The organism is Paenibacillus sp. LS-5, assembly GCF_056121505.1.
Map to the genome: position 1 here is coordinate 403,700 of NZ_JBWAVA010000003.1, position 83,435 is coordinate 487,134.

At 46.7% G+C, this 83,435-nt stretch carries 80 protein-coding genes, 1 tRNA gene, 1 rRNA gene and 1 pseudogene (1 of these 83 cut by a window edge); 21 read left to right on the plus strand and 62 right to left on the minus strand.

What is annotated here, in order from left to right; genetic code table 11:
• A protein-coding gene (locus AC0MA3_RS07330; protein ID WP_474655688.1) for a pyridoxamine 5'-phosphate oxidase family protein crosses the window boundary here: on the plus strand, positions 1–27 show its 3' portion. The gene continues 456 nt to the left of window position 1, outside the view; 27 of the gene's 483 nt are visible here — the last part of the coding sequence; its start codon lies beyond the left edge, outside the window; it ends in the stop codon at positions 25–27.
• A 157-nt stretch (positions 28–184) separates the two neighbouring features.
• On the opposite strand, the gene AC0MA3_RS07335 is transcribed toward AC0MA3_RS07330, so the two are convergent.
• On the minus strand, positions 185–538 hold the full coding sequence (locus AC0MA3_RS07335; protein ID WP_474655689.1) for a winged helix-turn-helix transcriptional regulator: 354 nt from the start codon (positions 536–538) through the stop codon (positions 185–187).
• 106 nt (positions 539–644) lie between these two features.
• On the opposite strand from AC0MA3_RS07335, the gene AC0MA3_RS07340 reads away from it, so the two are divergent.
• Positions 645–1,034, plus strand: a complete 390-nt coding sequence (locus AC0MA3_RS07340; RefSeq protein ID WP_474655690.1) for a RidA family protein — start codon at positions 645–647, stop codon at positions 1,032–1,034.
• Positions 1,035–1,058: 24 nt separating this feature from the next.
• On the opposite strand, the gene AC0MA3_RS07345 is transcribed toward AC0MA3_RS07340, so the two are convergent.
• Positions 1,059–1,613, minus strand: a complete 555-nt coding sequence (locus AC0MA3_RS07345) for a TetR/AcrR family transcriptional regulator (RefSeq protein ID WP_379156222.1) — start codon at positions 1,611–1,613, stop codon at positions 1,059–1,061.
• A 158-nt stretch (positions 1,614–1,771) separates the two neighbouring features.
• Here AC0MA3_RS07345 and AC0MA3_RS07350 point away from each other — a divergent pair, with 158 nt between their 5' ends.
• The gene (locus AC0MA3_RS07350; protein ID WP_474655691.1) at positions 1,772–2,701 is read left to right on the plus strand and encodes a ketopantoate reductase family protein; all 930 of its coding nucleotides are present in this window, start codon (positions 1,772–1,774) and stop codon (positions 2,699–2,701) included.
• A 184-nt stretch (positions 2,702–2,885) separates the two neighbouring features.
• On the opposite strand, the gene csaA is transcribed toward AC0MA3_RS07350, so the two are convergent.
• The 7 genes from csaA to AC0MA3_RS07385 form a co-directional block, all read right to left on the minus strand.
• Positions 2,886–3,218, minus strand: a complete 333-nt coding sequence (csaA, locus tag AC0MA3_RS07355; RefSeq protein WP_379156216.1) for a chaperone CsaA — start codon at positions 3,216–3,218, stop codon at positions 2,886–2,888.
• A gap of 95 nt (positions 3,219–3,313) precedes the next feature.
• Positions 3,314–3,637 (minus strand): putative quinol monooxygenase, encoded by a 324-nt coding sequence (locus tag AC0MA3_RS07360; RefSeq protein ID WP_474655692.1) that lies wholly within the window; start codon positions 3,635–3,637, stop codon positions 3,314–3,316.
• Position 3,638: 1 nt separating this feature from the next.
• On the minus strand, positions 3,639–4,718 hold the full coding sequence (locus AC0MA3_RS07365) for an FAD-dependent monooxygenase (RefSeq protein WP_474655693.1): 1,080 nt from the start codon (positions 4,716–4,718) through the stop codon (positions 3,639–3,641).
• 17 nt (positions 4,719–4,735) lie between these two features.
• Entirely contained in the window at positions 4,736–5,584 is an 849-nt protein-coding gene (locus tag AC0MA3_RS07370; protein WP_474655694.1) for an SDR family NAD(P)-dependent oxidoreductase, read from the minus strand.
• Between the two features lie 293 nt (positions 5,585–5,877).
• The gene (locus AC0MA3_RS07375; RefSeq protein WP_474655695.1) at positions 5,878–6,453 is read right to left on the minus strand and encodes a TetR/AcrR family transcriptional regulator; all 576 of its coding nucleotides are present in this window, start codon (positions 6,451–6,453) and stop codon (positions 5,878–5,880) included.
• Between the two features lie 250 nt (positions 6,454–6,703).
• Positions 6,704–7,150: an SRPBCC family protein gene (locus AC0MA3_RS07380; protein WP_474655696.1), complete on the minus strand. Its 447-nt coding sequence runs from the start codon at positions 7,148–7,150 to the stop codon at positions 6,704–6,706.
• A 411-nt stretch (positions 7,151–7,561) separates the two neighbouring features.
• Positions 7,562–8,506, minus strand: a complete 945-nt coding sequence (locus AC0MA3_RS07385; RefSeq protein ID WP_474655697.1) for an MBL fold metallo-hydrolase — start codon at positions 8,504–8,506, stop codon at positions 7,562–7,564.
• Positions 8,507–8,677: 171 nt separating this feature from the next.
• Here AC0MA3_RS07385 and AC0MA3_RS07390 point away from each other — a divergent pair, with 171 nt between their 5' ends.
• The 4 genes from AC0MA3_RS07390 (at position 8,678) to AC0MA3_RS07405 (ending at position 12,976) form a co-directional block, all read left to right on the plus strand.
• On the plus strand, positions 8,678–9,091 hold the full coding sequence (locus tag AC0MA3_RS07390) for a MerR family transcriptional regulator (RefSeq protein WP_474655698.1): 414 nt from the start codon (positions 8,678–8,680) through the stop codon (positions 9,089–9,091).
• Between the two features lie 388 nt (positions 9,092–9,479).
• The gene (locus AC0MA3_RS07395) at positions 9,480–10,673 is read left to right on the plus strand and encodes a sensor histidine kinase (RefSeq protein ID WP_474655699.1); all 1,194 of its coding nucleotides are present in this window, start codon (positions 9,480–9,482) and stop codon (positions 10,671–10,673) included.
• A gap of 24 nt (positions 10,674–10,697) precedes the next feature.
• The gene (locus AC0MA3_RS07400) at positions 10,698–11,378 is read left to right on the plus strand and encodes a response regulator (RefSeq protein ID WP_474655700.1); all 681 of its coding nucleotides are present in this window, start codon (positions 10,698–10,700) and stop codon (positions 11,376–11,378) included.
• A 146-nt stretch (positions 11,379–11,524) separates the two neighbouring features.
• Positions 11,525–12,976 (plus strand): serine hydrolase domain-containing protein, encoded by a 1,452-nt coding sequence (locus AC0MA3_RS07405; RefSeq protein ID WP_474655701.1) that lies wholly within the window; start codon positions 11,525–11,527, stop codon positions 12,974–12,976.
• A 658-nt stretch (positions 12,977–13,634) separates the two neighbouring features.
• Here AC0MA3_RS07405 and AC0MA3_RS07410 read toward each other — a convergent pair.
• The 7 genes and pseudogenes from AC0MA3_RS07410 to rlmH all read right to left on the minus strand — a co-directional run bounded on the left by AC0MA3_RS07410 (position 13,635) and on the right by rlmH (position 20,800).
• Entirely contained in the window at positions 13,635–15,878 is a 2,244-nt protein-coding gene (locus AC0MA3_RS07410) for a U32 family peptidase (RefSeq protein WP_474655702.1), read from the minus strand.
• A gap of 507 nt (positions 15,879–16,385) precedes the next feature.
• Positions 16,386–16,604, minus strand: a pseudogene (locus AC0MA3_RS07415) (SRPBCC family protein); the annotation flags it as partial.
• Between the two features lie 265 nt (positions 16,605–16,869).
• Complete coding sequence (locus AC0MA3_RS07420; protein WP_474655703.1) at positions 16,870–17,496, minus strand: DUF2306 domain-containing protein; 627 nt, start codon at positions 17,494–17,496, stop codon at positions 16,870–16,872.
• Between the two features lie 122 nt (positions 17,497–17,618).
• Positions 17,619–17,960, minus strand: coding sequence for a DUF3291 domain-containing protein (locus AC0MA3_RS07425; protein WP_474655741.1), 342 nt, complete (start codon positions 17,958–17,960; stop codon positions 17,619–17,621).
• Positions 17,961–18,020: 60 nt separating this feature from the next.
• The gene (locus AC0MA3_RS07430; protein WP_474655704.1) at positions 18,021–18,980 is read right to left on the minus strand and encodes an SDR family oxidoreductase; all 960 of its coding nucleotides are present in this window, start codon (positions 18,978–18,980) and stop codon (positions 18,021–18,023) included.
• 181 nt (positions 18,981–19,161) lie between these two features.
• Positions 19,162–20,172: an AraC family transcriptional regulator gene (locus AC0MA3_RS07435; RefSeq protein WP_474655705.1), complete on the minus strand. Its 1,011-nt coding sequence runs from the start codon at positions 20,170–20,172 to the stop codon at positions 19,162–19,164.
• Positions 20,173–20,320: 148 nt separating this feature from the next.
• Positions 20,321–20,800 carry a 23S rRNA (pseudouridine(1915)-N(3))-methyltransferase RlmH gene (gene rlmH / locus AC0MA3_RS07440; RefSeq protein ID WP_474655706.1) on the minus strand — a complete coding sequence of 160 codons (480 nt, stop codon included), beginning with the start codon at positions 20,798–20,800 and terminating at the stop codon, positions 20,321–20,323.
• Between the two features lie 210 nt (positions 20,801–21,010).
• Between rlmH and infC the strand changes: the two genes are divergently transcribed.
• Positions 21,011–21,529 carry a translation initiation factor IF-3 gene (gene infC / locus AC0MA3_RS07445; RefSeq protein ID WP_474655707.1) on the plus strand — a complete coding sequence of 173 codons (519 nt, stop codon included), beginning with the start codon at positions 21,011–21,013 and terminating at the stop codon, positions 21,527–21,529.
• Positions 21,530–21,652: 123 nt separating this feature from the next.
• On the opposite strand, the gene AC0MA3_RS07450 is transcribed toward infC, so the two are convergent.
• Positions 21,653–22,003, minus strand: coding sequence for an ArsR/SmtB family transcription factor (locus tag AC0MA3_RS07450; protein ID WP_474655708.1), 351 nt, complete (start codon positions 22,001–22,003; stop codon positions 21,653–21,655).
• A 138-nt stretch (positions 22,004–22,141) separates the two neighbouring features.
• On the opposite strand from AC0MA3_RS07450, the gene AC0MA3_RS07455 reads away from it, so the two are divergent.
• Positions 22,142–23,539, plus strand: coding sequence for an MFS transporter (locus AC0MA3_RS07455; protein ID WP_474655709.1), 1,398 nt, complete (start codon positions 22,142–22,144; stop codon positions 23,537–23,539).
• A gap of 165 nt (positions 23,540–23,704) precedes the next feature.
• On the opposite strand, the gene AC0MA3_RS07460 is transcribed toward AC0MA3_RS07455, so the two are convergent.
• The 8 genes from AC0MA3_RS07460 to AC0MA3_RS07495 form a co-directional block, all read right to left on the minus strand.
• Positions 23,705–23,872, minus strand: a complete 168-nt coding sequence (locus tag AC0MA3_RS07460) for a CxxH/CxxC protein (RefSeq protein WP_474655710.1) — start codon at positions 23,870–23,872, stop codon at positions 23,705–23,707.
• Positions 23,873–24,006: 134 nt separating this feature from the next.
• Positions 24,007–25,803: a thiol reductant ABC exporter subunit CydC gene (gene cydC, locus AC0MA3_RS07465; RefSeq protein ID WP_474655711.1), complete on the minus strand. Its 1,797-nt coding sequence runs from the start codon at positions 25,801–25,803 to the stop codon at positions 24,007–24,009.
• Positions 25,800–27,623, minus strand: a complete 1,824-nt coding sequence (gene cydD / locus AC0MA3_RS07470; protein WP_474655712.1) for a thiol reductant ABC exporter subunit CydD — start codon at positions 27,621–27,623, stop codon at positions 25,800–25,802. The genes cydC and cydD overlap by 4 nt, the downstream gene beginning before the upstream one ends.
• Positions 27,623–28,639 (minus strand): cytochrome d ubiquinol oxidase subunit II, encoded by a 1,017-nt coding sequence (gene cydB, locus AC0MA3_RS07475; protein ID WP_474655713.1) that lies wholly within the window; start codon positions 28,637–28,639, stop codon positions 27,623–27,625. Before cydB ends, cydD begins: the two co-directional genes overlap by 1 nt.
• On the minus strand, positions 28,626–30,029 hold the full coding sequence (locus AC0MA3_RS07480) for a cytochrome ubiquinol oxidase subunit I (RefSeq protein ID WP_474655714.1): 1,404 nt from the start codon (positions 30,027–30,029) through the stop codon (positions 28,626–28,628). Before AC0MA3_RS07480 ends, cydB begins: the two co-directional genes overlap by 14 nt.
• 222 nt (positions 30,030–30,251) lie before the next feature.
• Complete coding sequence (locus AC0MA3_RS07485; RefSeq protein WP_020425962.1) at positions 30,252–30,482, minus strand: cold-shock protein; 231 nt, start codon at positions 30,480–30,482, stop codon at positions 30,252–30,254.
• Positions 30,483–30,676: 194 nt separating this feature from the next.
• Positions 30,677–30,877: a cold-shock protein gene (locus AC0MA3_RS07490; protein WP_019914582.1), complete on the minus strand. Its 201-nt coding sequence runs from the start codon at positions 30,875–30,877 to the stop codon at positions 30,677–30,679.
• A gap of 391 nt (positions 30,878–31,268) precedes the next feature.
• The gene (locus AC0MA3_RS07495) at positions 31,269–32,513 is read right to left on the minus strand and encodes a S1C family serine protease (RefSeq protein WP_379156048.1); all 1,245 of its coding nucleotides are present in this window, start codon (positions 32,511–32,513) and stop codon (positions 31,269–31,271) included.
• Positions 32,514–32,867: 354 nt separating this feature from the next.
• Between AC0MA3_RS07495 and AC0MA3_RS07500 the strand changes: the two genes are divergently transcribed.
• Positions 32,868–33,074: a hypothetical protein gene (locus tag AC0MA3_RS07500; protein WP_379156045.1), complete on the plus strand. Its 207-nt coding sequence runs from the start codon at positions 32,868–32,870 to the stop codon at positions 33,072–33,074.
• Here AC0MA3_RS07500 and AC0MA3_RS07505 read toward each other — a convergent pair.
• From AC0MA3_RS07505 to rpsF, 20 genes are all read right to left on the minus strand, one after another.
• Positions 33,043–33,849, minus strand: coding sequence for an MBL fold metallo-hydrolase (locus AC0MA3_RS07505; protein ID WP_379156042.1), 807 nt, complete (start codon positions 33,847–33,849; stop codon positions 33,043–33,045). The genes AC0MA3_RS07500 and AC0MA3_RS07505 overlap by 32 nt on opposite strands.
• A 17-nt stretch (positions 33,850–33,866) precedes the next feature.
• Positions 33,867–34,607 (minus strand): two-component system regulatory protein YycI, encoded by a 741-nt coding sequence (gene yycI, locus AC0MA3_RS07510; protein ID WP_379156039.1) that lies wholly within the window; start codon positions 34,605–34,607, stop codon positions 33,867–33,869.
• Positions 34,608–34,653: 46 nt separating this feature from the next.
• Positions 34,654–35,946 (minus strand): YycH family regulatory protein, encoded by a 1,293-nt coding sequence (locus AC0MA3_RS07515; protein WP_379156036.1) that lies wholly within the window; start codon positions 35,944–35,946, stop codon positions 34,654–34,656.
• Entirely contained in the window at positions 35,946–37,775 is a 1,830-nt protein-coding gene (walK, locus tag AC0MA3_RS07520; RefSeq protein ID WP_474655715.1) for a cell wall metabolism sensor histidine kinase WalK, read from the minus strand. The genes AC0MA3_RS07515 and walK overlap by 1 nt, the downstream gene beginning before the upstream one ends.
• Positions 37,775–38,506 carry a response regulator YycF gene (gene yycF, locus AC0MA3_RS07525; RefSeq protein ID WP_379156029.1) on the minus strand — a complete coding sequence of 244 codons (732 nt, stop codon included), beginning with the start codon at positions 38,504–38,506 and terminating at the stop codon, positions 37,775–37,777. The genes walK and yycF overlap by 1 nt, the downstream gene beginning before the upstream one ends.
• A 143-nt stretch (positions 38,507–38,649) precedes the next feature.
• Complete coding sequence (locus AC0MA3_RS07530; RefSeq protein WP_474655716.1) at positions 38,650–40,233, minus strand: peptidoglycan DD-metalloendopeptidase family protein; 1,584 nt, start codon at positions 40,231–40,233, stop codon at positions 38,650–38,652.
• Positions 40,234–40,531: 298 nt separating this feature from the next.
• Positions 40,532–41,137 carry a hypothetical protein gene (locus AC0MA3_RS07535; RefSeq protein ID WP_474655717.1) on the minus strand — a complete coding sequence of 202 codons (606 nt, stop codon included), beginning with the start codon at positions 41,135–41,137 and terminating at the stop codon, positions 40,532–40,534.
• A 196-nt stretch (positions 41,138–41,333) separates the two neighbouring features.
• A complete protein-coding gene (locus AC0MA3_RS07540; protein WP_379156020.1) occupies positions 41,334–42,620 on the minus strand; it encodes an adenylosuccinate synthase in 1,287 nt (428 codons plus the stop codon).
• 307 nt (positions 42,621–42,927) lie between these two features.
• Complete coding sequence (gene dnaB / locus AC0MA3_RS07545; protein ID WP_074086464.1) at positions 42,928–44,289, minus strand: replicative DNA helicase; 1,362 nt, start codon at positions 44,287–44,289, stop codon at positions 42,928–42,930.
• A gap of 1 nt (position 44,290) precedes the next feature.
• Positions 44,291–44,737 (minus strand): 50S ribosomal protein L9, encoded by a 447-nt coding sequence (gene rplI, locus AC0MA3_RS07550; RefSeq protein ID WP_379156016.1) that lies wholly within the window; start codon positions 44,735–44,737, stop codon positions 44,291–44,293.
• The gene (locus tag AC0MA3_RS07555) at positions 44,734–46,740 is read right to left on the minus strand and encodes a DHH family phosphoesterase (RefSeq protein ID WP_379156013.1); all 2,007 of its coding nucleotides are present in this window, start codon (positions 46,738–46,740) and stop codon (positions 44,734–44,736) included. Before AC0MA3_RS07555 ends, rplI begins: the two co-directional genes overlap by 4 nt.
• Before the next feature lie 11 nt (positions 46,741–46,751).
• Positions 46,752–47,669: a DUF2232 domain-containing protein gene (locus tag AC0MA3_RS07560; RefSeq protein ID WP_474655718.1), complete on the minus strand. Its 918-nt coding sequence runs from the start codon at positions 47,667–47,669 to the stop codon at positions 46,752–46,754.
• A 6-nt stretch (positions 47,670–47,675) separates the two neighbouring features.
• Positions 47,676–47,978: a MazG-like family protein gene (locus AC0MA3_RS07565; RefSeq protein ID WP_474655742.1), complete on the minus strand. Its 303-nt coding sequence runs from the start codon at positions 47,976–47,978 to the stop codon at positions 47,676–47,678.
• A 185-nt stretch (positions 47,979–48,163) separates the two neighbouring features.
• Entirely contained in the window at positions 48,164–48,589 is a 426-nt protein-coding gene (locus AC0MA3_RS07570; protein WP_379156007.1) for a CBS domain-containing protein, read from the minus strand.
• A 191-nt stretch (positions 48,590–48,780) separates the two neighbouring features.
• On the minus strand, positions 48,781–49,824 hold the full coding sequence (locus tag AC0MA3_RS07575; RefSeq protein WP_474655719.1) for an LCP family protein: 1,044 nt from the start codon (positions 49,822–49,824) through the stop codon (positions 48,781–48,783).
• 400 nt (positions 49,825–50,224) lie between these two features.
• Positions 50,225–51,940, minus strand: coding sequence for an oligopeptide ABC transporter substrate-binding protein (gene opp4A, locus AC0MA3_RS07580; protein ID WP_474655720.1), 1,716 nt, complete (start codon positions 51,938–51,940; stop codon positions 50,225–50,227).
• A gap of 229 nt (positions 51,941–52,169) precedes the next feature.
• Positions 52,170–54,128, minus strand: coding sequence for an endonuclease MutS2 (locus AC0MA3_RS07585; RefSeq protein WP_474655721.1), 1,959 nt, complete (start codon positions 54,126–54,128; stop codon positions 52,170–52,172).
• A 540-nt stretch (positions 54,129–54,668) separates the two neighbouring features.
• Complete coding sequence (gene rpsR / locus AC0MA3_RS07590) at positions 54,669–54,941, minus strand: 30S ribosomal protein S18 (protein WP_019914552.1); 273 nt, start codon at positions 54,939–54,941, stop codon at positions 54,669–54,671.
• 20 nt (positions 54,942–54,961) lie between these two features.
• Positions 54,962–55,462 (minus strand): single-stranded DNA-binding protein, encoded by a 501-nt coding sequence (gene ssb, locus AC0MA3_RS07595; protein ID WP_379155994.1) that lies wholly within the window; start codon positions 55,460–55,462, stop codon positions 54,962–54,964.
• A gap of 47 nt (positions 55,463–55,509) precedes the next feature.
• Entirely contained in the window at positions 55,510–55,794 is a 285-nt protein-coding gene (gene rpsF / locus AC0MA3_RS07600; RefSeq protein ID WP_054942636.1) for a 30S ribosomal protein S6, read from the minus strand.
• A gap of 220 nt (positions 55,795–56,014) precedes the next feature.
• Here rpsF and AC0MA3_RS07605 point away from each other — a divergent pair, with 220 nt between their 5' ends.
• Positions 56,015–56,212 (plus strand): YjzC family protein, encoded by a 198-nt coding sequence (locus AC0MA3_RS07605; RefSeq protein ID WP_074086472.1) that lies wholly within the window; start codon positions 56,015–56,017, stop codon positions 56,210–56,212.
• A gap of 358 nt (positions 56,213–56,570) precedes the next feature.
• Here AC0MA3_RS07605 and AC0MA3_RS07610 read toward each other — a convergent pair.
• From AC0MA3_RS07610 to AC0MA3_RS07625, 4 genes are all read right to left on the minus strand, one after another.
• Positions 56,571–56,661, minus strand: a tRNA-Ser gene (locus tag AC0MA3_RS07610).
• 47 nt (positions 56,662–56,708) lie between these two features.
• On the minus strand, positions 56,709–56,918 hold the full coding sequence (locus AC0MA3_RS07615; protein ID WP_379155989.1) for a DUF951 domain-containing protein: 210 nt from the start codon (positions 56,916–56,918) through the stop codon (positions 56,709–56,711).
• Positions 56,918–57,946, minus strand: a complete 1,029-nt coding sequence (locus AC0MA3_RS07620; RefSeq protein ID WP_474655722.1) for a mechanosensitive ion channel family protein — start codon at positions 57,944–57,946, stop codon at positions 56,918–56,920. The genes AC0MA3_RS07615 and AC0MA3_RS07620 overlap by 1 nt, the downstream gene beginning before the upstream one ends.
• Positions 57,939–58,211 (minus strand): putative Se/S carrier protein, encoded by a 273-nt coding sequence (locus tag AC0MA3_RS07625; RefSeq protein ID WP_379155982.1) that lies wholly within the window; start codon positions 58,209–58,211, stop codon positions 57,939–57,941. Before AC0MA3_RS07625 ends, AC0MA3_RS07620 begins: the two co-directional genes overlap by 8 nt.
• A 164-nt stretch (positions 58,212–58,375) precedes the next feature.
• On the opposite strand from AC0MA3_RS07625, the gene yyaC reads away from it, so the two are divergent.
• Positions 58,376–58,978, plus strand: a complete 603-nt coding sequence (gene yyaC / locus AC0MA3_RS07630; protein WP_474655743.1) for a spore protease YyaC — start codon at positions 58,376–58,378, stop codon at positions 58,976–58,978.
• On the opposite strand, the gene AC0MA3_RS07635 is transcribed toward yyaC, so the two are convergent.
• The 12 genes from AC0MA3_RS07635 to rpmH all read right to left on the minus strand — a co-directional run bounded on the left by AC0MA3_RS07635 (position 58,953) and on the right by rpmH (position 70,613).
• Entirely contained in the window at positions 58,953–59,453 is a 501-nt protein-coding gene (locus AC0MA3_RS07635) for a DUF4446 family protein (RefSeq protein ID WP_474655723.1), read from the minus strand. The genes yyaC and AC0MA3_RS07635 overlap by 26 nt on opposite strands.
• A 137-nt stretch (positions 59,454–59,590) precedes the next feature.
• The gene (locus AC0MA3_RS07640; RefSeq protein WP_474655724.1) at positions 59,591–60,748 is read right to left on the minus strand and encodes an aminotransferase class V-fold PLP-dependent enzyme; all 1,158 of its coding nucleotides are present in this window, start codon (positions 60,746–60,748) and stop codon (positions 59,591–59,593) included.
• Between the two features lie 86 nt (positions 60,749–60,834).
• Positions 60,835–61,677, minus strand: a complete 843-nt coding sequence (locus AC0MA3_RS07645; protein WP_379155973.1) for a ParB/RepB/Spo0J family partition protein — start codon at positions 61,675–61,677, stop codon at positions 60,835–60,837.
• Positions 61,670–62,431, minus strand: coding sequence for a ParA family protein (locus AC0MA3_RS07650; protein WP_474655725.1), 762 nt, complete (start codon positions 62,429–62,431; stop codon positions 61,670–61,672). The genes AC0MA3_RS07645 and AC0MA3_RS07650 overlap by 8 nt, the downstream gene beginning before the upstream one ends.
• 211 nt (positions 62,432–62,642) lie before the next feature.
• The gene (gene noc, locus AC0MA3_RS07655; protein WP_474655726.1) at positions 62,643–63,458 is read right to left on the minus strand and encodes a nucleoid occlusion protein; all 816 of its coding nucleotides are present in this window, start codon (positions 63,456–63,458) and stop codon (positions 62,643–62,645) included.
• Between the two features lie 410 nt (positions 63,459–63,868).
• A complete protein-coding gene (rsmG, locus tag AC0MA3_RS07660) occupies positions 63,869–64,591 on the minus strand; it encodes a 16S rRNA (guanine(527)-N(7))-methyltransferase RsmG (RefSeq protein WP_474655727.1) in 723 nt (240 codons plus the stop codon).
• Positions 64,592–64,594: 3 nt separating this feature from the next.
• Positions 64,595–66,481: a tRNA uridine-5-carboxymethylaminomethyl(34) synthesis enzyme MnmG gene (mnmG, locus tag AC0MA3_RS07665; protein WP_474655728.1), complete on the minus strand. Its 1,887-nt coding sequence runs from the start codon at positions 66,479–66,481 to the stop codon at positions 64,595–64,597.
• Positions 66,482–66,535: 54 nt separating this feature from the next.
• Positions 66,536–67,912, minus strand: a complete 1,377-nt coding sequence (mnmE, locus tag AC0MA3_RS07670) for a tRNA uridine-5-carboxymethylaminomethyl(34) synthesis GTPase MnmE (protein ID WP_379155957.1) — start codon at positions 67,910–67,912, stop codon at positions 66,536–66,538.
• A gap of 122 nt (positions 67,913–68,034) precedes the next feature.
• Positions 68,035–68,769 (minus strand): RNA-binding cell elongation regulator Jag/EloR, encoded by a 735-nt coding sequence (jag, locus tag AC0MA3_RS07675; protein WP_474655729.1) that lies wholly within the window; start codon positions 68,767–68,769, stop codon positions 68,035–68,037.
• Positions 68,766–69,686 carry a YidC/Oxa1 family membrane protein insertase gene (locus AC0MA3_RS07680; protein WP_379155950.1) on the minus strand — a complete coding sequence of 307 codons (921 nt, stop codon included), beginning with the start codon at positions 69,684–69,686 and terminating at the stop codon, positions 68,766–68,768. Before AC0MA3_RS07680 ends, jag begins: the two co-directional genes overlap by 4 nt.
• A gap of 86 nt (positions 69,687–69,772) precedes the next feature.
• Positions 69,773–70,123, minus strand: coding sequence for a ribonuclease P protein component (gene rnpA / locus AC0MA3_RS07685; protein ID WP_474655730.1), 351 nt, complete (start codon positions 70,121–70,123; stop codon positions 69,773–69,775).
• Positions 70,124–70,478: 355 nt separating this feature from the next.
• On the minus strand, positions 70,479–70,613 hold the full coding sequence (gene rpmH / locus AC0MA3_RS07690; RefSeq protein WP_019914530.1) for a 50S ribosomal protein L34: 135 nt from the start codon (positions 70,611–70,613) through the stop codon (positions 70,479–70,481).
• Positions 70,614–71,285: 672 nt separating this feature from the next.
• On the opposite strand from rpmH, the gene dnaA reads away from it, so the two are divergent.
• The 6 genes from dnaA (at position 71,286) to gyrB (ending at position 77,607) form a co-directional block, all read left to right on the plus strand.
• Complete coding sequence (gene dnaA, locus AC0MA3_RS07695; protein WP_379155946.1) at positions 71,286–72,632, plus strand: chromosomal replication initiator protein DnaA; 1,347 nt, start codon at positions 71,286–71,288, stop codon at positions 72,630–72,632.
• 196 nt (positions 72,633–72,828) lie between these two features.
• Positions 72,829–73,971, plus strand: coding sequence for a DNA polymerase III subunit beta (gene dnaN / locus AC0MA3_RS07700; protein WP_379155943.1), 1,143 nt, complete (start codon positions 72,829–72,831; stop codon positions 73,969–73,971).
• Between the two features lie 46 nt (positions 73,972–74,017).
• Positions 74,018–74,245 (plus strand): S4 domain-containing protein YaaA, encoded by a 228-nt coding sequence (yaaA, locus tag AC0MA3_RS07705; protein WP_074112951.1) that lies wholly within the window; start codon positions 74,018–74,020, stop codon positions 74,243–74,245.
• Between the two features lie 22 nt (positions 74,246–74,267).
• The gene (gene recF / locus AC0MA3_RS07710) at positions 74,268–75,386 is read left to right on the plus strand and encodes a DNA replication/repair protein RecF (RefSeq protein ID WP_474655731.1); all 1,119 of its coding nucleotides are present in this window, start codon (positions 74,268–74,270) and stop codon (positions 75,384–75,386) included.
• Positions 75,387–75,401: 15 nt separating this feature from the next.
• The gene (gene remB, locus AC0MA3_RS07715) at positions 75,402–75,650 is read left to right on the plus strand and encodes an extracellular matrix regulator RemB (RefSeq protein WP_020425573.1); all 249 of its coding nucleotides are present in this window, start codon (positions 75,402–75,404) and stop codon (positions 75,648–75,650) included.
• 46 nt (positions 75,651–75,696) lie between these two features.
• The gene (gyrB, locus tag AC0MA3_RS07720; protein WP_379155933.1) at positions 75,697–77,607 is read left to right on the plus strand and encodes a DNA topoisomerase (ATP-hydrolyzing) subunit B; all 1,911 of its coding nucleotides are present in this window, start codon (positions 75,697–75,699) and stop codon (positions 77,605–77,607) included.
• A gap of 89 nt (positions 77,608–77,696) precedes the next feature.
• Here the strand turns inward: gyrB and AC0MA3_RS07725 are convergent, their stop codons facing one another.
• On the minus strand, positions 77,697–78,563 hold the full coding sequence (locus AC0MA3_RS07725) for a YheC/YheD family protein (RefSeq protein ID WP_474655732.1): 867 nt from the start codon (positions 78,561–78,563) through the stop codon (positions 77,697–77,699).
• Between the two features lie 365 nt (positions 78,564–78,928).
• Here AC0MA3_RS07725 and gyrA point away from each other — a divergent pair, with 365 nt between their 5' ends.
• The 3 genes from gyrA to AC0MA3_RS07740 all read left to right on the plus strand — a co-directional run.
• Positions 78,929–81,472: a DNA gyrase subunit A gene (gene gyrA / locus AC0MA3_RS07730; protein ID WP_379155927.1), complete on the plus strand. Its 2,544-nt coding sequence runs from the start codon at positions 78,929–78,931 to the stop codon at positions 81,470–81,472.
• A gap of 196 nt (positions 81,473–81,668) precedes the next feature.
• The gene (locus tag AC0MA3_RS07735; RefSeq protein ID WP_474655733.1) at positions 81,669–82,769 is read left to right on the plus strand and encodes an HD-GYP domain-containing protein; all 1,101 of its coding nucleotides are present in this window, start codon (positions 81,669–81,671) and stop codon (positions 82,767–82,769) included.
• Positions 82,770–83,156: 387 nt separating this feature from the next.
• Positions 83,157–83,435 (plus strand): 16S ribosomal RNA (locus AC0MA3_RS07740); the annotation flags it as partial.

The following is an 83,435-nucleotide window of genomic DNA, read 5'->3' on the forward strand; positions in this document are numbered from 1 at the left end:
AAGACGGTTGTTACCGTTGGGGGTTAAGCATACTGCGAAGTAGACATTTGATAACCGACAATATTAGCTCAAAGGGAGTGTCTGCACACTCCCTTTTTTTACTGTTATTTATGATACGGTGCAGCGTAACACCTGTATAGCGAACTCGAAAGGGACTCGATCGGATGCCTTTTACAGAAACTATTCAGGTGTTCTTACCCTTGCCCTGATTCTTGACTCCCCAGTCGCACAGCTGTTCCAGCACAGGCAACAGCGTCTCAGCCTTATCCGTAAGACGGTATTCCACTTTTGGCGGCACCTGTGGGTACTCCCTCCGCTCGACCATCCCATCCGCTTCCAGCTCCTTGAGTTGGGAGCTTAAGGTCTTGTACGTAATTGCCCCAAGCTGTCTTTTCATTTCATTGAAGCGAACCGGCTGCCTCTCGGCCAAGAGGTAAAGAATGACCATTTTCCACTTTCCGCCGATGATAGACATTGTATAACCAAACGGTGTATCCTGAAGCCTTGTATCTTTGCCGTTTAAATCGGATATGCCCATGTCTCACACTATCCTTTCAGATAGTACCTATCTTTAAAGTGCGTACTATCTCTTTCTTTGTGCCAAGTCTATACTAGCATTACTTTGAAGTAAAGGAGACAATAATATGCCTACAATCAAAACTTATCATCATCAGCTCTGGGATCATGGCATCTCGCAAGGATACAGCGTAAACGGCACCCTCTACATCTCGGGTCAATTCTCTCACAATGCAGCGGGTGAATTTGTCGGGGCCGGCGACATTGAGAGCCAAACCCGTCAGACATTGGATAATCTAGATCGCGTACTGGCAGAATTCGGCATCACCAAAACCAACCTAGCTTATGTCGAGGTATACCTAACCAATGCACAAGAGCATGGAGAAACAGTTATCGAGATATTCAAGGAGTACCTGGGAGATCATCACCGGCCCGCTGGCAGCCTTATCGGCGTTACCTACCTGGCCTTTCCCGAGCAATGGATTGAGATCAGAGCAGTAGCCCATGTAGATAAATAAAAGTATACACAGTGGCAAATTAGATTAGAGTGATACAAGGTGCTTGGTGTATGGTTCTAGCATAAACATAAGTTGCTCAGTAATTTCCTGCACATTACAAGGCATAGAATTATTGATCCACCATTCCAGTACTCCAATAAACCCCGAAGTCAAAAAATGAGTGGTTACACCATTTGAATATGCGCTGTTTCCTGACTTTACACCGACAACCTCTGTTACTGTTTGCGCAATAATGTCATATAAGCGGTTGCGAAAAAATCCAAATCCCTCATTACTAAGAAGCAACTTGTATATTGTAAAATTTTTCTCCAAGTATTCAAATATGCTTTGAGATGCGTCTATGTTTAGATTGGGGTCAGCACTATTGACACAGTGATCTAGCAGCAGCTCAACATATGTTTCAATGCACTTGTCCAGCAAGTCGAGTTTATCCACGTAATGAAGATAAACAGTCCCTCGGTTTATGTTTGCGCGTTCGGCAATGTCATTGATAGTTATTTTCTCAAATCCTTTTTCAGCCAACAGTTCGATGAAGGCATTCATAATTGACTGCCTTGTTTTTTGTATTCTTCTGTCCACAAAGTTACCTCCCCAGATATTTAACAAATTAGCGTGATGTGTTGAGTTCTCAACAGTTGGAACAAATGTAACTATTGAAATGCTCTCCACAAATCAGTACGCTAAGGATATCAACCATTTGTTTAAAAATCAACACGCGTTGATTAAGGGGAGGATTTATGAAAATACTATTTTTTGGTCGCGGTACTATAGGGACACTGTACGCCTGGGCGTTTAAAAATGCAGGCCATACTGTTGAGTTTTATGTTCGTGAAGGTAGGAAGATGCAATATGGCCCATATGTAAACTTAGAAATATGGGATGCACGACGGAGCAAAAGAGACCGGCTAGTCAAAGAAAAATGGCCTATTATAACACATGAAGAAATAAAGGAAAATCACGACTATGACCTCATTTTTATGAGTATCAACCCCGAGCAAGTATCAAGTGCAGTCCACTACCTTGCGCCACGAGTTGGAAATGCAACCGTTCTGTTTTTCAATAACTTTTGGCAAGATCCCAAAGCTGCTGTTCAGCCGATTCCGGTCAGTCAAATTGTTTTTGGCTTCCCCGGTGGTGGCGGTGGATTCGAAGGAAACACTCTTTACGGTGGTGTTTACAAGATGGTTCAGTTTGGAACATTTGAATCTGAGCCTACCAAAAGAGATTTAGAGGTTCGCAAGCTTTTTGCTGAGGCAGGCTTCAAGATCATGGTTCAAAAGGATTTTCAAAGTTGGCTCTGGAATCATTTCGCATTAAACGTAGCAATGGAAGTCGAAGTATTAAAAAGTGGCAGTTTTGAAAAAGTAGCTTCTTCGCCCGAAGCGCTAGCTGGAATAGGTCATAATATGAAAGAAATGATCCCTGTTCTGAAAGCAAAAGGCTCAAAACTTGATGTTTTGACAAGGGTATTGAGCTCCCTGCCACCGAGAGTTGTAGGACTTCTTATGAGTAAAGTAGTTTTTTCACCTAAAAGCATGGCCTATGCACTTGTGAAGCATAATCACTTTAAAGTTGGTTATGCCGCACAGGAAGTTATATCAGAAGCCAGAGAGCACGGCATAAAGACACCACGGCTTTGCGCTGTAGAAAGCCTAATTACGGAATAGAAAGAGCGGCTAGGTTTTCTCGCTTGCACTGTTGGACAATTTTAAAGCATGGCCGCACGGAGCTAAGCAACTTGCATCTATCTCAAATACTTCATCCGCCCTATGAATATAGCCAAAGCCTCGACTAAAGTCGTCCAAAACTTAAAGCGAGCTCCCAGAAGTGGAAGCCCGCTTAGTGGACCTTTTACGCAATAGGAGTACCATTAGGCATTTCCGTATCCGGCTTTAATAGAATAACATCTCCTTTTTCCACGACTCCTCCCAACACTAATACCTCCGATTTGAACCCCGCAATGCGCCGAGGAGGAAAATTGACGATTCCTATAATCTGCTTCCCTACAATTTCCTCAGCTTTGTAACGCTTAGTTATTTGTGCACTTGAGGATTTCATCCCGATCTCCGGTCCAAAATCAATCTTAAGCTTTATCGCAGGGATCTTTGCTTCTTCAAAAAACTCGGCTTCCTTAATCGTTCCGACACGAATATCTAGTGCTGCAAAATCATCGATCGTTGCCAACGTTTTGCCTCCTCCACTAAAGTCTTTAAGCCCCTCACGAAAATATCTCTCACGCTTTCCGGATAGAATTTAATGAGTTCCGCTTGGTGTTGCATTTACTGCACCGGGCGGAAAGGCTGCAGGAGCCGAATCCCTTCCTCAATGGATCCCTCCATCAGTTCTAAGAGCTGGGGCACCAGTTCCTGCATCCGAGGGGCACTCAGGTGCCGATCAAGGGCATCCCGGTTTTCCCAGCGCTCGTAGATAATGAATGTACCCGGCTGGCCTTCTACCTCGTGAGCCTCATAGTCAATGTTGCCTAGGTCGTTGCGCGACGGGGTGACAGCAGCAGTCATGAATGCCTTCATCTCGGCTTCTCTTCCTGCCTTAGCTCTCGCCTCCCAGAGTACAGTAACGTAACGGTTCTTTGTATCGTTCATATTAATTCCTCCTATTGTATTGGCCCGCAAGAACATCTTGACGAACCACATCTAAACGGCGTGTTTGGTATTCACTCAAAGCTTCTGTTATCGAATTCGGATACTGCTTAATGGAGTCTACAATAGTAACGGTATCATCAAGTGAGTCATTAAAGCCTGCGCCCGTCATTGGTGACATGGTATGAGCTGCATCGCCGATCATGGCGATTCTTCCTTTTGACAATATATTAGGGATGTATTCATTAACAGGTGCCCCGATTAAACTGCGGTTCTTAATTGCGATTTGCAAAACGGCATCATCTTCCTTATTCCAATGGGCTTGGCTGGTTTGTGACAGTTCTTCCAGTAGCCAGTCCGGAATATCTTCACCGTATAAGGAGTGCTGGGCAACCCCGTCCTTTAACACCCCTAACTCAGACAGCAATTGATTATGCGAATGATCAAACCAGCAATAACCTATCCACCGCTGGCCAGGATTGGTTCCTCCTTCTTTACCTGGCATCACCGCAGTTGTCAATGTACCGGCAGCACTATTGTTGAAATAAGCGTTCGAAAGTTGCCGTTTATTCCAGTCTTTCTTTGGCAGCAGTTCTTCGTCTACCTTCCCAACCCAAACCAGATAGCCAGCATAATCTGCAAATGGTTTGTCAGGATTTAAATAGCGGCGGACAATACTGCGATATCCATCTGCGCCAATCAATAAGTCCCCTTTAAACGTCTGCTCCTCTTCACTGGTAGCCCAAGCAGATGATTCATTTTGTCCCACACTAACAATTCGTGTATTGTGCCGAAGGGTAATACCAGGTTCTTTAGCAACTGCATTGCGCAAACGTTCTTGAATGGCTGACCAGGCTTCCACATTGTTGTTACCACTAGATGCCAAGTGTCTTAATTCTCGTTCAATTTCACTATTACGATAAGGCTTTGTGTGTAAACGAATAAAAGCACCATTTCTTAATGAGGAATCTGCACGTTCAAGAATAGTAACGGTATAACCAGAGCGAGATAACGCAAGCCCCATCATTAGACCACCTAAAGATCCACCTACAATAATGGCATGTTCCATCTGTTTGTGTGACATCGTTCATTCTTCCCTTACTACAGGTTCATCTGGATACGGAGCATCCGGTCGAGGAGTCGATCTGGAAGAATACGGACCAGTCGGGTCAGCAGTGCCGAATCGCGACCAACCGTATAGCGGGTGTGCGGTTTACTGACGTGGATTGCTCGTGAAACCACTGCTGCCACTTTCTCGGGGCGGATGCCGTCCGTTGCCCACGTATCAGCCTGAGCCTTCACGGCATCAAAAAGACGATCATGGCGCCTGTGCTGGTCCGGCGTCATCAACTTGGCCAGCCGCTCCGCTGTCATAATCCCTTGCTCTGACAGGCCAGTTCTGACGCCACCCGGAGTGATCATGATTACCTTGAGGCCAAACGAGGACATCTCTCTGCGGAGACTGTCATTGATCGCTTCCATCGCATACTTGGCAGCCGAATAAATTCCGAAACCGGGCATGGAGACCTTACCCCCGAGCGAACCGATATTGACTACGCGCCCGCCGCTGTTCAGCAAGGCCGAGGTAAGCGCCTGAATAACCGCGACCTGTCCGATCACGCTGACTTCAATCTGGCGGCGGAATTCATCGAGGGGGACCATCTCAAGAGGTGCATTAACGGCGATGCCGGCATTGTTGACCACTGCCCGCAAAGGACGACCAAGCGGATCTTGCTCCACCCGTTCGGCCAGCGCCTTGAGCGTGCCGATATTGGTAACATCGACGATTACCGGCTCGATATTTTTGCGTTTGATTTTGTCGGCGTCTTCCTGACGACGAACCCCCGCCAAAACGTGATATCCTTCAGTGGCGAGCTGCTCCGCGGTAGCCTTACCGATGCCGCTGGACGTACCTGTGACAACGACCAGTTCTTGAGTTTTGAATGACATAGTAAGCCTCCTAGGTTTGATAAGATATGGTTCACGATATAGCACTGCTATACGGACATTATAGCACCGCTATACAAAGCTGTCTATAGCGGTGCTATATATTTTTACAAAGTGTTGTCCTGCGGCCTGAACATCATTTTAGCGGGCGTTGCGTGAGGAGTGAGATCATCGACATCCTTCTGAAAATGAAAAAAAAGACCGCCATCCTGCTTGGATAGACGATCTCTCTTATGTGCCACTATTTGTGGGCCCTCATCTTTACCTGAAATCTTTACACTCTGTCATCGGATCCCTCATTTTGAATCGGCGTCCGGCTCTTGAATCAAAATGATCTGCATTACGCTTTCCCGAATGAGATCAACGACGTTGGGTTCGGGTAGGGGTGCCTTACGAATCTGGGCCGTCACATACAGCCAAGAGGCCGTATTGGCGGAAGCCCAGACCAGATCTGCCGCAGCTTGAGCTGACACAGCCAGTTTGCCTTCGGCAGCGACTCTCTGAACATTTTGCACTAGTACTTGGTGCGAATGCTCTGCCGCCTCGATATGTGCACCCTCGAGCAACCGCCCCATCATCGCCGCATAGATCCGAGGACGGGCTGCCGCGAAGCGGACATAGTCATCCCATCCTTGACGAAGAGCCATCTCTGGAATGGTGGACTCCACTGCGGCAATCTTGCTTTCAAATAACTGTTTGAACGCTTCCACTATAGCTGCACTCAGGAGTCCATCGGCATTGCCGAAATGATGATAGAGTGTAGGGGCCGTAACCTGCGCGATCGCAGTTACGGCTCGCGTCGAAAAATGGGCTCCGCCCTCCTCTTCGAGTACCTTAAGAGCAGCTGCTAATATTTTGTCATATGTGTTCATACGTCCATTATAGCAGTGCTATATGCGTATGTCCATGACGAAGGTTGCATGCTTGTGGCCATAATCCCTGTACTCGTGACCACATATTCGATTCAAACCATATGTTATCGATGAATGAATAGTTTCATTAACTTCACGGGGAATTCCGATAAAAATTGCCGTTACTTATGGTACAGTTCTCCGCGCTGTCTGTAACGGCAAGGTTAAAAGCCATCCTTTGTGGGATGACCCCTTCTTTGATCTTACTGCCTTATTCCGTCCTTCTTCCAAAATACTTCTTTATCATTCTTTCACGATCTTTAAACATGAAGATCAGGCCAACTTTTATTAACCAACTGGGCAGAGAGCTTTCAAACTCCACCCTGTCCGTCATAATCGTTTCACGAACGGACTTTGAAGCAAACTGATGGCGGTGCTTCCAAGAATGGAACGGAAATATGGGATCAATAAGGATATCTTCAAATCCTTCCTGTTCTTTCCACTCTGATATATACGACTTCCAGGAGATTTTCCAGAACCCAAAGTTTAGTTCCAACTGGATCGTTTTTCCCGCAGCTGCTTCGGAAGGCCCCTTCACCGTCGTTTTGGGGAAGGATGTAATTCTGACTAAATTCTCAGCTGACTGAAAAAAGTCCCAAACCCGCTCCAAAGGTTGCATAAGAACGGTTTGATAAGTAAACGTCCCTTTCCATTTCACGACCAGTCACCTCACGCTATATGATCACCTATTGGATTTCTGGTTTCATTGCCCTAAAACTTTCAAACGATTGACTGTTCAACGTTGTGGAAGTTTCCGAGTATGGTAGCTTCGACAAGGACGAGGCCATCATTCGGTAACTCTACTTTTTGCTTTACCTTTTCTCTCAGGAATTCTTTCGATTATCCCATTTGCAATCATTTATCAAATATTCTCTTGGTGATATTTCCCGATCCAATATGACATATTTCTCTAGCGCGTGAATTATTTATTTCATCATGATGTACTAAATACCCATCAATTACTTTGGCAGGGTACACGATGGGTGCCTTCTTCGCGTAACTATATAAGGTATACTTCATACTTATCCTCTTTTCTATATTTATTTTGTAAACAGCGTTGCTTGTTGTCTCATCTGTTGTTTTGAACAAGCATACTGTTAAAGAGCCAGCGAAAATTCCATCTGAAATACTGGGGCAGATGCCAATCCTCATAGTCTTTTAATACCCCTTGTTCCAACCAGTAAGACTCTGATTTCCCGCTTGTTACAGCTCCAGAAACATAAGTGATCGTTTTCTCCAAAAATCGTATGACATCCGTGATTCGATCTGAATTAGATACATCTCCGTGTCCCGGAAGTACAGTATCGACCTTAAGGTCCTTTTGAATGCGTTTAAGGATGCGTATCCAAGCGTATGGATTACCGTATGGTATGACAGGAATGGTCTTAGTCGATATTAAATCACCAGCGATCAAAGTTCGCTCTTCTGGAACGTACACAACTGCATCACTTAAAGAATGACCTCCTCCGTAAGATAAAACTTCGATAGTTCTCTTTGTTCCCTGAATAACGAGTTTATCGTCAAAAGTTATCGTGGGTACCACCCTGTAAAGGGAAGGGATGGCATCATGCAGAGCTCTCTGTACGGAAAGATCATAGTCAATTTCGGTTAACATGTGGGGATCTCTTTGCGTTGAACGTACATGATTTAGGCTAGTTATTATCTTTTGAATGTTTTGCTGCATGAGATCAATATTCACTTCACCCATATCAGAAAGCAAATCTCTTGTCCAAACGGTAGATATAAATTCGCTTTTCATAAATTCCTGATTGCCGTTGATATGATCTCCATGAAAATGTGTATTCACTACATATTTAACCGGTTTGTTTGTTAATTGTTCAGCAGTATGGCGTAACAAAGCACCAGAATGCGGCAGGTTGGTTGTATCCACTACAACGGTTAAATCCCCAAGATCAACAATGGCTGCATTCCCCAGAGAACCGCTGCCTGGAACCGAAATAGCACCCCAGATACCTTCCGATGCTTGTTGAATCGTGAAATATTCGTTGTTCATTGTTGCACCCCTTTAACAATTAGTAAAGTTAACTTACAAGTTAGAGTCAACTGGAAGTCAAGAGGTTTTTCGGGGTGAAGTTAGGGTCAATTGTAAACATTGGCTTTGAGTTGACTGAAAGCTGTATAATATTTTTCAATATCAGCATTAAAAAGGAGGGGCAGAAATCGGATGCTTACAATAAGTCAAGTGTCAGAAAAAACAGGATTAACTCCTTATACGATTCGTTATTATGAAAAAATAGGGGTACTGCATGAACCCAAGCGTAGTAATGGAGGGGCACGTGTCTACAAAGAAAGCGAGGTTTCCTACATTCAATGTCTAAATAAACTAAAAAAATTGGGCTTATCGCTTGAGGAGATTACGGAATTTACTCGTGAGGGCTGTGTAATGGATAAAATTCAACACGGGGAGAATCCTTCTAAGTATAATCCCACCTTAAAAAAGCGGATTGAAATCCTTGAGAAGCATCTGATGGGACTGGAATCCAGGCGACAAGAAATTGATTACATGATTTCTCTCGCCGAAGAGAAACTTACCCTATACCAAGAACTTACGAAAGAAGACATAGTAAATACTAGATAATCGCGGCGCAATCCTACGTGAACACTGCAGGGTCTCTGATGTAGAAAATCAGACACCCTGTGCCAGTTAATTGAAAGCACTGCTTGATAGCGAAAGCTAATGAAGCTAAAGAAGCGGCCAAAATGAATTAAATATACTTGTCCTGACTTGTCTGTAGTTGCCTGTAAACCTCTCTAAAGTTATCACCAACAGTGTTACCCCCTAGCCTGGATCATATGGAAATATGTTATCATATGTTTCCTACGAAGCAGTGCCTTGACCCAAGTTTCGCTCTACTTATGATACGGTTCACCGTAACATTTATAGAGCGAAATCAAAGGCACCCATAGCAACGAATTCATGGTATGCTTTGGATATTCTTGGGTTACTGACGTCGAGGTGCATGAATATGAGTGGATTGGCTAAAGAAAGGCAAATCAATGACCCCTTCAGTTACTTTCTTTTAACTATCATTCGGTTAAGCTATTTTCTTGTGCTTAGCTTGATGTATCTGCTTATCAAGTTTCCGGCTCCTGCTTGGGTGAACTTCTTCATTATCGGCAGCATAGTTCTGTTTGTGCCCATTCATTTTCTCTATCCAATAGTTAACAAAAAATGGACCATTATCCTATTGGTCTCCATTGATATTGCCATTACAACCTCTTATTCTTATGTTTTTCTAAACGAGGAATCTCCCGACCTGCTGTTCATGGGCTTATCCAGCTTGTTTTTATTTATGTTCGTTCAATCCCGATTGGTTAAAGTCGTTTGGTACGTTTACTTCGGGACAAACATCCTAGTCCTCATCCTAATTCAATTGCATAAATATGGAGACATCGAAGGTGCCTATTATATCGTGAACGGGTCGTTCGTAGTGTTCGCGGGCCTGATCGGCTCGTTGATCCGTTACTACAAACAATCGCGCATTCAAACCGTTCGCTTGAATGAGAAACTGGAGACCTCATACAAACAGTTAAGCGAGTATGCCTTACAGGTAGAGGAGTTATCCGTTAACCGCGAAAGGATTCGCATTGCAAGAGAGATTCATGACACGGTTGGTCACAATTTGACCGCTCTTCTCATTCAACTGGACGTGGCTCGGAAGTTACAAGAGATCGATATCGAGAAAAGCCGAGAGAGTTTGCAGCAATGCGAAAATCTGGTTCGCTCCGCTCTGCGGGAAGTTAGGCTCTCGGTGCGCACCATTCGCGAAGAGGACAACGGCCTGTCTTTAGCGGAAACCGTCGCGAAGCTGACCGAACAGTTCGCGGAAATGACGGGTATGCGAATTGAAGTCGAGGTAGATCCACAGTTACCAGCCGTATCCGATCCTTTGCAACTCACCATTATCCGGATCGTGCAGGAATCGTTGACCAATGCCCTGAAGCATGGAGAAGCCTCGCAAGCATGGGTGACCCTCCTCTATACGGAGCGGAGGATCGATTTACGCATTCTCAATAACGGGGCGGGACATCCCGGATTCACACCTGGGTTTGGCTTGATAAATATGCGAGAGCGGGTACAGGAACTCGGTGGGATTCTGCTTATCCGATCCGATCCCGAAGGTGGTTTCGAAGTACATGTTACCATCCCGATGGATTAGATCTTACGGAAGGAAGCGAAACGAATGATTCAAGTGTTAGTTGCTGACGACCAACGCCTGATGCGAGACGGATTATCTACCCTTATCGGTCTGGACCCGGGTATTAAGGTGGTAGGTACAGCTTCAGACGGCAAAGAAGCTTACGAGAAGGCAGCTGGGCTGCATCCGGACGTCGTCCTGATGGACATTCGCATGCCAATCGTGGACGGCGTGGAGGGAACGCGACTGATTCGCCGTCACTTGCCGGAAGTGAAAGTGCTGGTGTTGACGACATTCGAGGATATCGAACTAATTGTCATGGCGCTGGAACAGGGAGCCAATGGCTATCTTCTGAAGGATATGCCCTCGGAGGCAATCATTAGTGCCATCCACACGATCCATTCAGGCGGAACCGTACTCCAGCCCAGCATAACAGCCCTAATTCTCGAGGAATGGAAGAACCGCGAGATCAGAAGCAAGGGCACTACCGTTCATAGTGATGATCCCCGGTTACCCCTGCTCGAGCAATTGTCGGTCCGAGAGATGGAAGTGCTTCAACTGATTGGCCGCGGGTTGAACAATAAAGAAATTGCAGATACGCTGGTCATTACCGAAGGAACCGTCAAGAACCATGTGTCCAACGTCATCTCCAAGCTTGAGTTGCGTGATCGGACACAAGTAGCGATCTTCGCTGTACAGAACGGAATTACGGCGATCGAGACATGACTTTGTGCACAGTCTTATAACTAAAGTATGGAAATGCATACGTTTGGGGGCGCGATAATTCTATCAGATGGCAGATTCGTCCGGCTATCGATATTGTTACACTTTTTCCAGAGCAGCAAAAACTGAATGGAAAGAGGCGTTGCAATTTGTTCCGACGAATATGGATTATTTTATCGGTCTTCTTTGTTTTAACAGCAAGCTATACGCAAGTCTATGCAGGTTCTAAGCCACAGCATGGAGATTCGGAGGGTATTGAACTACAAATCGAGAAGTTGGTACGCGCTAATATGGCCAAAGGCAACATTCCCGGCGTCTCCCTAGTCGTCTTCAAAAATGGCCAAACGACGATAAGCAAAGGCTATGGTTACGCGGATAAGCAAGCCAAGCAGAAGGTCACGGCGGAAACAGAATTTCAATTAGGTTCGTTGTCCAAAGCATTCACGGGACTTGCAATCACTCATCTAGCCGAGGAACATCAGCTCGAGTTAGAAAAAGGGGTCACTTCTTATCTGCCCTGGTTCCAAGTCCGGTACCGTCAGGCTCCTGCGGAGATCACACTCAATCAATTGATGGAGCACACTAGCGGATTTGGCACGGAGACGTTTATCGATATTCCCGCCTCTTCGGACAAGGATGCTCTGGAGCGAGGCGTAAGGACGTTGGCAAATGCCTCGTTAAGCTCCTCTCCGGGCGAGAAATACGCCTATTCCAACGTGAACTTTAACATCTTAGGCCTTCTTATCGAGAAAGTCTCGGGGCAGTCGTATTCGGACTACATGAACGAACATATTTTCAAGCCGCTCGGACTTCTGAATACGAGTGTTCGCGAGGAACGTTTGCCTCACAATTTGGCGGCGGGATACAAGGTTTCGTTCTTCGGAGCGCGCCCATATTCAGTCCCGTTCAGTTTGAGCCAAGCCCCGGCGGGATCGATTATTACGAACGGGGAAGACATGACGAACTGGCTAAGATTCAACTTAGGGATCGACAGTATCGACGGTTATAAGGCCGTTCAATCAACGGATACAACCCCCTTTCATTATTACGGCGGCTGGGAATTCGATGCGAATTCAGATCAGATTCAGCATGGAGGGAATCTTGAGAATTACTCTTCTTATATCGTGATGGACCCCAAGGAGAAAACGGGCGTCGTCGTATTGGCCAATTTGAATTCAGTCTACACGACGGCCATCGGCGAAGGAATCATGTCTTTGTTGCAGGGGCATCCGCCGGATAGCGGAGCTTCGGACATCTATCTCCTGACCGATCAGATTGCCTCGTCGATTATTCTGATCATGGGTGTGTTGATTCTTGTAATTCTGTGGCTTTTATGGAACACAATGAAGGCCATCCGATCAGGGCGCAGAACCTTCCGAATGAGGACACTGCAAATCATTCTCTCCATTCTTCTGATATCAGTTCTTGCGTTTCTCTATGTTCTTACTATCCAGTTGCCTACTTTTATTTACCCGAATGCGGATTGGAGCTTTATTAATGACTGGATGCCGAATACAACCCTGTACGGGGTGTTGGTTTTACTCGGTTTCTTGACGCTCCTAACTATTAATGCAGTCGCTAGGCTCGCCTATAGGAAATAGAATCTAATCTAATTTCATTTCGCCCTACTTATGATACGGTTCACCGTAACATCTATAGAACGAAATTGAAGGCCTCACTATTCCTTCATCCCTTAACTCTTTCGCTATTCACTCCGCACTCTTCCCGCCCTGCGCCAATCTCTCCAAAATCCTTCTTTTACGATACAGCATCCGCGCGGCCTCGGCGAGATTTAGAAATGAACTATCGATAATGTAAAGACTCATATAAGCAACACTACTTTTCGGTTTCTTCGCGATAGTTAACTTATCATGTTAGGACTACCTAAGCATCTTAACTTGGAAGTCGATGTTTTGGACCTAGCCTATCGTTTCCTAAGATTTCTACAACTAACCAATGTAGATTCAACGATAAGGGGATTCTGCTGAAAAGCAGTCGGCCTCTCAAAAAGACTTTTCCTTACTTCTGACACGTTCACTGCGATGGTTGAAGCGGCAAGTTTTAGAGCCGCCCAGTACTGGGCGGCTCTTTCTTGTTCTTTTATGTTAAGCTGAACGATTAGCAAGGAAGACAGCGATATACAGGTCAACCCCAATCGCAGAGTCTGCCGTCCGGGCATTTATGTACGCCATAATCTGACCGCTGCCGCTGTTGGATTCGCTCCCGCCATCATATTGCCAGAACCATCCCTTTGGCTACCTACACAATCTCTTTATTAAAATGTCCTCTTGTGTCTGTTTCCTGATTAAAGGCAGCATTATTCATTGAGCCATTTAGTTTGCCTGACGCCATATGAATGACTTTCACAACCTGTTCTTTAGATTCAACTGTGAAGTTTAATCGGAGTGCCTCGATTCCTTTGATGTTTGGTAGCTCATCTAAAAGATTAAGCGTCTTCCCATTAAGGAGGGTCGTTGTACAATCATTATGAGAAATGATAGGGAACGTTCCGTGCTCATCTTTTAACTCATAGCTCTTCGTTTTGCAAATTTTGCATTGATTCATTTTTTTCATCGGACAATATTTTGTAAACATCAAAGGAACCTTACCATATACAATCATTTCTAGTGCAGGATAGCCGTCATTTTCTTCATAATAGGCATTCATTAAATCTTCAATTTGGCTCTTATTCAACTCATAAGATAAAGTGACTCGTTTTGCACCTAATTTATATAATTCATAGCAACTAGTAGCATTAACAACATTTAGAGAATAGTCCGTAACAAACGGATTCGTTTCTCTGTAGTGATAAATCCCACCATATCCTCCGATGAGTAGCTGCCCTTCTTTGTCCTTATAATGATTCTGATTTCTTCTAACAACGTTTTCAAAATAGATTTCCTTAATTCCACAGCTCACGCAAGCATCATACTGCTCCTTAGTCGTTACAGAGGCCGTAAGGTATGGTTTTACAGGGGCAAAGCTTATTTTTTCTTTTGCTTCCAAAGCCTTGGTTCTTTTCTTTTGGCTGTTAAGCTTTAAGTCATATAAGCCCAGTACAATATCCCTTCTTGCTGCATTTAACAGTTTAGCTGGAATAAATGCATTGCATTCCTCAAAATCCACATGATTAAGTTCGAATATCGTATCATTTAGTCTTGAAAATTGCTTGATTACCTGGTCTTTTGTTGTTGGATTATTAATGGCTTCGCCTAGTATTTCCTCGCTTTCATATGAATAATGATAGCCTAAGCCCACCGCATCTATGAAAAGCTTTGAATCTGGACATGCATATACTCTAATATCGAGGTTAAACCGCTTAAATTCTTTTTCCAGTGATGCTTCTAATTCTTTGTTATAGAAATAATCCTTCGTTTTATATACGAGATCTCCCACAGACAACTTTTCTTTGATTTTGATATAGCAGACATCCTCTGCTTTGTTGATTAATTCGCCGTTTTTATCGTACAGTTTTGCAACTGTTAAATTAACATCCTCATGGTTGTGACTTATTCTGATTGTATCGTTTTGATTTAAAGTACGTGTAAGTGTGATTTCATACCTATCTTTAACAACCTTGCTGATGGTTCCAATTTCATAACCGAAGTTATTAGGTCTTGAGATGTTTGTAATATTTTTCTTATCTTCGCGAAATAAATATCCTTTAGTAAATGTTCTATTGAATGTTTTTTTCAGATTTTCTTTATCTTCTTCGGTTATTTTATGCTCTAAGGCCATGCGATATTTGGATACAACATTCGCAACATACGTAGGCACTTTCATTCGGCCTTCTATTTTTAAAGAATCGATTTCTTTTAAATCATGGATATAATCGATGGTGTTTAAGTCCTTAGTAGATAGAATATAGGTTTTCCCTAAAGATGTTTCTGTTGTCTTATCCATTAGTTCATACTCCTTACGGCATGAACCAACACATCTTCCGCGATTTGCGCATCGATAGCCGATTAATCCTGACATTAGACAGTTTCCCGAATAAGATACACATAAAGCACCGTGAACGAAAATTTCTAAAGGGATCTCAGCTATTCTTCTGATCTCTTTTACTTTTTCAATCTCAACCTCACGGGACAGAACAACTCGTTTAGCACCAAGTTCTTTGAATAATAAAGTTCCGTCTAAATCGTCTATTCCCATTTGAGTTGAACAATGTGCTTCCATATCAAGAAAGTTATTAACGATATAATCGAAAGCAGTCAGGTCCTGGACGATAATGCCATCCACACCGATTCTATTTAATTCGTGTATCTGCTCTTTCATCTCTTCAACTTCGTTTTCAAAAACGATGGTATTCATTGTAACATAGAGTTTAACGTCCCTCAGATGCGCATACGTAACAGCCTCTTTTAACGATTCAAAATCAAAATTAGATGAATATGCACGTGCACCAAATTTTTGCATTCCTAAGTATACTGCATCACAACCATTAGAAATTGCAGCTTTTAAAGCCTCCATATTTCCTGCTGGAGCTAATAATTCAGTCATTTTTTTCTCCTTATACCCATAAATTAGAAAAAATTTGTAGTTACTTGTGATACGTTCTCCGTGACATGGAGCTGCATCATCATAGCTATCCTTGAGTTTATCCCGATGGAGCAGCATGATGCTGTGACCCAGCGCATGGAGGATGAGACGTGGGCTTACTATGATCCAATTGGCCTAGGTGAAGCATACCGGCAGATGGAGGCCATGAATTGATTAAGCATGCCAATAGACCAATACAATTTCAAAAACGGTGGTGAAGAAAACTTGCCCTACTTATGATACGGTTCACCGTAACACTCTAATGGCGAAATTTTAAATTTCCTCGCAGTCTATAAACTTCAGATATGAATAAATTCCATCATAATATATAGGTACTCTCGTTTGATCGTCCTCATCTCCGTTTGGAATATCAATAACCATTCCTTGACGTGCTCTTGTCATTAGAACTCGATAAGCATTAATTAGATAATCTGTGCATCAGTTTTGGATACGTTATCCTCTTTATCATTAAGAAAGGGGGGGTGATATGGCGAACGTATCAGGGCCGGGCTCCAACCCGAGCAGGAATAGCTCTAATCGACCTAGGTAGTAATTCCATCCGGCCCGATGCATACGTCTGCGCGTAACCGGCAAACCGTCGTGCGTTAAGATCAGTTGAGTTCCGTTGCTCAGCTCTCGTAATTGAATCTCAGCCGTGCTGGAACCTGACGGAAACGAGTCCGAGCCGGTCCAGCCCCATCGCTAGACGTCCCCAATCGCATAGGTTTGGCCGCTAGCCATACTTCCTTCAAAGTCCACTTCCGTATCCTCCGTTTGAGCACTCCTCTCCCTTTCCTTTCGTCCAGTCGAGACGCTTTTCCTCCCATACTCGCTTTTCATCGTGCAACCTGCGTCATTGGGGGCGCGGCACGAACACATTCCACCGTACGCAAAATAAAACCGCGCCATGGATGCGCGGTTTTACGGATTATTTTGGCATGGAAGTTGTGAATCATTGCCGCTGCCTCAACCTCATTCTGGAAATCACAGCTTCTATGACGAGCAGATTAGGAATCCAACAGACCCAAGCGACAACCCGAAAGGCCACCTCGAAATCGCTAAACAGAAGAGCCAGCGGCGCTAACCAGATACGAAGCGTGACAGCTGCAAAAGTAAGCGCATAACTGCGAAGCATCCATGCTTTATGAGCTTGGATGTCTTTGGCCATAATTTTTCTCGTTGCAGTAAGCGTCGTCGCAACCCACAATACATCGAGCGACATGAACCCAAGAGTAGCAATCCAACCTCCTGTGGCGAAAAGGGATAAATACACACTCACGATCCCACTAACTGTAATTGAAAGAACATATCCATACCCCAATAGACGATGCCAACGTTTCCTAGCATTCGTTGGCTTCAAATATAGTTGAAAGGGTCCTATGATCAAGGCAAATACCGCGGTGAAAATATGAATATATAGTACATATATCCATGGTTTTAGTTCAAAATTCGGCTTTTGCAATTTGAAAGAGACAAGTCCTGCATCACTAGCTCTAAGCACGCCATACTGAACAATTGCGTATCCGGCAATCGAAAATGCTAGAATGAGAACGAGAGCCCGAATCATCTTATTTCTCATATGAATGATCCTCCTCCGTTGGTGCACCGTGAAGCTATTGCCCCTTTAAACCCTATGGCTAAAGTGTTAATACTGATCTTCTCGATTGAGGCACCAGCTAGGGTCGAAAGGGACGCACTAATTCACCACTTGTTCTGGTCAAGTTTTCTGCCATACTTTTGATGCAAACGGATCTTCGCTTCCTCCCAGCTCGGAATAGTATCGGCATCCCAGTGGACGGCCTCCACTTCATCGCTAATTCGGCGTGCGATCCGCATGGCCTTGGCGTGATTGCCGTGATTGCGGTATTCCAGCATGCGATCCTTGTTCTCCCATACCGACATCGTCCAGCCTACTCTCCAACTGTCGCGTGTAAGGTCGGAATGCAGCAATCCGGCAGCCCTATTCAGTTGCTTCGTTGACCGGACGATGTGGTAAATAAAAAACGGAAGGACCCACATGCCCTTTACTCGCACCCGTGTCACTGAAATCAACAACGAAATCGCCCCTTCCACGAAACACCCATTTTCGGTTTATTGTTAGTATTAGAAATAATACCCCTTCCGAATATCATCTAAAAGGGTAGGATGTACTGGATCCCATCCCAAACGCTCCTGAGTCAACGCGCTGGACGCCGGATTATCTGTTTTCGTGAAGGGTGCAAGCCATCCGAAATGTTTACCTGCTTCTTCAACACCAATGCCTTGGACCGGCAAGTTCAGATGGCGGCCCAAAGCCGTGGCGATCTCTTGAAACGAAATGCCCTCTTCGCTAACCGCATGAAACCGGGACCCTGCCGGAGCCTGTTCTAAGGCGAGTCTAAAAAGGTGCGCCGCATCCAGTAGATGCACGGATGGCCAGCGGTTGGTTCCGGAGCCTGTGTAGGCGGAAAAACCCTTCTTGCGAGCGATGTTCACCAGATTTGGGAACAAGCCCGTCTTATCGCCTTCACCGTGTACGATCGGTGGGAGGCGTACAATCGAGGAACGTACCCCCCGATTCGCCAAGTCTAGGGTGGTATGTTCAGAAATGATGCGTAATCCACCTGGGGATTGAGGATCCCCAGCGCTATCCTCCGTTCCGAGACGGCCGGGAGTAAGCGTCATCGTAGGCATCGCGACGACAAGCGCCCGCTCACCGGTGGGTAAAGCGGTGCCAAGTGTCTCGATGGCTCGCCTGTCGGTCTCAATTGCAGCCTTCATAAATCGCATCGCCACATGACGAGGATTCCCGCCGAATAAAACCCTAAGCCGAGTTGAAGAGCCCGCATGGGAGAACTTGTGGAAGAAGGCCAAATGAATGACCCCCTCTACTGCAGCAGCCGCTTTGCGCAAGCCTGCTAAATCCTCAATCGAACCGATTTGAACCTGGGCACCCAATGCCGTAAGCCGTTTGCCGGCTTTTTCAGAACGGGCAAGACCAACCACTTGGTGACCGGCATCCAGCAGTTCGCGAACGACCGCCCCTCCGATGAAGCCTGTCGCCCCTGTAACCAATACACGCATTTTCAGAAAGCCCCTTTCCTATCGGTAGTATGTCTACTCTTAGTATAGGGGATTGGCCACTATGGTCTTTGCCTTTTCCGTCGGAGTTATTGCCTGATTCAACAGATTCCGCCGCTTAAAAAGGAAAAATCCGCTAGGCTCTATGCCCGCGGAAATTTGAAAAGCCGTTTACGTGTGCGTTTCACTTCAATTGTTGCTGATCCTGACGCCACCTTGTGATATCTCTAGTTGGAGGGTACCCAAAAAATCGGCTGTAATCGCGGCTAAATTGGGAATCGCTTAAATAGCCTACAAGCCGGCTCGCCGTAGTTGCGTCAATGGAGCTGGATAACATTAGACGCCTCGCCTCTTGCAGGCGCAGCACCTTTTGATATTGCAAAGGGCTCATCGCAGTAGCCGATCTGAAATACTCGCGAAACGACGATTCGCTCATATGGACCAACTCCGCCAAATCCGCTACTTTCCACGGCTGGGAAAAGTTACTTTGGAGCCAATCAATCGCTTTTGCAACCTGCTGCATTCCCGATTCCGCCAGAACGGTCTCGGCAACATAAACACCGATTGGGCTGCGAAGGAGGCGGATATAAATCTCGTCTTTTACCAACGGGGCCAGCATTTGAGCATCATCGGGAGAGGACAGACAATCCATCAATCTTGCAGCGGCGTTCATCATGGCCAAATCAGCTTCGATGACGTAGCACGCACTGCGATTGCGAACCTCCGGCAAACCATTAGGAAATACCATCGGCAGCAGCGAAGCAATCCTTTGCGGATCGAGGTATAAACCTATGCCCAAGAACGGTACTTGGGGGCTGGCCTGCATGATTTTCATCGCAACAGGCAAGGCAACGGGAGCAATATACATTCGCGAAGCACTATACTCATAAGCATCTTTGCCTACGGTAATTCGCTTGTTCCCTTGCGCTGCAATGCAGATTACCGGCGAGAACATGGTGTGAACATCATCCGCCGCTTCCACTTGCGAATATCGGTTCACATACAGGCCATGGATTGGTGAAGCATAGGTCCCATCCTGCGAAGTATGCGTGTAAATCAAACTTGCCAACCGGGCTGCTTCACCATCTAGCGCTGACTTGGTCTCATCTGATACAGATACATCCTCATACTTATGGTAATTGGCCATGTTCACAAGCAACTTTTTCCCCCTCAGATGTAACGGGATGATAGGCATGTTCATGATACCACAGGCGCATCCAAAAAGCTTAAGCATTAAAGTTAAATTAGCATGGATATCTCAAGTCTACCCTCCTGCAAGTCCGAGGGGACTCCCTGCTAGCACGAAGCGGACAGCATTTCTCGCTATCGCTTCCCAATGTGCTTTACTTATGATACGGTTCCCCCCGATTTATCTTCACCGCGCGATAAATCTGCTCTACCAGCACCAGCCGCATGAGCTGATGGGGCAGCGTCATGCGGCCGAAGCTCATGCGCTGCTGGGCGCGGCGCATCACGTCATCGGAGAGCCCGTGGCTCCCTCCGATGACGAAGACGACATGGCTCGTCCCGTAGGTGCCGAGCCGGTCGATCTCGGCGGCAAGCTCTTCCGAGCTCCAGAGCTTGCCGTCGATCGCGAGCGCAATGACATGCGCCTCGCTCTTGATATGCGCGAGGATACGCTCGCCCTCGCGCACCTTTACCTGAACAACCTCAGCCATGCTGAGGTTGTCAGGTGCCTTCTCATCCGCCACCTCAATCATCTGGAACTTGAGGTATGGCGTCAGCCGCTTGGCATACTCCGCGATGCCGAGTGTCAAATACTTTTCCTTCAATTTGCCTACTCCGATAATTTGTATGAACATAAATCCTCCATGATCTGCTTATGTGATTGAGCCGTTTATTCTCTGCTATATCTGTCTGAACACAGCTACGCTAAGTCTTTTGGACAGTTATACTCAGAATTATATCATCAATGCCAGATTATCTGCTCCTTACCCGTAATCGAAATTGAACCCCCGGCGAGTTCCGTATATGATAGCTATAGATTATTATACCCAGGGGGTTCACTTATAATGGCAGTCTTAATCAATGAACAAATTAGAGCGTCTGAGGTTGTCCTTACCGGACTGAAGGGTGAGAAGCTGGGCGTAGTTACTAGAGAGGAGGCGCTGGCCATGGCCCGGTCCGCAGGAGCGGATCTGGTCTGTACCTCGCTGATGAGCAGCCCGCCGCCCTGCAGCCTCATGGCCAAGGGCAAAGCCAAATCGGCAGCGCAGAAAGATAACACCGCTCGCAAGCCAGCTTCAGGCCGAACACCAGCGGGTCCGGGCGGCAAGGAGAAGGTGAAAGAATTGCGCTTCACCGCTCATATTGAGGAGCATGACTATGATACGAAGCTACGTCAGGCGGACAAGCATCTGCGCTCCGGGAAGCCGGTGCTGCTGGTAGTCAAAGCCTCCGTAGCGAAGGAAGCAGCAGCATCCAAGGCCGTGATCGAACGGCTGCTCGCTGATCTGAAGGAAGTAGGCATTAAAGACACCGGCATCCAGTATGGCGGCAAGGGCTCGCAGGTGAAGGTGAATCCGCGCTGAAGCACTAGTTATATAAAAGAAACAGCAAAAGACAAAGCCTACAGTGGCTTTGTCTTTTTTACACCCCATGAATATAGACGTTGTCTTGTTCTTTATCGTATACCCTTTTATTGAGTGCCCGCCTTAGTGACTACTCTCCTCTGACTCCGTCACCCGCACAGGCCGTTCTGCTTCCTCATAGGCGCTGAGCACAGAATCCAGCAATCCTGGAAAACGTGCATTCAAATCCTCAGTACGCAAGGACAGCATACGCTGGGTACCTTGAACACGGGTATGGACAACCCCTGCTTCGCGCAGCGTCCGGGCATGATGGGACATCGTCGATTTGGCGACAGGCACATTGAAGCAGTTGCAGGCCTGTTCGCCGTTATGATGAATATCTGAAATGATGGACAAGCGAATTGGATCACTAAGTGCATACAGTACGGAGGCAAGCTGAATATCCTTACGCTCCGGATGAAAAAGTATCTTCATGGATCAATATCCCCTTTAGCATACCGATGGATGCTAGAAATAGTTGTGCTCCTAATTGCATTTTATATCAGCCCATGCTATATTTCAAATGTTCGATGATAATCGAAATACAAAATAATATATAGGAGTGGTCATCACATGGAATCAGTACCTAACATCTCCGCTACATCGGAAAATAAAGATTCAGCAGTGGAAGCCACTCTTCCCAGAGAAGGGCTGTTGACGCTTCTATTCAGTGTTGCGGTTGTTCTTGTCATTATGAATACGGCGATGTTCAATCTGGCGCTGCCTGATGTGACAGAGTCTTTTGGTATCTCAGCTTCTGCCGCCTCATGGATCGTGACCGGGTATTCCATTATGTTCTCCATTGCATCGATTACCTACAGCAGACTTTCCGACTTCCTTCCGATCCGCAGGCTGCTGACGATCGGCCTGCTGACACTCGGATTCGCAGCGATTGCCGGATTCCTCAGCACGAACTTCATCTTCCTCTTGATCGTCCGGATCGTGCAGGCTTCCGGGGCCGGAGCTGTCATGTCGCTGTCACTGGTTCTGTTCACCCGTTATGTTCCGCTGGACCGCCGCGGCAAGGCAATGGCTACCATAATGTCAGCTGTTTCGCTTGGCCTGGGACTCGGTCCCGTTGCAGGCGGTGCCATTACCCAGTACTTTGGCTGGAACTGGCTGTTTGCCGTTACTGCATTTATCCTGCTGCTTGTACCGCTGTTTCTGGTTCTGCTGCCGAAGGAGCTACCGAGTCGCGGTTCTTTTGACGCCGTTGGAGGGATCTTCCTCGGAATCGGCACCACCGGGCTTCTGCTGTTCTTAACCAGTGGACTATGGATTGCTCTGATTGCCGGCATTGCTGCCATTATCTTGTTCGTCAGCCGGATCCGCACCACTCCTGATCCGTTTGTCATGCCCGCTCTGTTCAAGAACCGCTCCTACCTGGTACTTTCTCTGGTTGGGATCGCTTCATACCTATGCAGCTTTGCAACCCTGTTCCTGCTGCCACAGATTCTGGTTCACCGTTTTGGATTTAGCGCGAGCCATGCCGGATTTGTGATTTTCCCCGGCTCTCTGCTTGCCATTATTGTATCCAGATCCGTAGGCCGGATCATTGACCGCTTCGGTAACGGAGGTATTCTGCGCTTTGTACCGCTGCTTGTACTAACGGCTACCATTTTATTTGCCCTCTTCGCCGGACATTCGTGGGTGGCGGTGATGTTCGTGTACATGATTATGAGTCTCGCCTTTACCACGCTCTCCAGTGGGGTATCCAACGAAATCTCCCGTATTTTGCCTTCTTCACAGATTGGTTCCGGGATGGGGCTGTTCCAGCTGCTGCAGTTCTTCAGTGGCGCGTTTGGCGTCGCCATGGCCGCCAGTGCGCTGGAGTGGCAGCGTGGCCTCTCCCTGTCAACGGCTTACTCCAACATTTACTGGGGGCTTTCCATTGCTGCACTCATTGCCATCGCCTCAGCCTTTATATACCGCCGGAGCAGCAATGGGATGAAGGAAATATTTGAGGCGTAAACTGATTGGACCATCATACAGTCTATATACCAAAATACCCTGCAGCTCACATTCACAGCTGCAGGGTAAACCTGATTAAGCGTGACCGATAACCCAGATGCGTCAACATCCGGCTCATCGCCATCTTTTATATAGTTGATTGAATTGTCATGAAGCACACCGGCTCTAGACTACCAGAACCTCTGCACTCTTATCGCACTCCGCACATTTCGCCGGGGGATCCCAGTCAGAGAACTCAGTTTCCTTCAGGTCCACAATATCCGGTGCATCCTCGAACTCGTCCACAAATTTGTCGATGGCCAGTTCCACATGTTCCTTACACACTACATACATTCGATCAAGCATCCCTTTCTGTATCGCTGCGGTATATACTCCTTCTACTGTTCTACCACACTTCACCACAAAAAGGAACTCCCGCCGCAGAGTTTACACACTCTCCACAAACTTCTGATCTTTATATATAGAGCTTACTCCCCTGTCCGCTTCGCAAGGAACTCTGCCGGACGGTCCAGCTCATACAATCTGCGGTAGCGTGCTTCACGGGCCATCAATTCCGCATGGGTGCCGCGCATCTCCACCACCCCATTCTCCATGAAAATCACCTCATCCATCTGCTCTGCACCCACCAGATGGTGGGTTACCCAGATCAGCGTCTTATCCGCCATCGCGTCGAACATGGTTGCCAGCAGTTCACGTTCTGTCCGCGGATCAAGCCCCACTGTCGGCTCATCAAGCACGACGACCGGAGTATTCTGCAGCAGAATACGGGCGAGTGCGATCCGCTGGCGTTCTCCGCCGGAGAAGCGCTGTCCGGCTTCGCGCACGGGAGTATCATACCCCTGAGGCAGTGAGGAGATCAGGTTATCCAGATGGGCCAGTTCTCCGGCCCCTTTGACCTCTGCATCCGAAGCGTCCGGGGCGCCTAGCCGGATATTATTCGCCACTGTTGTATCGAACAGATGCGGGCTCTGGTTAAGGACGGCAATCAACTTCGGAATGTTCTCCCCATAAGCAGAAGCATCGATGCCATTAATTACGGCAGAACCGATAGAAGGTCTGATCACACCTTGAATCACTTTCAGCAGCGTAGACTTGCCTGCTCCGCTGCGGCCGATAATGGCAATCTTCCTGCCCTGCGGAATGGAAAGAGTCAGATCCTGAATGGACCAGTCATCGCCGGTAGTATAACGGTATCCTGCATTTTTAAGCTGAATATGTGCCTGCCGGGTTTCCTTGATCGTCTTCACGGCAGCTTCTGCAAGGGCTCTCGCCTCCACACTGCTTGCTTCATCCGATTCGGAAGTAATCCCCCCCGCTGACTCCACTTGATTCAGCCGCTCCAGCGAGTTGCGGTACTGTGGAATCTTCTCTACCGCATCCGAGACGGGCAGGAAAGCATCAGCCACCGGGAATACTACCAGCACGAACGCCGCAATGAGTGTGCCGGCGATAGCGCCGCTCTGATACTCGCCGGCAGCCCAATAGATAACGGACACAACGGCGACGCCGACAACAGCTTGTCCAAGGAACATCCGGATACGCGCCCATCTGCGGAGTGCTCCGTCGGTACGGGCAACCTCCTTCTCGTCGGCCTCATAAGTGGCCACGAACTGGTTCTGCCGTCCGCTAATCACCCAGTCTCCCATCCCCAACACGGCATCGGTCAGCTTCTGATAGAGCCGGTTGCGTTCCTGTTTGACCATCCGCTGCCGCGATTGTGTGAGCAGCAGTGAGATCAGCGGGAGGACAATTACAATCACCAGCATATAGAGCCCCATCAACAGTGCAAAGGCCACATCAAACGTACCGAGCGAAATAATAGCAGCCGCATAGATCAAGAGAGCAATAATACTTGGAAATACGGTACGCAAGTACACATTCTGCAAATATTCAATATCATCGGCGAGCATTCCCAGAATATCTCCGGTACGAAAGCGCGAAGAAAGGAAAAGTGCCTGTGGCTCCAATATGTTGTACAGCCGGATACGCATCTTGGAGAGAATCCGCAAAATTGTATCATGAGAGACCAGGCGCTCCACATAGTGAATCACCGCCCGGCTTGTTCCAAAGGTACGCACACCAACGATAGGCACATAGATCATCAGAATATTTTCCGGTGGGATGGATGCCTTGGAGATCAGAAACCCGGAAGTGTACATCAGGGAGGAGGCTGAGAAAATCGTCAGCGCACCCAGGACTATTATCAGCAGAAACCGCCAGAAATAGGTATTAAAATAGGGAGCAAACCATCCTTCACGTTTCAATGGATTCCCTCCAATTGACTTTGAATAAGCTCATAATAGGCACCCCTGCGGGCGACAAGCTCTTGATGTGTGCCAACCTCGGCCACCTGTCCCTGCTTCATGACAACAATGATATCCATATCGATCATCCAGTGCAGCCGGTGGGTGGCCAGGAACACCAGCTTTCCCTCAAAAAGCGGAAGCATCGTTTCCTTCAGCTCATATTCCGTCTCAATATCCAGATGAGCAGTCGGCTCATCCAGCAGCATAACCGGACGACTGCTTAGGAGTGCGCGGGCCAATGCTACACGCTGCTCCTGTCCACCGCTAAGCGAACGCCCTCCGCCGCCAATCATCTCATCCAGTCCGCCCGGAAGTGACGCAACCAGCTTCGCTAATCCAGCGGCGGCGATCACTCCCGCAACCGCCTCATTTGTAGCCTCAGGATAATAGAACCGGACGTTATCCGCTAGTGTGCCGCTAAAAATATAAGGCCGCTGCGGAATATAGGCGGTCTGCTGGCGCCATCCCTCATTCGTTAGTGCACTCACCTGGTTACCATTCACTTTAATCGTACCGGACGTAGGATGCAGGAATCCTCCCAGAATATCTACCAGCGTAGATTTCCCAGCACCACTTTCACCAATAATACCGATTTTGGCATTCCCTCTGAACTCCAGATCCACACCGGAGAGCGAAGCGATACCGTCGGCTTCATACTTCACGCCTACTTGATGTAGTTCAAGAATGCTGTCCTTCTGCCAGGCGAAGACATCCCTGAATGATGCGGTTCCGCCGGAAGCCGGAGTCCCTTTACCATCACCTGTTACTGTTCCAGCTGTGTCTCCAGTTCCAGCTACTATTATGTCACCAGCCGGATTCAACAGCTTAGCTTCTACTATCTCCCGGTCAATAATACTCTTCATGGCTTCTCCGGCTTCTTTACCGTCAAGAGTAGCATGGAAGTCCGCTCCGACCAGCCGGACCGGCAGGAAATATTCTGGTGCCAGAATCAGAATAGTGAGTCCGGTGACCAGCGTCATCTGTTCATTCACCAGGCGGAGGCCGAGACTTACCGCTACAGAAGCCACAGACAGCATCGTGAAGAAATCCATAGCGAACGAAGACAGAAAAGCCACGCGAAGCGTGCGCATGGTCGCCGAACGGTAGCGGTCACTTACTGCCGCTATACTCGCACTGTGGCTGCGGCTGCGCCCGAGAAATTTTAATGTTTCGAGTCCGCGCAGTGAATCCACAAAGTGATTGGACAGGGTGCGGTATGACTTCAATTGACGGTCCATCTGCTTGCGGGCCGTCATCCCGATTAGAATCATAAAGACAATAATGATCGGCATCGTCAACGTAAGAATAACACCACTGGAGGTATCCAAGGTGTAGACGTACACCAGCAGCATTGCTGGCGTGACCGCCATCCCTACCATTCGCGGAATAATCAGTTCCAGATAAGTCCGGAACTTCGTGACTCCTTCAAGTACTAGCGTAACCAGATCTCCGGTCCCCCGGTCGCCTGCCAGCCTCGGTCCCAGCTGGAACAGCTTCTCCATCATTTGTCTCCGCATACTGCTGCCCGTCGCTTCCGCGAAGCGGTAAGACACACGGCTCATCAGCAGGGCACTCGCATGACGCACCAGAAACGCAAGAAGGAACAAGAGCGATTTCGCCCCTTGTTCCTTCAGCGGTTCTCCCGCAAATAGCGCAGAGACAACTTCCGCCAGCGATTTCGCCAGCAAAAGTATGGATAGGCTTTGCACCAGGGTAAGGAAGCCCACGATCAGAAAGACCGGCTTAACTCCTTTGTACCCAAGCAAATTTTTATCCATTAGTATTCAAGATGCTCCTTCTCGTGAACCCGTTTATGGAAGACGAAATAGCTCCAGATCTGATAACCCAGCACGAACGGAAGCAGCGACAGCGCCACAATCGTCATTACTTTCAAGGAATAATGGCCAGAAGCAGCATTCGTGATCGTCAGATTAAAAGCTTGATCCAGTGAACTGATCATAACCCGCGGGAACAATCCAACAAAGATAGAGATTACCGATAAGGCCATCACTGCACCTGTCATTCCGAAGGCTAGGCCATCTTTCTTCTTGCTCATGAAATAGCCGGACAGCACATAAGCAGCAATACCCAAGATTACAATTACAAACAGCAGTGCTCCGCGTTTCTCGAATATATCTGTCATGTAATAAGTCATGACCACAAAAGCGAGCAACAGCGCAGCCAGCGGGAACAGCAGCTTTTGTGCCATCTTACGGGCCCGTTCCTGCAGATCACCTACCGTGCGAAGCGTAGTGAACATCAGTCCATGCACCAGGCACAGCAGTACTACAGTAATTCCAGCTACTACAGTATAACCATTTACAATATCGAAGAATCCGGCATACATCTGCATATCCCCGTCGATCGGCAGCCCCTTAATGAAGCTGGCGAACACTACGGCAAGCAGGAATGGTGGCAAGAAGCTTCCGAAGAAAATGCAGACATCCCATGTTCTTTTCCAAGCCAGCGAGTCCCGTTTACCTCTGAATTCAAAGGCGACACCACGGGCAATCAGCGCCAGCAGCGCGAACACGAACGGAATGTAGAATCCACTGAATAGTGTTGCATACCAGTGCGGGAAGGCGGCGAACATGGCGCCTGCGCCAGTAATCAGCCACACTTCATTCGCATCCCAGAACGGTCCGATTGAGTTAATCAGTACCCGGCGCTCCGTATCATTCTTCGCTAATATCTGGGTTTCCATCCCTACACCGAAGTCAAATCCCTCCAGGAAGAAGAAGCCGACAAACAGCACAGCAATCAACACAAACCATAATTCATTAAGAGAAAGCATGGGATCCCTCCTTGTTATACGGATCATGGGATTCGCCGTGATCGTTATCCATGGCGTAAGGGCCTTTTTTGATCACCTTGATGAACAAGCCAACCAGTACCAAACCAAGAATGGCGTAGATGGCTGTAAAAGAAATTACCGAGAACAACACCTGTCCGCTCGTAATATTAGGGGATACACTATCCTCTGTAGTCATTAACCCAAATACCGTCCATGGCTGACGCCCCATCTCGGTCATAATCCAGCCCGAAGTATTAGCAATTGGCGGAAGCAGCAGCCCCCAGAGCATAAAACGCATGAACCAGGTGTTCGGGCGTTCCATCTTCTTGCGCCACATCAGGTAGACGGCGTATACTCCCAGCAGAATCATAAGCGAGCCTGCAGCAACCATGATCCGGAAGCTCCAGAAGGTTGTGCGAACCGGTGGAATATAGTCCCCAGGACCATAGGTCTGTTCATATTCAGCCTGTAGTGTATTCATCCCTTTAACAGATCCCGAAAACTTACTGTAGGAGAGAAAACTCAGCATATATGGGATTTTCACTTCATGAGAGCTTATTTTATTCTCTGGATCAATCGTTGCAAAAACCGTCCATGCAGCAGGGTCTCCACTGTCATCCCATAGTCCCTCGGAAGCGGCCATCTTCATGGGCTGGGTATCTACCAGATACTGCGCCTGGGCATGTCCCGCAATGGCTACACCGAACGATGAAATAATGCCGACAATCGCAGCAATTTCAAAAGATTTGCGGAAAAAGGAAACATCCTGCTTCTTCAGCAATTTATATGCACTAATTCCCGTAACCAGGAAGGCGCCTGTCGCGTACGCGGCAAGAACCGTATGAGGGAACTCGACCAGCAATTGTCCATTGGTAATTAATGCCCAAATGTCATTCATCTCAGCCCGTCCATTATTAACAGCAAATCCTACCGGATGCTGCATGAATGAGTTAGCCAGCAGAATCCAGAAAGCCGAGAACATAGTTCCAAGCGCTACCAGCCAAATCGAGAGCAGGTGAACACGTTTGGATACTTTATCCCAGCCAAAAATCCAGATTCCAATAAACGTAGACTCCAGAAAGAAAGCTAGCAGCGCTTCAATCGCGAGTGGAGCTCCAAATACATCACCGACAAAACGCGAATAGTCCGACCAGTTCATTCCGAACTGAAATTCCTGCAGAATTCCTGTTACTACGCCCACAGCGAAGTTAATCAGGAAAAGCTTTCCCCAGAACTGGGCCATCCTTTTGTACTCATCATTTCCTTTTCTTACATACATCGTCTCCATGATTGCAATTAAAAGCGCGAGTCCAATTGACACTGGTACAAAGAAATAATGAAAAATTGTCGTCGACGCAAATTGTAATCGCGACAGCATCACTGTATCCATATTTCTCCCCTTCCTTCTCCCCATTCGATATGTCTATTTTGTCAAAAATTCAAAGGGTTAAGTGTGATAATAATCACATTATACACCCTGTTTGGGCTTAAAATTCAATAAATTTGTGACAAATATCACAATATTACGTTTGGAAAGCAAAAAAAATAAGACGGTTTCACCGTCTTGAATGTGTTCATTATTCTATAGAAGCTTGACTCATAAAGGCATTGGTTAGGTAATGGAAATACCCTTCTTCAGCGATTTCAAATCGCCATTGGAATTGAGCAGCTGCGGCAGCATCTTCATACTGCGCTCCATAGGGGAGTGACAGAGACGGCAAGAAGGCGCATGTTCAAATGCGAAATTATCCCTCATCCATCCATTACATCCATCATTGGTACAGGCCCAAATTGCGGTATTTTCTTCCGGTACTTCCTCCAAAGGCTTCTTCCGGTAGTTCATTGCCGTTCCTCCCTTCCTTTATGTCACAAGTTGAGAATCCAGACAAGTAGAAACGACATTGCCGTCCTTGATGTTAAGGACGGCAACCGTTTCACGAGTAATATAAGGGACCGATATTGCATGAAGCATATAATTCCTTATATTTGAAAAAAAGACCGTCCCAACTTTCACAAGCGGGGACGGACCTTCTATTATTACAGTTTTACAACGTTTTCGGCTTGTGGTCCACGGTTGCCTTGAACAACGTTGAATTCAACGCGTTGGCCTTCGTCCAAAGTTTTGAAGCCGTCGCCAGTGATTGCGCTGAAGTGAACGAATACGTCGCTTCCGCCTTCAACTTCGATGAAACCGAATCCTTTTTCTGCGTTGAACCATTTAACTGTACCTGTTTGCATGTGTGTTACCTCCACAAATTTAAATTAATATGTTCTTTTTATCTTCAAACAAAGAAAAAATTCACACATTGAGAAAGGCTGTAATTCATGTGACAACCCTTTTCAATACGAAAATTAGGTATCATTTGTATGAATAATTTTATGTTACCACACCTTTATAACAAAGGCAAGCTATCACATCCGAATTTCTCCTTATTTTCACTAATTAGGCTAACTTTCCAATGTAAGGGCTACCAGTTAGGTTAAGTTATATATTTTATAACCCCTGCTCTATCCTTTACCCCATTTTTCAAGCTTAGAAACGGCTGCCACCCAAAAATTATTAATAATTTTCAGGGTGGCATCGCTCCTCATGTGACTGCCTCTATATTATATACTGCCCCTAAGACTTTTATTCCTCCGGCTTCTCAAGAAGTTTTACGGTAACTTGCTTCATAGCTCCATTGCGGTAAAAGGTGATTTTGAGGTCATCTCCGATCTTGGTATGATCGTACAGATACTTCCGCAGTGACAACGTGGATGTAATGGCTTGATCGTCGAACTTCGTAATCACATCATTGAACTGCAGGCCCGCATCTTTCGCAGGTCCAACCGCATCCAGAACAACAACCCCATCCGTCACGCTGGTGGGCAGGTTCAGCTGCTTACGCTGGTCTTCTGCCAGAGGCACATAAGGATTGTTGAGATCCACTGAATATACACCTAAGTACGAACGGGCAATTTTACCTTTGGATGCGAGTTCATCGGCTGTTTCCATCACATGGTTGGCCGGAATCGCGAAGCCGAGTCCCTCCACGCCTGTGTCAGAGATCTTCATCGTGTTGATACCGATCACCTTTCCATCCAGATCCACCAGCGCCCCGCCGCTGTTACCCTCGTTGATGGCGGCATCTGTCTGAATAACTTCCTGTTCCCAGTCATACACACCATCCTGGTTCAGGGATACCGGAATGGTCCGCTCTGTATAGCTGACGATCCCAGAGGTCAGTGTATCTCCAAGTCCCAGGGGATTGCCGATAGCAATAACGGTCTCTCCCAGCCGAAGCTTCGAGGAATCACCGATTTGGGCGATCGTATTAATACCTTTGCCATCTATGGAGAGTACGGCTATATCACTAACCTTGTCTGCGCCAACAAGTGTTGCTTTATGGGTCTTACCGTCAACCGTAACAACCTCCAGCTTGCTTGCACCTTCGATAACATGATTGTTCGAAATAATAAATGCTTTGCCGTCGTCCTTCTTATAGATAACTCCCGATCCGAGTGCAGACTCATCGAGAATATTAAGTTCCTTGTTATCTTCCTTATGATTAATTATGCTCACTACCGCCGGGCGTACAAGAGCGGCAGCCTGAATAATCCGGTCATAGGGATCCCCACTGCTTACAGCAACCTTATCGATTACTGCTGGTGATTCGGCTTTCTCATGGGTCAGCTGTCCGGTCACCAGACTGAACAGAAGCACCGCTGTTACAGCGCTAACTACGGAGCAGATAATGGCTACCTGCCATGTAGTCAGGCTCCTCCGCGATCTGCGAGGCCACTTATACCCGCCCGCTCCGCTTGAGGCATCACTCTTTCTGCTGCTGCGCCGTGACACTTTCGTTGAATAGAAATCATCGTCAAACAGTCCCACCGTTCATCCTCTCCCCTCTATTGCTACTGGTATTCAAGACCTGAACGCCAAGCAACCACGCCCGGATATACCTCAACTTCTCTTAGACTCCAGGAAGCACTAAAAGGTTTCATGATACTAATTCACCCTATAAGTACGGAGCAAAGCACATAGGACGTCTACAATTCTTGCAAGCTAGCGTTACCCTGTCACTTTTCAGGAATATTTTGCAGCTTAAAAGACTACAATAATAGAAGACTATTGAGTCAATGTCTGTCTTGCTCTTCCTGCTTAATTGTATCACACACAGATGTTACACCGTGTTTTTTCTGCTGTAAAAAACATGTAAATTATTACAGGAAAGGAGGGTATAAGTTGGAATCTTTTTCGGCAAATATGGATCTCGTGCACTTTATCGGTAAATTGGGTGACCTTAAGGATGAACACTATCATTTGGTTCTGGTTCAGAGCGCCCTGATCGAACTCATGATTGACAAGGGATTCTTCTCGCGCCAAGAGCTGGAACGCAAGATTACAGAAATGGACCAGCTTATGACTGGCTCACCTTATCCCATGGCGTAGGACGGTCATAGTAGGTATCGCAGAGCCTGAATTCATTGTCTTTGTAAAAACAGCCCCGGTCTTCCATCGCGCCGCGCACAGACATTTTAGCCAAGTCCATCATGTTGTGATCCCGGCTCAGATGTGCCAGATACGTGCGTTTGGTCCGCCCGGTCAGAATTTCACTCAGCGCCGCGCCTGCCGCCTCATTCGACAAATGGCCCAGGTCACCAAGGATCCGCCGCTTTGTGTTCCAAGGATAACGTCCCATTCTCAGCATTTCAATATCATGATTAGCTTCCAGTACAAGCACATCAGCATCAGAGATCGCAGCGCGCACTTTATCGCTGACATAACCCAGGTCTGTCGCCACACACAGCTTCTCTTTGCCATCATAAAAGTTATATCCCACCGGCTCAGCCGCATCATGCGAGATCGCAAATGACTCCACCCGCAGACTGCCGAAATCCCTGTGCTGCCCCGTCTCCAAAATGACCCGATTCTGTTCGGCAATCGTGCCGATACCCTTCTCAATCGCTCCCCATGTGTTCGTGTTGGCATAGATCGGAAGATCATATTTGCGCGCCATCGCTCCAAGTCCCTTAATATGATCGGAATGCTCATGCGTCACTAGAATTCCATCGATATCCTGTCCAGTCAACTCGCGCATAGCGAGCAGTTCATCAATCCGTTTTGCGCTTAGTCCAGCGTCAATCATCAGTGTCGTTTCCCCATTGCGTACCACCGTCACATTACCGGTAGAACCGCTGGACAGCACTGTAAATGATATTCCCATTCTCTCTCCTGCTCCTTCTACTCTGTTGTCTTGGGACTGATTATGTCCGCACTTATGGCATCCACATAATAGGCGTTGCCATTCTCCAGCATGAACCGCCACATGGGCGAGGCTACCTGGCTTTCGGAATTAAATAACTCGCCGTAATATCCCAGCTCAATCTCCTTAACCACCGAATTCGCCGGAAAATACTTCTCAATCAGGCTGCTGAGCGCCTGTGATGCCGGAAGCACCTTCTGATCCCTATCCCTTCCGGTGGTTACCATCTCAATCTTCGGCCACCGAAAGGCGACAATCTTCTGATCACTGTTGATCAGCTCCAGTCTAACCCTGAACAATGACCACTTCTTGTCTACCAGCGGATGAAGCACGAACTTGCCAACCTCGCTTTCCTGTGAATCAAAACGGTAGTTAGCAATATCCGGAATCTGCCCCTTCAGCGCAGTACTGAGCTCGGTAAACGAAGAATAGATCAGCTTGCTGTCTATCGGTTCCTTAAGCTCTACGGGAGGCTCATTCTGCTCCTCCCCCGAATAATGATACGTAAGATCCGGCAACTGGGGCGTTGCAGCAGGAATTGGACACAGAATACGGATATTCTTCTCTTCCATGACAGCCTGCGTCTCCTGCGACAAGGAGGTGAAATCCAGGTTGGCGCTGGCCTGATCACGCAGATCCATCCAGAGCTGATAGCATAGCAACAGATTCAATACCAGAAAGGCGTATATCAGCACATTTTTTGCTCTTCCCCAGTCCATACCTTCCCTCCTATAAATATAGCTTCTTCATCTAGCAGCAAAAACACTAATTCAGTGTAAGCACGGTGCCATCAACGAGCGTAGCCCGCCATACCGGGATCAGCTGAAGCTTCTCCCCTTTGACAGAGGGTACATACACCGGAGTCAAGTCCTTCACCGCGGAGGACAGGCTAATCTGCGCCAATTGGCTCTCCAGCTTTTGGCCGAACGATAAATCCACAACCCTCTTGACCGCCTTGTCCTCCTCAACAAACATCAGAGAACGTTCATAGGAAGATACGGTTCCTTGCTGCAGCTCCAGATTAATTACTCCGTATTGCAGCTTCGGCTGGCTGATAATCGGATAGGAACCATAGGGAGAAGAACCATAGAACTGCTGAAAAGAAACCTTGCGCTCCTGTCTTCCCTCTTCTGTTGCCGCCAACCGGTAGGTTCCATTCCATCCCCCGTGCTCATTGACAAAATCAACAGCCTCCAGCGCATCCTTGGCCGGTGTACTCTCTCCTGCGGGTAGCGCAGCCGGATCACTATAGCTCATCCAGTTCTGTTCCTGATCCACCTGAAGACTGCGTTTGCTGTCTGTATAGATTTCGGACCCGTCTTTTTCCGGAATATATCGGGTACTGCCTGCATCGAAAAAGAGGTTGCTCTGCATCTGTTGAATCGTATACATGCCCGAGGGCATTTCGACTTCAACCATTGGTACTTTGGCAACCGGTACATAATAATCACCATTTACTGCCTTGTAATTGGTCAGATTGTTGCCGAAGTCAACATGCTGCTGCACATCCTGTACGGTAAGGTCAGCCTTGGCTGCTTCATAGACAATGTCGCCACGGGTACTGAAGAAAACAGCATGAGCTTTGGAATCATTCTTCATATTGTAAATCCAAATCCTGTCAATACTCTCCCCTTCAAACAGGGAATCAGGTGACAACTGCATGACCCTCTGTAGCAGGGTTACGGGGATGCCTGCTCCAAATGACAGCTCAATGCCCGGATTGTCATTCCGGATTTTATCCCAGTCGAAGTCTTGTACGGACCGCCTTTGAAAGCTCTCAAAGTTCCGGCCTTTCAAACGGTTAAGGATGAGATTGTAAAAAGTGGTATTGGGATAAAAGAGCGTATGCTTGCCCTCTCCCCTATGAATGATCATTTTATCTGGGTAGAGCAGGTTTTCGACCTTCTCCTCCGGCCCCATATTGTCCGTCTTCACATATAAATTCTCCGACATGACTGCTGAATCGCTGCCAGGCAGCCGGTAGATCAGATAATAGCTCTCTACAAGACTCCCGAATACTAGGAGTGCGAGAATCCATGATTTCACTTTTTCCTTCATCACTCACTCCCCCTATCCTGCTTCAATGGCAGTGTAAAGGTAACCAGGGAGCCCTCATTCAGCTCGGATTGAAGAGATATCGAGCCGCCGTGCGCCTTGACAATTTCCCGGGCAATGGACAGTCCCAGACCTGTTCCACCCATATTGCGGGAACGTGCCTTGTCCACTCTATAGAAACGCTCAAAGATGCGTTCAATGTCCTTCTTGGGTATGCCGATCCCGGAATCCCGGACCGATACGGCCAGCATTCCCTCTTCATTCTTCAGGGCTTCCAGTTGAATCGTCCCGCCCTCCGGCGTATATTTCAGCGCATTGGAGACCAGATTGCCCAGCACCTGATCAATTTGATCACGGTCCAGCCAGGCGCTCTCGACCTCTTTGCGGACTCTCGTGCTAATGTGAATCCGTTTTTGGCGGATTTGAAAAGAGAAGCGGTCAGCCACATCCTCCAGCATCTCGGAAATATCGGTCTGCTGGATGCGCAGGCTGGATTCCTTCGAATCCAGACGTGAGAGATGCAGCAGATCCGTAACCAGGCGGATCATGCGCTCTGTCTCATTGCGGATGACCCCGACGAACCGCACAGCAAGCTGCGGATCTTCAAGCGCACCGTCATCCAAAGCCTCGACATAGCTTTTGATAGTCGTTAGCGGCGTCCGCAGCTCGTGCGACACATTCGCTACGAATTCACGGCGCGACTCTTCCAGGTTCTCCTGCTCGGTGACATCCTGCAGGACTGCTATCGTACCCACGATGCCTCTGCCTTCCCGCCGGTGTATCGGTGTGAAGGTCACCCGCACAATATTTGGATCTCCTCCTCCCATTGGGAAGAGATGAAGCATGGCGGATTGTGCATTTCCCTGAGCAAGTGAACCTGACTGCTCATGATCCAGACCGAGCAGCTCATCCAAAGGTGCGCCCTCTGGGAGCGGACCTTCCGAACCCAGCATATGTGCGGCCCGGGTATTCATCAGAATGACCCCGCCGCTCTCATCGGTGGCGACCACACCGTCACTCATATTCGCGAGAATAGAGGCCAGCTTCTCCTTCTCTTCTTCATTCTGAGACAGAGCTTCTCGTAACCGGCCTGTCATATAATTAAAGGCCTGGCTTAGCTGGCCAATCTCATCATTGCCGAATACCGGCATTTTACGGTTGAAGCGGCCTTCAGCCACTGCCGTCGCATGCCGAGTCATTTCCTTGATCGGATGCGTGATCGTATGCGCCAGAATAACACCCAGAACGGCTGTAAGCGCCAGAGCCAGGAGCAGTCCTGAGAGGAATACACTGTTAATCCGGCTCATAGTGGCATACAGATCTTTCATATCAGCAGCAATATAGATTGCCCCTACCACCTTGTCCCCGGAAAGTACAGGCTTAGCGACTACCTTCTTGCGCACATTATCATCCGCAATAATATACTCCTCATTGTCGCTAATCCCCTGGAGAGCGCGGCTGACCACGGTCTGGGTATTGCGCTGCCCGACATAGTCATTTTGCGAAGGGACGGAAGTGGTGATAATCTTTCCGCTTGCATCCAGCACCTGAATCTCGGCTCCATTGATATAGAGATTGTTGACCATCCCCCGCAGACTTTCTACAGCGGTCTCTTCATCTGCTGTTCCGGCCTCACTGCCGAATTTATCGGCGGTCAAAATCGAGAGCATCTCTGCCCGCGCCTTCAGATCCTTAGTAAAATTATCAGTCAGTGAATTCTTCATTGAGCTGACAAAGTACACACCAATAAGCTGCATGGCGATCAGAATCAGCAGCACATAAATAATAATCAGTCTGGCCTGTATCGTCCGGAAAAAGGACAGTCCCTTCATCACAACCCTCCGCTTTTGGGGCTATGCATCAAATAACCAAGTCCGCGCCGGGTAAAAATGTATTCCGGCTTACTGGGATTCTCCTCAATTTTCTCTCTCAGACGGCGGATCGTTACATCAACGGTCCGCACATCCCCGAAATACTCGAAGCCCCATACGGCCTGCAGCAAATGCTCCCGGGTCATCACCTTACCCGCGTGCCGAATCATATAATAGAGTAGTTCATATTCACGATGCGTCAGATCAAGCGGTTCGCCTTCCTTATAAACCATGTACATGTCCGTATCTACAAACAGGCCAAAATGCTGTACTCCCTGCTTGCTTTCCAGGGGTTCACTCAAAGCTTCCGAAGGCGCTGGTTTATGCTGGCGGCGCATCTGTGCTTTAACTCTCGCCAGCAGCTCCCGTGTACTAAATGGCTTGGTTACATAATCGTCTGCTCCAAGCTCCAGACCCAGCACCTTATCAATTTCCCCATCTTTGGCGGTAAGCATAATAATCGGGATATCCAGATGAGCTGAGCGCACCTCACGGCAGACATCCATGCCATCCTTGCCGGGAAGCATAAGATCGAGCAGCATCAGGTCAGGCCGTTTAGACAAGGCAAGCTCTACTGCACTGTTTCCGTCAAAAGCACAGATTACCTCATAGCCCTCTTTTTCCAAATTGAATTTCAATATATCAGCAATAGGCTGTTCATCGTCTACTACCAGAATCGTCCCCATCTGCATATGCTCCGCTTCACCTTTCTAACCTTACTTATCATTGATTCTCTTATTTTAGCATACCTGTCCTGGTGTCACATCCTACGATGCGCATTCTTGGAATTAAAAAGCCGCCCGAAATCAAATCGGACGGCTGGTTAAGATATGAATTATTGCAGATACTTCATAGGGTTGATCGCTACCCCGTTCTTGCGAATTTCAAAATGCAGATGAGTGCCGGTTGAACGTCCAGTATTGCCCATGACTCCGATTGGTGCACCTTGTTCTAGCCTTTGTCCTAGAGAGACTGTAATTCTGCTCAAATGCCCGTAATACGTAACGTATCCGTTATGATGATCCACGATAACCACATTGCCATATCCATTCTGTACACCTGCGAAGCTGACTGTTCCGGCATCGGCTGCTCTGATCGTACGGTTGCCGGATACCAGGTCAACCCCTTTATGTACGCGGCCCCAACGTTCGCCGTAGCTGCTGGAAATTGACGCGCCCACCACTGGCCAGGCGAACATTCCTGTTCCTTCTCCGGAAGACTTGGTTTCCTTGTACGTTCTTGCCCCGACCACCTTGGTCCCCCGATACACCACTTCCGGCAACGAAGCTTTGACTACCGTCTGTCCCAGCCATTCTTCCTTGACGACCAGACCATTTTCTTTGGTTAGCCGGTACTGCATCGTTTTGAGACCAGTCTGTCCTGGACGGACTACCTTGCTCTTACCTGCTGCGAGCTGATCACTGGTACGCACTATCACATCCGGCTCCGTAACAACCTCTTCGTTAACCTGTTCTACAGTAACAACCGTAAGCGCAGGCTGGGGCACTGTCAATTGCAGGGTGTCTCCAATCTGCAGCGTCAATTCTTTGACCGTAGGATTGTTCTTGAAAATCTCAGCCTGTGTGGTCTCGAACAGTTTGGCGATCCCCGAAATCGTGTCGCCTTCCTGCACCGTGTACGTCAACGGTTCCTCTTTGCCTTCAGTAAGCGCATTGACGGCTTGCTCCACACTTAAGACTTTGTTCGGATCAGCTTTGACTGGTACAATTGACACCTGCTCGCGGATATCAGCCGATTCTACACTATCTTTAGCGGTGGTTGACCCTTTAGCTGAACTGGAAGCGGCCGTTTTCTTGAGCTTAGCCCCTGTAGTAGCCTCAGCCTGCGGCATGTAATGCTCCTTGACACCTTTCAACACGGCAGCTGCTGTCTCCTGATCCTTGACAATGCCGAGTACCTCGCCGTCCACCGTCAATTGCACCCCTACCGCATAAGCTTTTAGCATGCCATCCAACTTGTCCAATGTCGCCCCGCTGTCGATCTCAGGCTTAAAGGCCTTCTCGGCTTCGGTAGAAATACCATCTGTTTGCAGCACCATCACGGACTCAGGATACTTTTCTTGATACTCCTGACGTTTCTGTTTGAACAGCTGTTCCAGCTCAGATTTTTGGCTAAGCTTACCGATTTCTTCGCCCTTCACCAGAACCTTATAGTAAGTTACCGTATTGGCAGCCACATACCTTTTCTCGGCTCCGACCAAAAACGCACCAAGCAGCAACAGACCAGCCGAAGCCGCGATCCAGGAACGCCGCCGTAATCTCCGGGGTTTGTTCTCCGGATGAAAGACATTCTCACTGGCAGCGTCACTGCCCTCTTGACTTGCTGCACCGGACGCTGCGGAATGTCCGTCATCGTTCCGCAGCTTCCCCGTCCGGCGCATGAACTTAAATCCCTTCATGAAACTCTCCCTTTCAGTCCGCCCATTCATACCGCAAAGAGCGGCCAAGCTTTGTTATACGTCCCCTTATTTATATGCTGCAGCATCTATTTATCTATTTGCATTACTACGTATAGTCATGTTGTCAGGTACCCGGAAAAGGTTACAAAAAATTAACCCCTTTTAGTCCTTTTTTACTGTACCACAGCCGGGAGAAAAATTTCAACTTTCTATACACAACAAAACCCGCGAAATTCGCGGGTTTTTTCCAAAAATATGACGTAAAAACAGCTTTACCGTGTCCGAAAAGTGACGATTTTTAATTCTGCGGGCTGTCCTTTCCGATTGGTGTAAGCATTTTCATTAAGGTCTCATATTCCTCTGGATCTACATATTTTCCTATAACCTGCTGCAGTTCCTGGACTTCACTCTCTGTTAACCCATCCTCCATGGCCTTGGATATTTTTTGCATTTCCTCTTGGGGCAGCTTAGCCATCAAAATATTGAAAATATTGGTCTTGTCATCAGCAGGCAGATTCTCCTTCAAATTCAGCATGGCTTCTGGTGTCATGACCAATTCCTGTTCACTGGAAGCCTCCCCCATTACAGGCAGAGCATCCTTAGGGGCATCTTCCTCTACCGTTTTCTCTCCACTTTTACCGTCATCTTTATCTGTTTTATTGCTGTTTGGCGCTGCAGTTCCTTCATCCTCTGCTGTATCTGATTCCGCAGGCTTGGCGTTCATACCGGTCAGACTCTTCATGAATCCGCCGATCCCCGGCTCCGGTCCATCCAGCTTAATGTCGAAGCTTGCCAGCACTGATTGAATATACGTATTCACAACATACGCTGTAGTCAGAATAGACAGTGCGCTCGCCAGCACCACAATTAGACAGACAGCCAGTGTGCGCTTTACCATTTTCATCTTCATCTCTCCCTTGCATCTGTTCATTTGCAATCTCAGGAATATCAGGCCTCGGGTCCTTCTATCCTTTCAGTATTGACTAGAACGCTGCCAGAGAAACGTATACGCAAAAACAGTGGTGCCTCGATTATCGCCATAAAATATAAAAAGGAGCCTCCATTGAGGCCCCTTAGAGGGTAAATCCATATAATTGGGCTTAGATATAGATTGGCAGTACTTGATTGGTCTGCTCACGGTTACGGCCCACGGAGAAAATCGAGATCGGAATGCCTGTAAGCTCCGACACCCGTTCAACATACTTCCGTGTGTTCGCAGGCAGATCATCCAGTGTCTTCGCCGAAGTGATATCCTCACTCCAGCCTGGCAGCTCTTCGTAGACTGCTTCGCATTCCGCCAGCATCTTCAGAGAGGCCGGATAATGAGTGATGACTTCTCCACGGTATTTATAGCCTGTGCAGATTTTCACGGTTTCCAGGCCACTGAGTACGTCAAGCGAGTTCAGGGACAGACCGGTAATTCCGCTGACACGCCGAGCATGACGCACAACTACACTGTCAAACCATCCTACGCGGCGTGCACGTCCCGTTACAGTACCATATTCATGGCCAGTCTCACGGATATAGTCACCGATGGAATCGTTCAACTCAGTTGGGAACGGACCATCCCCAACACGGGTAGTATAAGACTTGGCTACACCAATAACCTGCTTAATCTTCGACGGTCCTACACCGGAACCGATGCAGACGCCGCCTGCCGACGGATTCGACGAAGTAACAAATGGATACGTGCCTTGGTCAATATCAAGCATTACACCCTGCGCACCTTCGAACAGTACACGGGAATCAGCATCAATGGCTTCGTTCAGTACCACAGAAGTATCGGTAACATAACCGCGGAGCACTTCTGCATATTCCAGGTATTTAGTCAGGATTTCTTCTACGTCCAGCGCCTCTGCTCCGTAGACCTGAGTGATTACCTGGTTCTTTTCTTCCATTAAGTGGCGCAGTCTCTGCTCGAACTCCTCTGCATCCATCAGATCAGCAATGCGGATACCGTTGCGGGCAGCCTTATCCATATAAGCCGGGCCAATCCCTTTGCGGGTAGTACCGATTTTGTTAGGGCCTTTACGGTCCTCTTCCAAGGCATCCAGTAGCATATGATATGGCATGATGACATGGGCACGGTCACTGATGACCAGATTCTTGGTGTCAAAGCCGTTCTCATGAATATAATTAATTTCTTGAATCAGCGCTTCAGGGTTGATGACCATTCCGTTGCCGATGACACAAGTTTTCTCTTTATAAAATACTCCTGATGGAATCAAGCTCAGTTTGAACTTCTTCCCGTCAATCAGAATCGTGTGACCGGCATTGTTACCCCCTTGATACCGGGCGACCACATCTGCGCTCTCTGCCAGAAAATCCGTGATCTTGCCTTTGCCTTCGTCTCCCCATTGTGTTCCCACGACGACTACCGTTGACATGTTCATTCCTCCGTAGGTGCTCGCTTAGCACCATTATTTTTCAAAATAGAAGAATCTATATGATTAAGCTATAAATTATCCTTCTATTTCCCGCTGAAACCCGCCGTCCCTTTAGGACAGCGAAGCCGTTTCCACTTGTAATATGGGCTCTGTACGCGCTTCTTATGTACGCAGCCCTCCGGACGCCCTGCGGTTTAACCCGCTAAAGCACAATAACCAGTGTAACAGCGGTACTTTTCAAAGTCAAATAAAAACGAACGATCTCACAAGAAAATGTGTGATCGTTCGGATATTGTGCGTAAACTGCCTAACCTGCAAATGGTTCGTTATGAGCACGCTCGTAGTTGACGAACTTGTTGAAATTTTTCAGGAACACTAGCTCTACGGTACCAACGGGGCCATTACGCTGTTTGGCAATAATAATTTCAATGATATTTTTCTTTTCAGTATCCTGATTATAATAATCATCACGATAGAGAAAAGCTACGATATCGGCATCCTGCTCAATTGAACCGGATTCACGAAGGTCACTCATCATCGGACGTTTATCCTGACGCTGCTCAACACCACGGCTGAGCTGAGACAGTGCAATCACCGGGACATCCAGCTCACGGGCAATCTGCTTCAAGGTACGGGAGATCTCAGAGACCTCCTGTTGGCGGTTCTCGCCGCCCTTGCCGCGTCCCTGAATGAGCTGCAAATAGTCAATGACAATCATGCCCAGACCCTTTTCCTTCTTCAGCCTTCTGCATTTGGCCCGGATATCCGTAACTGTAATACCAGGAGTGTCATCTATATAGATTTCCGCCTCGGACAAGGATTGAATGCCCATCGTCAGCTTTGACCAGTCATCATCACTTTTGAAGTCACCGGTACGCATAATATTGGCATCCAGGTTCGCCTCAGCACAGATCATACGTTGAACCAGCTGCGGTGCCGACATTTCCAGACTGAAAATAGCGACGGTCTCTTTGGCCCTAACTGCTACATTCTGGGCAATATTCAGGGCGAACGCTGTTTTCCCTACGGAAGGCCGGGCAGCCACAATGATCAGGTCGTTACGCTGAAAACCATTAGTCATATGGTCGAGGTCCACGAAGCCGGTAGGAATCCCAGAAGTCCCCCCCTTGTTCTGATGAAGCAGCTCTACCCGGTCAAACACCTGCATGAGAACATCACGGATGGCAATAAATCCGCTGCCGCTGCGCCGGTTGGAGATTTCCAGAATCCGCCGCTCGGCATCGCTCAGCATACCGCCTACATCTTCTCCGCCAGTGTAGCCTTCACTGACAATCTGCGTCGCGGTACGGATCAGGCGGCGCAGCATCGCCTTCTCTTCAATGATTTGGGCATAGTATTCGACGTTGGCTGCAGTCGGCACCGCATGCGCCAGCTTCGCCAGATAGCTGACACCGCCGATATCCTCAAGCTGTCCCTTGTCCTGTAGTCTGGACGTCAGTGTAACGAGATCAATCGGCTGGCTCTCTTCTCCGAGCTGCACCATCGCTTCAAATATCATCTGATGCGGTTTATCGTAGAAGTCTTCGGTATTCACCCGCTCCATCGCAGTAATCAGCGCTTCATCCTGCAGGAGTACTGCACCGATTACAGCCTGCTCTGCCTCCAGGTTCTGCGGGGGAATCCGATCGAAAAAGAGATCTCCACCCATCTTACTCCTCCGTTACCTGAACCGTGAGGTTAGCCTTTACTTCAGTATGCAGCTTCACCGTCACCTGAAATGTACCCACATGGCGGATCGGATCATTCAGTTCAATCTTGCGCTTATCGATCGAGATGCCCTGCGTAGCGGCCAGAACTTCACCAATTTGCTTGCTTGTAATGGCACCGAACAGACGGCCGCCTTCACCAGCTTTGGCTTTCAGAGTCAGCGTCAGCTCGTCCAGCTTCTTGCCCAGCTGAACGGCTTCCTCTTTCTCCTGATCCTTGCGCCGCTGTTCAGCAGCTGCCTGATTCTCCAAAGTCTTTACATTACCATCCGTAGCCGGGCGAACCAATCCACGCGGCAGCAGGAAGTTGGCTGCATAACCCTCTGATACCTCTTTGACTTGCCCCTTCTTGCCCTGACCCTTAACATCTTTTATGAAAATGACCTTCATTCGAACAGCCCCTCTTTCGCTTCAATTTCAGCCAGTACTGCAAGCAGTCTGGCTTCTGCTTCTTTACTTGTTCCTTCAAGCTGTACGGCAGCATTGGACAAATGTCCGCCGCCCCCCAGCTTCTCCATAACAACTTGCACGTTCATCCGCCCGAGTGACCGGGCGCTGATGCCGATGAGGCCATCTGGCCGCTCGCTGATGACGAACGATGCCACCACATTCGTCATCCCCAGCAGCGTATCTGCCGTCTGGGCAATCAGAAGCTGTGGAATCTTCATCCCCGGTGCCGTTACAACCAGTGCTATATGATCATACACCATCCGGGCATGTTTGATAATTTCCGCTTTTGAAATGTACTCCTGCAGATCCTCCTTCAGCATACGCTGAATCAGAATCGTATCTGCGCCAACCCGCCGCAGAAATCCTGCTGCTTCAAAGGTACGGGATCCGGTGTGTAACGCAAAATGCTTGGTGTCCACCGTAATACCTGCCAGCAGCATCGTAGCTTCCAGCGGGCTGAGCTTGATCTTGTCATGAATATACTGCAGCAGCTCTGTAACCAGCTCGCATGTAGATGAAGCATACGGCTCCAGATAGACCAGTACAGCATCATTGATGAATTCCTCACCTCTGCGGTGATGGTCCACGACCACAATCCGGCTGGCATACTGCACCAGGCGCGGCTCCATAGTCATCGATGCCTTATGGGTATCTACCACGATCAGGAGGGTATGTTCCGTCATGACTTGCAGTGCTTGTTCTGTAGAAATAAAAGATTTGTTCAATTCCTCATCCCTGCGGATTTGCTCCATCATCCGGGTAATCGAAGGGTTCGGAGTCTCCATCACAATGTTTGCTTCCACATTGTACATCTGAGCTGCTTTGAGCAGGCCAATCGCAGCACCTACAGCATCAATGTCCGGCGTCCGGTGGCCCATAATCAGCACCCGGTCACTTTCCTGCATCAGATCACGTAGGGCGTGGGCAATAACGCGGGCCCGCACTCTCGTGCGCTTCTCGGCAGCATTACTCTTACCGCCATAGAAAGACAGACGCTGACCGGCCTTCACGGCTGCCTGATCCCCGCCCCGGCCAAGTGCCATATCAAGACTGGACTGCGCTAGTGCTCCCAGCTCACTGGCTGATTCAGAGCCATAGGCCAGCCCGATACTAAGCGTCATCGGCACCTTGAGGTCAGCGGTCATTTCCCGCACCTCATCCAGAATCACGAATCGGCTCTCTTCGAGCGCCTGCAGACTGCGGTGATTAAGCAGCATCAGATACCTCTCCGAAGATAACCGGCGCAGATATACTTCAAATTGCTTGCTCCACTCGGTAATCTCGCTGGCCACCTTGGCGATCAGCGAGGTGCGCTGCTGATCGTCCATCCCTTGGGCAGCTTCATCGAGATTATCCATCATCACAATGCCGATCGCGAGCTTCTCTTCTTCGTAACGTTCGCGCAGCACCACAAGCTCAGTAATATCATACAAATACAGCATTCGCTCACTAGGGATTACCACTACCTGATAATACCGTTCGTCAACGGCGATTTCTTGACGAATGTCCTTCAGACTGCTATCTTTGGAAGCTTCCTTCTTAAGCGGAACATGGCTGGCAAGAGAAGGCATGACCTCCGGCAGCAATTCCTCCATTTCATCCCCAACCAAAGACTTGCGGGAGAAAATATCACCGGCGCTGCGGTTGTTCCATTCCACCTTACGGTCCTCGCTGTACAGAATAATTCCGAGCGGAAGCATACCAACCGCTTCCCCTTCCACCCGTTTGATGCGAAAAGATAGCCCGTTAATATATTCCACCAAATTCCGGCGGAACGAAAGTTCTGCCTGCAGCATGGAAAAGCAGAGGGTCCCGGCTAAAAACAGACTGGCGACACCAATAACCCAATTATAGACACTGACTGCTATAATCAGCAGCAGCAACAGCATAAACGCCCATACGGTATGATAGCCGTGCCAGCGTTTTTGCAGAAATTTTGGCATGAGCCCTCACCCTATCGTTTCGATTTCGTCACAAGCTCTCGCAGCGGAAACGCCAGGTCGACTATACCAATGATCCATAACCCCGGCATGAGAATAACAGGAATCGACAGCAGGAGCGCTACTACCTTGCTCCATTTTCGCTCATAGACCAGGAAAAACAAGAAACCGATGGTCTGAATGATAAAACCTATCCGCAGTAGCGGCAGCAGATTGTCCGAAATCATCGGCATGAATCCGCTGTCTGATCCCCCAAACACAATGCTAAGCACAACACCCAGCAGATAATACCAGATGAACGATCTGGGAAGTCTCCATTCACGGGCAGGCTTCATTCGAGGCACCGCATATTCCATACTGTTCAGAATAGGACGGACAATGGAATGCGTGATCACAGCTATCATGAAAGAGCTAATGATTAGCGTCATTGGAATAATCTGAACGGTCATATGACTAATCGTACTTACATCCTCCGAGGAGAGCTTTAATTCCGAAACCAGAGGATTACTGGCCCCCAGCTCTGACAGCGGTGAATTGACCATCTGCAGCACATCATTCACATAGGTGGTAAGATCGAAATTGAATAAGGCGGTTCCTACCAGCAACAGCAACAGAAATTCACCCAGAATGGTAATCATTCCGGCGAGCAGAGTGGACATCGCTGAGGAACGTTTCTTGTACCAGCGTCCCATCACTAGTGCGGGTATCAAGAAATAGGCCGCTATCAAGACATAGACGGGTGTGATCAGACCGACAATCAGCAGCACAGGCAGAATATGTAGAATAAACTGCTTCGTGTTCAGTGTCGTGAACAGTACAACTGCCGGGATAATCATAAATAATGTAGTGATAATGAGCAGTGGGGTTGATAGTGAGAGCAGCAGCAGCAGATACGCTATGCTCCATGCCACCGATGTCCAGCGAAATTTCAACAGTATTCACCTCTTACGCATATGTTCTTCTAACGCAGATATATCCTGATACCATTCTTCCAATTGATGCCCTTCCTGCCTGTGCTTTCTAAGCTTTTCAATCAACAGGTCATCGAGTTCGCGATAAGGGATTCCAAGTCTGCGCCCTAGAATATAGGAGCTCATAACTAGGCTTGCCAGACTGTCTCCTACACGTGCGGTGCTGCCTTCCCAGAGTGCTTTGAACAACCGCGAGACTTGATCAATAACTTCGGTCTTCAACCATTCAATTACCTTGGCGCGTTTGGCTACATCCAAATCCTTCGGCACATTGGGCACAGTCTCTCTACCTCCGGCAAAAAGCATTATTCTCCATTATAGCATAAATAATTCCCAGCTACACGGGACGTCCGGTGTCCCGCAGATACTCGCTGCATTTTCAAAAAAAGGCCCGCATTCCGTGCTCGCCGGAAATACAGGCCTTGATCCCTACCTCAGATTGCAAAAAAGAAGGTTTACACCGATTCCTGTGACTGGCGTGAAACAACCTTCTCACAATACTCAATAATTTGACTACGGCGGACGATACCAATGAACCGGTTCATGTCATCCACAACGGGCACAAAGTTCTGCACCTTGGCCAGATTGATTAAATCCTCCATATCCGCTTCAATGGATACCGGCAGATTGTTCATCCTGAGCGGAACATCCTTCAGCAGAAATTTGGAAGCATTTTCGAATGTCACCGCTCCACCCGAATCCTTCATATACCAGAGCAGGTCACCTTCCGTTACTGTTCCTGCATATTCCCCATTCCGGTTCAGAATCGGTACAGCTGTATAGCGGTGAAACTCCATCCGTTCCAGAGTCTGGCGGAGCGTTGAATCTAGGGTCACGCACGCCACTTCCTGTTTCGGAAGTAAAAAAAACGCAATATTCATCTCTTGATCCTCCTCAAAGAGTTCCGAAGGAATTATTATGCCTTACCCTTAACTTGAAGCAAGGGCCATCCGTAATAATACGTCTTTAGCCAATCATCCGTTCCATTTTATTATAACATGAGAACAGTAAGCAGCAGCCATTAAGATTGCATATGGCTGCTGCTGTCATTACTTATTCATTTTTGGAGGGATTACTGCGCTGCGGCTGTAGCCACAGGCTCCAGTGCATTTTGCGCTTTACCCGGTTCGATTAATTGATCCACCGGTGTACTGGCATTCATCCAGTTGTCGATCATCGCTTTGGCTTCCGTCAGGTCTTCTTCATCAACGATGTCATAATACACCCCGCCGATGCGTTCACCCTCACCCATTACGGTAAAACTGGAAATATCCATATCTTTTCCGCCCATGAACTTCTTGGCCAGGCTAATAATTGTAGAAGGTGCAATATCCGTCTTGAAGTTATCGCCCATGATATCCAGCAGCTCGGGGATATTGCCGATTTGACTGATGGAAAGCATCTTGTTCGCAACTACATCAATGAATACTTGCTGCCGTTTCGTGCGGTTGAAGTCACTGTCTTCACGGTAGCGGGTATAGTTAAGGGCCTCTTCACCATTATAGTTGGACTTGCCGCCTTCAATAGTGAACTTCTCATGATCCCTGCCTTTGTTCACAATGTCTTTTTTGATCGGCAGCGGGACACCGCCAATAGCGTCCACAGCATCCTTTAAGCCTTGAAAATTAATAGTGGCGTAATATTGAATGTCATGCCCCAGCAGGTTCTCCAGTGTATCCTTAGCCATCTGCTGGCCTCCAAATGCATAGGCATGCGTAATTTTATCCTTTTTATTGTCATCGTGTCCGATGATCTCCGTGTAGGTGTCACGCGGAATAGAGATCAGCAGAATTTTGTAATCCTCCGGGCGAATAACCGCATAGATCATCGTATCGGAACGGGCCGTTTCATTTTCACGCTGGTCCGTACCCAGCAGCATCAGAGAAAACGGGTCGCTTTTATACACGACAGGTTCAGGTTTTACTGCAGTGTTGCCATCATTCACCAGAGGCTGGTACGATTCCTGAGACAGCTTGTTCTCAACCCGGTCCGACAGGAAAAGATCAAAGGCCAGTACCGCCAGCGGCTTTTGGAAAAGTACACCTCCACCGATAATCACTACAAGTGCAGCAATGATCACGATATATCTCGTCTTCACTTTTTTGAATTTTTTCATGATTTTGATTCCTTCTTTATGGTGGAATAGTTATATAATTGCTTACAATCTATTTACAATGCTTGCCTGGAGCGCACCAAGCAGTCATGGTTGTGCTTTTCTTAGCTGTTAGGGATTCGCCCGATTCGGTGTTATTATGTTCCCCCCTATCTGGAATTCGGATCATTCTAATTGTAGAATAAACATGGAAAACGGCTTTGACGCATGAACAATATTTCTATTGTAATCACTTGCCGATAAAAAAGAAACAACAAATAACGACAATTTCAGTGCTCGCATTAATTACCATCCATGATGTATATGACGAAAGAAACTTCATTTTGATTCAAAAATAATACAAAAAAAAGCAAAACTGCAGAGTCCGCCTTCCCAGGCAACGGCTCCAACAGCTTTGCTTCCCCTACTCTTTTTCCTTGATCCACCATGTTTGCGGTTCGATAATTATACTCATGGAGTTAACCCGAACATTCTGCAGACGTTTGTTCACGGCTGTAATATTTGTGCGCTCGGCAAAAAAGATCATCGGTACTTCTTCATTGATTAATTTTTGCCATTCATAGTAGACCTGCTTGCGGTGCTCTTTATCATAGGATTTGATTCCTACGCCTTCTCGGATCAAATCTTCACTGCGCTTTGAACTGTACCGTGTGTAATTCCACAGATCTGTCGCCCTCCATAGACCGGAGGGATCAGGATCGCTGGCCAAACCCCATACTCCATTAAATAGCTCAACGGAGGGATCGTCATTTTCTACGGCTTCATAGAACTCATTAAGCTCCTTTAGCCGGCCCCCATTAAGCCGGACATCCAGTCCAACCTCCCGCCAACTCTGAAGGATAGCCTGCGTTCTTGCTTCAGCGGTTGTAGTACCCGTCATTGCATCATAGTTTATTACAAAAGTATTCCCTTTGGGATCCTCACGCATTCCATCCCCATCTCTATCTACATAACCGGCTTCATCGAGGAGTGCCTTTGCTGTATCCGGATTATAGGCATAAGTATTGATATCAGCATCGGGGATCTTCGCCCAGCTTGTGCTTGGAACAGGAGTTTCAATAAGGTTTCCAAGACCATAGGAGTATTGGTCAATAATTCCTTTGCGGTCAAGTGCATAATACATTGCCTGCCGTAGACGCTTATCAGCGAACTTGGGATTATTCATAACAATATGTTGGTTTTCCTGATCCCAATACCCGAGTTTGAATCCTATGTATTCGTAAGACAGCTCCGGAGACTCCAACACCTCCACCTGATCGAGACCCTTCAGCGAGGCATATGCATCACGCGGGACTGAAGCCATGTCCACCTGATTCTCATAGAGAAGATTCAGGATTTCCTTATCATTAAACACTTTATACTGCACACCATCCAGGAGCGCTTTTCCTTGATAATAATCATCAAATCGCTTCATCTCCACAAGCTCCCCGGGCTTTATATTCGTTACCTCAAAGGGGCCAATTCCAACCGGATGTTTTCTCACCGGATCACTGTCCGGCATATCCTTAACAGCGATACCTCTAAAAACCTTTTTATTCATAGGGTAAGACCACAGGTTGTCCAGAGCATTCACACGAACACCATTCATGGTTATTCTCAGTGTATATGGATCAATTACTTTAATCCCGCTGATTGCTTTGGCTTCTCCCTTATGATAGGCTTCTACGCCTTTAATCATTTCTACACTATAGTATCGTGACCCCGAATACTCCGGGCTTGCAATGGTCTCCAGCGCAAATTTCCAGTCTTCTACAGTTAGTTCATCCCCATTATGCCAATGGATCCCCGCCTTTATTTTGAATGTGAACACAGTGTGGTCTTCTGATTCCTGCCAGGAAGCAATACCTGGAACCGTGGTCAGATCATCATTCAGCTTAAACAAGGGTTCAGTAATGAACTCCAGCACCTGGGAATCATCCTCACCTTCATAAAAAGCAGGATCAAACAACCCTTGGAATGGAGAGGAGTAGCCGTAAGTGATGGTTCCTCCTGCTACAGGAACTTCTGCTGTATTCTTCGAAAGAATTCCATAGGAAAGACGCTCGGAGCTAATACCACTGCAAGCGGACAGCATCATAGCCATCCCCAGCACCAGCGCGCCATATCTGCGTTTAATCATATCATTCTTCCCTTCCTGGCAATGTAAGCGCTATCCAAATGAAATTTAATTCAATATTTTTATCTTTTTTCTTTGTACCTTTAATAATCTACATTATTGAGGATATACAATATTCAGCCTAAAGTGAAGCAATTAATTCAACTTCGTACCTTTTTGGGCCATTATAAAGACTATTTTCCTTTGAAAAAAGCCTGCCCCAAAGGGCAGGCTTCAGTATTTCCTGCAACGGTTAATGGTCCTTCTCCTCATGAACAATCGTAAGACCTTCAACATGCTTTTTCCGCATCAGTTTGCGTTTTTTTCGGGTTTCCTTGCTTTCAAAAATAATATCAAAATCATAATCATCAGGGTACAGCTCCTCTTTGCTCAGGTATGGTTTTAAGCGCTTATGATTAAATTTCATTTTTTGCTTTTGAATCATTACACCAACCATTCCCATTTCATCCCTTGTCTCATAGACGATCCCCGTCCTGCCCAGCGAGTTCACATACACTGCATCTCCAATTTCAAAACCCTTCTTTTGTTTCTGGCCATGACCTGTCTCAGCATACTTTTCTCCTTTGGGCGGCTCCTCTAGCCGTTCGGCCGCCGATCCATGTGTGTCTGATTTACCCTTTCCTGAATCGTCATAGTTGTTCCGATACCTCTTATCTCCGTCCACTTCAAGCTGCTGCTCCACAAGCTGCTGTGAGCGCTGGATAACGGACTGAGGGATGCCTAGTTTTTCTGCAATCTGCAGGGCATAACTTTCCCCAGCTTCACCAATAGTAAGCCGGTATAGCGGCTGCAGGGTATCCTTGTCAAACTCCATTCGCGCATTTTGGAAGCCGCTTGTGGAAGCTGCAAAGACCTTCAGTTCATTAAAATGGGTAGTAACCATCAGGTTAGCACCTTTACGGTTCAGTTCCTCGAGAATTGCAATCGATAGTGCGAAGCCTTCTCCGGGGTCCGTGCCTGCAGCCAGCTCATCAATCAGCAGCAGCACTCCTTTGCCTGCATCTCTCAGCATCCCTTCAATACTCTTCATCTGTGCTGAAAAGGTGCTTAGGGACTGGGTCAGACTCTGTCCGTCGCCAATCACGCAGATCACATCTGAGAACACGGTGAAGTCGCTGCCAGGCTCTACAGGAATTAGCAGCCCTGATTGGACCATTAAAGCTAGCAGCCCCAGCGTTTTAAGCACTACGGTTTTACCGCCAGTATTGGGTCCGGTGACGATAAGGGACTTATATCCATTGCCGAATTCCAGGCTGACTGGAATCATTCCTTCCAGCTTGGGGTGTCTGCCCCCATTCATTCTCAAGTAACCTCGGTCATTCAGGGCAACAGTTCTTGCATCCATTGTCCTCGCATATTTAGCCTTGGCGAAAATAAAATCGTAATTGCCTGTAATTTCAATATTCAAGCGTAGTGTTCCCTGCTCCTGTTCCAAAAGGCCAGTCAACATGCTTAGAATCTGCATCTCTTCCCTTGCCTCTTCAGCCCCCAGCAATTCAAGTTCCCCTTGCAACGAGGCAATCTCATAGGGCTCAACAAACACTGTCTGCCCACTGGTTGACTGATCCAGTACCGCTCCCCTCACCTGTTTATGATACTCACGCTTTACAGGGATCACATACCGCCCACCGCGCATACTAACGAGGTTCTCCTGCAGAATCCCCTGATGCCTCGCCATGACAGCTTCAATCTTTCTCTGGAGGCGATCCTTAGCCACTGCTAACTTTTTCCTGACCCGCTCCAGTCCCTTGCTGGCGTGATCATCAATCGTACCTAGACGTATACAGCGTTCAATCTCCTCCCTTACCTCGCTAAGCTCCACTAGGGATGCCGCATAAGAGGCAATCCGGGGGGCACTCTGTTCTTTGGCCTTCATGTATTTGCGAAGCTGGCTGCAGCTCTGCAGAAACACCGATACTGCCATAAAATCCTTCTCATTATACAGATAACCTGTTCCTAAGAGGGACATTAGCCACTCCATTCCCTCCAGCGAAGGAATCGGTACACTTGCCCCTTTTTCCAAAAGCTCCTTCGCCTCTGCAGTTTCATCTAACGCCCTGTGAATGGCTGGCAGATAGGTCATTGGCGCAAGCCCACTTACTGCCTTTTTCCCTTCATAAGATACAGCATGTCGTCCCAGCTCTTCTTTTATTTCCTCATACTGCAAGGTAATCTGACTTTGTGTATTCATTTTCTTAATTCTCCTCCTCTAGTCCTGCCTGAACTTTCAGATAGGCTTCTGATCTGCCCGTAACGCAAAAAGAGGGCAAAGACTGCCACTACGGCTGTCCTTGCCCTCATTCGCTGCTGCTATCCTCTTGTGCTTCAGCCCATTTCCCCCTGTGGAAAATCCCGCCTGAAGACAGAAAAAACCGTGCTGCAAGAGCACGGTTTAATCACAAAGAGAACATTAGCCGTAAAGAGGCCATATGACGCTTCGCATGTGTCCTTAACTAATTCATTCATCCCTCCAGAAGCACAAGCATATCCCTGCTGGACATACTTAAACACAGTCCGCTTTAAGCTATTCAGCGGCCTTGTGCGGCTTATTGGTCAGATGATATGAAGTTGCTTAGTTAAGAACGCTCACCAACATCAAAATTTCCCCTTTAGTTATAGGATACCTGTAATTTACTACATTCCCTTGTCTTCGTCAATCGCCTGCTGAGAAAACAGGGTATTCCTGACATAACAAAAAGCAGCCGGTTACCCGGCTGCTTCATAAAACGTCCTATTCCGTTGTGTAAGGCAGCAGCGCGATTTGACGCGAGCGTTTTACAGCAATGGTCAGAGCGCGTTGGTATTTTGCACTTGTACCAGTTACACGACGCGGCAAGATCTTTCCGCGTTCACTGATGAACTTCTTCAGAAGCTCAGTGTCTTTATAGTCAATGTGAGTAATCTTGTTCACAGTGAAGTAGCACACTTTTTTGCGCTTGTTGCGTCCACCACGACGAGCCGGTCTTTTGTCGTTGTCTCCGCCTTCTCTTTGTTTAAAAGCCATGTCAGTTCAGTCCTTCCTTATTAAAATGGCAAATCATCGTCCGATATATCGATCGGTTTTCCATCGCCCGAAAAAGGATCTTGATTATTGTTGTTACGCGAGGAATTATTGTTATTCCCACGTGTACTGTTACCGCCGCCACCATAGGATGGTTCTTCTGGTACATTTCCGCCACTTGGCGCATTGCCACCTTCACGATTCTGCGAGGATTCCAGGAAACGGACATTATCGGCAATAACTTCAGTAACGTATACACGTTTACCTTCGTTATTCTCGTAATTCCGTACTTGGATGCGGCCTTCTACGGCTGCCAGACGCCCTTTGCGCAAATAATTGGCACAGGTCTCAGCCAGCTGTCTCCAGGTTACTACCGGGATGAAGTCCGCTTCGCGTTCACCGTTCTGGCCTGTAAAGTTGCGGTCTACGGCAAGCGTAAACTGCGTTACGGCAACACCAGCGGGAGTATAACGAAGTTCCGGGTCACGGGTCAACCGACCGATCAGAATGATACGGTTCAACAATTCATTCCCCTCCTTTTAAGCGATTCGTTACAAAGCTTGTCAAGATCTTAGGCAACGTCGTTCGTAATGAGATAACGAATGACTTCGTCGGAAATCTTCATGAGACGTTCCAATTCGGTAACAACTGCAGGTTCTGCAGTAAAGTTAACCAAAACATAAACGCCATCACGGAATTTCTTGATCTCATACGCAAGACGGCGTTTACCTTGCACATCGTGCTTTGTAATTTCTCCGCCGTTGGAGATGACGCCTTGGAATTTTTCGACTGCTGCTTGAACGGCTTCTTGTTCAATGTCAGGACGAATAATGTACATGACTTCATATTTGCGCATAATTTTCACCTCCTTATGGTCTGAGGCCCCTAATCACGTCAGGAGCAAGGAACGAGCACAAACATAGACTCGCACCAAATTAATATACCAAATTGATCTAAAGAGTGCAAGTAATATTTATCAAGAATGATGATTGGATACTTTTTGATTACATGAAGAGACATCGATACGAGCACAATAACACTGCAATTACTCACTCTATACAAGGAGGAATGGTCCAATGGGCGAGCAAACCGAATACGAAAAGGGCGATAAGGCCCCAAATCCGGGCATCTACACAGAGGTTGGTGAAGCAAGAAGCTTCCATACCCAAATTCAGAATCCAAAACGAATCGAAATGAAGAGGGGCGACACCTTCCCGGAAACCTCTAATAAAGACCGCAAGTGGAAAAAGGTTGAAAAAGCTCGGGTTCATTAATTTGAAGACCGAAAGTATAAAAAAAATATCATGAGACATACTATTCTCAGGCAGTACAAAAGAGAGGTGTGGTTCCGTTGGACGTCGTAGACGAACACAATCACAAGGATTCTGAATCAGCATCTATGGTAAGTCGGGGAGAGTAAAGGCTTCCCCTTAAAAAAGGGATAAGCCTGGCAACACCTGCATCACTTTAGCGGCTATAGACAGATAAAATCCGAACGTCATCAATGTACTGCCTCTTGAGAGGGACCTATTCAGGTCCCTCTTTTGTGTTCCCTTAGAAGTTAAAATAACCACAAAAAAACCTCCGTTATCTTAACGAAGGATTCATAAATGACCGAATGTAGAATTGAAGTGGCGGAGAGGGTGGGATTCGAACCCACGCACGCTGTGACACGCCTAACTGATTTCGAGTCAGCCCCCTTGGGCCTCTTGGGTACCTCTCCGCAGCAAGAATTATTGTAGCATGCCAGCATTACATTTGCAAGGCTAATTATTCACTGCCTTCTGCTGCAGCTGAATGCAATACCTTTTTCATATTTTTCTCGAATTTTGCACGGGGAATGAGCACACTGTGATGACAGCCGGTACATTTAATCCGAATATCCATTCCCATACGAATGATCTCCATTTCATTGGTGCCGCAAGGATGCGGCTTTTTCATGAGAACAATATCGCCAAGCCCAAAAATCTTCCGTTCCATTACTGCTCCCCCTCTTCTCCCTCATCTGTAGCGGCGACCTGTCTTCTTAGTCTTGCATCTGAGGAATTACTTCCTCTCTGTGCTGTCTCCAAGGCCTCCGTTTCCCTTTCAGCCCTTGTAACCTGTTCTTCATGCTCACGCGCTTCCTGCTCGGCCTTAGCAACCTCCAAGGCGCTCTGTTTCTCCAATGCCTGCTTAATGTCGCTTTGGATTTGGCGTTCTGCAGCATCTCTGGCATTGGGAAGACAATTTGCCGCCACGCGGATCACATATTCCGAGGTACTCATGGACTGAATCCCCAAGACATTCGGATAGGCAATTACATTGGGATTTCGCTCTTCTATCCCTTTAAGGGCTTCCCCGATCAATGCAAGTGTACCTTCCAGCCCGCGTTCGATCTTCACTGGAACATCCACAACCGCCATAGCATTGGCCAGTGAATAGTTCGTAACGTTGATAATTGTTCCATTTGGGATAATATGCACTTCCCCTGTACTGCTCAGTAGTCTAGTCGTTCTTAGGCCAATCATCTCTACTGTCCCTTTATAAGTCCCTGTCTGGATTACATCCCCAACTGCGAACTGATCCTCAAAAATAATAAAAAAACCTGTAATTACATCCTTGACCAAACTTTGTGCCCCAAACCCTATAGCAAGTCCAACTACACCAGCCCCTGCCAATAGTGGACCCAAATTAAAATGAAACTCAGAAAGCACCAGCATAATCATTACAAAATTACAGATAAACGTAACCACATTCTTCAGTAACCCTCCAACGGTTGAGAACCTGCGGCTATCGCCTAATAGTTTCCCGCGTGTCTCCCTTTCCATCGAACGATCAATCACCCTGGAGACAACTTTAATAATAACCCGGGTCAAAATGAAGATTAGAAGAATACGCAATCCTGCAAATAATACATTTGCCCACATCTCGGCATCGGTTACCAAATCCCACACCTTATCTTTAAACCGCACCGCGCTTTGTACAGCCTTGCCTGCAGTAATGGTTTCCAAAATCAGCCTATTCATCTAACCCCTCCTTTTCCCCGATTAATTCGTAACCTTCATTCCCATTCGCTCTAAAAATTCCGCGCACTTCAACATTCTGTTCCCTTACAATCTTGCGCACCTCTCCCAGAGCTCCCCTGAAGAATTGGATCGACATTGCACACCCAGCAGTAATCTCTTTCGGAGTCGGAAAAATATCAATTTCGATTTCCGCATATTCAAGCAGCATTTCTGCACGCAGTGCCTGTTGGGTAGAGTCAAAGGCAATCAGCAGCTCCTCATTCATGTACATTCCTCCCTCTGGGATTATCGTCCTATCTCTATCGAGTGAAGTATAAAAAACAAATATCATCCATATACTAGGAACATTAGCGGGCTCTCCTAATGAAAAACCTCACGGCTTACCTGCTGGAATTTTTGCATACGCTCCCTTTCAGAAAGGAAGATCATATGAATTCTTCTAAAGCTGTTTCACTGCCTGAACCGTCTTGTTTAAAAATATCACATGCCGATCCCAATATCTATTCCGCCATTACACACCGTCTTCTGTTCCATTTCTCCCGCACCCGCTCGGACACACCAATCATCATTGTCTGTGTAGGCACAGACCGTTCTACAGGCGATTCACTTGGTCCGCTTGTTGGCACGGCATTAGCCCGCTTTCACAGTCCCTTGTTTCATTTGTATGGAACCTTAGACGAGCCTGTGCATGCTGTTAATTTGGAAGAAACCTTAACTCTTATTCACGAAAAACACAAGCATCCATTTATCATTGGTATCGATGCCTGTTTGGGCCATTCTACCAGTGTCGGATGCATTCAGGTGGTTGAAGGCCCACTGAGACCCGGTGCAGGAGTCAACAAGCAGCTCCCTCCTGTTGGAGATATCCACCTCACCGGAATTGTGAATGTGGGAGGTTTTATGGAGTATTTCGTCCTGCAGAACACTAGATTAAGTCTAGTGATGCGTTTATCGGACATCATTGCTTCCAGTCTCTATTCCGCCTTAAAACAATGGAATCTTCACGCTAGATCTGCTGCAACGCTAGAGTAATAGCTTCTTTTTCTTCTGGTGAAAGCGGATATTGCGATTTTCCACTCTCCAAAGGTTTCGAGTAAATATATGAATTTTCACGATTATGCAGACTGGTTAGGACAACTCCATTTTGATTATCATCAATGATAGCAAGCGAGAAGCTCAGGTCATTCCCCCGCTCTCCAAAAGCATTGTAGCGTTTCACTGCAACCTTTGACTTCATGCCCTTGAGTTTGCCCTGTGCAGCTTCAATCATTGTCTTGTGTTCACGCTGAGTTTCTTCCAGCAGATCACCCTGGTTTCTGAGGTCGATCAGCAGACTTTCCAGATCTTCAACACCGCTTCCGCTCATCATTGCATCATATTTCCGCCGCATTTTGCGGATTTTCGCTCCCTGAACAATCAAACTTACTGCCAGCACCACGATAATCAAAGCAAACCCCATGATGAACATCGACAGTTGCTCAGCAATCAATTCATTTAACTCCGACATGTACAGACCATCCTTCTGTATAAATATATGTGTATATCTGTGAGGCACTCCTCAAATGATCTTACTACCTCTTTTTGCAACAGGTCCATGGTTATCTATGGGCGGTAAAAGTGGCAACGCGACTCTGATTTGTAATTTCAACTTTTCCGTCCGTACATTTCTTTCATTGCAAACAGTATTCTGTTAATATCATCATCAGTTGAATAGACGCCCACACTGGCTCTTACAGCCCCGCTGTCTAATGTAGACGCAACTTTGTGGGCTAGCGGAGTACAATGCATACCTGCTCGTACCGCAATATTATAATTACGATCAAGGCGATGAGCGATATCTGCAGAATCTTGTCCCTCAATAACAAAGGATACTATCCCGCTTCGATCCGCCCCCATTGCCGGTCCAAGCAGTCTTATTCCATGAATAGCAGACAGACCCTCCATTAGCTTCTGAGTCAACTCCCATTCCTGATGATGGATATTCTCCAGTCCCAGCGATTTAACCTTCGTCACACCTGCCAGCAGTCCAGCTATCCCTACCCCATTTTGTGTGCCTGCCTCATAACGATCCGGACGAAGATTAGGCTGTTCGATATTTTCCGACTGGCTTCCAGTGCCTCCATGTATCAAGGGAATCAAATCCAGATCAGGTGCTATATACAGACCACCCGTACCCTGTGGACCCAGTAATCCTTTATGCCCTGGAAAAGCGAGCAAATCTATATTCATTTTATTGACATCGATTGTTATAGAGCCCGCACTTTGAGCAGCATCCACCAGAAAGACAGCACCCTTTGATTTGGCCATATCTCCAATTTCTCCGATAGGCAGGATACTCCCTAATAGATTTGAACTATGATTACATATCATCATTTTAGTATTCGGTTTAAAGGTTTTTTTCAATTCAAGCAGATCCACTTGACCTTCTCGATCAACCTTCACATAATCAATGGAAATACCCAGAGTTTGACGCAAATATTCCAATGGCCTACGCACAGAATTATGTTCCGTCATCGTGGTGATAACATGATCCCCTGGTTGAAGTGTGCCCTTAATGGCCATATTTAGCCCCATTGTAGTATTGTGTGTAAAGGTAATATTCTGCGCATTGGATACCGAAAAGAGCTCAGCAAGTGTACTTCGTGCCCTTACAAGCATACGTCCAGCACCCATGGCCAGAGAATGATTCCCGCGCCCTGCATTCGCACCGGAATTTTGCAAGGCATCCATCATTGCTGAGCTGACCTCAGGCGGTTTTGGCCACGAGGTTGCCGCATGATCCAAATAGACCAGTTCCACCATCTACTCACCCTTTCATTAAAAAACATACCCCTCCATACCCGTTTTAAGGGATATCTCAGGATATGTTTTTAGCGCAGATATCCAGATCAGTTACCCAATAGTTCCAACAATCTTTCCAGGTCCTGGGCACTGTAATAGTTCAATTCAATTTTTCCCTTTTCCTTGCCCTGTTTTATCTTTACCGTGGTTTTGAATCTCTCGCGCAACAATTCTTCAACATTATCAATATATGGATCACGCTTTACAACTTTAGCCTTAATTGCTCCAGTCGGTTTTCGATCCAAATTCTTAACTACCTCTTCCAACTCTCTAACGCTCCATTGCTGTTCCACACATTGTTCTGCTAATTGCTTCACCGTTTCAGGATCTTTTAGCGCCACAATAGCTCTGGCATGCCCCATGGAAATTGTTCCACGTGAAACATATTCCTTTACTTCTTCAGGCAAGGAAAGCAGACGCAGGAAATTGGCGATATGCGGTCTTGACTTCCCAACTTTTAAGGAAAGTTCCTCCTGGGTAAGTGAGAACTGATCCATTAGCCCCTGGTAGGCTACTGCTATTTCCATCGCATTCAAGTTTTCACGCTGCAAATTCTCAATCAGCGCAATTTCCATAACCTGTTGGTCGCTAAGACTGCGAATAACAGCAGGAATCGTTGCCTTCCCACAATATTGAGATGCTCTGAATCTACGCTCACCAGCAATAATTTCATAGCCTTTCAGAACGCTCCGGACGATAATCGGCTGTATGACTCCATGCTGTCTTATCGATTCAGCCAATTCTTGAATGGCCTCTTCATTAAAATCCTTACGCGGTTGATATGGGTTTGCCCGCAATTGTGCTAAAGGGATCTCTACAACCTTATCATCTTCATTGATAGACAAGGAAGGTATAAGTGCATCGAGACCTTTCCCTAAACGCTTACTCATAAGAAATCACTTCCTTTGCCAACTCCAGGTACACTTCCGCACCTTTGGAGCGATTATCATAAGTAATTATAGATTGTCCGTGTGAAGGAGCTTCACTTAGTCTAACATTACGAGGGATAATTGTTCTGTAGACTTTTTCCTGGAAGTACTTTTTCACTTCCTCAATAACCTGAATCCCCAGATTCGTCCGGGCATCAAGCATTGTCAAAAGTACTCCCTCTATTTTAAGATGAGGATTTAGGTTTTTTTGAACCAGACGAACAGTGTTCAGCAGTTGGCTTAAACCTTCAAGAGCATAATATTCACATTGAATTGGGATTATAACAGAATCAGCCGCTGTGAGTGAATTAATGGTAAGTATGCCCAGTGATGGAGGACAGTCAATGATAATATAATCATAATTCGATTTCACTGCATTCAAAGCCTTTTTTAGCTTTAGCTCTCTGGAAATAGTGGATACTAATTCAATCTCAGCTCCAGCAAGTTGAATAGTTGCCGGGATAATATGGAGACCTTCAATTTGTGTCTCTAGAATGGTATCCTGGGGATTCGCTTCATTAATAAGAATATCATAAATGCAATTTGCTACATCCGCTTTGTTGATGCCAACGCCGCTAGTAGTGTTGCCTTGGGGATCAATATCAACGAGGAGCACTCTTTTCCCTAGAGTAGCCATTCCTGCACCCAGGTTGACAGAGGTTGTCGTTTTACCAACGCCACCTTTTTGATTTGCTATAGCAATAATCTTGGACACTAATTTCACCTCGAATTGTTAGGAAGAATCATCTTGTAGGTCTTGAGTTGTAACGGTGTAAACCGTGCTGAGCTATGGCATCAATTTCATGAGAAATATAAGCAAATCTACAAATAGCTCTTATATTATATAATTTGATAACACTCCGGTTCAGGTCACAGAAAAGGCGGCCACAATCACCTCAGGGCCGCCTTCAGCTTGATGAAATCATTTATCGTTTTGGAATTTGAATTACAATCTCGTAATGGTCACCGCGGTCGTTTTCAGAAGTTTTAATTTCCATTCCTGACCCCGAAACCATATCTATGGATTGACGAATTGTATTAAGAGCGAGACGAACATCCTTGGTGTAGGAAACCCGTTTTGATTTTTTGGTTTGATTAACTGCTTTATAGAAAGCAATTCTTGCCTCTGTCTGTTTCACATTTAACCCCTTGGAAATTATCTCACCTAGAACTTTTAACTGCATTTCGACCGTTTCTAGAGATAGAAGTGATCTTGCATGTCGTTCGGTAATTTGTCTTTCCATTAAGGCTGTTTTCACTTGTTCAGGAAGGTGGAGCAAGCGGATTTTGTTAGCAATGGTGGACTGGCTCTTACCAAGCCGCTGTGCCAGGCTCTCTTGAGTTAATTGGTGAAGGTCAATTAATTTCTGGTACGCAATAGCCTCTTCAATGGAGGTTAAGTTCTCACGCTGCAAATTTTCTATCAATGCAATAGAAGCAGCCTGTGAATCATTGAACTCACGAACAATAGCCGGGATCGTTTCCATACCCAGCTTTTTCACTGCTCGCCAGCGTCGTTCTCCTGCAATAATCTCATATTGGGATTCACGTATACGAACGACTATCGGCTGGATAACCCCATGAGTTTTGATAGTTTGGCATAACTCGTCTATCTTGTCATCATCAAAAATAGTCCGTGGTTGATAAGGACTACTTATGACCTCATGAACCGGGATCTGTTTGACCTCTTCTCCGCTGCTCCGCTCGGTAAATCCAAAAAGCTTGGTGAATTGTTCTTTCATTCCGTTCATAACCACCTAATTTCGTTATAGTACGATCTTCTTGACCTTGCCTAGCGAAAAGCTTATCGTACAGCAAGCAGAAGCGGCTACGCCGTCCTCAAAAGAAGCGTATGCTTCCGGAGCAGCGATATTACGCATTGTATTCAGGAATGTTTATTAAACAACCTGAAAAACAATTCAGTTCTAATCTTCATACATTGGAGATTCCACAGGTACTGAATCAGCATCGTATGAAAAGTCTTACTATATTATTCTATCACTTTTTAACCTATAATCCTATTCTCCAATGAGACCTATTTTTCCTGCATTTTATCATTTATTCTCCCACACAAAAAAAATCGAACCTTCATCAATGAAAAGGTTCGATTCATATTTCCTGTCGTATCCAGAAAATGTTTCACGTGAAACAATCAAATCAATGGAGCTTTGGCAGGCATACCTGCTTTTCTTGGGTATTTCGTCGGCGTGGCACCGGTCTTTCGAATAAATACAATATGTCTTGATGACTCTTCAACAGGCAGACTGAATGATTCCACTTTACTCAGTTCAGCACGCAACTCCTTGAAGCTTCGCTTAGCCTCGGTCAACTCTTCGGTAGGATCATTCCCCTTCATTGCAGCGAACAAGCCGTCTTTTCGGGTAAAAGGAAGGCAAAATTCATTCAACAGCGATAAACGTGCAACTGCCCGAGCGGTTACCAAATCATAAGCATCCCGGTGAATAAACTGACGCGCTATATCTTCCGCCCTACCATGAATCAACTGCACATTCTGTAACTCCAATGTGTCACTGATATGCTGAAGGAATGAAATGCGTTTGCTCAGTGAATCTACGATTGTAAGTCTCAAGTGCGGGAAGCAAATTTTCAGAGGTATTCCAGGAAACCCTGCACCTGATCCAATATCCGCAAGTTTATGCACATCCTCCATATTCATGAAAAACGAAAGGGATAGTGAATCATAAAAATGTTTCATGTACACTTGGTCACGCTCGGTTATGCCGGTAAGGTTCATTTTTTCATTCCATGAAACAAGTTCTTTGAAATAAAGTTCAAATTGCTCAAGCTGCTTTGGCGTTAGTGTGATCCCTTGCTCTTGCAGTAAAGCGGTAAACTGCACTGCAGTGTTATCCATAAATTATCCTTTCGCTGCCGTTACACGGTTATAGTGCTCCAAATGTACAAGAAGTATTGAAATGTCAGCTGGAGTTACCCCGGAAATTCGGGATGCCTGACCAATAGAGATAGGAGCAATCTTCGTTAGCTTTTGCCGGGCTTCCATAGCCAATCCGTGAATTTCATTGTAATTGATATCGTCTGGGATCTTCTTTTTCTCCATTTTCTGCAGCTTTTCCACATGCTGAAGTTGTTTTTCAATATATCCGGCATATTTGATTTGTATTTCCACCTGTTCCTTCATTTCTTCATCTAAATCTTCAGCAGAAGGTGACACTCGGTCTACAAAGCTATAAGTAAGTTCTGGGCGCCGCATCAATGTAAGAAGGTTGTTTCCATCTACAATTGGAGCAGATTCGAATTCAGCAAGTGTAGCATTGACATCAATAGGTTTCACCTTAGTTTCCCGAAGACGAATGATTTCATGCTCTACCCGTTCCTTTTTCTCCAGAAAAGCTTCATAACGCTGTTTTGGAATTAGACCAATATCATAACCTATTGGCGTCAAGCGAAGGTCCGCATTATCATGACGAAGCAATAGACGATATTCTGCGCGTGAGGTTAACAGCCGGTAAGGCTCATTGGTTCCTTTGGTGACCAGATCGTCAATCAGAACCCCAATATATCCTTGTGAACGATCCAATACAACCGGATCTTTCTCCTGCACCTTACGCGCTGCATTAATACCGGCAATGACGCCTTGTCCTGCTGCTTCCTCATAACCCGAGGTTCCATTAATCTGTCCAGCTGTGAAAAGTCCCGGAAGACGCTTAGTTTCAAGTGAAGGCCAAAGCTGGGTAGGAACCATTGCATCATATTCAATCGCATAACCATTACGCATCATTTCAACCTTTTCCATCCCAGGAATAGAACGTAACACGGCCAACTGAACATCTTCGGGAAGGCTGGTCGATAATCCTTGGACGTAGTATTCAGCTGTATTTTTCCCTTCTGGTTCTAGGAAAATTTGATGCTGTGATTTATCGCTAAATCGCACAACCTTGTCTTCAATGGAAGGACAATATCTTGGACCTGTTCCTTCAATAATACCTGTGAACATCGGAGCGCGGTGCAGATTATCGTTAATGATCTGATGAGTAACCTCAGAAGTGTAGGTCAGCCAGCAGGGCAACTGTTCATTATCAGATGATTTGGTTTCGAAGGAAAAGAACTTAGGCTTCTCATCCCCTGGCTGAATTTCGGTCTTGGAAAAATCAATGGTATCCTTATGCACCCGCGGAGGTGTCCCCGTCTTAAAGCGCACAAGATCAAACCCAAGTTCACGCAAATTCTCGGAAAGTCTAACGGACGGCTGCTGATTGTTCGGACCGCTCTCGTAAGTTAACTCTCCCATAATCACTTTGCCACGCAGATAGGTTCCTGTAGTCAAAATGACTGTTTTACTATGATATACCGTTCCTGTCTTTGTGATGACACCGGCAACTTTTCCATCTTCAACAATAAGTTCCTCCACCATTCCCTGACGAAGCGTCAGATTTGGTGTCTTCTCCATTGTTTCCTTCATCGCGTGCTGATAAAGGAATTTGTCTGCTTGCGCACGAAGAGCATGCACAGCAGGACCTTTACCGGTGTTAAGCATACGTAGCTGGATAAAGGTCTTATCAATATTGCGTCCCATTTCACCGCCAAGTGCATCGATCTCACGTACAACATGCCCTTTGGCAGGACCGCCAATGGACGGATTGCATGGCATGAAGGCTACCATGTCCAGATTGATTGTAATCATCAGCGTGCGACAGCCCATTCGTGCTGCGGCAAGTGCAGCTTCGCAGCCAGCATGGCCTGCGCCAATGACCACTACGTCATAGCTGCCTCCATCATAGTTCATTAGGTGTTACCTCCTAGATTGTATTTTTATAGTAGATACGCTCAACAAGCGTAATTATTTACCCAAGCAAAATTGTGAGAAGATTTGATCCAGGAGCGAATCAGCAGCAGTGTCTCCTATGATCTCTCCGAGCTGCTCCCAAGCAAGGCGGACATCAATCTGAATCATATCTATAGGAATATGCATATCGGCAGCCTCATAAGCATCCAGCAACGATTTGTAAGCCTTTTTGAGCAGCGCAATATGTCTCACATTGCTTACATAAGTTAGATCCCCTGATTCAAGCTTACCTTCAAAAAAGAGCCCGGATATGGCTTCCTCCAGCTTATCTAACCCTTCCTCCTCCAACACAGACATCGGAACAATGCTGGATTCGCTGAAATAGGAGAGCAATCTGTCTTTGTCCAAGCGCGAAGGTAAGTCCATTTTATTCATGATCACTAGTGCTTGTCTACCTTGGATTTGTTCCATTAATGCCAATTCATCCTCGTGCAGCTCATCCGCTGCATTCAGTACAAGCAGGATAAGATCCGCATCACTAAATGCCGCCTTGGAGCGTTCAACACCGATTTTCTCCACAATATCCATGGTTTCACGAATTCCGGCAGTATCCAGCAGCTTTAGCGGGATATTATTAATGGTTACATACTCTTCAATAACATCACGCGTTGTTCCAGGAATATCGGTTACAATCGCTTTGTTGTCACGGGCCAGAGCGTTAAGTAAAGAAGACTTGCCCACATTAGGACGGCCGACGATTGCAGTCGTAATACCTTCGCGCAGTATTTTTCCTTCGTTTGCTGTTTTCAGCAGTCTGTTGATGCCTTCCATAACCTCTGTGCTTTTATCTTTGATAAATTCAGCAGTCAAAGATTCTACATCATGTTCAGGATAATCAATATTCACTTCGATATGAGCCAGTGTTTCAATAAGGGTATGGCGGAGTGAGTGAATACGTTCGGACAAGGAGCCGCTGACCTGCTTCAGTGCAACCGAAAAAGCCCGGTCCGACTTTGAACGGATCAGATCAATTACCGCCTCCGCTTGGGATAGATCAATACGTCCGCCCAAGAATGCACGCTTGGTGAACTCCCCAGGCTCCGCAAGCCTAATATCCTGCTGCAGTAACAAATCCATTACTCTCCGAACCGAGATCACACCCCCATGGGCACTAATCTCAACTACATCCTCAGTAGTAAAAGAACGTGGTCCCTTCATTACAGTGACCAACACCTCTTCCATTCGCTCTCCATCTTCAGGACTGATAATATGGCCGTAATGAACGGTATGCGATTCTACTTCTGTCAGCGGTGTCTTACTGCGAAACAATGGAGCCACCTGGGAAATCGCCTGAGGACCGCTAACACGAATAATTGCAATTCCTCCTTCGCCTAATGCTGTAGATACAGCAGCAATGGTGTCACTAAGCATACTCTATTCACCTCAATGTATTCTGCACTTCAGCTCCCGCTGAATGAATAATTATAGTCTTGTATTCCAAAAAAACAATGACCCCTTTCAATGGTCAAGGAGTCATTGCGGCACTATAGTCTCTACTTTAATGTGATAACGACGCGGCGGTTCGGTTCTTCACCCTTACTGAGTGTATTAACCTGCCGATGATCCTGTAATCTGGAGTGAATAATCTTCCGTTCCTGAGGGGACATCGGCTCAAGCACAACCTCTTTGCGGGTACGAACAACTCGTCCTGCCAAGCGGTCAGCCAGTTCTTCCAGCGTCTTCTTCCGGCGTTCGCGGAAATTCTCCGCATCCAGTACAAGTCGGATAAAACTATCGGAATATCGGTTAGCAACAATATTAGCCAAATACTGCAAAGCGTCAAGAGTTTGTCCTCTTCTACCGATAAGCAGCCCTAGATCCGGACCGGATATTTGCAGAACAGTCGATTCCTTGGTATGAACGATTTCTACTTCCACCTCGAGCCCCATGCTCTTGGCGACATCCACAATGAACTGAACAGCTTCTTGGTAAGCATCCTCTACCGGATGTCCGGAATCTAGGCGTGGTACACCGCCGGCAGCCTCTGGTTTGCTCTCTCTTGTTGACTGCTGAGACAGTGACGGAGCACTCGCCGCTGTTGTCGGTGCGGCTTCGGCAATCAAAGTCAATTCGACCTTGGCACCCTTCGCACCGATCAATCCCAGGAATCCTTTTGATGGCTGTTCCAGTACGTTGACCGTTACCCGGTCCTTCTGAACTCCAAGCTGATTAAGGCCACGTTCTACAGCTTCTTCAATGGTTTTCCCTGTCGCGACGACTTTGCTCATTTTGACTTTTTGGCCTCCTTATTCCCTTTGCTGCTGTTGCCTTTTGCAGCAGGAGTAACATCCTTACGAGCGGAGTTATTCTTACCCTTCACCAGATTGACTTCTTTGGCACTACCGGTGCCTGCACCAGCAGTAGCAACAGCCAATTTGGCTTTGTCATTGTTGCGGTATAAAAAATAGTTCTGAATAATGGTATACAAGTTACTGTAAAACCAATACAGCGGAAGTGCTGATGGGAAGTTGTAGGACATGATGAAAATCAGAACTGGATATACCATCATCATGAACTGCATAGGCCCCTGCTGTTGTACAGGATTCATCTTGGTCATCATCCGGGTCTGCAGGAACGTAGTCGCTGCTGCCAAGAGCGGAAGAATGAACAGATGATCTGGCTTCCCGAGCTGTAACCACAGGAACGAGTGCTCACGTAGAGACGGGTTATAATAAATCGAATTGTAAAGCGCGATAAAGATCGGCATTTGCACAATCAGCGGCAGACAGCCGGCCATTGGGTTAACCTTGTTCTCCTGGAATAGGCGCATCGTTTCTTGCTGTACCTTTTCAGGTGTATCTTTATATTTTTTCTTGATTTTCTCGAGTTCCGGTTGAATAGCCTGCATCGCACGCGAGCTTTTTACCTGTTTCATCGTAAGCGGCAGGATGATTGTACGGACAATGATAACCATTACAAGGACGGCCAAACCATATTGTCCATTAAACCATTTAGCAAAGGTATCCAAGGCTGTGGCAAAATAATAAACCACATTACTCTGCCAGAAACTTCCGTGCTTCAAATCCTCCGTAGTGTGAGTTACAGTTGTTGACGACGGAGAGCACCCCGACAGAACAGCAATCATCAATACCATTACACCGAGGAGAAGAAACCATTTTCCTCGTTTAGTCTTCAATAGAGACACTTCAAAACCCCTCTCTTAAACATTCCATTGCATCGTAAATCATACCATATTTATGAATACAAATAAACAAGCCCATTCAGCCCCTATTACGCTCGTGAAGCCTTGAGCAGCTTGGCTTTGCGAAGCACATGAAGAACGCTTTTCTCCAGTTCAGCATAATCCTTGGAGAGTGCTCCTTTTCTTACGATAAACACCATATCAATCCCTCCGGAAATTTCCGGTTCATGATGTCTGACAATCTCTTTGACGAGCCGTCGCATCCGATTGCGAACAACCGCGTTTCCGACCTTTTTACTGACCGACACTCCAAGCCGGAACCGCTCCACCTCTCTTCTGTTGAACCAATACACTACGAACTGATGATTGGCAAATGACTTCCCATGGCGGTATACGCGGCTGAAGTCGGCACGGTTTCGTAATCGTAAACTTTTGTGCACGGGAATCTCCTATTCATAGACCGGACTTACAGTCCTCCGGAATTTTATCTTCTAAATTAGTATACTCATCGGCAAGCTGACATAAACAGCTCTGGTTCTGAACACTTCTATCCGCTACATCAATTATATTCGTACATTAAAAAAAGCCCGGCAAAGTATAGCAACGCTGTCTTAGGCGTATTCCTCTGCAGAGCTGAATAATTCCATACAATTAATAAGAAACGGTTACCCTTGTAGTTTATTAAAAGAGAACCGCATCTGACGGTATATAAGGAAGTAATTAATTTATGGGTGTAAATCATACGTCCCTAACATTTAAAAAAGGACCACAGCAGTGGTCCCTAAGTGGCCTAACTTACGCACTCAAAACTTTTCTGCCTTTCAGGCGGCGGGCTGCCAGCACTTTACGGCCGTTTTTCGTGCTCATTCTTTTGCGGAAACCATGCACCTTCTTGCGTTTGCTCACATTCGGTTTGAACGTCGGTCTCATGTATTGCACCTCCCTTACAGGATCATAATTACTGTCATATAAGCAGAAACGGACTAAGCCGTCCTTGAAGTAGGGACAGTATCTACAAGTATTATCATTTTAATTTGGAGACATATCCTCACAGAAAACACCTTTATATATTAAATCACACAATCCGCACAAAAGTCAACCTTGTCTACTTACCTTTACGCATCCTCATTTTCACTGCCTTTATCCACAATTCTCAGGATTAAAAATAATCCACAGCGTTTTACAGTTATCCACCTGTGATTAAAAAACAAACCGGATGCTCACAGCTTCGAATAACCTGTGTATAAAAATTTTGGGGTCGTGACGGAAACTGTCGAACGGTAAACAAATTATCAACAATATCTAGTGTTGTTCTTAATAATTATACACAAGTGATTGAATTTGTGGATAAAATGGCTGTGCACATTGAAAAACAAGGGTGGTTTTGCTATGATGGTATTACTTTTGAATGTGAATAGATTTGTTTGTTCCCTATATTATCAACAAGCTGTGGATAAAGTTGTGAACAATTCAAATTTATCCATATTTTTTTGTCTCTATATATTGCCTATTGGGGATAAGATTCAGCACCAACCCATTTTCTTCGACATTTCCACTTCATGGCTGATGCCACATTTGGAAGATTTAAAGGAGTGACAGTCTGTGGACAGCCATACTTCCGAATTATGGCAGCAAATTTTATCGATTATTCAAACCAAACTAAGCAAGCCGAGCTTTGATACCTGGTTTAAGGCCACGAAGGCGCTTACTTTCGGCCCTCAGGCTCTAATCATCTCGGCGCCTACAACCTTTGCCGTAGAATGGCTGGAAAGTCGTTATACAAAATTGGTAGGAGCTACGGTTTATGAAGTTACCGGAGAGCAAGTTGAGGTCAAATTTGTCATTGAGGAGAACAAACCGGCTGAGCCTGTAGTTCAACAAATGGCCCCTTCTCCAGCGGTATCTCGTGAAGAAGCGCAGACCCATCTGCTTAATCCCAAGTACACTTTTGATACGTTCGTCATTGGTTCAGGCAACCGTTTTGCACATGCTGCCTCACTTGCAGTAGCCGAAGCACCAGCCAAAGCTTACAATCCCCTGTTTTTGTACGGAGGCGTGGGATTAGGAAAAACCCATTTAATGCATGCAATCGGACACTATGTGCTTGAACATAACCCGAACAATAAGGTTATCTACATCTCGTCCGAGAAATTCACGAATGAATTCATCAATTCCATCCGTGACAACCGCGGAGAAAGCTTCCGTAACAAGTACCGCAATGTTGACATATTGCTCATTGACGACATTCAATTCCTCGCCGGCAAAGAGTCAACGCAGGAGGAATTTTTCCATACGTTCAATGCTTTGCACGAAGAACGCAAACAAATTATCATCTCTAGCGACCGTCCACCAAAGGAAATTCCCACATTGGAAGAACGGCTGCGCTCCCGGTTTGAATGGGGACTCATCACCGACATTCAGCCGCCGGACCTGGAGACGCGTATTGCCATTCTGCGTAAGAAAGCCAAGGCAGAGAACCTCGACATTCCGAATGAAGCAATGATGTACATTGCCAATCAGATCGATACGAATATTAGGGAACTGGAAGGTGCACTTATTCGCGTAGTCGCCTATTCTTCCCTGACCAACCAGGATGTAACGACTCATCTGGCAGCCGAAGCACTTAAGGATATTATCCCTTCCAGCCGGCCGAAGATGATCACAATCAATGATATTCAGCAAAAAGTCGGCGAATATTACAATTTACGCATGGAAGACTTCAAAGCGCGTAAACGCACGAAGGCTGTAGCTTTTCCAAGACAGATCGCCATGTACCTTTCCCGGGAGTTAACGGATTATTCGCTGCCTAAGATCGGAGAAGCTTTCGGAGGGCGAGACCATACAACCGTTATTCACGCCCATGAGAAGATTACACAGTCATTAAAGGTAGACCAGGAGTTGTACAAAGTGGTAAATAATCTTGCGGAGAAAATTAAAAATCCTTCCTAAGAGGAACAAAGAGCCTATACACAATCTATACACATGTGGGTAGGCTTAATTTTATGCTGTTTTCGGGGTTATCCACATAAACGGAGCCCCTACTACTAATACTAATAAATAACTATAATAATTCATCTTCTAAAAGGCGAGTTTCAAAGAGTAAGACCATCACCGAATTCCCAATTTTTCAGCTAGGAGTGAAATCATGAAAATAAGCATTCTTAAAAATGAACTCAACGAATCGATAGGTCACGTATCCAAGGCAATCTCCAGCAGAACCACCATCCCGATTCTGACCGGCATCAAGTTTGAAGTCAGCCATCAGGGAGTTACCTTGACTGCCAGCGATACGGATATCTCCATCCAATCCTTCATTCCTGCAGAAGATGACAGCCATACGATTGTAAAAGTCGAGCAGCCCGGAAGTGTTGTGCTTCCAGCCAAGTTCTTCGTTGAGATTATCAAGAAGCTTCCCTCCAAAGAAATTCACATGGAAGTCAAGGAAGGCTTTCAAACCTATATCTCTTCCGGTTCCACCGAGATTCAAATCGTCGGCCTTGACCCAGAGGAATTCCCTGTGCTGCCTAGTATTGAGGAGAACGAGACCATCTCAATGCCTGGTGATTTGCTGAAGAATATGATCAAACAAACGGCTTTCTCCATCTCTACCCAGGAGACAACTCCTATTCTGACAGGGATTCTGTGGAACCTTAGCGATAATGAATTCAAGTTCACAGCCACCGACCGCCACCGTCTGGCGACAAGAGCTGCACATCTGGAAGGTACCGAAAGTGTCCAATTTGCTAATGTTGTTATTGCCGGTAAAACGTTGAATGAACTCAGTAAAATTATTCCGGACCAGAATATGCTGGTGGATATTGTAGTAGCCGACAACCAGGTGCTGTTCAAGATCGATAAGGTGCTGTTCTATTCACGGATCCTGGACGGAATTTATCCTGATACTTCTAGAATTATTCCGACTGCCTATAAAACAGAACTAACTTTGGATACAAAAAAACTCAGCGAATCCATTGACCGTGCTTATTTGTTGTCCCGCGAGGAGAAAACAAACATTGTTCGTATGCAAACGCTGGATAATGGCGATATTGAAATTTCATCCAGCTCATCGGAGCTGGGTAAGGTACGTGAAGAGCTGGAAGTCATTGATTTTAAAGGCGAACCGCTTAAGATTTCCTTCAACTCCAAATATATGCTGGATGTGCTCAAGGTAGTGGAAAGTGAGCAGCTCGTAATTGCTTTTACCGGAATGATGAGCCCGATTATCCTTAAACCACTGGATGAAAGCCAAAGTCTTTATGTAATTCTCCCATACCGGACTACGAATTAATGCCGCTCCATGCACATGTGGATAAGTGGCTGAAAGGACGAAAATCATGAAAAAAATACTTATCCACAGTGGATACATTAAGCTCGACCAGTTTTTAAAACTCTCTGATTGTGTATCCACAGGGGGAATGGCCAAAGCCCTGCTCCAGGAAGGACACGTACGGGTTAACGGAGAAAAAGAAGATCGGCGTGGAAGAAAGCTGTACCCGGGTGATAAAATAGAGGTTCAGGATAACGGCGTTTTTGAGGTTGAAGGCGGCGGAATAAAAGAGTAATACTTCGGGGAGGCACAGCTTCGTGTTTGTCAAAAATATCGGTCTGCAGCATTACCGCAATTACGGGCTGCTGCGTCTGGAGAATCTGGGCGATGTAAATCTGATCCTTGGTCAGAACGCCCAAGGCAAAACCAACCTCATGGAGGCACTGTTCGTGCTGGCAATGACCAAGAGTCACCGGACCTCCAAAGACAAGGAGCTAATTTCCTTTGACGCACCAGCAGGCTCCGCGCAGATTGTGGCCGAGGTAGAACGTAAATACGGGGATTTGAAGCTGGAGCTGACCCTGACTACTGGTGGGAAAAAAGCCAGAATTAATGGACTGGAGCAGCGCAGGCTGAGTGAGTTTATCGGCTCTTTGAACGTAGTCATGTTCGCTCCAGAGGATCTCGAAATTGTCAAAGGAACACCAGGCATCCGGCGCCGGTTTCTCGATATGGAAATCGGCCAAGTTCAGCCGGGCTACCTGTTTCATCTGCAGCAATACCAGAAGGTCCTGCTCCAGAGAGGCAACCTGCTGAAGCAGCTTTTGGGAAAAGAAGCTGCTGGCAAAGAGCTTCTAGAGATTTGGGATGCCCAACTTGTAGAACATGGTGTTAAAATCGTCAAAAAAAGGAAACAATTCATAAAGAAGCTGCAAATATGGGCAGAAAGCATTCACCGGGGGATTACGAATGGTGGAGAAGAGTTGAAACTACTGTATGTTCCCTCTTTTGGTGAGCGTGAGATGGAAGATGAAGCTGTCTTATTAGACAATTTTATGTTAAAGTTATCACAAACGAGAGATCAGGAAATCAGACGCGGCATGACGCTGACGGGTCCCCATAGGGATGACCTGTCCTTTTTTATCAACGGAAGAGAAGCTCAGGTATACGGTTCCCAAGGGCAGCAACGCACGGCAGCTTTATCGCTCAAGCTGGCGGAAATTGAGCTGATCCATGAGGAGATCGGAGAGTATCCTGTGCTGCTTCTTGATGATGTTTTGTCCGAACTTGATCCCTATCGTCAGACCCAGCTTATCGAAACTTTTCAAAGCAAGGTGCAGACCTTTATCACCGCCACCGGGGTAGAAAGTCTGAGTGCCGATAAATTAAAGGGCGCAAGCCTATATCATGTGCATGACGGCAAAGTGGAGATTTAAGAGCGGAGGAAGACTATGTATATTCATTTGGGTGGAGAAAAGATTATTCGATCCTCAGAGTTAATTGCTATATTTGATATCTCGATTGAGAAATCCTCTAAGGTATCGAAGCAGTTCATTGTTCATTCCGAGCAGGACAAAAAACTGGAACGAATCGGTGAAGAGGAAGCGAAGTCCATTGTCGTAACCAAAAACACGGTATATTACTCCCCTATTTCTTCCTCCACTCTCAAAAAACGAGCCAAAATCTTGTTGGAAATATAATATTGTATGATGCACAAGAGATAATCTGAAAGAAGTAGGTGAAGGCATGTCAATGAATCAACCGACATATGATGAGAGCCAGATTCAGGTACTGGAAGGACTGGAGGCAGTTCGGAAACGTCCCGGCATGTACATCGGCTCTACCAGCGCCAAAGGTCTGCATCATTTGGTCTGGGAGGTAGTCGATAATAGTATCGATGAGGCGCTGGCAGGCTATTGCGACCGGATTCAAGTGATCATTCACGAGGATAATAGTGTTACTGTAATTGATAACGGCCGGGGTATCCCTGTTGGTGAGAATGTGAAGCTGAAGAAGTCAACGCTCGAAGTCGTTATGACTGTCCTGCACGCGGGTGGGAAATTCGGCGGTGGCGGATATAAAGTATCAGGCGGTCTGCACGGAGTAGGGATATCTGTCGTGAATGCCTTGTCCGAGAAGGTAGTTGTGAACGTCAAACGTGACGGTCATATCTACCAGCAGGAATATAGACGCGGTGCTCCGCAATATGACATCAGGGTTATCGGTGATACCGAGGAGACAGGTACAACTACAACGTTCCATCCGGATCCGGAGATTTTCACAGAAACGACTGTGTTTGAGTATTCCACACTACTTACCCGTGTTCGTGAATTAGCTTTTCTGAACAAAGGTATTGAGCTTTCGCTGCTGGATGAACGAACAGGCGCATCTAATGTGTTCAAATACGATGGCGGTATCGTTGAATATGTGAAATATCTCAATGAGAAAAAAGAAGCACTGCACGAGAACCCGATTTACGTTGAAGGCTCGCGTGATATGATTGCGGTAGAAGTTGCTCTACAGTACAACGACTCCTATACAGAGAACATTTACTCATTTGCCAATAATATTAATACACATGAGGGCGGGACTCATGAATCCGGCTTCAAGAGTGCATTAACAAGAATCATTAATGATTATGCCCGTAAAACCGGTGTAATCAAAGATAGCAGCTCCAACCTGACTGGTGATGATGTACGTGAAGGTTTAACGGCGATCATTTCCGTCAAAATTCCTGAGCCACAATTCGAAGGACAGACCAAGACCAAGCTTGGCAATAGTGAAGTGCGCGGTATCGTGGAATCCCTTTTCGGAGAAAAGCTGCAGGAATTTTTGGAAGAGAATCCGGCAGTATCCCGGCGTGTACTGGAGAAATCAATGCAGGCTTCCCGTGCCCGCGAAGCAGCCCGCAAAGCCCGTGAGTTGACCCGCCGCAAGAGTGCACTTGAAGTTAGTGCCCTGCCGGGCAAGCTGGCTGACTGTTCTTCCAAGGATGCCTCCATCAGTGAATTGTATATCGTCGAAGGGGACTCCGCTGGCGGCTCCGCCAAGCAGGGGCGTGACCGTCATTTCCAGGCGATTCTGCCGCTTCGGGGGAAAATCCTGAACGTGGAGAAGGCACGCCTCGACCGTATATTGTCCAATGCTGAAATTCGGGCGATTATTACAGCTCTGGGAACTGGCATCAGTGATGACTTTGATTTGTCAAAAGCCCGTTACCATAAGGTTGTCATTATGACCGATGCGGATGTCGACGGAGCACATATCAGAACTTTGCTGCTGACGTTCTTCTATCGCTACATGCGAAAGATAATCGAAGCAGGTTATATTTATATCGCTCAGCCGCCACTGTTCAAGATTGAGCGTAACAAGGTCATCCGCTATGCTCAAACTGAGAAGGAACGGGATGAGATTATTGCCACCTTTGGTGAGAATGTTAAAGTCAACGTTCAGCGCTACAAAGGTCTTGGAGAAATGAATGCGACACAGCTTTGGGATACGACTATGGATCCTGAGACCCGCATGATGTTGCAGGTCACCATTGAGGATGCCATTTTGGCTGATGGAATTTTCGATACGCTGATGGGCGACAACGTTGAGCCACGTCGGGAGTTCATTCAGGAGCATGCGCAGTCCGTACGAAACCTGGATATCTAATATTTGTTGGTGGTTATAGTGAACCTCCGTTTTCTCTATTTGTAATGAATAGGAGAGAGCGGAGGTTCTCTTTTTTATGGTCTTTTATTCTATTTGTGCCGGTGAACCAAGGTGCGGCTTCTCTTCAGTCTGCCGTATGCTGCGGCATAAAGGCTGATTTTGCGGTAAATCGCTTTATTCTGAAATCTGCTGAACACAATAATGGATGGGAGTGTATTGACCTCGAGTAGCCAGAGATCGTGATGCGGATCCAAAGCCACATCAAGTCCAATCTCTTTAAGATCCGGATAAGCGGTTTCTAACTGAGCGGCTATTTTTACTCCTAAGGATTTCAACTGCTGAATGGTCGCTTTCAGTTCCAAAGGACCCATATGCTCTTTAAGCAGATTGTGGACAGTAAGAATGCTGCCTCCACTATGATAGTTGGTGACGACTTTTTGTGGAGCTGCTACTCTCCCCAGTATTCCCGTGGTTTCCCATGCCCCTGACAAGTTTTTTTGTGTAAGTACCCTTAGATCAAAAGGCCGTTCCTGATGACAGAGTAGATCAATACCCTGCTGGATCAAATAGATACGGCCCTTAATCCGTGGCAATAAAGCTGCATGTAGCTCTTGCAGTGACGAAAAGGCTTCTGCATCTTTTGCATAGCGAAGGATATAGATTACCTTTGGTTCAACAATTTTTTCGGTACTTACGATTTCAGGGTTTGGAGAGCAATCAGTACCTGGCTGTTGGTCAGCTGGGCTTAAATGAACCGTGCGTTGTTCTGCCCTCATTACACCATTGCCGTAAGTGCCACGATCTGGCTTAATATATACCGTTCCATAGATCCCAAGTAGTTCTATTAACGCCTCTTGACTATATTTGCGCGTGTCGGGGATGAATACAGCCAACTGGCGGTTTTTCAGAATGACTTTCGTCTTGGCCCATTTGCTGGATACCCGCTGAATGCTCATGATCTACCTCCTTCAAAATATTACAAGCAACTGATCCATTACTCATCTGCTAGTCATAAAAACTGGTCTCATGTACATTGGGTTTGACACTAAGCATACGGAAATGTCAGGACAATCCACACAAACAGTGGTATAATATAAGGATATGGGGCTATGTCTTTTGAGACAAAAAAAGGGATATAAGCACATTCATCTTGTCTGTACAGTCTATGTGCTGAAGAGAATTGCGGAGAGGGCGTATACCCGTATTCCGCTAAAAGAAATCATTTTAGAAGATAAAAGGCTATCATGTTTAATTGTGCTACTTTTGTGAAAGTAATATAATAAAGGGTAGCGGTTTTTAACTGAAGGAGGTCCAGCAACTCATGGCTGAACAAAATAACCCGCAAGTCAAAGATCGGGACATTGGTGTGGAAATGCGCGAATCCTTTATGGATTACGCGATGAGCATCATTGTGAGCCGGGCTTTGCCGGATGTGCGGGACGGACTTAAGCCTGTCCACCGACGCATTTTGTTTGCGATGTCGGAACTTGGAATGTTTGCCGATAAACCTCATAAGAAGTCAGCGAGAATCGTCGGTGAGGTAATTGGTAAGTATCATCCTCACGGGGACTCTGCTGTTTATGAAACGATGGTACGTATGGCGCAGGATTTCTCAATGCGGTATATGCTCGTGGATGGTCACGGAAACTTTGGTTCCATTGATGGGGATATGGCTGCTGCAATGCGGTATACCGAAGCTAGGCTCTCCAAAATTGCCGGAGAAATGCTTCGCGATCTGAATAAAGAAACAGTGGATTTCGCACCCAACTATGATGGTGAAGAGAATGAGCCGGTAGTATTGCCAGCCCGTTATCCAAACCTACTTGTAAATGGGGTATCGGGTATCGCTGTTGGTATGGCTACCAATATTCCTCCTCATAATATGGGAGAGGTTATTGATGGTGTACAGGCCATGATTAAGAATCCTGATATTACACCCATGGAGCTCATGGAATATATTCAAGGCCCGGATTTCCCGACCGCCGGTTATATTTTGGGACGTGAAGGTATCCGGCAAGCCTATCGAACTGGCCGCGGATCGGTTACGATGCGGGCCAAAGCAAATATCGAAGAGAATAACGGAAAAGCACGGATTATTGTTAGTGAGCTGCCTTACCAGGTCAACAAAGCCAGATTGGTAGAAAAAATTGCTGAATTAGTTCGTGAAAAACGGATTGAAGGCATTACAGATCTGCGTGATGAATCCGACCGCAATGGTATGCGTGTAGTTGTTGAGATGAGACGTGATGTGAATCCGAGCGTTGTGCTGAACAATCTGTACAAACACACCTCGATGCAGTCTACATTTGGAATTAACATGCTGGCTATCGTTAATAACGAACCGAAGATTCTTAATCTCCGTGATGTGCTTTATCACTACTTGCAGCACCAGATCGAAGTTATCCGTCGCCGGACTATTTTTGATCTCAAGAAGGCTGAAGCTCGGGCACATATCCTGGAAGGCCTTCGGATCGCCTTGGATCATTTGGATGAGGTTATTGCCCTAATCCGTGCTTCCCGTACTACGGATATTGCACGCGATGGCTTAATGAGCACCTTCAGCCTAAGCATAGAACAGGCGCAGGCCATTCTCGACATGCGGATGCAGCGCCTGACCGGGTTGGAACGGGAAAAGATTGAGAATGAGTATAATGAGCTTTTGGCCAAGATCGCTGAGTATCGCGAAATTCTGGCTAATGAGCATTTGGTTCTGGAGATTATCAGCAATGAGCTTCAGGAGATTCGGGATAAGTATTCTGATGACCGCCGTACGGAAATCACGGTTGGGGAAGAAAGTATCCTCGATGAGGATCTGATTCCGCGTGAAGAGGTTGTTATTACCATTACACATACCGGTTATATCAAGCGCCTACCAGTTAGCACTTACCGCAGCCAGAAGCGCGGAGGCCGTGGTGTTATTGGGATGGATACCAAAGATCAAGACTTTGTGGAGCATCTCTTTGTGAGCAATTCCCACAATTATCTGATGTTCTTTACCGATAAAGGTAAGGTCTACCGGATCAAAGCCTATGAAATTCCGGAGCTGGGACGCACTGCACGGGGGACGCCAATCATCAACCTGATTCAGATTGAACAGGGTGAGAAGATTAGTGCTGTAATCCAAGTCGAAGATGCGGACAGCGATAAATATCTGTTCTTTGCTACCCGGGAAGGGATCGTGAAGAAGACACCTCTTGAGGATTACAACAATATCCGCAAAGGTGGATTGATTGCGATCAATCTCCGTGAAGAGGATTCACTGATCGAGGTGAAGCTGACAGATGGTGAGCAGAATCTGATTATCGGTACAGCACGTGGGATGTCGATTACGTTCTCTGAGAATGATGTTCGTTCTATGGGACGCAGCGCAACCGGGGTTAAAGGTATTTCACTGGATAACAATGATCAGGTCATAGGGATGGATTGTGTAGATAAGGAGCTTGAGGTACTGATTGTAACCACCAAGGGTTACGGCAAACGTACCCCTGCCATCGACTATCGCTCTCAAACCCGTGGTGGCAAGGGAATCAAGACCATTAATCTTACTGACAAGAACGGTCCGGTAGTTGGACTGAAGGTTGTCAAAAAAGATGAGGATCTCATGATCATTACGACGAGCGGTACTCTGATCCGTACTAGCATGGATGGCATTTCTACCATGGGCCGTTATGCACAAGGGGTTAAGCTGATTAATATCCGTGAAGATGATGCAGTGGCTACGCTCTGCAGAGCTGACAAGAATGAAGAGGATGAGTTCTCCGAACAAGAGACTGGTGACGACAACTTGGATACAGCAGCAGAAGAAACTGTTGAAGAAGGACAGTCCGAACCTATCTCCGATGGTGACGAAGATAACCTCGAATAAAATTATTATGAAGAGTGTGGGTTTCTGCTTGCAGAGACTCATGCTCTTTTTACATACATGGGGTTGAAGTGAACTAATAATAGGAATTAATTTTCAGGAAACGCCTTGTCCATCTAGTCGCTTGAGGTTATCCATACTATAATTAGGGAAATAAATCACTGAACACAAGTGTCACTGAAACAGAGGGGCTGAATGTATGCCAAGCATATCCGTAGGGGAAATTAAGGCAGGTACAAAAATTATTAAAGATGTGGTCACACCCTTGGGTGGGGTCCTCTTCACCAAAGGTAAAATTATATTACCGAGGGACATTGAAATTTTGCAGGCCTTCTTGATTCAACAAGTAGAGATTGAAGGTTCTCAGGGGGAAAATAATACTCTTGAAACAGCCAAAGCCACGAAGCAGACAGTTTCCACTAAATCCGGTGCTGTAATCAATGAGTCTCAACTGGCCAAAAGCAATTCTCCGCTTCACGATGAGTATGAGAAGATGGTGGCACTTGTTAAGAAAAGCTATGCTTCAGCTGCTGCCGCCCCACTACCTATATTGGAATTACGAAGTCAGTTAGAGTCACTAATCAGCTACTTGAAGGACTATCATGTATTGAAATTTGCACCACGCGTTCTTTTGGAACAGGAATATAATTATCACAATGCGGTACTCTCTGCCTTAACCTCCTATAAGATTGCCCAATGGTGTGGATATCCCCAAAAGGATTGGATGCAGTGTGCTTTTGCAGGCTTGCTTCATGATATAGGTAACGTAAAGGTAGATGCCGACCTGCTCCAGAAACCAACGCCCTTGAGTGCTTCTGAGATAGAGGAAGTTCGCAGGCATACCACTTATGGATACCAGCTACTGCGTAATGTAACAGCTATCAATGAAGGCGTTCGACTGGCTGCGTTGCAGCATCATGAGAAGATTGATGGCTCGGGTTATCCGCTTCATATGGAAGGCAGTCAGATCCACTTCTATGCCAAGATTGTGGCGGTAGCAGATATATTCCATGCCATGACACTCGTGAAGGCCTATAGAAAGGCGCAGTCCCCTTATCTCGTATTGGAGCAGCTGCTCACAGAGAGCTTTGGCAAACTGGATCCAGTCATAGTCCAGACGTTCATTCAGAAAACAACCAACTTATATAACGGTACAAGAATACGTCTTAGTGATGGTCGTCATGGTGAGATTATTTTTACGGACCGCAGTAATCCCACACGCCCTATGGTACAAGTGGAAGGTGCGATTGTTAACTTAATGCTGGAGCGAGAGTTGTATATACAAGAAATTATTGCTTGAGGCAATCTGATATGTTTGTCCTATGAGACTGTTTCTCTTCTTGCTGCGCAACATTGGGTGGTTAAGAAAGGAGCAGTCATTTTTATTAGGTATATTAATAATAAAATAAAGCTTGCAATCAAAACCTGTACATGGTATATTCTTATTCCGGCCAAGAAATAGTAACGCCGAGCTCGAAATGAAGTTGAAAAAAAGAGCTTGCATTCATCGGTCGGACATGATATATTATAAGAGTTGCTGGTGACGAGATAAACGGCGCCGACAACGAGCTTGATCTTTGAAAACTGAACAACGAGTGAGTGGGATTTCACGCAAGTGAGATCCAAAATAGAGAATGCAAATTCTCGTCAGATGTTTCAAAATGAGCAATCGCTCTTTCTAAATACCAATTTGGAGAGTTTGATCCTGGCTCAGGACGAACGCTGGCGGCGTGCCTAATACATGCAAGTCGAGCGGAGTTATGAGGGAGCTTGCTCCCGATTAACTTAGCGGCGGACGGGTGAGTAACACGTAGGCAACCTACCCTCTAGACTGGGATAACTACCGGAAACGGTAGCTAATACCGGATAATTCCTTTACCCTCCTGGGTTTAGGATGAAAGGCGGAGCAATCTGCTACTAAAGGATGGGCCTGCGGCGCATTAGCTAGTTGGTGGGGTAACGGCCT

Coding starts and splice junctions, on each gene's coding strand:
- AC0MA3_RS07335 (WP_474655689.1), bottom strand. CDS start 538: ATGGGCATATCCGATTTAAACGGCAAAGATACAAGGCTTCAGGATACA.
- AC0MA3_RS07340 (WP_474655690.1), top strand. CDS start 645: ATGCCTACAATCAAAACTTATCATCATCAGCTCTGGGATCATGGCATC.
- AC0MA3_RS07350 (WP_474655691.1), top strand. CDS start 1,772: ATGAAAATACTATTTTTTGGTCGCGGTACTATAGGGACACTGTACGCC.
- AC0MA3_RS07360 (WP_474655692.1), bottom strand. CDS start 3,637: ATGAACGATACAAAGAACCGTTACGTTACTGTACTCTGGGAGGCGAGA.
- AC0MA3_RS07365 (WP_474655693.1), bottom strand. CDS start 4,718: ATGTCACACAAACAGATGGAACATGCCATTATTGTAGGTGGATCTTTA.
- AC0MA3_RS07370 (WP_474655694.1), bottom strand. CDS start 5,584: ATGTCATTCAAAACTCAAGAACTGGTCGTTGTCACAGGTACGTCCAGC.
- AC0MA3_RS07375 (WP_474655695.1), bottom strand. CDS start 6,453: ATGAACACATATGACAAAATATTAGCAGCTGCTCTTAAGGTACTCGAA.
- AC0MA3_RS07385 (WP_474655697.1), bottom strand. CDS start 8,506: ATGAACAACGAATATTTCACGATTCAACAAGCATCGGAAGGTATCTGG.
- AC0MA3_RS07390 (WP_474655698.1), top strand. CDS start 8,678: ATGCTTACAATAAGTCAAGTGTCAGAAAAAACAGGATTAACTCCTTAT.
- AC0MA3_RS07395 (WP_474655699.1), top strand. CDS start 9,480: ATGAGTGGATTGGCTAAAGAAAGGCAAATCAATGACCCCTTCAGTTAC.
- AC0MA3_RS07400 (WP_474655700.1), top strand. CDS start 10,698: ATGATTCAAGTGTTAGTTGCTGACGACCAACGCCTGATGCGAGACGGA.
- AC0MA3_RS07410 (WP_474655702.1), bottom strand. CDS start 15,878: ATGACTGAATTATTAGCTCCAGCAGGAAATATGGAGGCTTTAAAAGCT.
- AC0MA3_RS07420 (WP_474655703.1), bottom strand. CDS start 17,496: ATGAGAAATAAGATGATTCGGGCTCTCGTTCTCATTCTAGCATTTTCG.
- AC0MA3_RS07430 (WP_474655704.1), bottom strand. CDS start 18,980: ATGCGTGTATTGGTTACAGGGGCGACAGGCTTCATCGGAGGGGCGGTC.
- AC0MA3_RS07435 (WP_474655705.1), bottom strand. CDS start 20,172: ATGCCTATCATCCCGTTACATCTGAGGGGGAAAAAGTTGCTTGTGAAC.
- rlmH (WP_474655706.1), bottom strand. CDS start 20,800: ATGTTCATACAAATTATCGGAGTAGGCAAATTGAAGGAAAAGTATTTG.
- infC (WP_474655707.1), top strand. CDS start 21,011: ATGGCAGTCTTAATCAATGAACAAATTAGAGCGTCTGAGGTTGTCCTT.
- AC0MA3_RS07450 (WP_474655708.1), bottom strand. CDS start 22,003: ATGAAGATACTTTTTCATCCGGAGCGTAAGGATATTCAGCTTGCCTCC.
- AC0MA3_RS07455 (WP_474655709.1), top strand. CDS start 22,142: ATGGAATCAGTACCTAACATCTCCGCTACATCGGAAAATAAAGATTCA.
- AC0MA3_RS07460 (WP_474655710.1), bottom strand. CDS start 23,872: ATGTATGTAGTGTGTAAGGAACATGTGGAACTGGCCATCGACAAATTT.
- cydD (WP_474655712.1), bottom strand. CDS start 27,623: ATGGATAAAAATTTGCTTGGGTACAAAGGAGTTAAGCCGGTCTTTCTG.
- cydB (WP_474655713.1), bottom strand. CDS start 28,639: ATGCTTTCTCTTAATGAATTATGGTTTGTGTTGATTGCTGTGCTGTTT.
- AC0MA3_RS07480 (WP_474655714.1), bottom strand. CDS start 30,029: ATGGATACAGTGATGCTGTCGCGATTACAATTTGCGTCGACGACAATT.
- AC0MA3_RS07485 (WP_020425962.1), bottom strand. CDS start 30,482: ATGAACTACCGGAAGAAGCCTTTGGAGGAAGTACCGGAAGAAAATACC.
- AC0MA3_RS07490 (WP_019914582.1), bottom strand. CDS start 30,877: ATGCAAACAGGTACAGTTAAATGGTTCAACGCAGAAAAAGGATTCGGT.
- AC0MA3_RS07505 (WP_379156042.1), bottom strand. CDS start 33,849: ATGGGAATATCATTTACAGTGCTGTCCAGCGGTTCTACCGGTAATGTG.
- yycI (WP_379156039.1), bottom strand. CDS start 34,607: ATGGACTGGGGAAGAGCAAAAAATGTGCTGATATACGCCTTTCTGGTA.
- AC0MA3_RS07515 (WP_379156036.1), bottom strand. CDS start 35,946: ATGAAGGAAAAAGTGAAATCATGGATTCTCGCACTCCTAGTATTCGGG.
- walK (WP_474655715.1), bottom strand. CDS start 37,775: ATGAAGGGACTGTCCTTTTTCCGGACGATACAGGCCAGACTGATTATT.
- yycF (WP_379156029.1), bottom strand. CDS start 38,506: ATGCAGATGGGGACGATTCTGGTAGTAGACGATGAACAGCCTATTGCT.
- AC0MA3_RS07530 (WP_474655716.1), bottom strand. CDS start 40,233: ATGAAGGGATTTAAGTTCATGCGCCGGACGGGGAAGCTGCGGAACGAT.
- AC0MA3_RS07535 (WP_474655717.1), bottom strand. CDS start 41,137: ATGAAAATGGTAAAGCGCACACTGGCTGTCTGTCTAATTGTGGTGCTG.
- AC0MA3_RS07540 (WP_379156020.1), bottom strand. CDS start 42,620: ATGTCAACGGTAGTCGTCGTGGGAACACAATGGGGAGACGAAGGCAAA.
- dnaB (WP_074086464.1), bottom strand. CDS start 44,289: ATGGGTGGAGATCTCTTTTTCGATCGGATTCCCCCGCAGAACCTGGAG.
- rplI (WP_379156016.1), bottom strand. CDS start 44,737: ATGAAGGTCATTTTCATAAAAGATGTTAAGGGTCAGGGCAAGAAGGGG.
- AC0MA3_RS07555 (WP_379156013.1), bottom strand. CDS start 46,740: ATGCCAAAATTTCTGCAAAAACGCTGGCACGGCTATCATACCGTATGG.
- AC0MA3_RS07570 (WP_379156007.1), bottom strand. CDS start 48,589: ATGAATATTGCGTTTTTTTTACTTCCGAAACAGGAAGTGGCGTGCGTG.
- AC0MA3_RS07575 (WP_474655719.1), bottom strand. CDS start 49,824: ATGAAAAAATTCAAAAAAGTGAAGACGAGATATATCGTGATCATTGCT.
- opp4A (WP_474655720.1), bottom strand. CDS start 51,940: ATGATTAAACGCAGATATGGCGCGCTGGTGCTGGGGATGGCTATGATG.
- AC0MA3_RS07585 (WP_474655721.1), bottom strand. CDS start 54,128: ATGAATACACAAAGTCAGATTACCTTGCAGTATGAGGAAATAAAAGAA.
- rpsR (WP_019914552.1), bottom strand. CDS start 54,941: ATGGCTTTTAAACAAAGAGAAGGCGGAGACAACGACAAAAGACCGGCT.
- rpsF (WP_054942636.1), bottom strand. CDS start 55,794: ATGCGCAAATATGAAGTCATGTACATTATTCGTCCTGACATTGAACAA.
- AC0MA3_RS07605 (WP_074086472.1), top strand. CDS start 56,015: ATGGGCGAGCAAACCGAATACGAAAAGGGCGATAAGGCCCCAAATCCG.
- AC0MA3_RS07615 (WP_379155989.1), bottom strand. CDS start 56,918: ATGGAACGGAAGATTTTTGGGCTTGGCGATATTGTTCTCATGAAAAAG.
- AC0MA3_RS07620 (WP_474655722.1), bottom strand. CDS start 57,946: ATGAATAGGCTGATTTTGGAAACCATTACTGCAGGCAAGGCTGTACAA.
- AC0MA3_RS07625 (WP_379155982.1), bottom strand. CDS start 58,211: ATGAATGAGGAGCTGCTGATTGCCTTTGACTCTACCCAACAGGCACTG.
- yyaC (WP_474655743.1), top strand. CDS start 58,376: ATGAATTCTTCTAAAGCTGTTTCACTGCCTGAACCGTCTTGTTTAAAA.
- AC0MA3_RS07635 (WP_474655723.1), bottom strand. CDS start 59,453: ATGTCGGAGTTAAATGAATTGATTGCTGAGCAACTGTCGATGTTCATC.
- AC0MA3_RS07640 (WP_474655724.1), bottom strand. CDS start 60,748: ATGGTGGAACTGGTCTATTTGGATCATGCGGCAACCTCGTGGCCAAAA.
- AC0MA3_RS07645 (WP_379155973.1), bottom strand. CDS start 61,677: ATGAGTAAGCGTTTAGGGAAAGGTCTCGATGCACTTATACCTTCCTTG.
- noc (WP_474655726.1), bottom strand. CDS start 63,458: ATGAAAGAACAATTCACCAAGCTTTTTGGATTTACCGAGCGGAGCAGC.
- rsmG (WP_474655727.1), bottom strand. CDS start 64,591: ATGGATAACACTGCAGTGCAGTTTACCGCTTTACTGCAAGAGCAAGGG.
- mnmG (WP_474655728.1), bottom strand. CDS start 66,481: ATGAACTATGATGGAGGCAGCTATGACGTAGTGGTCATTGGCGCAGGC.
- mnmE (WP_379155957.1), bottom strand. CDS start 67,912: ATGCTTAGTGACACCATTGCTGCTGTATCTACAGCATTAGGCGAAGGA.
- jag (WP_474655729.1), bottom strand. CDS start 68,769: ATGAGCAAAGTCGTCGCGACAGGGAAAACCATTGAAGAAGCTGTAGAA.
- rpmH (WP_019914530.1), bottom strand. CDS start 70,613: ATGAGACCGACGTTCAAACCGAATGTGAGCAAACGCAAGAAGGTGCAT.
- dnaN (WP_379155943.1), top strand. CDS start 72,829: ATGAAAATAAGCATTCTTAAAAATGAACTCAACGAATCGATAGGTCAC.
- yaaA (WP_074112951.1), top strand. CDS start 74,018: ATGAAAAAAATACTTATCCACAGTGGATACATTAAGCTCGACCAGTTT.
- remB (WP_020425573.1), top strand. CDS start 75,402: ATGTATATTCATTTGGGTGGAGAAAAGATTATTCGATCCTCAGAGTTA.
- gyrB (WP_379155933.1), top strand. CDS start 75,697: ATGTCAATGAATCAACCGACATATGATGAGAGCCAGATTCAGGTACTG.
- AC0MA3_RS07725 (WP_474655732.1), bottom strand. CDS start 78,563: ATGAGCATTCAGCGGGTATCCAGCAAATGGGCCAAGACGAAAGTCATT.
- gyrA (WP_379155927.1), top strand. CDS start 78,929: ATGGCTGAACAAAATAACCCGCAAGTCAAAGATCGGGACATTGGTGTG.
- AC0MA3_RS07735 (WP_474655733.1), top strand. CDS start 81,669: ATGCCAAGCATATCCGTAGGGGAAATTAAGGCAGGTACAAAAATTATT.